This window comes from Acinetobacter sp. TG2027, assembly GCF_000302435.1.
Taxonomy (GTDB): Bacteria; Pseudomonadota; Gammaproteobacteria; order Pseudomonadales; family Moraxellaceae; genus Acinetobacter; species Acinetobacter pittii.
Map to the genome: position 1 here is coordinate 57672 of NZ_AMJN01000001.1, position 115343 is coordinate 173014.

The 115343-nt window shown below is 39.8% G+C and carries 108 protein-coding genes, 2 tRNA genes and 3 pseudogenes (2 of these 113 cut by a window edge); 82 read left to right on the forward strand and 31 right to left on the reverse strand.

The window, feature by feature from the left end; genetic code table 11:
* Together lldD and dld are read left to right on the forward strand one after the other, a co-directional pair.
* Positions 1 to 209 carry the 3' portion of an FMN-dependent L-lactate dehydrogenase LldD gene (gene lldD / locus B806_RS0100280; protein ID WP_017402478.1) on the forward strand. 937 nt of this gene lie to the left of the window's left edge, so 209 of the gene's 1146 nt are visible here — the last part of the coding sequence; the start codon falls outside the window, past its left edge; its stop codon occupies positions 207 to 209.
* A gap of 291 nt (positions 210 to 500) precedes the next feature.
* Complete coding sequence (gene dld / locus B806_RS0100285) at positions 501 to 2207, forward strand: D-lactate dehydrogenase (RefSeq protein ID WP_017402479.1); 1707 nt, start codon at positions 501 to 503, stop codon at positions 2205 to 2207.
* A 46-nt stretch (positions 2208 to 2253) separates the two neighbouring features.
* Here dld and B806_RS0100290 read toward each other — a convergent pair whose 3' ends face one another.
* Entirely contained in the window at positions 2254 to 3468 is a 1215-nt protein-coding gene (locus tag B806_RS0100290) for an amino acid aminotransferase (protein ID WP_005309021.1), read from the reverse strand.
* Between the two features lie 335 nt (positions 3469 to 3803).
* Positions 3804 to 3938: pseudogene (locus tag B806_RS19045) on the reverse strand (hypothetical protein).
* A 45-nt stretch (positions 3939 to 3983) separates the two neighbouring features.
* Between B806_RS19045 and B806_RS0100295 the strand changes: the two are divergent.
* The 9 genes from B806_RS0100295 to B806_RS0100330 all read left to right on the forward strand — a co-directional run bounded on the left by B806_RS0100295 (position 3984) and on the right by B806_RS0100330 (position 14861).
* Positions 3984 to 4694, forward strand: coding sequence for a GntR family transcriptional regulator (locus B806_RS0100295; protein WP_001153627.1), 711 nt, complete (start codon positions 3984 to 3986; stop codon positions 4692 to 4694).
* A complete protein-coding gene (gene prpB, locus B806_RS0100300; protein WP_004706036.1) occupies positions 4687 to 5571 on the forward strand; it encodes a methylisocitrate lyase in 885 nt (294 codons plus the stop codon). Before B806_RS0100295 ends, prpB begins: the two co-directional genes overlap by 8 nt.
* Before the next feature lie 269 nt (positions 5572 to 5840).
* The gene (gene prpC, locus B806_RS0100305) at positions 5841 to 6998 is read left to right on the forward strand and encodes a 2-methylcitrate synthase (protein ID WP_017402480.1); all 1158 of its coding nucleotides are present in this window, start codon (positions 5841 to 5843) and stop codon (positions 6996 to 6998) included.
* Positions 6998 to 9604 carry a Fe/S-dependent 2-methylisocitrate dehydratase AcnD gene (gene acnD / locus B806_RS0100310; protein ID WP_017402481.1) on the forward strand — a complete coding sequence of 869 codons (2607 nt, stop codon included), beginning with the start codon at positions 6998 to 7000 and terminating at the stop codon, positions 9602 to 9604. The genes prpC and acnD overlap by 1 nt, the downstream gene beginning before the upstream one ends.
* Positions 9605 to 9683: 79 nt before the next feature.
* The gene (locus B806_RS0100315; RefSeq protein WP_017402482.1) at positions 9684 to 11015 is read left to right on the forward strand and encodes a PIN domain-containing protein; all 1332 of its coding nucleotides are present in this window, start codon (positions 9684 to 9686) and stop codon (positions 11013 to 11015) included.
* A gap of 440 nt (positions 11016 to 11455) precedes the next feature.
* Positions 11456 to 11590 carry a zinc ribbon-containing protein gene (locus B806_RS19915; protein ID WP_001983336.1) on the forward strand — a complete coding sequence of 45 codons (135 nt, stop codon included), beginning with the start codon at positions 11456 to 11458 and terminating at the stop codon, positions 11588 to 11590.
* A gap of 122 nt (positions 11591 to 11712) precedes the next feature.
* Positions 11713 to 12288 (forward strand): DUF4126 domain-containing protein, encoded by a 576-nt coding sequence (locus tag B806_RS0100320; protein ID WP_017402483.1) that lies wholly within the window; start codon positions 11713 to 11715, stop codon positions 12286 to 12288.
* 408 nt (positions 12289 to 12696) lie between these two features.
* Positions 12697 to 13194: a GNAT family N-acetyltransferase gene (locus B806_RS0100325; protein ID WP_017402484.1), complete on the forward strand. Its 498-nt coding sequence runs from the start codon at positions 12697 to 12699 to the stop codon at positions 13192 to 13194.
* Between the two features lie 1193 nt (positions 13195 to 14387).
* On the forward strand, positions 14388 to 14861 hold the full coding sequence (locus tag B806_RS0100330; RefSeq protein ID WP_017402485.1) for a DUF4844 domain-containing protein: 474 nt from the start codon (positions 14388 to 14390) through the stop codon (positions 14859 to 14861).
* A gap of 11 nt (positions 14862 to 14872) precedes the next feature.
* Here B806_RS0100330 and B806_RS0100335 read toward each other — a convergent pair whose 3' ends face one another.
* A complete protein-coding gene (locus B806_RS0100335) occupies positions 14873 to 15565 on the reverse strand; it encodes a tetratricopeptide repeat protein (protein WP_017402486.1) in 693 nt (230 codons plus the stop codon).
* 261 nt (positions 15566 to 15826) lie between these two features.
* Here B806_RS0100335 and B806_RS0100340 point away from each other — a divergent pair, with 261 nt between their 5' ends.
* The 8 genes from B806_RS0100340 to B806_RS0100375 are packed head-to-tail and all read left to right on the forward strand — an operon-like array spanning position 15827 to position 22336.
* Entirely contained in the window at positions 15827 to 18607 is a 2781-nt protein-coding gene (locus B806_RS0100340; protein ID WP_017402487.1) for a type VI secretion system Vgr family protein, read from the forward strand.
* Positions 18608 to 18615: 8 nt separating this feature from the next.
* On the forward strand, positions 18616 to 19857 hold the full coding sequence (locus B806_RS0100345; RefSeq protein ID WP_017387428.1) for a hypothetical protein: 1242 nt from the start codon (positions 18616 to 18618) through the stop codon (positions 19855 to 19857).
* Positions 19857 to 20213, forward strand: a complete 357-nt coding sequence (locus B806_RS0100350) for a hypothetical protein (RefSeq protein WP_017402488.1) — start codon at positions 19857 to 19859, stop codon at positions 20211 to 20213. Before B806_RS0100345 ends, B806_RS0100350 begins: the two co-directional genes overlap by 1 nt.
* 6 nt (positions 20214 to 20219) lie before the next feature.
* The gene (locus B806_RS0100355; protein ID WP_017387426.1) at positions 20220 to 20561 is read left to right on the forward strand and encodes a hypothetical protein; all 342 of its coding nucleotides are present in this window, start codon (positions 20220 to 20222) and stop codon (positions 20559 to 20561) included.
* 4 nt (positions 20562 to 20565) lie between these two features.
* On the forward strand, positions 20566 to 21054 hold the full coding sequence (locus B806_RS0100360) for a hypothetical protein (protein ID WP_017387425.1): 489 nt from the start codon (positions 20566 to 20568) through the stop codon (positions 21052 to 21054).
* A gap of 8 nt (positions 21055 to 21062) precedes the next feature.
* Complete coding sequence (locus tag B806_RS0100365) at positions 21063 to 21473, forward strand: hypothetical protein (RefSeq protein ID WP_017387424.1); 411 nt, start codon at positions 21063 to 21065, stop codon at positions 21471 to 21473.
* Entirely contained in the window at positions 21427 to 21846 is a 420-nt protein-coding gene (locus tag B806_RS0100370; protein WP_017387423.1) for a hypothetical protein, read from the forward strand. Before B806_RS0100365 ends, B806_RS0100370 begins: the two co-directional genes overlap by 47 nt.
* Positions 21847 to 21874: 28 nt before the next feature.
* Entirely contained in the window at positions 21875 to 22336 is a 462-nt protein-coding gene (locus B806_RS0100375; protein ID WP_017387422.1) for a hypothetical protein, read from the forward strand.
* A 74-nt stretch (positions 22337 to 22410) separates the two neighbouring features.
* On the opposite strand, the gene B806_RS0100380 is transcribed toward B806_RS0100375, so the two are convergent.
* The 5 genes from B806_RS0100380 to B806_RS0100400 all read right to left on the reverse strand — a co-directional run bounded on the left by B806_RS0100380 (position 22411) and on the right by B806_RS0100400 (position 26603).
* Positions 22411 to 23478 carry a zinc-binding alcohol dehydrogenase family protein gene (locus B806_RS0100380; protein ID WP_017387421.1) on the reverse strand — a complete coding sequence of 356 codons (1068 nt, stop codon included), beginning with the start codon at positions 23476 to 23478 and terminating at the stop codon, positions 22411 to 22413.
* Between the two features lie 5 nt (positions 23479 to 23483).
* Positions 23484 to 24377 carry an AvrD family protein gene (locus B806_RS0100385; RefSeq protein ID WP_017387420.1) on the reverse strand — a complete coding sequence of 298 codons (894 nt, stop codon included), beginning with the start codon at positions 24375 to 24377 and terminating at the stop codon, positions 23484 to 23486.
* 54 nt (positions 24378 to 24431) lie between these two features.
* On the reverse strand, positions 24432 to 25109 hold the full coding sequence (locus tag B806_RS0100390; protein WP_017387419.1) for an AAA family ATPase: 678 nt from the start codon (positions 25107 to 25109) through the stop codon (positions 24432 to 24434).
* 83 nt (positions 25110 to 25192) lie between these two features.
* On the reverse strand, positions 25193 to 25810 hold the full coding sequence (locus B806_RS0100395) for an NAD(P)H-dependent oxidoreductase (protein ID WP_017387418.1): 618 nt from the start codon (positions 25808 to 25810) through the stop codon (positions 25193 to 25195).
* A 91-nt stretch (positions 25811 to 25901) separates the two neighbouring features.
* Positions 25902 to 26603: an SDR family NAD(P)-dependent oxidoreductase gene (locus tag B806_RS0100400; protein ID WP_017387417.1), complete on the reverse strand. Its 702-nt coding sequence runs from the start codon at positions 26601 to 26603 to the stop codon at positions 25902 to 25904.
* An 81-nt stretch (positions 26604 to 26684) separates the two neighbouring features.
* Between B806_RS0100400 and B806_RS0100405 the strand changes: the two genes are divergently transcribed.
* From B806_RS0100405 to B806_RS0100445, 8 genes are all read left to right on the forward strand, one after another.
* Complete coding sequence (locus B806_RS0100405) at positions 26685 to 27272, forward strand: TetR family transcriptional regulator (RefSeq protein WP_017387416.1); 588 nt, start codon at positions 26685 to 26687, stop codon at positions 27270 to 27272.
* A 126-nt stretch (positions 27273 to 27398) separates the two neighbouring features.
* Entirely contained in the window at positions 27399 to 27983 is a 585-nt protein-coding gene (locus tag B806_RS0100410) for a TetR/AcrR family transcriptional regulator (protein ID WP_017387415.1), read from the forward strand.
* Positions 27984 to 28181: 198 nt separating this feature from the next.
* On the forward strand, positions 28182 to 29381 hold the full coding sequence (locus B806_RS0100420; protein ID WP_017387413.1) for an MFS transporter: 1200 nt from the start codon (positions 28182 to 28184) through the stop codon (positions 29379 to 29381).
* A 487-nt stretch (positions 29382 to 29868) separates the two neighbouring features.
* On the forward strand, positions 29869 to 30372 hold the full coding sequence (locus tag B806_RS0100425; protein ID WP_017387412.1) for a DUF2867 domain-containing protein: 504 nt from the start codon (positions 29869 to 29871) through the stop codon (positions 30370 to 30372).
* A gap of 80 nt (positions 30373 to 30452) precedes the next feature.
* Complete coding sequence (locus tag B806_RS0100430) at positions 30453 to 31154, forward strand: DUF1003 domain-containing protein (RefSeq protein WP_016802481.1); 702 nt, start codon at positions 30453 to 30455, stop codon at positions 31152 to 31154.
* 111 nt (positions 31155 to 31265) lie between these two features.
* Positions 31266 to 31931 carry an RluA family pseudouridine synthase gene (locus tag B806_RS0100435; protein WP_017402489.1) on the forward strand — a complete coding sequence of 222 codons (666 nt, stop codon included), beginning with the start codon at positions 31266 to 31268 and terminating at the stop codon, positions 31929 to 31931.
* Positions 31932 to 32057: 126 nt separating this feature from the next.
* Positions 32058 to 32435, forward strand: a complete 378-nt coding sequence (locus B806_RS0100440) for a ribonuclease E inhibitor RraB (protein ID WP_017399750.1) — start codon at positions 32058 to 32060, stop codon at positions 32433 to 32435.
* Between the two features lie 28 nt (positions 32436 to 32463).
* Positions 32464 to 32841, forward strand: coding sequence for a nuclear transport factor 2 family protein (locus tag B806_RS0100445; RefSeq protein ID WP_017387409.1), 378 nt, complete (start codon positions 32464 to 32466; stop codon positions 32839 to 32841).
* 43 nt (positions 32842 to 32884) lie between these two features.
* On the opposite strand, the gene B806_RS0100450 is transcribed toward B806_RS0100445, so the two are convergent.
* Positions 32885 to 34975: a TonB-dependent siderophore receptor gene (locus tag B806_RS0100450; RefSeq protein WP_017402490.1), complete on the reverse strand. Its 2091-nt coding sequence runs from the start codon at positions 34973 to 34975 to the stop codon at positions 32885 to 32887.
* Between the two features lie 75 nt (positions 34976 to 35050).
* On the opposite strand from B806_RS0100450, the gene B806_RS0100455 reads away from it, so the two are divergent.
* The gene (locus B806_RS0100455) at positions 35051 to 36196 is read left to right on the forward strand and encodes a DUF1624 domain-containing protein (RefSeq protein WP_017402491.1); all 1146 of its coding nucleotides are present in this window, start codon (positions 35051 to 35053) and stop codon (positions 36194 to 36196) included.
* A gap of 41 nt (positions 36197 to 36237) precedes the next feature.
* On the opposite strand, the gene B806_RS0100460 is transcribed toward B806_RS0100455, so the two are convergent.
* Positions 36238 to 36705, reverse strand: coding sequence for an Lrp/AsnC ligand binding domain-containing protein (locus B806_RS0100460; protein WP_017402492.1), 468 nt, complete (start codon positions 36703 to 36705; stop codon positions 36238 to 36240).
* A 136-nt stretch (positions 36706 to 36841) separates the two neighbouring features.
* Between B806_RS0100460 and B806_RS0100465 the strand changes: the two genes are divergently transcribed.
* From B806_RS0100465 to B806_RS0100485, 5 genes are all read left to right on the forward strand, one after another.
* Entirely contained in the window at positions 36842 to 38107 is a 1266-nt protein-coding gene (locus B806_RS0100465; protein ID WP_002118025.1) for a D-amino acid dehydrogenase, read from the forward strand.
* Positions 38108 to 38127: 20 nt separating this feature from the next.
* Positions 38128 to 39231, forward strand: coding sequence for an alanine racemase (alr, locus tag B806_RS0100470; RefSeq protein ID WP_017387405.1), 1104 nt, complete (start codon positions 38128 to 38130; stop codon positions 39229 to 39231).
* Between the two features lie 10 nt (positions 39232 to 39241).
* Entirely contained in the window at positions 39242 to 39601 is a 360-nt protein-coding gene (locus B806_RS0100475; protein ID WP_000071347.1) for a RidA family protein, read from the forward strand.
* A 160-nt stretch (positions 39602 to 39761) separates the two neighbouring features.
* Complete coding sequence (locus tag B806_RS0100480; protein ID WP_002118023.1) at positions 39762 to 41201, forward strand: amino acid permease; 1440 nt, start codon at positions 39762 to 39764, stop codon at positions 41199 to 41201.
* 370 nt (positions 41202 to 41571) lie between these two features.
* Positions 41572 to 43002: an amino acid permease gene (locus tag B806_RS0100485; protein WP_017387403.1), complete on the forward strand. Its 1431-nt coding sequence runs from the start codon at positions 41572 to 41574 to the stop codon at positions 43000 to 43002.
* Between the two features lie 61 nt (positions 43003 to 43063).
* Here the strand turns inward: B806_RS0100485 and B806_RS0100490 are convergent, their stop codons facing one another.
* Positions 43064 to 43945, reverse strand: coding sequence for a LysR family transcriptional regulator (locus B806_RS0100490; RefSeq protein ID WP_017387402.1), 882 nt, complete (start codon positions 43943 to 43945; stop codon positions 43064 to 43066).
* Positions 43946 to 44110: 165 nt separating this feature from the next.
* Between B806_RS0100490 and B806_RS0100495 the strand changes: the two genes are divergently transcribed.
* The 7 genes from B806_RS0100495 to B806_RS0100525 all read left to right on the forward strand — a co-directional run bounded on the left by B806_RS0100495 (position 44111) and on the right by B806_RS0100525 (position 52702).
* Positions 44111 to 45628, forward strand: a complete 1518-nt coding sequence (locus tag B806_RS0100495) for a CoA-acylating methylmalonate-semialdehyde dehydrogenase (RefSeq protein WP_017402493.1) — start codon at positions 44111 to 44113, stop codon at positions 45626 to 45628.
* An 11-nt stretch (positions 45629 to 45639) separates the two neighbouring features.
* Positions 45640 to 46530: a 3-hydroxyisobutyrate dehydrogenase gene (gene mmsB, locus B806_RS0100500; protein WP_017402494.1), complete on the forward strand. Its 891-nt coding sequence runs from the start codon at positions 45640 to 45642 to the stop codon at positions 46528 to 46530.
* A gap of 77 nt (positions 46531 to 46607) precedes the next feature.
* Positions 46608 to 48257, forward strand: a complete 1650-nt coding sequence (locus B806_RS0100505; protein ID WP_017387399.1) for an AMP-binding protein — start codon at positions 46608 to 46610, stop codon at positions 48255 to 48257.
* An 11-nt stretch (positions 48258 to 48268) separates the two neighbouring features.
* The gene (locus B806_RS0100510) at positions 48269 to 49396 is read left to right on the forward strand and encodes an acyl-CoA dehydrogenase family protein (protein WP_017387398.1); all 1128 of its coding nucleotides are present in this window, start codon (positions 48269 to 48271) and stop codon (positions 49394 to 49396) included.
* 21 nt (positions 49397 to 49417) lie between these two features.
* Positions 49418 to 50191: an enoyl-CoA hydratase gene (locus tag B806_RS0100515; protein WP_017387397.1), complete on the forward strand. Its 774-nt coding sequence runs from the start codon at positions 49418 to 49420 to the stop codon at positions 50189 to 50191.
* Between the two features lie 12 nt (positions 50192 to 50203).
* The gene (locus tag B806_RS0100520; protein WP_017387396.1) at positions 50204 to 51229 is read left to right on the forward strand and encodes an enoyl-CoA hydratase/isomerase family protein; all 1026 of its coding nucleotides are present in this window, start codon (positions 50204 to 50206) and stop codon (positions 51227 to 51229) included.
* A gap of 120 nt (positions 51230 to 51349) precedes the next feature.
* The gene (locus B806_RS0100525; RefSeq protein WP_029768945.1) at positions 51350 to 52702 is read left to right on the forward strand and encodes an MFS transporter; all 1353 of its coding nucleotides are present in this window, start codon (positions 51350 to 51352) and stop codon (positions 52700 to 52702) included.
* Positions 52703 to 52792: 90 nt separating this feature from the next.
* On the opposite strand, the gene abaI is transcribed toward B806_RS0100525, so the two are convergent.
* Positions 52793 to 53359 carry an acyl-homoserine-lactone synthase AbaI gene (gene abaI, locus B806_RS0100530; protein WP_079380981.1) on the reverse strand — a complete coding sequence of 189 codons (567 nt, stop codon included), beginning with the start codon at positions 53357 to 53359 and terminating at the stop codon, positions 52793 to 52795.
* Between the two features lie 63 nt (positions 53360 to 53422).
* Entirely contained in the window at positions 53423 to 53839 is a 417-nt protein-coding gene (locus B806_RS0100535; protein WP_017402497.1) for a DUF4902 domain-containing protein, read from the reverse strand.
* 782 nt (positions 53840 to 54621) lie between these two features.
* Here B806_RS0100535 and abaR point away from each other — a divergent pair.
* From abaR to B806_RS0100580, 9 genes are all read left to right on the forward strand, one after another.
* Positions 54622 to 55338 carry a LuxR family transcriptional regulator AbaR gene (gene abaR, locus B806_RS0100540; protein WP_014208103.1) on the forward strand — a complete coding sequence of 239 codons (717 nt, stop codon included), beginning with the start codon at positions 54622 to 54624 and terminating at the stop codon, positions 55336 to 55338.
* 680 nt (positions 55339 to 56018) lie between these two features.
* Positions 56019 to 57908, forward strand: a complete 1890-nt coding sequence (locus tag B806_RS0100545) for a fatty acyl-AMP ligase (RefSeq protein ID WP_017402498.1) — start codon at positions 56019 to 56021, stop codon at positions 57906 to 57908.
* A 50-nt stretch (positions 57909 to 57958) separates the two neighbouring features.
* Positions 57959 to 59734, forward strand: coding sequence for an acyl-CoA dehydrogenase (locus B806_RS0100550; protein WP_079380983.1), 1776 nt, complete (start codon positions 57959 to 57961; stop codon positions 59732 to 59734).
* Positions 59731 to 59991, forward strand: a complete 261-nt coding sequence (locus tag B806_RS0100555; protein WP_017387390.1) for an acyl carrier protein — start codon at positions 59731 to 59733, stop codon at positions 59989 to 59991. The genes B806_RS0100550 and B806_RS0100555 overlap by 4 nt, the downstream gene beginning before the upstream one ends.
* Complete coding sequence (locus tag B806_RS0100560) at positions 59988 to 63947, forward strand: non-ribosomal peptide synthetase (RefSeq protein WP_017387389.1); 3960 nt, start codon at positions 59988 to 59990, stop codon at positions 63945 to 63947. The genes B806_RS0100555 and B806_RS0100560 overlap by 4 nt, the downstream gene beginning before the upstream one ends.
* 24 nt (positions 63948 to 63971) lie before the next feature.
* Positions 63972 to 67718, forward strand: a complete 3747-nt coding sequence (locus tag B806_RS0100565; RefSeq protein WP_017402499.1) for an outer membrane lipoprotein-sorting protein — start codon at positions 63972 to 63974, stop codon at positions 67716 to 67718.
* Positions 67715 to 68989, forward strand: a complete 1275-nt coding sequence (locus B806_RS0100570; RefSeq protein ID WP_017387387.1) for a hypothetical protein — start codon at positions 67715 to 67717, stop codon at positions 68987 to 68989. Before B806_RS0100565 ends, B806_RS0100570 begins: the two co-directional genes overlap by 4 nt.
* A gap of 55 nt (positions 68990 to 69044) precedes the next feature.
* Positions 69045 to 70910 (forward strand): alpha/beta fold hydrolase, encoded by a 1866-nt coding sequence (locus B806_RS0100575; RefSeq protein ID WP_017387386.1) that lies wholly within the window; start codon positions 69045 to 69047, stop codon positions 70908 to 70910.
* Positions 70903 to 71664, forward strand: a complete 762-nt coding sequence (locus B806_RS0100580; protein WP_017387385.1) for a 4'-phosphopantetheinyl transferase superfamily protein — start codon at positions 70903 to 70905, stop codon at positions 71662 to 71664. Before B806_RS0100575 ends, B806_RS0100580 begins: the two co-directional genes overlap by 8 nt.
* Positions 71665 to 71827: 163 nt before the next feature.
* Here the strand turns inward: B806_RS0100580 and B806_RS0100585 are convergent.
* Together B806_RS0100585 and B806_RS0100590 are read right to left on the reverse strand one after the other, a co-directional pair.
* Positions 71828 to 71903: transfer RNA gene (locus B806_RS0100585), tRNA-Gly, on the reverse strand.
* 45 nt (positions 71904 to 71948) lie between these two features.
* Positions 71949 to 72024, reverse strand: a tRNA-Gly gene (locus B806_RS0100590).
* A gap of 230 nt (positions 72025 to 72254) precedes the next feature.
* Between B806_RS0100590 and B806_RS0100595 the strand changes: the two genes are divergently transcribed.
* The 5 genes from B806_RS0100595 (at position 72255) to B806_RS0100615 (ending at position 75088) form a co-directional block, all read left to right on the forward strand.
* On the forward strand, positions 72255 to 72563 hold the full coding sequence (locus B806_RS0100595; RefSeq protein WP_002114074.1) for a BolA family protein: 309 nt from the start codon (positions 72255 to 72257) through the stop codon (positions 72561 to 72563).
* Between the two features lie 11 nt (positions 72564 to 72574).
* The gene (locus B806_RS0100600; RefSeq protein ID WP_017387384.1) at positions 72575 to 72967 is read left to right on the forward strand and encodes a SirB2 family protein; all 393 of its coding nucleotides are present in this window, start codon (positions 72575 to 72577) and stop codon (positions 72965 to 72967) included.
* Positions 72968 to 73043: 76 nt separating this feature from the next.
* Positions 73044 to 73886: a ParA family protein gene (locus tag B806_RS0100605; RefSeq protein ID WP_005071966.1), complete on the forward strand. Its 843-nt coding sequence runs from the start codon at positions 73044 to 73046 to the stop codon at positions 73884 to 73886.
* A 10-nt stretch (positions 73887 to 73896) separates the two neighbouring features.
* Positions 73897 to 74283: a hypothetical protein gene (locus B806_RS0100610; RefSeq protein ID WP_002114091.1), complete on the forward strand. Its 387-nt coding sequence runs from the start codon at positions 73897 to 73899 to the stop codon at positions 74281 to 74283.
* Positions 74284 to 74497: 214 nt separating this feature from the next.
* Positions 74498 to 75088 (forward strand): LysE family transporter, encoded by a 591-nt coding sequence (locus B806_RS0100615; RefSeq protein WP_017399730.1) that lies wholly within the window; start codon positions 74498 to 74500, stop codon positions 75086 to 75088.
* Positions 75089 to 75096: 8 nt separating this feature from the next.
* Here B806_RS0100615 and B806_RS0100620 read toward each other — a convergent pair whose 3' ends face one another.
* A complete protein-coding gene (locus B806_RS0100620; RefSeq protein WP_005071971.1) occupies positions 75097 to 75738 on the reverse strand; it encodes a DedA family protein in 642 nt (213 codons plus the stop codon).
* A gap of 194 nt (positions 75739 to 75932) precedes the next feature.
* On the opposite strand from B806_RS0100620, the gene B806_RS0100625 reads away from it, so the two are divergent.
* Complete coding sequence (locus tag B806_RS0100625; RefSeq protein WP_002114126.1) at positions 75933 to 76370, forward strand: DoxX family protein; 438 nt, start codon at positions 75933 to 75935, stop codon at positions 76368 to 76370.
* A gap of 67 nt (positions 76371 to 76437) precedes the next feature.
* On the opposite strand, the gene B806_RS0100630 is transcribed toward B806_RS0100625, so the two are convergent.
* Positions 76438 to 77655: a DUF445 family protein gene (locus B806_RS0100630; protein ID WP_014208114.1), complete on the reverse strand. Its 1218-nt coding sequence runs from the start codon at positions 77653 to 77655 to the stop codon at positions 76438 to 76440.
* A gap of 385 nt (positions 77656 to 78040) precedes the next feature.
* Here B806_RS0100630 and guaA point away from each other — a divergent pair, with 385 nt between their 5' ends.
* The 7 genes from guaA (at position 78041) to B806_RS0100665 (ending at position 83840) form a co-directional block, all read left to right on the forward strand.
* Positions 78041 to 79609, forward strand: a complete 1569-nt coding sequence (gene guaA, locus B806_RS0100635; RefSeq protein WP_002114136.1) for a glutamine-hydrolyzing GMP synthase — start codon at positions 78041 to 78043, stop codon at positions 79607 to 79609.
* A 65-nt stretch (positions 79610 to 79674) separates the two neighbouring features.
* Positions 79675 to 80463, forward strand: a complete 789-nt coding sequence (locus tag B806_RS0100640; RefSeq protein ID WP_017387383.1) for an ANT(3'')-II family aminoglycoside nucleotidyltransferase — start codon at positions 79675 to 79677, stop codon at positions 80461 to 80463.
* 215 nt (positions 80464 to 80678) lie between these two features.
* Positions 80679 to 81185 carry a PadR family transcriptional regulator gene (locus B806_RS0100645; RefSeq protein ID WP_005071980.1) on the forward strand — a complete coding sequence of 169 codons (507 nt, stop codon included), beginning with the start codon at positions 80679 to 80681 and terminating at the stop codon, positions 81183 to 81185.
* Positions 81186 to 81245: 60 nt separating this feature from the next.
* Positions 81246 to 81551: a DUF3861 domain-containing protein gene (locus B806_RS0100650; RefSeq protein ID WP_002114086.1), complete on the forward strand. Its 306-nt coding sequence runs from the start codon at positions 81246 to 81248 to the stop codon at positions 81549 to 81551.
* A gap of 156 nt (positions 81552 to 81707) precedes the next feature.
* A complete protein-coding gene (locus B806_RS0100655) occupies positions 81708 to 82655 on the forward strand; it encodes a pirin family protein (RefSeq protein ID WP_017387382.1) in 948 nt (315 codons plus the stop codon).
* A complete protein-coding gene (locus B806_RS0100660) occupies positions 82652 to 83059 on the forward strand; it encodes an OsmC family protein (protein ID WP_014208118.1) in 408 nt (135 codons plus the stop codon). Before B806_RS0100655 ends, B806_RS0100660 begins: the two co-directional genes overlap by 4 nt.
* Before the next feature lie 112 nt (positions 83060 to 83171).
* Positions 83172 to 83840, forward strand: coding sequence for a glutathione S-transferase (locus B806_RS0100665; protein WP_025466065.1), 669 nt, complete (start codon positions 83172 to 83174; stop codon positions 83838 to 83840).
* A gap of 40 nt (positions 83841 to 83880) precedes the next feature.
* Here B806_RS0100665 and B806_RS0100670 read toward each other — a convergent pair whose 3' ends face one another.
* Entirely contained in the window at positions 83881 to 84495 is a 615-nt protein-coding gene (locus B806_RS0100670) for an SPOR domain-containing protein (protein WP_017387380.1), read from the reverse strand.
* A gap of 156 nt (positions 84496 to 84651) precedes the next feature.
* Positions 84652 to 86442 carry an arginine--tRNA ligase gene (gene argS / locus B806_RS0100675; protein WP_017387379.1) on the reverse strand — a complete coding sequence of 597 codons (1791 nt, stop codon included), beginning with the start codon at positions 86440 to 86442 and terminating at the stop codon, positions 84652 to 84654.
* 494 nt (positions 86443 to 86936) lie between these two features.
* Here argS and B806_RS0100680 point away from each other — a divergent pair, with 494 nt between their 5' ends.
* Entirely contained in the window at positions 86937 to 88634 is a 1698-nt protein-coding gene (locus B806_RS0100680) for an NAD-dependent malic enzyme (RefSeq protein ID WP_017402500.1), read from the forward strand.
* Between the two features lie 44 nt (positions 88635 to 88678).
* On the opposite strand, the gene B806_RS0100685 is transcribed toward B806_RS0100680, so the two are convergent.
* Complete coding sequence (locus B806_RS0100685; RefSeq protein ID WP_014208122.1) at positions 88679 to 89599, reverse strand: Dyp-type peroxidase; 921 nt, start codon at positions 89597 to 89599, stop codon at positions 88679 to 88681.
* 158 nt (positions 89600 to 89757) lie between these two features.
* Here B806_RS0100685 and B806_RS0100690 point away from each other — a divergent pair, with 158 nt between their 5' ends.
* Positions 89758 to 90384, forward strand: coding sequence for a LysE family transporter (locus B806_RS0100690; RefSeq protein WP_025466064.1), 627 nt, complete (start codon positions 89758 to 89760; stop codon positions 90382 to 90384).
* 1 nt (position 90385) lies between these two features.
* Here B806_RS0100690 and znuB read toward each other — a convergent pair whose 3' ends face one another.
* The 3 genes from znuB to B806_RS0100705 are packed head-to-tail and all read right to left on the reverse strand — an operon-like array spanning position 90386 to position 92457.
* Positions 90386 to 91195 (reverse strand): zinc ABC transporter permease subunit ZnuB, encoded by an 810-nt coding sequence (znuB, locus tag B806_RS0100695; RefSeq protein WP_017401863.1) that lies wholly within the window; start codon positions 91193 to 91195, stop codon positions 90386 to 90388.
* Positions 91196 to 91198: 3 nt separating this feature from the next.
* The gene (znuC, locus tag B806_RS0100700) at positions 91199 to 91987 is read right to left on the reverse strand and encodes a zinc ABC transporter ATP-binding protein ZnuC (protein ID WP_017387377.1); all 789 of its coding nucleotides are present in this window, start codon (positions 91985 to 91987) and stop codon (positions 91199 to 91201) included.
* Positions 91960 to 92457: a transcriptional repressor gene (locus B806_RS0100705; protein ID WP_002114130.1), complete on the reverse strand. Its 498-nt coding sequence runs from the start codon at positions 92455 to 92457 to the stop codon at positions 91960 to 91962. Before B806_RS0100705 ends, znuC begins: the two co-directional genes overlap by 28 nt.
* Before the next feature lie 127 nt (positions 92458 to 92584).
* Here B806_RS0100705 and B806_RS0100710 point away from each other — a divergent pair, with 127 nt between their 5' ends.
* The 11 genes from B806_RS0100710 (at position 92585) to B806_RS0100760 (ending at position 101394) form a co-directional block, all read left to right on the forward strand.
* The gene (locus B806_RS0100710; protein WP_002114115.1) at positions 92585 to 93424 is read left to right on the forward strand and encodes a zinc ABC transporter substrate-binding protein; all 840 of its coding nucleotides are present in this window, start codon (positions 92585 to 92587) and stop codon (positions 93422 to 93424) included.
* 170 nt (positions 93425 to 93594) lie between these two features.
* On the forward strand, positions 93595 to 93993 hold the full coding sequence (locus B806_RS0100715; protein WP_005072004.1) for an ATP synthase subunit I: 399 nt from the start codon (positions 93595 to 93597) through the stop codon (positions 93991 to 93993).
* Positions 93994 to 94097: 104 nt separating this feature from the next.
* Entirely contained in the window at positions 94098 to 94973 is an 876-nt protein-coding gene (gene atpB, locus B806_RS0100720) for a F0F1 ATP synthase subunit A (RefSeq protein WP_002114072.1), read from the forward strand.
* A gap of 84 nt (positions 94974 to 95057) precedes the next feature.
* Positions 95058 to 95303 carry a F0F1 ATP synthase subunit C gene (gene atpE, locus B806_RS0100725; protein WP_000424060.1) on the forward strand — a complete coding sequence of 82 codons (246 nt, stop codon included), beginning with the start codon at positions 95058 to 95060 and terminating at the stop codon, positions 95301 to 95303.
* Between the two features lie 38 nt (positions 95304 to 95341).
* Positions 95342 to 95812 carry a F0F1 ATP synthase subunit B gene (locus B806_RS0100730; protein WP_001024691.1) on the forward strand — a complete coding sequence of 157 codons (471 nt, stop codon included), beginning with the start codon at positions 95342 to 95344 and terminating at the stop codon, positions 95810 to 95812.
* Between the two features lie 12 nt (positions 95813 to 95824).
* Positions 95825 to 96361: a F0F1 ATP synthase subunit delta gene (locus B806_RS0100735; RefSeq protein ID WP_002114070.1), complete on the forward strand. Its 537-nt coding sequence runs from the start codon at positions 95825 to 95827 to the stop codon at positions 96359 to 96361.
* 46 nt (positions 96362 to 96407) lie between these two features.
* Positions 96408 to 97952 carry a F0F1 ATP synthase subunit alpha gene (gene atpA / locus B806_RS0100740; protein ID WP_002114049.1) on the forward strand — a complete coding sequence of 515 codons (1545 nt, stop codon included), beginning with the start codon at positions 96408 to 96410 and terminating at the stop codon, positions 97950 to 97952.
* A gap of 77 nt (positions 97953 to 98029) precedes the next feature.
* The gene (atpG, locus tag B806_RS0100745) at positions 98030 to 98899 is read left to right on the forward strand and encodes a F0F1 ATP synthase subunit gamma (RefSeq protein ID WP_002114131.1); all 870 of its coding nucleotides are present in this window, start codon (positions 98030 to 98032) and stop codon (positions 98897 to 98899) included.
* Positions 98900 to 98929: 30 nt separating this feature from the next.
* The gene (gene atpD / locus B806_RS0100750) at positions 98930 to 100324 is read left to right on the forward strand and encodes a F0F1 ATP synthase subunit beta (RefSeq protein WP_002114045.1); all 1395 of its coding nucleotides are present in this window, start codon (positions 98930 to 98932) and stop codon (positions 100322 to 100324) included.
* A gap of 17 nt (positions 100325 to 100341) precedes the next feature.
* Positions 100342 to 100761, forward strand: coding sequence for a F0F1 ATP synthase subunit epsilon (locus B806_RS0100755; protein ID WP_002114076.1), 420 nt, complete (start codon positions 100342 to 100344; stop codon positions 100759 to 100761).
* A gap of 150 nt (positions 100762 to 100911) precedes the next feature.
* The gene (locus B806_RS0100760; RefSeq protein ID WP_017387376.1) at positions 100912 to 101394 is read left to right on the forward strand and encodes a DUF2846 domain-containing protein; all 483 of its coding nucleotides are present in this window, start codon (positions 100912 to 100914) and stop codon (positions 101392 to 101394) included.
* Positions 101395 to 101441: 47 nt separating this feature from the next.
* Here the strand turns inward: B806_RS0100760 and B806_RS0100765 are convergent, their stop codons facing one another.
* From B806_RS0100765 to B806_RS0100780, 4 genes are all read right to left on the reverse strand, one after another.
* The gene (locus tag B806_RS0100765) at positions 101442 to 102038 is read right to left on the reverse strand and encodes a hypothetical protein (protein ID WP_025466063.1); all 597 of its coding nucleotides are present in this window, start codon (positions 102036 to 102038) and stop codon (positions 101442 to 101444) included.
* Between the two features lie 141 nt (positions 102039 to 102179).
* Entirely contained in the window at positions 102180 to 102725 is a 546-nt protein-coding gene (locus B806_RS0100770) for a glutathione peroxidase (protein WP_005072014.1), read from the reverse strand.
* A 120-nt stretch (positions 102726 to 102845) separates the two neighbouring features.
* Positions 102846 to 103610 (reverse strand): helix-turn-helix transcriptional regulator, encoded by a 765-nt coding sequence (locus B806_RS0100775; RefSeq protein ID WP_017387374.1) that lies wholly within the window; start codon positions 103608 to 103610, stop codon positions 102846 to 102848.
* Between the two features lie 21 nt (positions 103611 to 103631).
* Positions 103632 to 104846 carry an MFS transporter gene (locus B806_RS0100780; protein ID WP_017387373.1) on the reverse strand — a complete coding sequence of 405 codons (1215 nt, stop codon included), beginning with the start codon at positions 104844 to 104846 and terminating at the stop codon, positions 103632 to 103634.
* A gap of 135 nt (positions 104847 to 104981) precedes the next feature.
* Here B806_RS0100780 and B806_RS0100785 point away from each other — a divergent pair, with 135 nt between their 5' ends.
* Positions 104982 to 105635 carry a TetR/AcrR family transcriptional regulator gene (locus B806_RS0100785; protein ID WP_079380979.1) on the forward strand — a complete coding sequence of 218 codons (654 nt, stop codon included), beginning with the start codon at positions 104982 to 104984 and terminating at the stop codon, positions 105633 to 105635.
* Positions 105636 to 105738: 103 nt separating this feature from the next.
* Positions 105739 to 106659, forward strand: coding sequence for a DMT family transporter (locus B806_RS0100790; RefSeq protein ID WP_079380978.1), 921 nt, complete (start codon positions 105739 to 105741; stop codon positions 106657 to 106659).
* 392 nt (positions 106660 to 107051) lie between these two features.
* On the opposite strand, the gene B806_RS0100795 is transcribed toward B806_RS0100790, so the two are convergent.
* Genes B806_RS0100795 through B806_RS0100805 form a run of 3 tightly spaced genes read right to left on the reverse strand, consistent with a single transcriptional unit; the run spans position 107052 to position 109981 of the window.
* Positions 107052 to 107621 (reverse strand): Sua5/YciO/YrdC/YwlC family protein, encoded by a 570-nt coding sequence (locus B806_RS0100795; RefSeq protein ID WP_005072030.1) that lies wholly within the window; start codon positions 107619 to 107621, stop codon positions 107052 to 107054.
* 33 nt (positions 107622 to 107654) lie between these two features.
* Positions 107655 to 108806 (reverse strand): DNA-processing protein DprA, encoded by a 1152-nt coding sequence (gene dprA, locus B806_RS0100800; RefSeq protein ID WP_031944647.1) that lies wholly within the window; start codon positions 108804 to 108806, stop codon positions 107655 to 107657.
* Positions 108807 to 108826: 20 nt separating this feature from the next.
* Entirely contained in the window at positions 108827 to 109981 is a 1155-nt protein-coding gene (locus B806_RS0100805) for a LysM peptidoglycan-binding domain-containing protein (RefSeq protein ID WP_017387369.1), read from the reverse strand.
* Positions 109982 to 110103: 122 nt separating this feature from the next.
* On the opposite strand from B806_RS0100805, the gene def reads away from it, so the two are divergent.
* The 4 genes from def to B806_RS0100825 all read left to right on the forward strand — a co-directional run bounded on the left by def (position 110104) and on the right by B806_RS0100825 (position 113550).
* On the forward strand, positions 110104 to 110634 hold the full coding sequence (gene def, locus B806_RS0100810) for a peptide deformylase (protein WP_002114101.1): 531 nt from the start codon (positions 110104 to 110106) through the stop codon (positions 110632 to 110634).
* Positions 110635 to 110677: 43 nt separating this feature from the next.
* Entirely contained in the window at positions 110678 to 111103 is a 426-nt protein-coding gene (locus B806_RS0100815) for a DUF2946 family protein (protein ID WP_002114087.1), read from the forward strand.
* Positions 111104 to 111175: 72 nt separating this feature from the next.
* A complete protein-coding gene (locus B806_RS0100820) occupies positions 111176 to 113290 on the forward strand; it encodes a TonB-dependent copper receptor (RefSeq protein ID WP_017387368.1) in 2115 nt (704 codons plus the stop codon).
* Between the two features lie 53 nt (positions 113291 to 113343).
* The gene (locus B806_RS0100825) at positions 113344 to 113550 is read left to right on the forward strand and encodes a hypothetical protein (RefSeq protein WP_017387367.1); all 207 of its coding nucleotides are present in this window, start codon (positions 113344 to 113346) and stop codon (positions 113548 to 113550) included.
* Positions 113551 to 113617: 67 nt separating this feature from the next.
* Here B806_RS0100825 and B806_RS0100830 read toward each other — a convergent pair.
* Positions 113618 to 114832, reverse strand: a pseudogene (locus B806_RS0100830) (oxygenase MpaB family protein).
* 87 nt (positions 114833 to 114919) lie between these two features.
* Here B806_RS0100830 and B806_RS0100835 point away from each other — a divergent pair.
* Positions 114920 to 115343, forward strand: a pseudogene (locus B806_RS0100835) (TetR/AcrR family transcriptional regulator); it runs 147 nt beyond the window's last position.

Below are 115343 nucleotides of genomic sequence, written 5' to 3' on the forward strand. Positions count from 1 at the left end.
TAGACGTGGTGCGTATGTTGGCACTTGGGGCCGATACGGTTTTACTTGGCCGTGCGTTTGTTTATGCCTTGGCAGCAGCAGGTGGACAAGGGGTCTCGAACTTACTTGATTTGATCGATAAAGAAATGCGTGTTGCGATGACGCTCACGGGTGCGAAATCGATTTCGGATATTAATGCGGATTGTTTAGTACAGGCGATGAAGTTCTAACATTTCCGTATTAACTTTGATGATATTGGCACCATGGAGTCTTATCGGGAAAGGTTCAATGTAAGTAGCTAATTGACGTTACTTTTTAAAAAAGTAACCAAAAACTTTAGTTTCGATGACGGTACGTCCTTGCTACCGCATCGAAACGGCGGCATCCATGCCGCCAACCACGATAGTAAATACAGGGCTGATTCACATTAGAGAATGAGCTAATTAAATTATAAATTACAAACGGTAAGATCCCGTCGTGTTGGTCTAATTTGATAAATGGATGACCAAAAGGAAACCATCATGCAAACATTTTCTCCTCAAGCAGTGATTGATCGCTTACAAAATATTGTAGGGCATTCGCATGTTTTGACCGATGATCAAAGCACGCGTCAGTACCGACAAGGTCGTCGTTTTGGTGAGGGGAAAGTGCTTGCTGTGGTGGTGCCGGGGACCTTGCTAGAGCAATGGCAAGTGTTGCAGGCTGCAATTGAGGCAGACTGTATTGTGATTATGCAGGCGGCCAATACAGGACTCACTGGTGGTTCAACCCCATATGGCGATGATTATGACCGTCCTGTTTTGGTCATGAGTACGCGCCGATTAAAGGGCATTCAGGTCATTCATGACGGCAAGCAAGTCATTTGTTTACCGGGTGCGACCTTAGATAATTTAGAGCAAATTTTAAAAGGCTACGATCGTGAACCACATTCAGTAATTGGTTCATCTTGTATTGGTGCATCAGTACTTGGCGGTGTGTGTAATAACTCTGGTGGTGCACTGGTACGCCGTGGTCCTGTGTATACTGAACTGGCGTTATATGCCCAGGTGAACTCTGCTGGTCAACTAGAACTGGTGAACCATTTAGGCGTAAATTTAGGCTCGACTCCTGAAGAAATTTTGACTCGTTTAGAGAAGAAACAATACCAAGCCGTAGATATTTTAGATGATGGTGAAAAGCAGGCATCGGATCATCGCTATGCGCATGATGTGACCCAAGTTGATGAAGATACACCTGCTCGTTTTAATGCAGACCCGTCACGTTTGTTTGAAGCATCAGGTTCGGCTGGCAAAGTCTGTGTGTTTGCTGTGCGTCTTGATACTTATGAAAAAGTAGAAAGTAATGTCTTTTATATTGGTACTAATGATGCCGATGATTTAACAGCGATTCGTCGTTATTTACTCACCTCACTACCAAGCCTACCGATTGCAGGCGAATATATTCACCGAGATGCTTATTTAATTGGTGAAAAGTACGGGAAAGATACGTTCTTATTTATTGAGAAATTTGGCACAGCCAATGTTCCAAAAGCTTTTGCGATGAAAGACAAAGTTGATGGTTTCTTAGAACGATTTAAAATTAAAGGCTTAACGGATCATATTTTACAAGCGATTACCTTCTTTTTACCGAGTCATTTGCCGAAGCGTATGACCGAATATCGAGATCGTTATGAGCATCATTTAGTTTTACGCGTTGAAAATAATTCAAAAGCTCAGACCGAGCAGTTTTTAAAAGAATATTTTGCAGTACATCAGTCCGGTTACTATTTCGTGTGTAGCGAAGAGGAAGGCCGAAAGGCTTTCTTACACCGTTTTGCGATTGCAGGGGCGGCAATTCGTTATCGAGATACACACCGTAGTGAAGTTGAAGATATTGTGGCGCTTGATATTGCGTTACGCCGTAATGACCGCGAATGGGTAGAGCAACTACCAGCCGAGATGGAAAACAAAATTCTCCATAAACTCTATTATGGGCATTTCTTTTGTCATGTGTTCCACCAGGACTATATTCTTAAAAAGGGCAATGACCCTTTAGAAATGGAACATCAAATGTGGAAATTACTCGATGTGCGCCGTGCTGAATATCCAGCAGAGCATAATGTCGGGCATCTCTACATTGCCAAACCTGCCTTAGCGAACTTCTACCAAAAACTCGACCCAACCAACAGCTTTAACGTAGGTATTGGACATACCTCAAAACTGAAGTATTGGGGCAAGGCTAAATCTTAATATCGAAACATAAAAAAAGGCGCCGAAGCGCCTTTTTATAGATGTCTTATGCTGCTTCTACAGATTTAGCAAGTACTTCTGCAACTGCTTTAGCAACAGTGTAAACATTGTTCATGTTTAAACCTGCTACACAAATACGACCACTACGTACTAAGTAGATTGCATATTCTTCACGCAAGATATCAACTTGCTCAGCAGTTAAACCTGTGTAGCTGAACATACCTTTTTGGTTTACAAGGTAGCTAAAGTCACGGTCTGGTAATGCTTTAGTAAGTTCGTCTTTCAAGATGCTACGCATTTTGATAATACGCTCACGCATCTCTTTCACTTCACCTTGCCATTGTTGGTTAAGTTCAGCGTCATTTAACACTTCATCAACTAACCAAGCACCTGTTGTAGGAGGGCTAGAGTAAATACGACGTACAGTCGCTTTTAACTGACCAAATGTGCACTGAGCAGCTTCTGCATCGTCACATACGAAAGTTAAGCCGCCAACGCGCTCGCCATATAAAGAGAAGATTTTAGAGAATGAGTTGCTCACAATGAAGTTTAGACCTGCTTGGTCTAAAGCACGGATTGCATACGCATCTTCTTCCATACCGTCACCAAAACCTTGGTAAGCGATGTCTAGGAATGGAATAAGGTTACGATCTTTTAATACTGCAATTACTTGGTCCCATTGCGCTGGGTTTAAGTCAGCACCAGTTGGGTTATGGCAGCATGGATGTAATAACACAATGCTTTGCTCAGGCAAAGTTTTAAGTGTAGACAACATACCGTCAAAATCTACACCACGAGTTTCGTTATCGAAATATGGGTAGAAATGAGTCTTGATGCCAGCGCCGTTGAAAATCGCAACGTGGTTATCCCAAGTTGGTTGGCTTACCCAAACGTCTGAATTTGGGAAATAAGTTTTTAAGAAGTCCGCACCAACTTTTAATGCACCTGAACCACCTAGTGTTTGGATGGTTACAGCACGGCCAGCTTTAACTGCTGGGCTGTTTGCACCAAATAAAAGTGCTTGAATTGCTTCACGGTAAGGTTTGAAGCCTTCCATTGGCAAATAAAGTTTGGTTTTACCGTTCTTAGGCTCAATACGCTTTTGCGCCTCGATAATGGTCTCTAACTGAGGAACAATGCTGTCTTCGTTATAGTAAAGACCAATACTCAAGTTTACTTTTCCAGAACGAGTATCAGCATTGAACTGTTCCATTAAAGAGAGAATTGGATCGCCTGCGTATGGGGGGATATGTTGAAACATCAAAAAAGTCCTTTCATTCAACAATATGCATAGTGCTGGGTTTTTTCTGTCTCGAAAAATACGCCACAACTATGTCGATGCTCAATAATGTATCAATAAAGCTACCGTGAAGCACCTGATAATTTCACTAATATCGATATTTTCTGGCTGAAAATGATAAAAAGATTTAAAAGAAATTACGGTAAATAGATACTAATTTATAACTCATGCTTTCATTCAAGCAGATTGTCTACAATCTTGCTGTAATACATTGGTTGTAGACTAAAGTTTGAAACAAAAGTTTAATGACTAAAAAGTAACTAAGAATGAGTCATAAAACTATAGATAAATTGACACTAAATTATTGTTTTATAAATATTAACTGGCAAGTGGTTTAATGCTTTAAATATAAGGTGATATAAGCGGTCAGTCTATAAAAATTGACCTGATGCGTTCTGTAAAGTGTCAACAATCATCTTGATTTTTTTCATTCATACCGCTATAAAACTCATAATTGATTAAAAATTGTCGACAATATGCAAGATTTGACCTTCGCACCAGAGCCATTACAAAGTCAGGGAAGAACACTGACCGAGAATGTATTTAAACAAATACAGACGGCGATTGTTTTGGGTCAAATTCCGGCAGGTAGTAAGATTTCTGAGCCTGAGCTGGCACGTACTTATGGTATTAGTCGTGGGCCTTTGCGTGAAGCAATTCATCGCCTTGAAGGTCAACGTTTGGTTGAGCGTACTGCACATGTGGGTGCGCGCGTGGTTTCCCTTTCACTGCAACAATTTAAAGAGCTTTACCAGATCCGTGCGTCATTAGAAGGTTTGGCCTGCAAACTTGCTGCACAGCATATTGATAAAAAGCAAATTTTGGCGCTACGTGATGTATTGCGTATGCATGCCGAAGATGAAAACTTTAAAGCAGGTAAAGGATATTACTTGCAAGAAGGGCAGGACGATTTTCACTACTGCATTATCAAAAGTAGTGGCAATAAAACCCTAGAAAAAATGCTATGTGATGAGCTTTATCACCTCATCCGCATGTACCGAATTCAATTTTCAAACACACCTGATCGACCGAGCAAAGCTTGGGACGAACATATCCGTATTTTAGATGCAATTGCAGAAGGTGATGGTGAACTTGCCGAGCTGCTCATGCATCGACATATCAATGCTTCTTACAAAATTATTGAGCAAACACTGCTACAAGCACAAGGAGAACATAACAATGGCTAAACAATCCGCAGGTCAGCTATTTCGCGATGCCGTAGCCCAAGAAAAGCCATTACAAGTGGTTGGAACCATCAATGCCAATCATGCACTTTTGGCAAAACGTGCAGGTTATAAAGCGATTTACTTATCAGGTGGTGGTGTAGCAGCTGGTTCTTTAGGCTTACCTGATTTGGGAATTAGTAACCTTGATGATGTGTTGACCGATGTACGCCGTATTACCGATGTATGTGATCTTCCATTATTGGTCGATGCGGACACAGGTTTTGGTGCTTCTGCATTTAACATTGCGCGTACTACAAAAGCGCTCATCAAGTTTGGTGCTGCGGCAATGCACATTGAAGACCAAGTGGGTGCAAAACGTTGTGGTCATCGTCCGAACAAAGCCATTGTGACTCAAGAAGAAATGGTTGACCGTATTAAAGCTGCGGTTGATGCGCGTGGTGATGACAGCTTCGTGATTATGGCACGTACCGATGCATTGGCTGTAGATGGCTTACAAGCTGCAATTGACCGTGCGGGTGCCTACATCGAAGCGGGCGCAGACATGTTGTTCCCTGAAGCAATTACCGAGCTTGATATGTACAAGCAATTTGCTCAGAAGACTGGCGCCCCAATTTTGGCGAACATTACCGAATTTGGTTCTACACCACTGTTTACCACTGAAGAATTAGCATCTGCCGATGTAAGCCTTGCGCTTTACCCACTTTCTGCTTTCCGTGCCATGAACAAGGCAGCCGAAACTGTGTATGAAACCTTACGTAAAGAAGGTACACAAAAGAACGTGGTTGATATTATGCAAACGCGTAAAGAGTTATATGAACGCATTAATTACTATGCGTTTGAAGACTACTTAGACAACGCATTTGCTAAAAAGAAGTAATAAATTAAAAAGTTGATTAATTGGAATCTGATACTCGGAGGCGTCATCTGCAACTGTTTGAGACAGGACTACATTTTTTAAAATTGGTTCTGCGATAGATAGGATATTCGATGGTTGTGGACGAGTTTTGCAGATGACAATGGTTTTGCCTACTTTTCCCGAAAGAAAAGTAGGTCGAACCGAAGGTTAATCCTGAAATAAGAAGTGAAAATGGTACGACTCCGTCGTGCTTAATAAATAAATTCAGATAGATAGGAAAGGACAATCTTATGAGCTCAAATGAAACAACAACAGGCTTCAAACCAAAAAAATCAGTTGCACTAAGTGGACAAGTTGCAGGCAACACAGCACTGTGTACCGTAGGACGTAGCGGTAACGACTTGCACTATCGTGGCTATGACATTCTTGACCTTGCGGCAGGTAGCGAGTTTGAAGAAGTTGCTCACCTGCTCGTACATGGCAAATTACCAAACAAAGCTGAACTCAAAGCATATAAAGCAAAATTAAAAGCACTTCGTGGCTTACCGGCAGCACTTAAAACTGCACTTGAGCAATTACCACCGTCTGCACACCCAATGGATGTGATGCGTACTGGTGTTTCAGTTCTAGGTTGTTTAACGCCAGAACATGAAGACCACAACGAAGCTGGCGCAAAAGACATTGCTGACAAATTAATGGCAAGCTTAGGTTCAATGCTGCTTTATTGGTACCACTTCAGCAATAACGGTCGTCGTATTGAAGTTGAAACGGATGACGACTCGATTGCAGCGCATTTCTTACATTTGTTGCATGGCGAAAAGCCATCTGAAGAATGGATTCAAGCGATGCATACTTCACTTATTTTGTATGCTGAGCATGAGTTCAACGCATCTACATTTACCTCACGTGTGGTTGCAGGTACAGGTTCTGACATGTACTCGGCAATTACTGGCGGTATTGGCGCACTTCGTGGACCTAAACATGGTGGTGCGAACGAAGTTGCATTCGTGATTCAACAACGTTATGACAACGCAGACGAAGCTGAAGCTGATATCCGTAAGCGTGTTGAAAATAAAGAAGTTGTGATCGGTTTTGGTCACCCTGTATATACAGTTTCTGACCCACGTAATGAAGTGATCAAGAAAGTGGCGCATGACTTAGCGCAAGCACAAGAGAACACCAAAATGTACCTCATCGCTGAGCGTTTAGAAGCAGTGATGAAAGAAGTGAAAAACATGTTCCCGAACCTCGACTGGTTCAGTGCAGTGAGCTATCACTTAATGGGTGTTCCAACTGCAATGTTCACACCATTGTTCGTGATTGCACGTACAGCAGGCTGGTCAGCACACGTGATTGAACAACGCCAAGACGGCAAAATCATTCGTCCAAGCGCGAACTACACAGGCCCTGAAAACCTCGAATTTAAACCATTGGCGGAGCGTGGTTAATGAACACAAAATACCGTAAACCGCTGGCAGGTACCCAGCTTGAATATTACGACGTGCGTCAAGCCGTTGAAGATATTCAGCCAGGCGCATACGAAAAACTGCCTTACACATCTAAAGTACTTGCAGAGCAATTGGTACGCCGTGCCGATGCCGAGAATTTAACTGCTTATTTAACGCAGTTAATTGAACGCCGTCAGGACTTGGACTTTCCTTGGTACCCTGCACGCGTGGTGTGTCATGACATCTTGGGTCAAACAGCTTTGGTTGACCTTGCAGGCTTACGTGATGCAATTGCAGACAAAGGCGGCGACCCATCTAAAGTTAACCCAGTTGTACCGACTCAGCTGATTGTCGACCACTCTTTAGCAGTGGAGTACGGTGGTGCTGACCCAGATGCTTTTGCAAAAAACCGTGCTGTTGAAGACCGTCGTAACGAAGACCGTTTCCACTTTATTGAGTGGACCAAAACTGCATTTAAAAATGTCGATGTGATCCCTGCGGGGAACGGCATTATGCACCAGATTAACCTAGAGAAAATGTCTCCGGTGATTCAGGCGCGTGATGGCGTAGCATTCCCAGACACATGTGTCGGTACAGACTCACATACACCACATACAGACGCTTTGGGCGTAATTTCTGTCGGTGTTGGTGGTTTAGAAGCTGAAAACGTAATGTTGGGCCGTGCATCTTGGATGCGTCTGCCAGACATTATTGGTGTTGAGTTTGTAGGTCAGCGTCAGGCAGGCATTACTGCAACAGATATCGTGTTGGCTCTAACTGAGTTCTTGCGTAAAGAACGCGTTGTTGGTGCTTACCTTGAGTTCTTTGGTGAAGGCGCTGACAGCATGTCTGTGGGCGACCGTGCAACCATCTCGAACATGACTCCAGAATATGGTGCTACGGCTGCGATGTTCTACATCGACCAAAACACAATCGACTACTTACGCCTAACAGGCCGTGAAGATGCTCAAGTGGCATTGGTTGAACAGTACGCAAAAGAAATCGGTCTTTGGGCATCGGATATGACCAAAGCAGAGTACCCACGCGTACTACGTTTTGACCTGTCGACAGTCACACGTAACATTGCTGGTCCATCAAACCCACATGCACGCGTTTCTACTGCTGACCTTAAAGAAAAAGGCATTGCAGGTGTTGTTGAAAACCGCGACGATGGCTTAATGCCAGATGGCGCAATCATCATTGCTGCAATTACTTCATGTACTAACACCTCAAACCCACGTAACACCGTGGCGGCAGGTTTGTTGGCACGTAAGGCAAATGAACTTGGTTTAGTTCGTAAACCTTGGGTGAAATCATCATTTGCACCGGGTTCAAAAGCTGCGGCACTTTATCTTGAAGAAGCAGGTGTTCTAAAAGACTTAGAACAACTTGGTTTTGGTATTGTGGCTTATGCTTGTACAACGTGTAACGGTATGTCGGGCGCGTTAGATCCAGTCATTCAACAAGAAATTATTGACCGTGACTTGTACGCAACAGCAGTACTCTCTGGTAACCGTAACTTCGATGGCCGTATCCATCCATATGCAAAACAGGCGTTCTTGGCATCTCCACCGCTTGTCGTAGCGTATGCAATTGCGGGTACGATTCGTTTTGACATCGAAAAAGATGCTTTGGGCCATGACAAAGAAGGTAACCCGATTTACCTCAAAGACATTTGGCCATCTGACGCTGAAATTGATGCCTTAGTTAAAGAAGCTGTGAAGCCTGAACAGTTCCGTAAAGTCTACATTCCAATGTTTGACTTAGGCGAAGTTGAACAAGCGAAAAGCCCACTTTACGACTGGCGTCCGCAAAGTACTTACATTCGCCGTCCACCATATTGGGAAGGGGCGTTGGCTGCTCCACGTACTTTGGCGAACATGCGTCCGCTTGCGATTTTGGGTGACAACATCACTACCGACCACTTGTCGCCTTCAAATGCGATTTTGATGGACTCGGCTGCGGGTGAATACCTTCACAAAATGGGCGTACCAGAAGAAGACTTCAACTCATACGCAACGCACCGTGGTGACCATTTGACTGCACAACGTGCAACATTTGCCAACCCGAAACTCTATAACGAAATGGTGGTTCGCTCAGACGGCACCATTAAGCAAGGTTCAAAAGCGCGTTTAGAGCCAGAAGGTGAAGTGATGCGTATGTGGGAAGCAATTGAAACCTATATGAACCGCAAGCAGCCGTTAATTATTATTGCGGGTGCTGACTACGGTCAGGGTTCAAGCCGTGACTGGGCTGCGAAAGGTGTACGCCTTGCAGGTGTTGAAGCGATTGTAGCAGAAGGTTTTGAGCGTATTCACCGTACCAACTTGGTGGGTATGGGCGTGTTACCACTCGAGTTTAAACCGGGTGTAAACCGCAAGACTTTAAAACTAGATGGCACAGAGCTTTATAGCGTGATTGGTAATATTGCGCCGCGTTCGACTTTAACTTTAGTGATTGAACGTGCCACAGCGGATGGTAAAGAAGAGATTCTTGAAGTGCCTGTGACTTGCCGTTTAGATACAGAAGAAGAAGTTTCTGTATATGAAGCGGGCGGTGTATTACAGCGTTTTGCACAAGACTTTTTAGAAGGCCAAGTGGCTTAATATTTAGTCTATAACTGATTGAAATTTATTCTAAAAGACCCTATCTTGATGATGGGGTTTTTAATATTGATATTTTACTATGAAAAATATGTTTAAGCAGTACAATTATTTTTATACACCTGAGCAATATAAAGAGATTTGGGAAAATGCATTATTTGTTTTTGATACAAACACTTTATTAAACTTATATCGTTATCAAGAAGACACAAAAAATGAATTTTTACAGGTTCTTGATAAGATATCAAATAGAATATGGATACCTCACCATGTTGCTTTAGAATTTCAAAGAAATAGGTTAGAAGTTATTTGTGAGCAAAAAACATTATTTTCAAAAACCAAAAATGCTTTGAATTCTACCTCAAAAAATTTAAATTCTGAATTAGAAAAATTACAGTTAAGAAAAAGACATTCTCTAATAAAAATAGATGAATTTGTTGAAAAAATTGATACTTTAATTAAAGATTTTAACAATAGTTTAGATGATTTAAAGGCGAATCAACAACATTTGTCTCATCAAGATAGTTTAAAAGAAAAATTAGAATTATTATTTGAAAATAAGGTAGGTAATCCACCTCAGGATCAAAAAGAGTTAGATGAATTATATAAAATTGCAGAGAGTAGATATAAAAATAAAATACCTCCTGGGTATTTGGATGAAAGTAAAGTTGATATATGTGTTGATTCAAATTTAACTTATAAAAAAAAGTTTGGTGATTATATTGTTTGGCATCAAATATTAGAATACACAAAACAAAACCCTAATATTAAAGATGTTGTTTTTATTACAAATGATTTAAAAGAAGATTGGTGGAAAAAATATGATGCGTCTGGAGAAAAATTTAATCAACCACGACCAGAACTAATTGATGAAGCATTAAATGTAGGAGAGATAATAAATTTTGTGATGTATGATTCTGAAAAATTTCTTAGCTACGCTTCAAATTATTTAGATGTTAAAGTATCTGATAATGCTGTTAAAGAAGTTAGAGATACAACTGAGATTTATAATCAAAATATAATAAAATTAAATTCTTACGTAGCAAAAGATAATAGAGCAGATTCTTATGATAGTTTAAGGAAAGCTATTGCTTTTGCAAAAGTCAGAAAATTTAAAAATAGAATAAATTACGAAATTTATAAAAATGGTGGAATTGCTGAATTTCCTACAAACGTTCTGACATGCCCAGATTGTAATCTTGAAACAATGATTTTTGAGGATTCAAGTTCTACAGGTTATAGATGTACTTACTGTAAAAATGAAGAATCTGATGAAATAGAGGTTCAATGTTCTATGTGCGGTAGCATGTGGCCCAATTCAGAAATTGTAAGTGTTGATTGGACAGATGAAGGCCATGTTGAAGATTTGTGCCCCCGTTGCAGGCGAGATCCTGATTATATTGGGGATGATTAATTAAGATCATTAAATTATAAATATTTTTAAAATATATACTATAAGCTGGTATAGAGTTATTTCTAAAGTTATTTTACTTAATGAAGCATTTGTAAAGTCTTATTCAGCAAAAAAATAAGAATATAAAAAAAGCCCGACATCCTGTCGGGCTTTTTCGTATTTGGTTGCTAGATATGACTCCTGTCGTATCTCACGATCCTGATGCATGAACCTATTATTGTTGTTTTATGTTCCGGAACATCCTGTTCCTGTATGAGTTCATATTAGAAAAAAAGCAGGGGACAGCCAATCCGCTAAAGCCCTAAATCTATGTAAGATAAATCGTACAAATAACATTTTTTGCATTTATGCCATCATCATCGGGCGAAATGGACAATTGACATTCACTTTAAGTGGGTTATATTCCTGTTTAATATATATACGATTATAGGAATGTAATCATGGTAACAGCTGGCGAAAAACCCGGAACAGGCTTCTATTTCTGTGCTCAGTGCGGACATCGAGTGTTTTTAGAAATTAATACCGACCCTTTACCACCTTGCACGAAATGCTACTGCACACAATTTAAACGTTAAGAATGAAATAATATTTGCGTTCGCATTTAACAAAAAGCCCTGTCACCCGATGGGGCTTTTTGTTAGTTTAAAAATAAGACTTACATAACAAGACCCGTGATGGGCATGAAAAGGAAACCGTTATGGAAACTATATTAGGTTTATGTATTGGCGTGGGGCTGAGCGCTGCCTGCGGTTTTCGGGTGTTTGTGCCGCTATTGGTTATGAGCATTGCCACCATGATGGGTTGGTTTGAGCCATCGAAAGGTTTTGAATGGTTAGCTCTACCATCGGTGTGTTTGGCTTTGGGCGTGGCAACGGTGTGTGAAGTCGCAGCTTATTATATTCCTTGGGTCGATAATGCCTTAGATACAATCGCAACCCCTGCGGCGATGATCGCCGGTACGTTAGCGACAATGGCGGTTAGCAGCGGAGAAATGTCTCAGTTTGCCAGTTGGGCGGCAGCGATTATTGTTGGCGGTGGCACGGCTGGCGTAGTGCAAATGAGTACCGTTGCTGCACGTGGTGTTTCAACTGCAACCACGGGTGGCTTAGGGAATTTTGTTGTCGCTACAGGGGAGTGGATTGGAGCAATCTTACTTTCGGTTTCGGCCATGTTAGTGCCTGCACTTGTTGCTGTAGTGGTGCTGATTGCGGTTATTTTAGCGGTACGTTGGATCCGTCATAAAAAGCAAGAACAGGCGCATAGTCCTCTATAGGTTTAGCCTAAACATCACTTTAAATAGCAATAAAAAAAGCCCAACATCCTGTTGGGCTTTTTCGTATTTGGGTACTAGATATGACTCCTGTCGTATCTCACGCTCCTGGTGCTTGAACCTATTATTGTTGTTTTATGTTCCGGAACATCCTGTTCCTGTATGAGTTCATATTAGGAAAAAAGAAGGATGTCGCCAATCCGCAAAATCCCTAAAAGTTTGTAGGTTAAAACGCACATTGAAACATGGTGTAGGGCATTTTGTAGTTACCACGGGAGGCAAATAGAGGGGGCTTACTTTTATATCTAATCATTTAAGATGTTAAGAAGAATAAGAGTTGCTATTGATAACAATATGTTATGTTTAAGTGTGGTTGTAAAAAGAACAATTTTAATCGGGAGTAATCAATAAATGACCGTTATGTTGGTAAAACCTCATTTAAGGTTTAAAGAGAGCTATAACAACTATATTAATGAATTAGCAGATGAAGATCGTCACCCTTTGACAACGGAGTTTGACCATACAAATTTTGAATCATTTTTGAATAAACTGAGAGATTATGAAAAAGGGGAATCCTTAGAGGAAGGGCATGTTCCAAATATTACATATTGGTTAGTAGATGGTAATGAAATTATTGGCGCGTCCAACTTGCGACTTAAACTCAATGAACAGATTGAATATTGTGGTGGACATATTGGTTTAGGTATTCGTCCCTCTAAACGTGGACAGAATTTTGGCTCGAAATTGTTAGAGCTTACAATTCAGGAGGCATGGAAGTTAGGCCTAACGGAGTTACATATACATTGTTATAAATCTAATTTAGCTTCTGCAAAAACTATTGAGGCAAATAATGGTCGTCTTCATTCTGAAATTACTCTCAACCAAGTAGTTCAAAGGTATGTTGAATAGAACAATATAAGAATTTTCTTTTAGAGCATTTTTAAACAGCAATAAAAAAAAGCCCGACATCCTGTCGGGCTTTTTCGTATTTGGTTGCTAGATATGACTCCTGTCGTATCTCACGCTCCTGGTGCATGAACCTATTATTGTTGTTTTGTGTTCCGGAACATCCTGTTCCTGTATGAGTTCATATTAGGAAAAAAGTTGGGAGTCGCCAATCCGCAAAATCCCTAAAAGTTTGTAGGTTAAAACGTACAAGACTGCCTTTTATATATCTCATTTTGTATTCAACTTAAGCCTCTGTGCCACAACGGGCTTTAATCTTTTGCGCTGATTTAAAGTAATAAACTATTGCGGCACAGAGATAAAGGAGCTAAGCCAAACGCTTAGCCCAGACTACTTTTGTCACACCGCTGCATGAAGCTAAAAAGTAGGGGCAAAGTCCCGTGGGAGAACAGGACTTTGCAAACTGAAAAACCATAGTCACCTAGAACGAAACTTAAAGCCAAAATAGGTTTATAAATTGTCATATTATTCTCATAATAATTTATATCCATGAGTAGAATAAAAATATAATAAATTTAAAATAATTTTTAGGTAATAATTAATCCTTCCATGCATGTAGGAAAATATAGTAATTAAATTTTTAAAATAAAAATAATTTATAAATTTAAAAACTAGGCAATAGAAAACCTAAATTTTAAATAAATAAAATGATTAAGCAGGAGAGGGAATAAGTTTGAAAAATGTCATGGTCAACTCCTTAAAATTATGGAGTCCTACCACCAGATTACCGCGAATTAATTTATGGTGGTAGAACGAAAGGGGGTTGACAGACTGGGATCCATGGAACCAGCACGCACGGGGCGTCCCCCATCCGTCCTACCGCAAAGAAAAGGGGACGCAAGGGTCTAACGACTTATAGATTGTACTATAACCCGCCGTGGATCAACGGTCTGTCAAAACCGACTGGCAATGTGGCCAGCAACGAGATAATAATTGGTGATTTTAATTACGTCAATTTAATATTTAAAATATTTTTAATTTAATAATAAAACTAAATGTATTTTTAAAATAATAGAATTAATATTTATATTTAATTAGAAAAAATAAAGAATAAAATAAAATTTCATAATGGATGTGGAAAATTATAATTAATTTAGTTTATATTTGATGCAGACAAATATAAAAGTAATAAAATTATGAAAAAGCTTTTAGTTTTAGTCATGGCCATCTTAAGTTCACAAGTTGGTTGTGCCCAAAAAACTGACAATAAAACAGAAATGAGTATTCAAAATTCAAACTCTATTGTTATTCAACAATTAGAAAAGTTTAAAGCTCAAGATCATTTTGCTGGAGATGGACAGCTATATACAGGGGTTCAAAATCCTGTATTACGTATGAGTTTGAATCAAAAAGTAGCGGATGCTGCACAAGCTTTTATTGTTCTCTATCAACAAAAGAATGAGCCAACTAAGACAGAACTTTTACATATTCTTGCTCATGGAATTAGTCAAATCGATCCTGATAAGCTTGATACAGAAGATCGAGAACAAGTGGCAACTACATTTGAAAGTTTTCTAGATATTGTAGGCCTAGAAAGTTCGGAAGGTATTTTAAATAAATGGCTATATGGTGAAGAAATTAGTGAGTTATTAGAGCTAGATAAACATTAAGTTTTAATACCTTATTCTAAACTTTTAAGCATTTCTTTAGCATCTACATCGCCTGCATCGGCAGCTTGCTGAAACCATTTCTTTGCCAGTTGTAGGTTTTTCGGCGTGCCTTCACCATTTAAATACATCTGGGCCAAGTTGTATTGGGCATCGCTTTCATTGTGCTCAGCCGCTTTGGTGTACCACTTAAGCGCTTGCTCATCACTTTGTGAAACGCCGTGACTTTTTTTATATAGCTGAGCTAAATTATATTCTGCGGGTGGGTAGCCTTGCTTGGCAGCACGACTAAACCACTCAAACGCCTGCACATAATTTTGCGCAGTTCCTTCACCTCTATCGTATAACACCCCTAAGTTATATTGCGCTTTAGCATGACCCTTGGCCGCAGCCTTAGTAAAATAATCAAAAGCGCGCTTGGCATCTTTTTCGACGCCCGTGCCTGTGTAATACATCATCCCTAAACTATATTTTGCCCCCATACTTCCATTTTGATCAGCCACAGTTAACCATTTAAACGCTTGCTCATAGTTTTTAACAACGCCTTGTTCGCCGCTTAAAAGCATCATGCCTAAATGATATTGAGCAACGGATTGCCCTTGCTGTGCACGATATTGAATATCGGCCACACTTGGTTCAGCAAATGCTGAAGAATGAAGAGAGAAAATCATCGTAAATATATAAAAAGCAGACTTTTTTATTTTCATATCTCATCCTGAATTTTATTAATTTGAGTAGTTACTTTCTTTAATATCCATTTGAATATAAAAGAAAAATATTAAATATGTTTGGCTGATTTAGAGTGCTTTAAAATGATCTGATTTTACGGTTTAAATACCTATTTAATAAGAAATTAACGTAAAACTGCATATTTAGACTAGTTACATTTTGAAAATGAGTATAGATAGACAGATTAGTCTTTTTTTAATTAAAATGCGGCCTAAATATAAGTTTGATTGATAATAAAAATGCAGATGAGTGTGTCGAGTATATTGGAGCGTTTAGGCCTTGTTTCACAAAATCGCGCTGTTCATATCCAATTCTCAAATCAGTCTTTAAATCAGCAAGTTTTCTTGCAACGCATTGAGGGTGAACATACCCTCAATCAAGGTAGCGTTGCTGAATTACTGTGTCTGTCGACAAACGCGCATATTGCATTAAAACAATTTATTGGCTGTCAGGTTGCTGTAGATCAAGTCACCGATACAGGCCAGTTCTTTAGAACCACGGGCATTATTACCGAAGCCAGCCAAGGGCAAAGTGACGGCTCACTCACCATTTATAACCTTACTTTAAAAGACCCAACTGCACTCTGGCATAAACGTCGTAATAGTCGCGTGTTTATGAACAAAAGTGTGCGGGATATTAGCGAAATTCTGTTTAAAGAATGGCAGGGTAAAAGCCCGTTATTCGCTTCAAGCTTAACACTCGACACGGCAGGCTTAACAAAAGACTACGATGTGCGTCCATTTGTGATGCAGTCAAACGAAAGCGACTATGACTTTTTAACCCGCTTGTGGCGTAGTGAAGGCATTAACTGGCTGGTCGATGAATCGCAACTTTTTGTCACCGACCCGAATGCTTCTATTCAGCCACAAGTCTTACGTTTAATTGACGATAACCAAAATTATCAAGCCCTTGAACGCCGTAGCCTACGTTACCAACGCAGCAGTGCTACAGAACAGTTCGATACTATTACTCAGGTCAAAGCTGAGAGAAGCTTACAGCCGACTTCGGTTCATGTGCAACGCTGGCAAGCCGATGCGCTGCAACAAGAAGAAGGCAGTGGCAGCGTACAAGGTAAGCAGCAGCACAGCGAACACTATGACAATGCAAGCTTGAATCTTGAAGATGCATGGCACGTTAGCCCCGCTTGGATGCAGGACTTAAAAGGGGAAGATCAAGCCACCGCTTCAGGCAATGGCCAGATTGAACAGCTTAACCAGCACATCAATGCTTACCATCACCTAAGTTCTAAACAATTTACCGTTTCAGGTAACATCCGTGATGCACAAGTGGGTTACTGGTTTGCACTCAATGACCATCCTGAACTCGAACAACATGACAGTGCCGATAAAGAATTTTTAATCTTAAGCAAGCACTACTATAACCAGAATAATTTACCGAAAGAATTACAACAGCAACTTGAGCGACTATTACCAAAAGACAAGCTCAAAGCAGCCGAACTCGACAGCCAAAATCCTGAGCAGCGCCACTATGCTGAGCTGAACGTGGTTCGACGTAATATTAAAGCAGTGCCTGAATATAACCCACTAGAGCACCGACCAGCCGCTCATCCGCAGCGCGCTAGAGTGGTGGGGTTAGAGGGCGAAAGCATTCATGTTGACCAGTGGGGACGTATTAAGGTCCGCTTCCTGTTTACCCGAACTGACGACCATAGCCATGATGGGGGAGCAGGCAGTAACGACAATGACACTGACTCGGCTTGGGTGGATGTACTCACTCCGTGGGCAGGTGCAGGTTATGGCGCACGCTTCCTGCCACGTGTTGGTGAAATTGTTGTGATCGACTTCTTTGACGGCAATATTGACCGTCCATTTGTGGTAGGGCGCATTCACGAAGCTGAACGCCACCCAACCCAGTTCGACCAAAAAGGCCAATTACCTGACACTAAAAAGCTTAGCGGCATTCGTTCCGAAGAAGTCGACGGTAAAGGCTTTAACCAACTCCGCTTTGATGACACCACAGGGCAAATCAGTGCCCAACTACAAAGCAGCCATGCCGCAAGCCAATTAAACCTCGGTAACTTAAGCCATCCAAAAGATAAAGCGGAAAGTGATGGCCGTGGTGAAGGTTTTGAGCTACGAACAGACCAATGGGGTGCGGTAAGAGCGGGCAGTGGTTTACTCGTTAGTACTCACAAACAGGATCAAGCTCAAGGCGTACACCTCGACGCAAATGAGGCCAAACAACAAATAGAAGGCGGCCTCAACAATGCCAAGGCACTCAGTGAAGTTGCTAAAAATCAGCAAACTGACCCGTTAGAAAATTTAGAAAACCTAAAATCTTTTATTGAAAAACTTGAGCAGCAAGACAACGCAAAAGCTAAAACCTTTAAAGAGGCAATTATGCTGCTAGCGAGTCCAAATAGCATCGCGCTGAGCAGTAACGAAGACATTCACTTAAGTGCAGATGGGCAGCTAAACCAAACTGCCGGAGACAGCATTAACCTGTCTACCCAAAAGAATTTAATCGCGCATGCCCAAAATAAAATTAGCCTTTTTGCAGCGCAAGAAGGGGCGAGACTCTATGCAGGCAAAGGTAAAGTCGAGATACAAGCTCAAGGCGATGGAGCAGATTTAATTGCCCGTAAAGCTGTTCAGGTGATTTCGACAGAAGACAAAATTGAGGCTACAGCAGCCAAAGAAATTGTACTCACCGCAGGCGGCTCTCAAGTCAAAATTACTGGTTCTGGCATTTTTATGACCACAAGCGGTAAGTTTGAGGTGAAAGCTGGACAGCATAAATTTATGGGAGGCGGGAGTGTGAATGCTAATGTTCCTGCATTGCCTGTATTAGGTGAGATTAATAAATATAACTTGAGATATTTTTTGCAAGATACAGATGGCAATAACTTTGCAAATCATAAATATATCGCTTTCTTACCTAATGGAGATATTGTAGAAGGTCGTACGGATGATAAGGGATATACAGATCTATTTAAATCCTACCAACCAGATGAGATATCACTTCATTTATTTAAAGATGAAAAAATTGATATAGAGTAAAAATAATAATGGCAAAGTATTATCCGTATGTTGTTTTGGAAACAAATGTAAAACCTAGCTTATTAAAGTATAGATTGTACGTTTACAATACCGTAAAAAATAAGGCAGAAACTTCGATACTTTTTACAAGTAAGGAATTCAGAAAAGTAGGAAATAATCTTTATCAAACAAGATCTGCCGAGATAGATGGTAGTAAGTTAGGTATTGAAAATATAAGAGACTGTGTAATTCTTTTTGACTTATATCGATTGAGTATCAGTGGAAAAGAAGCTTTAGTATTAAGTAATTATATTTTGCCAGATAAGATTGAGTCTTATCCTTCAGCAAATTTTAGCCAAAACACTAAGATATCTAAAGTAAAGTATAACGAAGCAACTTACATGACTAAGGTTGTTAAAGAGGTTAAGTCTAAAAATACATTCCAGCTCAATTTGAGCAGAGATAGAGTTTTTCAATGTATAGATTCTGGCTGTAAGCCTGGGGAAGCGAAAGACCCATTTTCAAAACTACAAATTGAAGCTGGTTTACAAGCTCGTTTGAATGAACCTTTACCAAATCAAGACTTGGCTTCATTATGTGGTCCGGCAGTATACTTTTTTTGTCTTATTAATCTCAGTCCTAATAATTATAAGCTTGCAGTTAAGCAATTATGGGAAACGGGAGTGACTAGAATAGGTGAATTAGAAATAAAGCCGGCTAAAGATGGATGTGTGCGTGTAAAAAATTTTTATGATGGTGAATTACCTAAAATTCCACCAATTGATTGGATCACATTAGCTAGTTTAAGAGAGTCCGAAAATATAGCATTACATTTAAAAGACCCTAGCCAAGAAGTTCCAGGTGTAACTTTCTGGACAGAGGTAACTAATTGGTTTAAGAAAAGTGGTTTTAAAGGGGTGGAAACATTTTCCTTCTCTATAACGGGATTTTCTCCTAATTTGGTTGATCAGCTTAATAAATATATAGAATCTGGGTTTTATGTAGTTACTTTAATATCTGCAAGTATATTGAGTAATGGTTTTAGTTCTGGAACAAGGAACTTACCTGATCATTGGGTGGTTTGGACAGATAAGCTAAGAGAAGCTAATGGGAATCCTATTACAAAGGAATTAGACCCTAACAAAACTTTAGTATCATTGAAACTGTTTTCATGGGGAGAAAATAGGCAAAGATTAGGGAAGAATATTTCTTACACTAATTTCTGTAAGAATATTTTTTTTGCAATGGTTGTTAAAAGAGAGAGTTTTTAATGAAGCTTTATAAATTTTCAATAGTTCTAAGTTTTTTTATGCTAACTGGATGTGGACATAAGTATGATATCTCTCCCAATAAGTTACCTGAAGCTCATGTTGGAAAGTCATATACACAGTTTATTAAAATTACAGGAGGGAAAGTTTCTGAACAACATTTTGAATTAAATTCCAATATTCCAGAGGATCAGGAGATTAAAATTACTCCTGTAGATGATATAGATGGATACAATCATTTAAAAATTGATGGAATTCCAAAATATAAAGGGAAATATGAAATTATAATTAATGCACATTTTTATGGGCGAGGTGATGATAAGTTAAATAAAACCTATGAATTTGTAGTTAAAGAATAAAAAGACATGGTTCGATATATTCTATTGGCAATGACCCTTAATGGTTGTAGCAACTATGATGTACAACCAAAGGAACTCGCTGTAGCTCATGTCAATGAAGCATATTCCCAGAATATAAAAATTACTGGCGGAAAAGTAGTGGATAAGTATTTTGAAATAGATACTGATATGCCTGATGATTTAGGATTAAAAATTCAACCAAATAATGACACTAGCGGTTTTAATGACTTTTCAATTAAAGGTATTCCCAAACATAAAGGTGAATATACAATAAATATTTCAACAGGGTTTTATGGCCGTGGTAGTGATGAGCTAAATAAGAAATATAAATTAATTATTGTAGAATGAATAGATGCATAAATATTTTTTAATTATTTTATCCATTTTATTGTCAGGTTGTAATCCTTTAGCGAAAAATGAGAAAGAAAATTTTAAGGATATAGTCCTTAAGAATTTAACTTATTCTCATATGGATGGTATGAATGGTGATATTTTTAAATTTAATTTAGAAACAACTGATGATTTAAAGAATATTTATCAAAACGGGAATTATAAATATTCACATTTTAAGTGCGATAATATTAAAAATTATCTTATTGTAGGTGCTATCTCAGTTGAAGGAGAAAAGTTAAAGAATGGAAAATATACTTTGTCTGGATACTTCAAAGTTTGCGAAGATGAATCAATGAATGTATGTATCGCTAAGAACCAATTGGAAAAATTATTAACTAGCAATATGTCTTGTAGAGTAGTCTTTGGTGGCTTATTACAAAGCAGTAAAGTTGTGGTAGATAGTATTTTGGTATCAAAAGAAGCTATAAGAAAATCCAATTTTCAATAGAGTTTGGAATGAAAAAATTTCTTTATCTATTAGGACTAATTTTTTTAACTGGATGTAGTGAAAAAATCTCAAATTTCACAATAGATCATATTGTGAAAAGTAATGAAAATTTAAATTTTTCTATTAATTTTAAAGATAATAAGGCCTTAGATAAAATAAGAGAGTTATCATCAAAAAAAATTGTTTGTAATAACACTGCTAATCACAACCAAAAGTTAGATGCTTATATAGATAAAATTGAAAATAACAAAATTGATGTATCTGTAGAATTCTGCTCAAATAGTGATAATAGAAGCTGTGAATCTATAGATATCAGTTCAGTTAAAAAAATCAATTTAGAATGCCAAGCAATTTTCTCTGCAATGATTGGTAATGTCTCTAAATCAGAAAAATTTCCAATTGTATGGGAAGAAAAATAATTTGTTTAAAAATCTGAAACTTGACTTGATAACTTTAGGTATTCCCTTGTTACTTATGGCAGGGTGTGGTCACGAATATACAATTGAGCCTGAAAGACTTCCAGTAGCCTATGTAGGTAAGGCATATAATCAGCAATTAAACATATCAGGTGGTAGAGTGATACCATATTCTTTTGAAGTTGAAACTAATTTCCCTAGTGATATGAATATCTCTATTAGCCCAATAGATGAACATGAAGCGGATGCTTATAATAATTTAAAAATTTCTGGAGTTCCAAAGTATAAGGGAACTTTTACAATTCATATATATGCGGGTTTTTATGCTAGTGGGGATGGGAATTTAGATAACACCTATGAATTTGTAGTTAAATAATAAAAGATATTTTTAATAAGAAGAGGATATGAAAAAAAATTTATTAATTACCGTACTGATTTCAATTTTCATCATACAGTCTTTATTAAATTATTACTTCTGGAACCGTACAAAGACTCCAGAAATTCATGTTCTAGAGAAACCTCTACGAATAGCATCAAATTTCGATAACTATTCACCATATACAATCCTCCCAGCAGGAACAGTTTTATATGATGATAGTGACTCTCTAAATCGAAGAGTTATGGTCTATTTTAACTTACAAGGTGTAGATTTTAAGTTTGAAAAACAAGATCAAAATATCTTGAAACAACCTAGTGAAGTCAGTGCTATCAGGTCAGCAGATTTGCCAGATTTATTAAAAGAAATTCCTCTGACTAAAAAAGATATTTATTTAATCATTAAACATGATGAAAGTATAAAAGACTCCGTGCGTTCAATTTTATTTAAAAAATATAAAATTGATCCTTCAGAGTATGAAAAAAATTAAAGAATTCTGAAACATACAAACATAAATTTAAAAACGAGAAGAAGCCTAATTGATTACGCTTCTTCTATGTTGCTTTAACTTTGCTTTTCATTAACCACTACAATTTTGCCAATTGTCTTATTAGATTCAACCAACTGGTGTGCTTGCTTAATTTTTTCAGCATTAATAGGAGCTAGAGATGTAAGTCTTGGTGAAATAATAATATTTTGATCAATTAGCTTTGCAATATGATATAAAATTTCAGATTGTTTTGCCATATCTGTAGTTTGAAAACTAGAGCGTGTAAACATAAGTTCCCAATGGAATGAGAGGCTTTTTTTCATCAATAGATTGAAATCATGCAAATGAGAAAAAGGCACAATATTACAAATTTTTCCAAATGGCTTTGTAATACTTGGCAGAATATTAAAATATGAATCTGGTGAATTGCAGATCAAAACATAGTCGACCTCAGAGTAACCCAATTTGGATAATTGAGTTGGAATGTCTTGAGTGTGATTTATAATATGGTCGGCACCTAATTTCCGACACCAATTACTCGTTTCTTGCCGTGAAGCTGTAGCGATAACTGTCAACTGTGGAACAAGTTTAGCAAGTTGAATTGCCATTGAGCCTACGCCACCAGCACCTCCAATCACTAATAAAGATCTTGATTTATTGGTATGTTGAAGCTGGCTGTTTGAATGAGTAGAGCTAATCTGAAGTGATAGCCTTTCAGCTAATGCTTCCCATGCAGTTAATGATACTAAGGGAAGAGCTGCCGCATCTTCTATAGAAATAGTGCTAGGCGCATGAGCAATTAATCTTGAGTCAATTGCATGGTAAGTACAATTACCTCCAGAGCGGCTAATATCACCTGCATAATAGACTGTATCTCCAATTTTAAATTTTTCAGGAACATGTGAACCAATTTCAGTAACAGTTCCAACAACATCCCATCCTAAAACTGTAGTTTGGTTATCTTTAGTTTTTCTACGTCGTGCCCGCGTATCGGCAGGGTTAATTGAAATTGCTTGAACTTTTACAATAACATCGTGAGGCAGTGCTTGTGGGTAAGGAACTTGAACATCCAGAAATGAATCTGGATGTTCAAGTTCTAATGGTTCACAAATAGCAACTGCATAATTTATTTTGCTATTCATAGGGACTAAGAAATATGAGGCAGTTGATGAGTAACACTACAAATAATTTTTGTATTACCAAGAATTGAATAGATATCGGCTTTTCGCCAATCGTGGTCGCCCGCTTTATAGCGTCGTACATTATCTAAACGAGTAAAGATAGGGTGAGAAGAATCCATATTTGGTCGATCAGATAGAAAGTGAATTTCTGTCTTTTTCATCCATAAGGTATTACTTTCAGCCCGACTAATTGAATCTAATTGGTAAAGCAAAATTTGCCCAAGTTGTAAACCAACTGAAAATAAACAAGATGTTGACCAAGGTTCAACATTCTCATTTAAAATTCGTTTGTTATTTACCAATGCAGAAGCCTTAAGTTCATCTACATTAATCATGACATCGTTAATTTCCAGTGGAGTTTTGAGATATTCCTCAAATTCACTGGGTTCTATTTTACTTACGTCATTTTTATAAAGAATCTCAATACTCATATTTGAAATATTTAGATTCATTACATTATTATCACGATCTTCTTTAGACACGCTTCCACTAATCACAATCTTATCAAACTCAGATTCAATCGGGCTTTTACCTGCACGAATCACCATCTTATGGATTAGCTTTTTATAACAAATTGTGCGGTTGTGGATCGCCTGAATCAGTTGATCAAATGTGAGCAAAGCAAGCTCAATAATATCGATTGTACTTAAATGGGGTTTTTGGCTTCCATTGTTTTTGATAGACCATGTTTGAGGCAAAACGACCTTGCCTAAACAACTGAATTTATTAGTTTCTATATCATCGGATTCATATTGAAAATTATAGATGTCATGAGAACTATTAATATACCCTGCGCCAAAATAACGCGTATTTTTATCACCTAAAAATTCATCAACTTCTTTGAAAAATGATAGGTTCACTTCACACCTCTATGATGTTTGGATGTTGAATGGCTGTTTTATTTAAAATGAAATTTACATAATTAATGTTTTGTATTTTGCATTAGCCGAAGCGATTGATTCCTCAATTGTTTTCACAGGTTTAATATTTAAAATTTCTGAAATAGTATTTGCACGTTGTTCCAACGTACCCCCGACAATGTGGTATTTGATTCCCAACTCATCAAATGTTTCTTTTAAAAGATCATCTGATGCTGAACGGAATAGTTCATTGACTGGTCGATGCCCATCTTTTGCTAAAGGAAGTTCATTCGGTAAATGAATGAATGCATCAAATGATTCTTTTACATGGCGTTTAAATACTTTGCCTAATTCGCTCATGATACTTTCGAAATAAGCGAGTTCAGCGGTTTTAGAGACTGTTTCACCCTGTTTTAAATCGATTGATTGATTTGGATTCATGCCATATTTGACTCGAACACTTCCATAAATCCACTCTTGTAAAGAACAACCATCAGAAATAAAGCGCTCTTTATGCTTATATTCATGAATCACACGATCCATGTGCCTAGTGATAATCATTTGAATTAGTTCGGGAGAGCTGACTTCTTCAAGTGTTTTACCTGGTGCCGCATGAGGCAAGATTTCACGCATGGTTCTTGCTTCTGTACGAGGGAGATTTAGATAATCACTGATGATTAATGAAGTTAAAGTTTTACCAGATGAATAGGTGCCTGTTAAGCCAATCCGCATTATTATTACCTTCTTCTTAGAATTTATTATTAAGCTAAGTTGTCGAGGTTTATTAGAAAGTTAATAAACCTCTTTATCTATTATTAAGCGATTAATTTCTCAATATCACTTATCACTTCTTTCTTTGTTTTTTCATAATCTGTATTAAGTACAGTTGGTGAAATACGGATATTTTCAATATCGTTTACACCAATAAACTTTAACCAGTCATTGAGGTAAGGCGTTGCAAAGTCAGAGCCAAAGTTATTAGAAATACCTTCGTAGTAAACACCACTCGCAACTACTAAATAAGCTTTTTTACCATTTAACAAGCCTGTGTAACCTGTAGATGGATCAAAACCAAAAGACCAACCAGGTTGAGTTACAACGTCGATAAGCTGTTTTAGGATGTAAGGAATGTTGTTGTTCCAAAGAGGAACATTAAATACATAGATATCGGCAGATGCAAAACGATCATAAACCTCTTTGATTTTTGTCCATGCTTCTTTTTCTTTAGAGTTTGAATCTTGTCCAGTAAATAAAGCCATTTTTGCACCAACAGCATTTTTATCGAACGCAGGTAGATCATCTTCAAAAAGATTGAACTCATCGATAACTAAATCACTATGCTTAGCTTTAAGTTTAGCAATTACTTGTTCAGCAATAAGTAGTGATTGGCTATTCTCACCACGAGTTGATGAGTTGATATGAAGTACTTTCATAAATTCCTCTATATTAGAGATGTTGTTAAGATATTGTTATTTAATAAATATTTTATCTATTAAATGGATTGTTGATAATGAATTCTAAAATTTAAGCGACTTTAATCGTTTTACCGCACAATACAGAGGTTTCTTTCTTATGTTGTTGTAAGGACCAAAACTGCTCTGCAATAGTTTCTGGATGTACTGTATAAGCTTTATCTTCTGATCCTGGGGTTCCATCTACAAAGCCATTCACAATTACTTGACTCACGTAAACATTTGAGTCAGCGAGACTATGAGCAAGTAAATTAGTTGTTTTATATTGGGCTGCGGCAGCAATTGCCAAAGATGAGTATTCTTTGGCAACTAAGTCTACACCGACTAGATCGAGCGCAAAGATTCCATTTGTCGACAAGATACTTCCTTGATTTCTTTTTAGATCATTTAAACAAGCTTGTACGGTTGCAATATAGCTTGAAACCCGAATGTGAAAACTTTTAGTCAGATCGAGTGGATTGGCTTCTAATAAATTTCCTTCAATTTCATGGAAAGCATTCCAGTGAATATTTTTAATCTCTCCAAATTGATTTTTAATTTTTTTGATGAGTTCAGGGATATTTTCAATATCACTTAGATCACTTGAAAATGCATAAGCTTCAATATTATGTGCATTGAGTTCTGAAATAGCATGTTTAAGTTTTTCTGCATTTCGTGCAACTAAACCAACTGAGTAACCCTCTCTACCAAAGCGGTATGCAAGAGCTCTAGAAATTCCTGTTCCATAACCAAAAATTATAATATTGTTGCGCATTATGAAGTTCCAAAAAAATCCAACCAATTGGTTGGATACACCTTATAATATTTTTTTATAATATATGCAAGAGGAAAAATTATGTCTTGGGATACGGAAGGGACGAAACAAAAGATTCTGGATGCGGCAGTTGGTGAATTTGCTCGGCAAGGTCCTGATGGCACAACTATTGATAAAATTGCAAAGATTGCAGGTGTTAATAAAGAGCGTGTCTACAATTATTTTGGTCCTAAAAAAGAGCTTTTTGCTGTTGTTTTAAGTAATGAGTTAATTAAAGTTGCAAAAGCTGTACCGCTTAAATCTTTTGAAGAAGAAGATATTGCTGAGTACGCAGGCCGTGCTTATGACTATCATCGCGCTCATCCTGAACTTAGCCGCTTATTACTTTGGGAAGGTTTGATTTATTCTTCACAAGAAGTACCAAATGAAAGTAGCCGTCGTGAAAACTATAATTATAAAATTCAAGCAATTAAAAAAGAGCAAGAGGAAGGCAGGGTAACCGATGAAATTGAAGCGAGCTATTTGGCCTTCCTGATTTTAGCTCTTGCGAATAGTTGGTTTATGTTGCCTCAGGTCGCCAGAATGTTAACTCCTTTAGAAGATGTTGATAATCATGAAAAACGTAGAGCGATTATTATTGAATCGGCTAAACGGTTGCTAGTGAAGTAGTTTTTATAATTAAAATTGATCCTAATTAAAACATTCTAAATAAATTATCTAAATTAATTTTTAGTTTGACTTCTCTATCTTCCTGTCATAAATTAATTGGAACGATCGTTCCTGTTAAGTGTATGTATGCGTACAAAAGAATTTGAAACTGATGAAATTGCTGATGCTGCAATGCAAGTTTTTTGGCGCCGTGGTTATGCTGCAACTTCAGTTCAAGACTTGGTTGACGGTACGGGGCTATCTAGAAGTAGCCTTTACAGTACCTTTCAAAACAAACAGGGTCTTTATCAAAAAGCGTTACAGCGCTATGAACTTTTAACCACACTTAACAATGTGAAACTATTGTCTAGTTCAGGCTCACCAAAAGCACTGATTCGGCAATTACTGATAAATGTGGTTAAAGATGAGCTAAGTGATCCAGAACACAAAGGATGTCTTGTCGCAAATGCTTGTTTGGAACTGGCTGGCCATGATGAAGATGTCGCTCAATTTGTTGTGAGTAACCTACAGAAACTACAACATGCTTTAGAAAATTTATTCATTAAAGCTCAAAAGTCTGGTGAAATTTCTTCTACCCAAAACTCACAAGCGTTAGCGAGTTTTTTTGTAAATACGATTCAAGGCTTACGTGTTTTAGGGAAAGGCAGTCCTCATGAACAAAGAAAGCAATGTTTAATGGATGTGGTCGAGGTTGCTTTAAACGTTTTATAGAACTCATTTAAACCTTAACTATGGTTAAGCTGAGATAGTTAAGGTTTTTATTTAACTTGAACTGGAACGAACATTCCAAAATAATGATTTTAGTTCACATGGAGAACAAATGCCTTCTCATCCTAATCTGATAAAACAAGCTTATAGCAATACAAAGCAGAGTAAGTGCGCTGTAAAAGAATGTGAGAGTAAAGCTTTATGAATACTAAGAGTAATGAAACATCTCATCAGTTAACTGATGAATTCTCTACTCAATTACCAATTTGGAAACTATTGGCTTTTACAGTTGCAGGCTTTCTGACCATCATGACAGAAACCATGCCAGCAGGGCTTTTGCCCCAAATCAGTCAAGGCTTACATATTTCAGAAGCTTATGCAGGGCAGCTTATTGCAGTGTATGCCTTAGGGTCTGTTTTAGCAGCAATACCGCTGATTAGCCTTACCCGTAGTTGGAATCGGAGACCCTTATTACTCAGTGCTATTGCAGGGTTACTTTTATTTAACGCGATTACTGCCTTATCAAATGACTATACTCTGACTTTAGTTGCTCGTTTTATTGCAGGGATGGCAGCGGGTGTTATTTGGGGGCTTTTAGCGGGTTATGTAAGACGCATGGTCTCTGCATCGTATCAAGGACGAGCTTTAGCAATCGCTGGGGTTGGGCAACCGATAGCTTTATCAATAGGAGTTCCTTTGGGTGCGTGGTTGGGAACGCTGTTTGAATGGCGTGGCGTGTTTTGGATCATGTCTTTATTGGCATTGATTTTATTTGTCTGGATTCGTTCTAGCATTCCTGATTTTGCAGGACAGTCAGCGCAAAAAAGGTTACCCATTTTAAAAGTTCTTTTAATGCCGGGCATTAGAGCTGTTTTAGCAGTTGTCTTTCTTTGGATATTGGCACATAGCATTCTCTATACTTATATTTCACCATTTTTGGCCTCCACAGGACAGACATACAACGTTGAGACTATCCTGTTTATATTCGGCATTTCTTCAATTGTAGGCATTCTCATTACAGGCATGTTTATTGATCATTCATTAAGAAAAATAACACTTTTGAGCTTATTTATCTTTGCAATCGCAACAGCGCTCTTGGGTGTTTATAGTTCTTCAAGTTTTGTCGTACTGGCGGGTGTAGTGTTATGGGGAGTCACTTTTGGTGGAGCTCCGACCTTATTACAAACAGCTCTGGCAAATACTGCGGGACACGAAGCAGATGTAGCACAGTCTATGTTGGTCACTGTATTTAACCTTGCTATTGCATTCGGTGGAATGATTGGCGGGGGACTGCTTGTAAGTTTTGGGGCAGCTTCTTTTCCATGGTTTATGCTAGTTTTTGCCTTGATCGCATTATGTACCGTTTACCAAGCCCGTAAACATGGTTTTATCTCTTCATAAAAGGCTTTTGCCCTTCATGACTAAAAAATGAAGGGTAATTTACTTTTATAGCCTGATGTCCTATTGGTCAAAACAATGAATGATTTGGTAAAATAAACCGAAAAATACAAATAAAGTGGAATTTAAATTTATCTAATTATGGGTAAGTGGGAATAAATTCTTTTAAATTTGTCTAATGGCGTAAAAATTCCCAAAAATATTAAAAATTCGCTTTTCTTAGAAAAACAATCCCGCAGGGTGCTGGCTAAACTATATCTCAAGGGTGTGATGGGGATCGAAAAGAGTAGCATGCACCAAAACGTATAACGTTAGTGTGTACTCACCCAAAAGGTCTCGATTCGGCTTAGGACGCTATAGATCAAAAGTTTATAGGCACAAGGTTATAACTTACAAAGTTATAATTGTTGAAGTAAACCATAGATGTTTTCCCTTGACACCCTAAAAAATTCTCTATAATAAAAACGATACTTTACAAGAATATAATTTAATGAATAAGCCTTATCTTTCTGCTTTACCTACCGACAGTCAAATCTCATCTCAATTGAAAAATGCTTACTTCCACGACTCGTGGAGCATTGTGCTGGGTCAACCCGACCTAAATGTATTTCAGCAACTTATTAAGCTATTCCAGCACACTCCGCAGTGGGTAGAGTGGAGCATGAATATGCGTAATAAAATTACTTCAAAGATTGGGCTTAAAGATTTAGGAAGTTTTCAGCAAATTGATACTCATAAAAAAGAAAGTGAATATGTGGCAGGCGACCGAATTGGAATTTTTACTTTTTTGCAGCGTACCGAAAATGAGTTAGTGATTGGAGATGATGACAAGCACTTAAATGTGACGTTATCTATATACAAGAATGAAAAGACTCAAGTGCTTACCGTAACTACAATAGTGCATATTAAAAATTGGCTTGGGCGATTGTATATGCTACCTGTAATTCCTGCCCATCGAAAAATCGTACCAGCGACTTTACAGATTTTAGGTTAGATTACTATTTTTATTTACGATGTGATCAGCCAAAATTGTTTATATAATAATCTTAATATCATAATAAAGAGCTGAATAATATGGAGAATAAAAATCAGTGTCGGCAGTGCGCCGTTTGTGGGAAAAATTTTCCTTTAAAAGATCTAGTGTCTGGTGAAGTCATCCGTAATGTGATTAGCGACGAAATTTTAAAAGACTATCCAGATTGGAATTACTCAAGTTTTATTTGTCGGGCTGATCTGGCAGATTATCGAATTAAATATGTGCAGTCGCTATTACGTTCGGAAAAGGGTGAGTTATCTAATTTAGAAAATGAAGTGATCGGCAGTATGCAACGCCATGAGTTGATTAGCCGAAATACAGAGTCGGATTTTGATCAGAATTGGACATTTGGAGAAAAGTTAGCAGATAAGATCGCGACATTTGGTGGTAGCTGGGCTTTTCTCATTTGCTTTGCTCTATTTTTGACAGGCTGGATTATTCTAAATACGGTGGTGATGGTTGTACGTCCCGTCGACCCTTATCCCTTTATTTTGCTGAATTTAGTATTGTCATGTTTAGCTGCAATTCAGGCGCCTATTATTATGATGAGCCAAAATCGCCAAGAAGCAAAAGACCGCTTACGTTCTCAACATGACTATCAGATTAATTTAAAAGCCGAGCTTGAGATTCGCCATTTGCATGAAAAAATGGATCATCTTTTGTCGCATCAATGGGAAAGACTCGCGCATATTCAAGAAATTCAGCTCGATCTTTTGGCTGAAATGAATAAAAAACGATAAAGATTTTCTGAGTTTCACGTGGAACATGAGTAGAGCGTTATAGATTGTTTTGCGGTAGGTCTGAAATTTCTTTATGATTTGCCGCCATGCTCCATTGCTGCTTCTACGACCATGCCTTTAAACGACAACTTTGTTTACGCTCCACCACAAGATCCACTTTCAATTCTATTTGAAGATGACGATTTAATTGTGGTTGATAAACCTGCGGGTCTGTTGTCGGTCATGGGACGGTTACCTGAGCATCATGACAGTGCTTATTTACGGGTGCTGGAAAAATTCCCTTTAGCTAAGGTTACGCATCGTTTAGATATGGCGACATCAGGCTTACTTATGTTTGCTAAACACCGTGATGCAGAAGTTGCGGTAAGTAAAATGTTTCAGGCCAGAACAGTCAAAAAACATTATATTGCTTTGGTGCAAGGCCAAGTCGCACAAGAGGGAAGCGTTGAGGTTCCACTCATTACCGACTGGGAAAATCGCCCAAGACAAATTGTACATTTTGAATTAGGTAAACACGCCAAAACCTTGTTTCAGCCCTTGGTTTATGATGAAAAAACAGATCAAAGTCGAGTATTGCTTGAACCTGTAACAGGACGTTCGCATCAGTTACGTGTGCACATGATGCATATAGGACATCCGATTATGGGGGATAAGTTATATCACCCTGAGCCTAAACGTTTTCACTTAAACCGCATGGCCTTACATGCCGCATATTTGGCTTTCCAGCATCCATTAAATGGAACGGATGTGGTGATTGAGTCACAAGTGCCTTTTTAAAATTTATATAATTAAAAAATTAATTTGATGCAATTGGGAACGGAATATATACCCAAACTGCAATAAAAGTCGGGTATTCTTGATGTCGAATAATATTAATACTGCGACAACAACAAGGAACACTTTATGACTCGTGACTACGAACAATTTCCAGATGACGATAACGGCAACGTACTTTGGCAAATGGCTGAAGATGGGGATGATTTAACCGAGCTGCATGAAATTGAATTTTCAATTGCTTTTCAAGATCAGAAAAATGCAGAGCAATGTGCACTCTATTTGCTTTACCAAGAACAAAAAGTTTCACTTTTTCAAGATGACTCTGTTGAGCCAAATGAGTGGGTGATTACCATCTTCGTTAACATGGAACCTGAGTATTCAGACATTGTTGACTTGGAACAATGGTTTGCCAGCATCGCTGAGAAATTTCAGGGCGAATATGATGGATGGGGCTGTATGGCCTATGTCTTTGAGGAAGACGAAGAAGATGACCTGTTGCAGTAAGGTCTAAAATAAAGAGTAGGAGATAATCATGAATTTATCTCAAAAACAAATTGCAGTACGGTTTTTAGAACTTGCCGCAGCTGGTGAAGTTGATGAAGCTTACAGCAATTATACTGCGCCGAACTTCAAGCATCACAACCCTTATTATGCGGGTGATGCGACTTCTTTGAAGGAAGGGATGCGTGAAAGTGCAATTGAAACTCCCAACAAAGTCTTTGATGTTCAACATGTCATTGAAGAAGGTGATTTGGTTGCTGTGCATTCAAAACTTGAAATGCAAATGAACGGCTTAACCACCTTGGCTGTGGTTCATATTTGTCGTTTTGAAAAGGGCAAAATTGCTGAGTTTTGGGATATTGGGCAAGTACAGCCCGACCCGCTCGTCAATGAAAATGGTATGTTCTAATAAAAAAGCCCGAAATAATTCGGGCTTTTTATTTATGTATCAATTAAAACTTCCATTGTGCTGAGATTGAAGCATTTAGTGGTTCACCTGGTTGAACCCATAAATCGCTATAGCTTGACACATAGTAAGTTTTGTCAAACAGGTTGTTCACATTCAGCTGATAACGTAAGCGGTCTGATGGAGCATAGTAACCATTTAAATTGACCAGCGTATAACTTGGTAAATTAAAGCCATTGTCTAGGTTATGCCCGCTGCGTTCACCGACATAGGTGAGGTTAGCTCCTACACCTGCTTTTCTCGGACCGTCTTGTAGAAACTCATAGTTGGTACTTACAGCGCCTTGGTGTTTTGGAACATTGCTCAGACGTGCACCTTTTGCCAAGTCTTGGTCTTTTTCAATTTGAGCATCGGTATAACTATAGTTGGCATTGATGAACCAGCGGTCAGTGATCTGACTATTTAAGTCAAACTCAATCCCTTTACTACTTACTTCGCCTGCTGCGGTTTGGAAGTCTTTGTTGATAGGATCTGTCGTCAGTACATTCTGCTTTTTCATTTTAAACAAAGCGAGACTCAGCACACTTTGGTCATTCATTTTATATTTGGTACCGACTTCATAGCTTTCACCTTTTTCCGGAGCAAAAGTCTGACTATTTCGGTTCATACCACTATTCATGGCAAATGAGCGGCCATAGTTGGTATAAAAAGCCCATTGGTCAGAGGCTTTAAAATTTACTCCAAAACGCGGACTATTTTGGTGAAGCGTCTGATTATTTTCGGTTTGTTTTATATGGTTTTTAAAGTCTTGTTCGACCTGATCAAAACGGTTGCCAAATAGTACACTCCATTGGTCATTGAAAAAGATCTGATCTTGTACATTAAGCGCAAAATAGCGTTGGCGCTCTTTGGTGTTGGTAAATGGATCTAAGCTAGGTAAATATTTGCCGTATTCAGGTTGGTAGATATCAATTGTGTTTGTTGAGCTTGTGCTGTGATTGCGACGAAGCTGGTTTTGCTTATAGTCGAGTTGACCAAGCTCGGTTGAAAGTAAAATTTCATGACGTCCCCAAGACGTATTAACCTTGCCAAGTAACTCTGTCTGAGCCAGAACATCTTCACTTGTATAGTCACGATAGCGACGTTGACGCTCTAAAGTACGACTATCGGCTTGCATACGTCGTGGTTCAGTTGCAAAGCCGACCATTCTGGCGTCTTTATAGCTGACTGCACTGTTTAGTTTCCAGTCAGGGTTAAACTCGTGACTAAGACGTAATTGGTAAAAGTAATCTTTTATTTTCAAATCGCCATCGTCAGGTTCACCTGTAAATGTTTTCGGGTCCATCACAAACTCATGATTGACTGTACTTACACCACGGTCAAAGGTTCCTTTGTGCTCAGTAAATTCACTATCAAAGTCGAGTTGCGTTTGGTCTGAAATTTTCCATGTGAGCTGTGGTGAAAAGAACCAACGTTCACTGCTGACATGATCACGGAAGCTTTGATTATCTTCGTGAGCCACGGCTACACGGTAAGCCAGTTCATCATTTATAGGCGCGGTATGTTCCAGACTAGTTCGGTATTGTTCTTGGGTATTAGCACGTAAGTTAACTTCACTTTCACTTTCCCATTGTGGTTTTTTACTATTGAGGTTAAGTAAACCTCCTGTTTCGCCGCGGCCATATAGCGCCGCCATTGGACCTTTTAAAAACTCTAAAGATTCAATATTTACTACATCTTTTGGAGCACTAATTCCTCGGTTGACACTCAAGCCGTTGCGGATCATTGAGGCACCTAAATTAGGGTCGGTACTAAAACCGCGGAAAGAGTAATTATCCCAAAAACCACCACCGAAACTATTTTGATGAAAAACCCCACTCACCAAGCTTAATGCGTCATCAATTCGTTGAACGTCTTGTTGTTCCATTATTTGTTTAGAAAGATAAGCACGGTTAAAAGGGACATCTAAAACATCGTGAGTAAATTTAGTTGCCGAGCTATTTTGGCTCACATCTTCTCGGGTGCTTTCGGCCTGAATGCGTATGGTCTCAAGTACCGTTGATGTTTCCTCTCCCCAAGTGAGGGTCGATATAAATGATAGACCTAACGAAGACAACAATCCTAATTTGTGTCGCATAAATAATCAGCCATAAAAAGACAAAAGGAATTAAATGTAATAGTATAACGTTACATTATTTTGTTGATTACTGCTATGTCTATAGAAAAAAATATTGAACGTTTACAGTCGATTGATGCTTTACGCGGTCTGGTCATCATTATTATGTTGCTCGACCATGTAAGAGAAACTTTCTATTTACATAAACAGGTTACCGATCCAATGGACGTAACAGTAACAGAACTGGCTTTATTTGGTAGTCGATTATTGGCACATATTTGCGCTCCAGTTTTTGTACTTTTAACCGGTATTTCTGCTTTTTTATTTCAATCAAAAAAACAAGATTTACAGCAGACACGTGCTTTTTTATTAAAGCGTGGCTTATTTTTGATTGCATTAGAGCTCACGCTGGTGAACTTTGCATGGACAGCAACTTTTCCACCCGAAGTCATTTATTTACAAGTGATTTGGGCGATTGGTATCAGTATGGTGGTGCTAGCGTGTTGTGTAAGTTTGCCTTTGCCTGTTCTTGCGGGCGCAGGTTTGGTTATTGTTTTTGGGCACAACTTGTTAGATTCGGTGCACTTCTCACAAGGCGTCTTACAAAATATATGGTTGGTTTTACATGACCGTGGTTGGATTGAGATTGCAGGCATCAAGCTTCGCACAAGCTATCCTGTTTTACCTTGGATTGGCGTGATTTTATTGGGCTATGCGCTAGGTCAGTTCTTTAGTTCAAAATATTCAGCAAAGCAAAGAAGCCGCACTTTACTTAGCCTTGGTTTAGTAAGTATTGGATTGTTTGTTTTACTGCGTTTTATCAATGTCTATGGCGACCAGCCGTGGCAACATTTTGAGTCATTACAACTGAGTCTCATGAGCTTTTTTAACCTCACCAAGTATCCGCCGTCTTTATTATTTATTTTGCTAAATGTTGGAATTGGCTTGCTTGTGCTCGTTGCTTTTGAGCGTATGCAGCAATATTCATTTCTAAAACCCTTGGTGGTGTTTGGCTCGGTGCCTATGTTCTTTTACTTACTGCATTTATATGTGTTGAAACTGATATATGTGTTTGCGCTAAATATGTGGGGAGCTAACTATGGGAGCTATTTGTCGGTCGGCCATGTATGGATGCTGTGGCTAATCACGATTGTACTGTCTTTTGCACTCTATCCAGCAGTTAAGTGGTTCTCGAAGTTCAAACATCAAAATAAACATATTTCGATTTTAAAATATTTCTAATTTTCAAAACTTGAGTAAAGCGAGTTCAATGGAGCTTCGCTTTACTTGCTTACATCTAGATATAGAGTTTCTTTGACTTCTTCCATAACCACATAACTGTGTGACGATGCCGAAGCAGGGAGTTTCTTTAGCAGATCTCCTAATAAGCGGCGATATGCACTCATTTCTTTTAAACGCGCTTTTACGAGGTAGTCAAATTCGCCTGAAATAAGGTGACATTCAAGCACTTCAGGAATCTCAACTAAATCTCTAGCCACCTGATCAAACACATCGCCAGATTTGGCAGATAACTTAATTTCTAAAAAGACAAGCAGGTTACGGTCCACAAAGGCTGGGTTTAGTCGAGCGTAATAACCCATGATAATGCCATCGCGTTCAAGACGCTTTACACGCTCCGAACAGGGGGTGGTCGACAGGTTAATTCTCGATGCCAATTCACTAATCGCAATTCGTCCTTCACGCTGCAAAATGTCCAGAATCATGCGATCTATACGATCTAAGGGGCGCATAGATATTTCCTCTTTTTTTTAAATTCTCGCGAGAAAAACATAAATTTACCTAGATTATAGCCTGAAAAACAGTGAAATAAACTATTGAAGCAGAAATATACTAGTTAAATAAACTGGTGTGCGTGAGGGAATGGAAATGCGCGTAATTGTTTTAGGTAGCGGCGTTATTGGAGTGGCAAGTGCCTATTATCTAGCTCAACAAGGAGCTGAGGTTACTGTTCTCGATCGCCAGTCAGGTCCTGCCGAAGAAACAAGTTTTGGTAATGCAGGTCAAATTTCGCCTGGGTATTCGACTCCTTGGGCAGCACCAGGAATTCCTTTTAAAGCTGTGAAATGGATGTTTCAACATCATGCACCGCTTGCGATTAATTTAGATGGCAGTATGTGGCAGTTACAGTGGATGGCGCAAATGCTGAAAAACTGTAATCCACAAAGTTATGCTGTGAACAAAGAGCGTATGATGCGCGTGGCTGAATACAGCCGTGACTGCTTACGTGAACTCAGAAAAGATACAGGCATTAATTACGAAAACCGTGCAAAAGGCACGTTGCAGTTATTCCGTAAAGAAGCGCAAATGGAAGCAGTTCAACGTGACATTAGCGTGTTACAAGAATGCGGCGTAAGCTACGAATTATTAAATGGCAACGAACTTGGTCGTGTAGAACCAGCGTTGGCAAATGCACAAGATAAACTTGTTGGTGGTTTACATTTGCCAAATGACGAAACAGGTGACTGTTATTTATTTACCAATGCTTTAGCTCAAATTGCTAAAGAGTTGGGTGTTAACTTTCAGTTCAACCAGAACGTAGAAAAATTGATTGTTGAAGGCGATGAAATTAAGGGCGTTCAGGTCAATGGTAAGGTCTTAACCGCAGATCGATATGTCTTAGCATTTGGTAGCTATTCACGTGATTTCTTGAAACCACTTGATCTACAGTTGCCTGTATATCCTGTGAAAGGTTATTCGTTGACGATTCCAATTGTTGACCCTGCTTTTGCTCCACAATCTACAGTGCTTGATGAAACCTATAAAATTGCGATTACTCGTTTTGACCAACGTATTCGCGTAGGTGGTATGGCTGAGTTAAGTGGCTTTAACTTAGGCCTGAATGAAGACCGCCGTGCAACATTGCAAATGGTGACTCAGGACTTGTTCCCGGGCGGCGATATGGCACAGGCGTCTTTCTGGACTGGTTTACGTCCAATGACACCAGACAGTACACCAATTATTGGCGCAACTCGCTTTAAAAATCTGTTCTTGAATACAGGTCACGGTACTTTAGGCTGGACCATGGCATGTGGTTCAGGAAAATTAATCAGTGACATTGTATTGAATCATAAGACTGATATCAGTACAGATGGTCTTTCAATTCAGCGTTATTCACACGCGCATGCTGCATAACGGACGTTAGGAAAGTAATCATGCCTCGTCCTATTACCGCAGTCATCCACCGTCAAGCCTTACAAAATAACGTGGCGGTGGTACGCAAGGCTATGCCAAACAGTAAGGTCTTTGCCGTTGTAAAAGCCAATGCTTATGGACACGGAATTGAACGTGTTTATGAAGCGTTTAAAGCAGCAGATGGCTTTGCCTTACTTGATCTTGATGAAGCAAAACGCATTCGTGCTTTAGGTTGGACAGGTCCAATTTTATTGCTCGAAGGAATTTTCTCTCCTCAAGATTTATTTGATTGTGTGCAATATCAACTCAGTTTCACCATTCATAGTGAAGCGCAAATTGAGTGGGTTGAAAACCATCCTTATCCTGCTCAATTTAATGTTTGCTTAAAAATGAACAGTGGTATGAATCGTCTTGGTTTTAAGCCACAACACTATGTTCAGGCTTGGGAACGTTTAAATAACTTGGCAAATGTCTCCAAGATTACGCACATGATGCATTTTTCAGATGCAGATGGCGAGCGTTTCGGCCAGCAAGGTATTGATTATCAAATCAATGCTTTTGAAGAAATTGTTAAGGATTTACCGGGTGAAAGATCGGTAAGTAATAGTGCGGCAATTCTGCGTTATCAAGACCAGCTCAAATCAGATTATGCCCGTAGCGGCATCATGCTCTATGGCAGCTCGCCAGACTACCCGACGCATAGTATTGCAGACTGGGGCTTACAACCCACCATGAGCTTACGCAGTGAAATTATTTCCGTTCAGCATTTAGAGCCGAATGAAAGTGTAGGGTATGGTTCAAACTTTGTCGCAGAGCAGCCCATGACGATTGGAATTGTCGCTTGTGGCTATGCTGATGGTTATCAACGTATTTCACCAACAGGTACGCCTGTTTTAGTGGACTCAGTCCGCACTCGCACAATTGGTCGTGTCAGCATGGATATGTTGGCAGTCGATTTAACAGGTATTGAAAGTGCCAAAGTCGGCAGTGAAGTCGTGCTTTGGGGCCAATCAAGTACAGGCGTCGTTTTACCTATTGATGATGTCGCAGTTTCATCCGGTACGGTGGGCTATGAACTGATGTGTGCTGTCACCGCCCGTGTTCAATTTATTAATCAGGTATAAGGAAATCCGAATGTCTAATTCAGATATACAAAAGATTAACACTAACGAAGTCATGAGCGCCGTGACTGTTTTTAACAAAGTAGTTTATCTGTCAGGTCAGGTACCTAAAAATACCGAGCAAGACGTGGCAGGCCAAACTCGTGAAATTCTTGCAACGATTGATGAACTTTTGGCATTAGCCAATACCGACAAATCTCGCTTGCTCTCTGCACAGCTCTATTTAAAAAATCTTTCTGACTTTTCAACCGTAAATGCAATTTGGGTTGACTGGTTAAAAGGGTGTGTTGCTCCATCGCGTGCCACAATTCAGGCCGACTTGGTCAATCCAGATTGGTTAATTGAAATTGCCGTGACGGCAGCACAAAAGTAATTCGTTTTTACTCCAAAAATGATGATGTATCTAACAGAAGGAAGATAGATACGGTTTAACCAGTCATTTTTGGTGAACAGATTCAGTGACCTAGGCATACGGTTCGATTTTCGCCATAGGTTGCTGATCTTAACAAAGGAATTCAAAAAGGAATTTTAATATGACAACGGCTCGTCATTCAGATACGGAAAATTCTCCTGATCATCTGCAACGAAAACTGTCTAACCGTCATTTACAACTGATTGCAATTGGCGGTGCAATTGGAACTGGCCTATTTATGGGTTCGGGCAAAACCATCTCCCTCGCAGGTCCTTCAATTCTTTTGATCTATATGATTATTGGAGGAATGTTCTTTTTCTTAATGCGTGCAATGGGCGAGTTGCTCCTTGCAAATCTGCATTACAAATCTTTTGTTGATATGGCTCATGACTTGATTGGTCCTTGGGCTGGTTATTATTTGGGCTGGACTTATTGGTTAGGTTGGGTGCTGGTGGGTATTGCGGACCTTTCAGCGGTCATTAACTATTTAGGTTTCTGGCTGCCTGACGGTGCAAGTTTCTCACCAATACAGCAAGCCATGATTAGTGCAGGCTGTGTATTGTTTGTGATGGGTCTTAACCTACTAACAGTACGTCTATTTGGTGAAATCGAATTCTGGTTTGCTCTTATTAAGATCTTGGCGATTATTGGCCTGATCGGAGTGGGCGGCTACATGATTTTCAGCCATTTCCAAGCTCCGCAAGGCGCTGTTGCAAGCATCAGTAATGTTTGGTCACATGGCGGTTTATTCCCGAAAGGTACAGAAGGTTTCTTGGCAGGATTCCAGATTGCTGTATTTGCTTTTGTCGGAGTGGAACTTGTAGGTACGACGGCTGCTGAAACCAAAGACCCGCAGAAGAACTTACCGAAAGCAATTAATGCGATTCCAGTACGTATTATTTTGTTCTATGTATTGGCACTGTTTATTGTGATGTCGGTAACCCCTTGGGATCACATTCGTGCAGATAAAAGTCCGTTTGTTGAGTTGTTCTTAAATGCGGGTATTCCGGTTTCTGCAATCATCATGAACTTGGTGGTGCTATCTTCGGTCATGTCTTCAATGAACAGCGGCGTGTTTTCAACTAGCCGTATGTTGTTTGGTTTATCAAAAGACGGTCAGGCACCTGGTGCATTTGGTCGTTTATCAAAACGCGCAGTTCCTTCAAATGGTTTGATTTTCTCTTGTACCTTTATCATGGGCGGAGCGGTGCTTCAGTACTTTGTTCCAAACACGATGGAAGCATTTACTTTGGCAAGTTCACTTTGTGTGATTCTATTCATTAGTGTCTGGAGCCTCATCATGGTGTGCTATTTACGCTACCGTAAATTACGTCCTGAATTACATGAAAAATCAACATTCAAAATGCCAGGTGGCGTTTGGATGAGTTATGTTGTTTTGGCATTCATGCTTTTCACTTTAGTTATTTTGGCATTAGAGCCAGATACATTGAAAGCTTTATACGTCAGTCCAGTATGGCTGGTCATTTTAGGTGTTACCTATCATGTGCTCTATAAACCACGTATGAAAAAACTAGGACGTGAACTCGTCAACGATCATTAAGTTTTATTAAAAAGCCAATCAATCATGATTGGCTTTTTTTATTTTTATTAGATTTTTTATCGGAATAATATTGTTTATTTTTGGATCAATAGAGCAGTTTGGAGAGTGTTGGCAAAGTACATATAGCAGGATCACATGCTACACTTCGGCTAATCTGGAAACCCAGATTGATTAATTAAAATTGCCGTGAAGGCAGTACATAAATAATGTGACTTAAAAAAATCAGGACAAACGTTTTATCAATTAAGGAAAAAATATACTTGAACATCTTGTCCTGAGGTATAGACTCAGCAACCCACGATATACGGTTCGTTTTTCTCCCTATAGGTTGCTGATTTAAGTTAAGCAAAATATAAAAAGGACTTCTAATATGACAATGGTTCATCATTCTGATGAGGCAAGCTCCCCTGATCATTTACAACGGAAATTAAATAATCGCCATCTACAAATGATTGCAATTGGCGGTGCAATTGGAACCGGCTTATTTATGGGCTCGGGCAAAACCATCTCCCTCGCAGGTCCTTCAATCCTCGTTATCTACATGATAATTGGTGGCATGTTCTTTTTTCTGATGCGTGCATTGGGTGAACTACTGCTTGCCAACTTACATTACAAATCATTTGTCGATATGGCTTATGATTTGATCGGACCATGGGCTGGCTACTATATCGGCTGGACTTATTGGTTAGGCTGGGTACTGGTCGGTATTGCTGATTTGTCTGCGGTCATTAACTATTTAAGTTTCTGGCTGCCCGAAGGTGCCAGTTTCTCACCCATGCAACAAGCCATGATTAGTTCAGGCTGTGTACTATTCATTTTAGGGCTTAACCTTCTTACCGTTAAGCTATTTGGTGAAGTTGAATTTTGGTTCGCACTCATTAAGATTTTAGCCATTATTGGCCTGATTGGAGTAGGTGGCTACATGATTTTTACTCATTTCCAAGCTCCGCATGGTGAGGTTGTGAGTGTAAGTAACGTGTGGTCTCATGGCGGCATATTTCCAAAAGGTGTAAGTGGATTTTTGGCAGGTTTTCAGATTGCCGTGTTTGCCTTCATTGGCGTTGAATTGATTGGTACAACGGCTGCTGAAACGAAAGATCCACAAACGAATCTGCCAAAAGCGATTAATGCTATTCCATTACGTATTATCCTGTTCTATGTTTTGTCGCTCTTTATCGTTATGTCAGTGACACCTTGGGATCATATCCGTGCAGATAAGAGCCCATTTGTTGAGTTGTTCTTAAATGCGGGTATTCCGATTTCAGCCATCATTATGAACTTGGTCGTACTGTCTTCGGTGATGTCTTCAATGAACAGCGGCGTATTTTCAACTAGTCGTATGCTGTTCGGTTTATCAAAAGATGGGCAGGCACCGAGTGCATTGGGCCGTTTATCAAAACGTGCAGTGCCATCAAACGGCTTAATCTTCTCATGTATTTTCATTATGGGCGGGGCGGTGCTTCAGTACTTTGTTCCAAACACGATGGAAGCATTTACCCTGGCAAGTTCACTCTGTGTAATTTTATTCATTAGCGTGTGGATTTTAATCATGGCGTGCTATTTACGTTATCGTAAAACTCGTCCTGAACTTCATGCCGCATCAACATTTAAAATGCCAGGTGGCGTGCTGATGGCTTATGTCGTTATTGCATTCTTCTTATTTACTTTGGTGATTTTGGCACTCGAGCCAGATACATTAAAAGCGGTATACGTGAGTCCACTATGGTTGGTGGTTTTAAGCGTAACTTATTTTGTGTTCTATAAACCACGCATCAAAAAATTAGACCAAGAACTCGTTTAATGAACTATAAATGATTTTAAAAAAGCCAATCGATCATGATTGGCTTTTTTATTTAGGTTCTTTAATCAACCAACAAATGCTGATATTTGTCAGCTTGTTTACGTAGATAATCCCAAACTAACTTAATGCGTGGTTCATGTTGTAAATCAACAAAGGTCAGCATCCAAAACGTATGGGTAAAGCGAACTTGTTGCTCTAACACTTCTTCAAGTTCCGGTTTATCATCTGCCAAAAACTTGGGCAAAATCGCAAGTCCTGCGCCAGCACTCACCGCAATTTGTTGAGCCAAAATACTGCTGCTACGGAAGTTGGCATTCAGCTTTAAAGGTAAACGTTCTAGACAGTACAGTTCAGGGCTATATACCAGATCATCAATATAGTTCACAAAGCGATGTTGGGTTAAATCTTCTAAGGCTCGGATAGGCGGGTTTTGGGTCAGATAGTTTTTGCTACCATAAATTTTTAAACAATAATCTGATAATCGCGTAATGATGTAAGGGCCAGACGTAGGACGATCAATTGACACCACAATATCTGCCTCACGGTGTGAAAGCTTAATCATTTTTGGCACTGGAATTAGGTCGATGGTGAGCAGTGGGTATTGAATCGAGAACTCAGCCAGTAAGCGAGCTAAAAACGCAGTACCAAAACCTTCAGGTGTGCCAATTCGCACACGACCTTGCAAAGGTTGATGTGGTTTCTCAATTTGTAAGAAAGCTTGTTCCATTTGCTCAACTCGAGGAACAAGTGCCATCCCTTCGAGTGTCAACTCATAACCTGTCGCTTCACGCTTAAACAGTGTTGTACCCAAAGCAAGTTCTAGGGCCTGAATCCGTCTAGCAACCGTACTGTGCTCGACACCAATAATCCGCGCAGCATTGGTCAAAGTTTTAGTCCGAGCTAAAACCAGAAAAAAATGTAGATGATCCCAATCCACTTTCATTTTTGTTGTCATCCTTGTGCATATTTGCACAACAATCGTGCATGAATTTCCGTTGGTGGTCAAAGTTTTCTTTGCTAGTCTCAATTGAAACTGGAATAAAGAAAATACATAGATAAGTATTTTCTAATAATTGAACACAATAAAAATATGGCCTACGGAGAGGTTATGAACACAATCCAAAAAATCGAATTGGAAACCGCTAAATTACTCATTAACGGAAATTTTATCGAATCTGAAACACAGGAATGGCAAGACATTATTAACCCTGCGACTCAGGAAGTGATTGGTCGTGTACCATTTGCAACGGTTAAAGAAGTTGACGCTGCTATTCAAGCTGCACAAGATGCCTTTGCTTCTTGGCGTCAGACCCCAATTCAGGCACGTATGCGCATCATGCTTAAGTTACAAGACTTAATCCGTGCCAACATGAAAGAAATTGCACAAGTACTAACGGCTGAACAAGGTAAAACCTTGGCAGACGCTGAAGGCGATATTCAACGTGGTCTAGAAGTGGTTGAACATGCCTGTTCGGTCGGCACTTTGCAAATGGGTGAATATGTTGAAGGTGTGGCACGTGGTGTAGACACTTATACCTTGCAGCAACCTTTGGGTGTCTGTGCGGGTATTACGCCGTTTAATTTCCCAGCCATGATTCCACTTTGGATGTTCCCAATGGCAATCGTGTGCGGCAATACCTTTGTTTTAAAACCATCAGAACAAGATCCGTTATCAACCATGATGCTGGTTGAGCTTGCGATTCAAGCAGGTGTTCCAGCGGGCGTACTCAACGTTGTGCATGGCGGTAAAGAAGTAGTTGACCGTTTGTGTACCCATAAAGATATTAAAGCGATTTCATTTGTAGGCTCAACTGCGGTTGGCACACATGTTTATAACCTTGCAGGGCAACATGGTAAACGCGTCCAGTCGATGATGGGTGCAAAAAACCATGTTGTGGTCATGCCTGATGCCAATAAAGAACAAACTTTAAATGCTTTGGTGGGCGCAGCGTTTGGTGCTGCTGGGCAACGCTGTATGGCATTGTCGGTTGCAGTCATGGTCGGTGACAGCAAAAAATGGATTCAAGAGTTAGTTGAAAAAGCGAAAACCTTAAAAGTAAACGCAGGCCATGAGCCAAACACTGACATTGGCCCTGTCATTTCAAAACGTGCTAAAGCGCGAGTGTTAGACTTAATTAATAGCGGTGTTGAGCAAGGTGCAGAGTTGCTACTCGATGGTCGTGATGTTCAAGTACAAGGTTATGAATCAGGTAACTTCGTGGGGGCAACGATTTTTAGTGGCGTAAATACCGACATGCGTATTTATAAAGAAGAAATCTTTGGTCCAGTTCTTTCAATTATTTGTGTAGACACACTTGATGAAGCGATTGCGCTTATCAACACCAACCCATTTGGTAACGGGGTAGGTCTATTTACACAAAGCGGTGCCATTGCACGTACTTTCCAAAACTTAATTGATATTGGTCAAGTCGGTATCAACATTCCAATTCCTGTGCCAGTGCCTTTCTTTAGTTTTACCGGTTCAAGAGGTTCGAAACTGGGTGATTTGGGGCCATACGGCAAACAAGCTGTGCAGTTCTATACCCAAACCAAAACCATTACCAGTCGCTGGTTTGAAGATAGCCATGAAGTTGGCAGTGTAAATACAACAATTAGTTTACGTTAAGGGGATCACGGATGAATATCGCCTTTATCGGTCTAGGCAATATGGGCGGCAGAATGGCCCATAACCTACTAAAAGCCGGAATCAAAGTTTATGGTTATGACCTCAGTGAAGTTGCTATTCAGCACTTTGCCGAGGCAGGTGGCATAGTCTGCGACAGCCCGCAGGCAGCAGCTAAACAAGCTGATGTCGTTATTAGCATGTTGCCTGCGGCCAAGCATGTTAAAGAAGTTTACTTGGGTGGAAATGGTGTTTTAGAAGTACTAAAAGCAGGTAGCTTATGCATTGATAGCAGTACCATTGACCCACAAACCATTAAAGACATTGCTGCTGTTGCGCATAGTAAAAATATTAAAATCTGTGATGCACCCGTCTCTGGTGGAACAATTGGTGCTCAAGCAGGAAGCTTAACCTTTATGGTGGGTGCCGATGATCAAACCTTTAACGAAGTAAAACCTGTGCTCAGCCACATGGGCAAAAATATTGTTCATTGTGGTGATGTCGGCGCAGGTCAAATTGCCAAAATCTGCAACAACCTGATTTTAGGTATTTCAATGGCTGCTGTTGCCGAAGGTATGGCACTCGGTGTAAAGCTGGGCATCGACCCACAAGCATTGGCAGGCGTCATTAACACCTCAAGCGGTCGTTGCTGGAGCTCGGATGTGTGTAACCCATGGCCACATATTAATGAAAATGCGCCAGCATCTCGAGGTTACCAAGACGGCTTTGCAACTCAGCTGATGCTAAAAGATTTGGGTCTTGCAGTAGAAGCGGCAGGCCAAGTTAAACAGCCAGTTGTATTAGGTGGTATGGTGCAGCAGCTCTATCAGCAAATGTGCATGCGCGGTAATGCCAATCTCGATTTTTCGAGCATTATTCAGCAATACCTGCCACAAGAGGCATAACGGTAAAGCCAAAGGATGGCTTTAAACACATTAAACCCTGTCGTGAATAACAACAAATCCGGACTGAGGGAAAAGAAATGATGGATTATCAAAATGCTGCACAGACTTTCGATTTGGAAAGCACTGCAAAACAGATGTTATCAGGTTCACTTGATGCCTTAAATGCTTGTTATGAATGCTGTGATCGACACGCAGATGGCGACAAAATTGCACTGTATTGGCAAGGAAAAGACGGACGAAAAGAGCAATATACCTTCCGTGAATTAAAAGAGTGGTCAAGTCAGTTTGCCAACTTTCTAAAATCACAAGGTGTAAAAGCAGGCGACCGTATTTCAGGTCTATTACCAAGAACACCCGAATTGATCGTGACTATTTTTGCAGCTTGGCGAATTGGTGCTGTCTATCAACCACTATTTACTGCATTTGGCCCAAAAGCGATTGAGCACCGTATTCAGCTTGCACAAAGTAAGCTGGTGGTGACCGATATGGGCAACCGTAGCAAGCTTGATGAAATTGAAAATTGCCCTGCAATTGTGACGGTGGCCGATGCACAAGGTACTCCGCTTAAAGCAGGTGATTTTAACTTTTGGAATGAAGTAAAACAGCAGTCTGATCAATGCGATCTGGTTATGCGTAGTATCCAAGATCCTTTCTTGCTCATGTTTACTTCAGGCACTACAGGTCCTGCTAAACCCTTGGAAGTGCCATTAAAAGCACTAATTGCCTTTGGTCGATATATGCAAGATGCCATTGGTTTAACCGAAGAAGATTCATTCTGGAATATTGCCGATCCAGGTTGGGCGTATGGTCTGTACTATGCGATTACTGGGCCGTTATTCTTGGGTCACGCTACTTTGTTTTATGAAGGTGGTTTCAGCACAGATAGCTTATGCCAAATTGTGAAAGATTATAAAGTTAACAACTTGGCAGGTGCACCAACGGCTTACCGTATGATGATGGCGGCTGATCCAGCACAAATGACGCCGTTAAAAGGGCAGTTCCGTGTAGTGAGCAGTGCAGGCGAACCACTGAATCCAGAAGTAATACGTTGGTTTAAACAAGTGCTTGATGCTCCGATTTATGACCATTACGGACAAACTGAAGTGGGCATGGTGGTGTGTAATCATCATGGTTTAAAACATGAAATTCATGCTGGTTCAGCAGGTTTCCCAAGTCCGGGCTATCGCGTTGCTATTGTCAATGAACAAGGTGAAGAACTTCCGCCAGATACACCGGGAATTTTAGCAGTCGACATTAGCCAGTCTCCAATGATGTGGTTCGGCGGCTATAAAGAAAGTCGTAAATCGCCCTTCATTGGTCACTACTATTTAACTGGCGACACTGCCGAGTTACATGCCGATGGCAGCATGAGCTTTGTAGGGCGCAGTGATGATGTAATCACTACATCGGGTTATCGTATTGGACCTTTCGATGTAGAAAGTGCTTTGCTTGAACACGACGCTGTGATTGAAGCAGCAGTGATTGGTGTGCCTGATCCGGACCGTACCGAAGTGGTTAAGGCATTCGTAATTTTAGCTGTGGATGCTCAACCTTCCGATACACTTGCTGAACAACTCAGTCAATTTGTAAAAAAACGGCTTTCTGCACATGCTTACCCACGTTTAGTTGAATTTGTGAGTGAATTACCTAAAACTCCAAGTGGTAAAATTCAGCGCTTTTTATTGCGTAATCAAGAAATTGCTAAACAACAAGCTAAAGCAGGGTAAAGGAAATAATAATGCAATTTACCGAAGAACAATTACTCATTCGTGATATGGCGAAAAGTTTCGCCCAAGAACAAATCAAGCCTAATGCCAGTGATTGGGACCGAGACGGGACATTCCCGAAAGATACCTTAGCTCAAATGGGGCAACTCGGTTTTATGGGAATGCTTGTTTCAGAGCAATGGGATGGTTCTGACACGGGTAACTTAGCCTATGTACTGGCGCTTGAAGAAGTTGCGGCAGCAGATGGCGCAACCTCGACCATCATGAGTGTACATAACTCGGTTGGCTGTGTGCCTATTTTAAAGTTTGGTACTGACGAGCAAAAAGAGCGCTTTTTAAAACCTTTAGCACAAGGCGAAATGATCGGCGCTTTTGCCTTAACTGAACCACATACTGGCTCAGATGCAGGAGCCATTAAAACCCGAGCAGTGAAAGATGGTGACGATTACATCTTAAATGGTGCCAAGCAGTTTATTACCTCTGGTGATAATGCAGGTGTCATTATTGTGTTTGCTGTGACCGATCCGAGCGCAGGTAAAAAGGGTATTAGTGCCTTTTTAGTCCCACGCGAGACGCCAGGCTATGAAGTGATTCGTGTTGAAGAAAAACTAGGTCTGCATGCTTCAGATACGTGTCAGATTGCGCTGACAGATGTACGCATCCATAAAAGCTTAATGCTGGGTAAAGAAGGCGAAGGCCTGAAAATCGCTCTTGCCAATTTAGAAGGTGGTCGTATTGGTATTGCGGCGCAAGCAGTCGGTCTAGCACGTGCGGCACTCGAAGAAGCAACTCGTTATGCCAAAGAGCGTATTACTTTTGGAAAACCAATTTTTGAGCATCAAACCATCGCGTTTCGCCTTGCTAGTATGGCAACTGAAATTGAAGCAGCGAGACAACTGGTTCACTACGCTGCGCGTTTAAAAGAAGCAGGTCAACCATGTCTCAATGAAGCTTCAATGGCCAAGTTATTTGCTTCAGAAATGACTGAGCGTGTGTGTTCGAGTGCACTACAAGTGTTTGGTGGCTATGGCTACCTGAGAGACTTCCCAATTGAACGTATTTATCGTGATGCCCGTATTTGCCAAATTTACGAAGGCACGAGTGATATTCAGCGTTTAGTCATCGCACGTAGTCTATAAAATCAGAACAAGGAATAAATAATGCAGTGGCAAAGTATTTTATTAGAAAAGCGTAATAGGGTTGGACTGATTACATTAAATCGTCCTCAAGCGCTCAATGCTTTAAACAGCGAATTAATTAGTGAAATTAATCAGGCATTAGATCAGCTCGAAAAAGACCGCGAAATTGGTTGCATCGTATTGGCAGGCTCAGAAAAAGCTTTTGCCGCAGGAGCTGACATTAAAGAAATGGCTGATTTGGCATTTCCTGATATTTATTTAGATGACTTTTTTCATCTTGCAGACCGTATTGCACAGCGCCGTAAACCTCTAATTGCAGCGGTGAGTGGCTATGCATTGGGTGGTGGCTGTGAGTTGGCGCTGATGTGTGATTTTATTTATTGTGCTGATAACGCCAAGTTTGGTTTACCCGAAGTCACTTTAGGTGTAATTCCGGGTATTGGTGGCACACAACGCTTAACCCATGCGATTGGTAAAGCCAAAGCAATGGAAATGTGTCTTACCGCTCGTCAAATGGGCGCTGTAGAAGCAGAGCAAAGTGGTTTAGTCGCGCGTGTATTTAGTAAAGAAGAATTACTTGAACAAACCTTGCAAGCCGCTGAAAAAATTGCGGCACGATCTTTAACTGCAAACATGATGCTTAAAGAAACCATCAACCGCGCTTTTGAGGTGAACCTCACTGAAGGCTTACGTTTTGAAAGACGTATGTTCCATTCAATATTTGCAACATTTGACCAAAAAGAAGGAATGCAGGCATTCGTTGAAAAACGAAAGGCAAATTTTAAAAATCAATAAGAGATCAATAAAATGAATACAGAAAATCACTTAATGATTGAGCAACAAGGTAAGTTGGGCATTATTACCTTAGACCGTGTGACTCATCTCAATGCATTGTCGCTAGATATGATTAAAAGTATTGGCGCCCAATTGGAACTGTGGAGAAATGATGCTGCTGTTCAGGCAGTGTTAATTAAGTCAAATAGCCCGAAAGCCTTCTGTGCAGGTGGAGATATCCGCTATCTCTATGACAGTTATAAAAATGGCACGGCCGATTACAAAGGCTACTTTAGTGCCGAATATAAAATGCTAAATATACTGCGTGAATATGAAAAGCCAATCATTGTTGTGCTTGATGGCTATGTATTAGGTGGCGGTTTTGGCTTGGCTCAGGCTTGCCACATTGTGGTGAGCAGTGAAAAATCCAGATTTGCCATGCCTGAAACAGCGATTGGCTTTTTCCCAGATGTTGGTGCAACTCATTTCCTTTCTCGCCTTGATGATATTGGTGTTTATATGGCCATTACGGGTGAGCAGATCAGCAGTAGTGATGCGCTTTACCTCGATTTAATTGACTATCATGTGCCAAGCGAGCAGTTACAAGCGTTGCAAGATGCTCTCGTTGAAGCGCCAAGTTTAAGCAAAGAGGGAATTGAACGCATCATTACCCGATTTATTACTCGCCCTGCCGAAAGCGAATTAAAACAATTGGCAGAAGGTATTCGTAAACACTTCGGATATCAGCATTTAGATGAAATCGAACAAAGTCTTGAAAATGAACAAGATGAAAGCTTAAAAACTTGGGCAAGTAAGATGCTTAGTATTTTGCAACAGCGCTCATTTATTGCCAAACAAACCAGTTTAAAACTGCAACATTTAGGCCGTGGGCTTTCTTTACCACAGTGTATGCAGCTTGAACGTGATTTACAGGATATCTGGTTTGAGCATGGTGACTTTATTGAAGGTGTGCGTGCTCTCATTGTCGATAAAGACAAACAACCACAGTGGCAAGAACGTAATTCGAAATTTGAGCCAATTTTAGAAAAATTGAGCTAAACCGAATTACAAAAACATAAAAAGCTTAAGGAGATAAAGCGAGACCTGAAAATGCTTATGGTCAGGGCTGGTCATAAGCATAAAAAAGATAAAACAAGAAAATCTAAAAAGGATATTACGATGCAATCAATACATGGAAACGGTTCAAATACTAAAAAGTCGTCACATCGATTAGCAGGTATCTCTAGCATGGTCGGCACCACCATTGAGTGGTATGACTTTTTTATTTACGGTGCGGCGGCGGCGCTCATTTTTAATAAGCTATTTTTCCCAAATCTGGATGCACTTACCGGCGTGCTTGCTGCATTTGCCACCTATGCCGTTGGATTTATTGGGAGACCGTTAGGAGGCTTAGTCTTTGGTCATTTTGGTGACAAGATTGGCCGTAAATCGATGTTGCTACTGACCTTGATGCTCATGGGGATCCCAACCGTACTGATTGGCTTATTACCGACTTATGAATCAATTGGATATTGGGCTGCGATTGGTTTGGTTGTCTTGCGATTCATTCAAGGGATGGCAATGGGGGGTGAATGGGGCGGTGCTGTACTGATGGCCGTTGAACATGCTCCCGAAGGTGGTAAAGGGTTCTGGGGAAGTTTGCCTCAAGCCAGTACAGGTGGTGGTTTAATGCTAGCCTCAATTGCACTAGGACTAGTGTCGTTATTACCTGAAGAAGCGCTGTTTAGCTGGGGTTGGCGTTTACCATTTCTTGCCAGTATTATTTTACTGGCAGTAGGTTGGTATATTCGTGTAAAAGTGCCAGAGTCACCAGATTTCGAAAAAGTAAAACAGCAGTCTGAAGAAGTCAAAGTTCCTGCTTTACAGGTTTTTAAAAACCATCCAAAGCAACTCATCACCATTATTTTGGCTCGCGCTGCCGAAAATGCATGGTTCTATATTGCTTCAACATTTACTTTGGCTTATACCACCGCACAACTTGGAATCCCGCGCCAAGACATTTTATTTGCCACCATTTGCGGCGCAGCCGTCATTTTATTTATGACGCCTTTATGTGGACATTTGTCGGATAAAGTCGGCCAACGCAATATGTTTATGTTTGGCCTATGCATATTGGCGCTTTACTGCTATCCATTTTTTACCATGCTCAATACAAAAGTTCCGGTATTAGTGTGGACAGCAATTGTTTTGGCAATTGGTGTTGTGTTCCCAATTATGTATGCGCCGCAAGCTCAGCTTTTTGCACGTCAATTTCCAGCGGAAATTCGTTATAGTGGAATCTCGATTTCGGTACAGTTGGCTGGCGTATTAGGTGGCGGTTTAGCACCAATGATTGCTACTAAATTATTGAGTGTCGGGCAGGGTAATCCATATCTAATTATGCTTTATATTGGAAGTATGGCTGTAGTCGCAATTATATCGACGTCATTTATGCCGCGTGATTGGAGTGTTAAAACGGATGAAGCTTATTATAAAAAGTCGAATTTAAATTTAAAAACCAAAATTGATTAATAGCTATTAATGTTTCTTAATCGTATTGCTACCTAACTATATAAAAATTGGGACTCATGCCAAAAATATGTATGAGTCCCAAATAAGAAATTAAATATCAATCAAGCATGCAAACATCGCATAGCCATCAATAACCATGGGTGGGCCTGCACGATGAGCACGAAAACCCGCAGCACGTAATAACCGTTCTACCCCCAGAGGAGAGGTGGTAATGAGTTGTTTTGCACCTTGTTCTCTTGCAAAGTTGATAGATTCTTGCAGAATTGCAATAGAGACGGGCGATGACACAGCTTGACTAGCTGAAGATGGCGGATTCGAGAAATCTACTGCTGAGAATCTTGATAACTCCCAAATTTCTGGTGAGCAAGGAATAGGCATTCCATTAAGTAATTGAGGAAATATCTCACCAAGTAAATAAGGTTGAGTAGTCGGTAGTAATCTGGCACAACCAATAATATTAGATTCTCTATCTTGAGCGACGACATAGGCGGTATCGACTTTGTCAAACTGATCTAGTTCTTCATTATTAGGACAGTTCAACTCCCAACCTAAATATTCAACAAATACCCTATAGCGGTAATTTTTAAATTTAGTATATAGGCCTTCTGAAAAATTATTTTGAAATCCAGCAATAACATTCATTACAAGTGCTTCCACTTATTTTTCAAGTGACTTTACTTAACAGGTGGGGAAGCGGTAACTGTAAGAATTTACAGGTTTCTAAGAGAAATATGGAGTTAATTTAGCCATTGTTTGGGTTGTATTGATTTGGGCATAAATGAACTGTTCCCAGAACAAAGTATCGATTTTCTTTTCAATTAGTGTTTCAGTAACTTTAAATCCAATATCTGTACCAGATACATCAACAAGCATAATATTGCTTCGAGGCAGTCCAATTCTTTTTATACTCGTGATGCCATTGTACTCAATAAATTCCCAATCCCATCCCGTACTTAAAGCTGGGGTCAGTGATGTTGCCCATTCAGTAAAACCATAATAGAGAATTTGAGAATCTTCAATTTGTGTTGATTCAACAATAGATATGAGGTGTTGGAGTGGATAGTTCATAAGCTGATTTTCATTCAGTCGAATAAAACCATCTGCTGATATTGAGAAATGAGGAGGGATGGTGACCATGCTACCTGTTCAAGTGACTTGAATTGGGGTTCAATGGATAAATAACATAAATTATTGCCAATAAAATACTGTTATGTTTAACAGGTTAAATGTAATTGTATGGCATACACCGTTAAGCTGTTCTTACTAGAGAGTTATTCAGCCTTTAAGGCTTACTTATGAAAAAACAAGAATTTTGTAGTTTTAATATGCAAACTGCCTTTTAAAAAATGCTAAATAGATTGGAGTTGTTGTAGATCTTTTAGTGTGCATCAAGTCTCATTGTTAAAATAATAATTCTAAGCAAGGTGAGTTGTAATGTAATTGCTTGATTTATTAAATTATTAAAGGTGTGTTTAGTTTCTTTGTATAATAATTAGTAAAATTATATCGGCTAGATAGGTGATAGAAAATATTGTTTAATTAAATTAATGAAAACTGAATATTAATAATAATTAATAGATCTTCTGATCTTTTTTAAAATACTTATTTTTTGGAATAAAATGCATCCTGTAAAATTTAATTTTTCAAGCATAATTCGCACATGGAATATAACAACCTTAGAAGCTCTCATAAATTTAGTTTGTCTGAATAATTTGCAACCATATCTGGCTTAAAAGAGTTGTTAATTAGATGATGAGTTCAAAATCTGAAATTGAGAAATCAGATAAATAAAATTAGGTATCTAAAAGCTTTGTTGAAATAAAGGTAAACGAAGAGACCTACGCTTCAATTGGATTGTTTGAATTCACAATATGCAACTGAACAAAAAATGATTTGTGAATGGAGTCTAATGAGAGTAAATGGAAAATTGGCAAGAGGATTTATTATCAGAATTTCTGATCGTAAAAAATGAATACCAGCTGTTTGAGATCGTTAAATCTACAGCTTCAAAGCTTGGATTTGATTATTGTGCTTATGGTATGCAGTCGCCATTATCTATTGCTGAACCAAAAACGATTATGTTGAATAATTATCCAGAAGCATGGCAAAAGCGGTATATGGAACAGCAATACGTGAAGATAGATCCAACTGTGCAGCATTGTATGGTATCACTTCAACCTCTTGTCTGGTCGAGCCAATTTGCAAAGACACAAGAAGAAAAAGATTTCTGGGAGGAGGCACGCTCTTATGGCCTTAATGTCGGTTGGGCTCAGTCAAGCCGTGACTTTATTGGAACCAGAGGGATGTTAACACTCGCAAGATCCAATGACCAATTGTCGGAAAAAGAGCAAAAGGCACAATATACAAATATGTATTGGTTGTCTCAAACAGTGCATTCTAGCATTGCTAAAGTTGTAAATGAGGTGGAATTTGCTCAGTTTAATCTTTATTTAACGAACCGAGAAAAAGAGGCACTGCGTTGGACTGCTGAGGGTAAAACGTCAGCAGAAATTGCCCAGATTCTAGGGGTGACTGAAAGAACAGTAAATTTTCACCTCGGAAACTCAATGCAGAAGTTAAATGTGAATAATAAAATTTCAGCAGCTATCCGAGCTGTGATGTTAGGACTTTTATAAAGTATACCTATAAATAATACATCTGAATAAAGTAAATACTTGTAATATTTATATTTTAAATCAATCGTTACCACAACTTGTTATAAAAGCTATTTATTTGAGTTTTATTTTAAAATTAAACCAAATGGGAAAATTTAATTCCATATTATTTTATTATTCATAATCTTATATGGGTGTTAAAAGTAATTATATTAATTTTAAAAGTTTGTATTGGTTGTAGGAAATTATAATATTGAAATATGATTTATTTTTAAATGAATAATATGGGTAGATTGTTAATATATACTTAAGTGGTCTATTGGTATGTCAAATAAGAATTAAATATCTATAAAATAATTATGCCAACTAATAAGTCGCTTATGGATTGAAAGCTTTTAGATACTTGTTTAATACTAAAAAAGTAAAGATAAAAATGAATTTAATTTTTAATCTAATTGCAAAAATAAAAAATAGAAATGAGTAAGACAATTTATAAAAGGCGTCCAGCTTCTCGATTTTTATAAATATAGGCCAACCTGTAAGCACTTACAGGTGTAATAAATAGCACCCACACATAAAATATAATGTGAATTTATATTTTAAACAAAAAGTATATTCATTTTTATTAAAAGCCCCGACGAGAAATGTAATTTCTAAATTAGCGAATTTTAAGGGTGCATTATAATTAATCGGAGTAAGTTATGGCTGTAATGGATACGGATAATATCATTGCAACATTGGAATCCCACGCAAATTTAAATGGAAGTAAGGTTGCTTTCGAGTATTTAGGGCGTCAATCGGGTGGTATTCAGTCTCTTACGTATAAAGATTTGAACGCTCGGGTTCAACATCAAGCTCAGGTATTAATGAATCTTGTAGACAGTGGTGATCGCGCTGTGTTGCTGTTTGAGCCTGGGTTGGACTTTATCGTATCGTTCTTTGCATGTCTAAAAGCTAAAATTATCGCGGTACCAGTCAGCCTACCTTTTAATCGTAATGGTTTTTCTAATATTTTGAATATTATGAATGACTGTGAGCCAAAAATAGTACTCACCACCAAAAAGATTCTTGAGCTATCAGGTCTGATCACATTAAAAGCTCAAAATGAAAGCTTAATATTACATGCCGTTGATACTGAGCTACAGCGTGATTTGGTACAAAAAGATTTCCCGCTCATTACTGAAGAAGATATCTGCTTCCTGCAATACACTTCAGGATCAACAGGTTGGCCTAAAGGGGTAATTGTTACCCATAAGAATATTATGGCAAACGAAGTCATGATTGCTGAAGCTTTTGGTACACAACCTGAAGATATTGGCCTTACATGGCTACCTGTTTATCACGATATGGGCTTGATTGGTTCAGTTTTGCAAACTGTGTATGTGGGCCTGACTTGCTATGTCATGTCACCGCTAGACTTTATTCGTAAGCCTCTAAAATGGCTGCAATTTATCAGTGAAAAAGGTGTCACGATTACTGGTGGACCAAACTTTGCTTATGAATTATGTCTGCACCGCATCTCTGATGAGCAGGCTGCATCACTTGATCTGAGTCGTTTACGTGTGCTGTTTAATGGTGCTGAGCCGATCAAGGCTCACGTCATGCAACGCTTCATGGAAAAGTTCAATACTCAGTCGGAACTGAGACTAGATACTTTCTTGCCATGCTATGGATTGGCAGAGGTTACGCTTTTAGTTAGTGGTGTGACTGGTCCTCTCAATGCAATTTCAATCGATCGTGACAAGTTAAATGCCAATCTAATACAGGCCAGTCAAGATCCGACCGCCGTGCAAGTGGTGAGCTGTGGCAAGATCTCGGCACATATTGATTGCCGTATTGTCAATCCGCATACCCGTCAAGAAGTAGCGGCTCATGAAGTTGGTGAAATCTGGCTAGCAGGTGAGAGCGTTACAGCAGGTTACTGGCAGAAGCCAGAGGTCAATCAGGAAACTTTTGCGGCGACTATCATTGATGACGCGGGTCAGCCGAGTCAAGTGCACTACTTGAGAACGGGTGATATGGGCTTTGTCAAAGACGGAGACCTATATGTAACAGGCCGCCTTAAGGATGTGATTATCATCCGTGGCAAGAACTATTACCCGCAAGATATCGAATGCTCTGTTGAAATGGCACATCCTGCTGTTCGTAAAGGCTGTGTTGCGGCAGTGAATATTGCTGATTCTGAGGGTGTTACGGTTGTACTTGAGATCAAGAAGAAATCACTAGACAAGACTCTCAATTTTGAAGCCATTAGAACTCAGGTCAAGGAACAAGTGACAGCTGATATTGGCTTACCTGTAGAAGGTGTCTATTTACTGCATCAAGGCCGAATTAACAAAACTACTAGCGGCAAAATTAGAAGAAGAAAAATTAAAGAGCAGATCGAACGCGGTCAACTGGTCTGTTTAACCCATCCAAACCGTAGAACGGTGATTGCTCGAAACTATGTCAAAAACGGCTTAGAAGTCATCCGTGATCGTGAGCAGCGGGGGCAGCTGATTCGTTATAGCTCCAATCTTCTCAACTCAATGATCAAGGAACGTGAAGTACGCACGCTGATTTTTAATCGTCTGAAAAGTGCTTTGTTTTAACCCTTACCCTTTAATCATTTGAGTGAAAATCCATGTCACTTACATCCAATTTGCGGCAGTTTCAGTCTGCTGCTCGTCTGGAGCAAATTTTAGGCTCCGTACATGATAACAACAACGATTTTTCTTGGTCCGCTGCCATCGAGCGTGATGAGAAGGAACAATATCCTCAGCGTGCTGTTGATTTTCTGAATGCGGTGGGTATGAACCGTTTCTACGTACCTTCAGAGCTCGGAGGTCGTATGGAAATTGGTGAAGAGTTGCTATATCTGCATCGTGTGTTGGCACGACGAGATCTAACTATCAATTCGACCTATAGCACGAACGCTTGGTCTGTGATTGTGTGGATCGGCGGTAATGCGAATCAATGCCAAAATATTGCTAGCCGAATTTTAAGTGGTGCTGCTCCAGCATTGGCTTATAGCGAGAAAGCGCATGGTGCTGACCTATTATCTAGTGAAGTGACAGCACAGCCTGCCGAGAGTAAATACATCTTAAATGGCGAAAAATGGTCAATTAACCGCGCCACTTTAGGAGACTCTTTAAGCCTGATCGCTAAAACATCGAACGATCGTGGACCACGTAGTTTGAGCGCATTCTGGCTTGATAAGCGTCATATGGCTTCTAAAGGAACATATAGTTTGAACCGCCTGCCAACAGTGGGTATGCGTGGTTTAGATATTAGTGGTATTGGCTTTAACAACGCTGAAATTCACAAAGATGCTTTGATCGGTGAAGAGGGCCAAGGGTTGGAACTTGGACTCAAAACCCTACAGGTAACGCGTGCATATTGCAGTAGTTTCTCGCTGGGGGCTGGCGATACGATGCTACGAATCGCGACCGAGTTTGCTATCGAACGCGAGTTATATAACAAAAAAGTAATAAGCATTCCATTAGTGCGTGAGCAACTTGCTACAGCCTATGCCTATCTATTAGCAGCGGAGGTGTTATCACTTGTTGGCGCGCGCGGATTACACGTTTGTATTAATCAGTTCAGTACATGGTCGCCAATCGTCAAGGTACTGGTGCCTGAGTATGTAGAGTCACTTGCCAAGATCACTTCTTCAGTGCTTGGGTCACGTTTCTTCTTAAGAAATGCATATGCAGATGGAATGTACCAGAAAGCATTCAGAGACCATCTGATTGTTAGTGTGTTTGACGGAAGTAGCACCGTTTGTCTAGACAGTCTGAGTTTTCAGCTCAAATCAGCCAATAAAGGTCGTAGCAAAAAAGCCGACCATCTCAACCAAGCCGAAGCCAAAGCACGTTATCGCCAGTTGTATGACTTACAAGTGGAGACAGACGCTATTGATTTCCGTGGGCTTGAGATTTTCAACCGAGATGGTGATTTGGTGATGGAGTCGCTGGGGACAATCATTGAAATGCTCAACGATGCCGAAGCCACAGTAGGGTTGTCTACTGAAATGCTATCTACGCTACGTGAGCATGCAGACCGGCTTCTGGTTGAACAGCGTACATTAGATCAAAAAATTCAGAATTACTTTACAAACTCTGAGGAAAGCAAAGAGTTTGAAACTTTGCGTTTTAGTCTCGCTCGAGGCTACGCAGAACTGTTTGCCCGCATTGCTGTGCTGGGTTTCTGGGTTTTTAACCGTCATGGCTTAAGGACTGCTTTAAAGGATGGAGCATGGTTGATCATTTTCCTAAATGCTGCGGAAGGGCAGACATCTCCCCCTATTACGTCATTACGTGAAAGCACATTAGCAGATTTGCTAGACCGGATTTCAACCAACCACATGTTATCTGTTATCGATTTCGCATTGGCACCGCGTGATGCCAAACCAGTTAAAGAGGAGATTACCCCATGAATAAGGATAAAGTTTACTGGAGCGCGATCATTCGTACGCTAGTAGCTAAAGAGATGCGTGTAGAGCCTGAGACGATTGATCCAGAGCAAAATTTTACCAGTTATGGTCTTGATTCGATCGTTGCTTTGTCTGTGTCTGGGGACTTAGAAGATCTGACAAAACTGGAACTTGAGCCGACACTGCTATGGGATTACCCAACAATTAATGCATTGGCTGAATATCTAGTTTCTGAGTTGCAACAGGGAGTTGCTTCATGAATAACATTGCGAGCCTAGAACCAAAAATTCTGTCGCGTCATGCGATTTCTGCAGAACAGCTTGGTATTTGGTATATCCAGCGTCTTGAGCCAACTTGCAGTGCCTACAATATGGTGGTGGCTTTTGATGTGAAGGTCAACCAGCCATTAGGCAATAAGCCGATGGAGATTTTGGAAGCAGTGTTACATGATTATCCGTTACTACGTGTAAGCATGCCTGCCAATGATCAGGGTATCGAGCAAATCATCTGGGATCGTGTATATCCTAATATCATTCTCTCTGATGCTCGTCATGTTGAAGCTTCTGATTTGACGAAATTAGTCGAACAGGATACCAAGCAACCATTTGACCTGACTCAGCCACCGTTGTGGCGTATCCATTGTTATGAGCGTGGTCAGAACCACTATGTGATTGCAGTTGTGATTCATCATGCCTTAATGGATTTCTGGTCAATTGGCTTGTTGCTGCGTGATGTCTGCAAGCGTTTTGGACTGGTAACAGAGTCAAATCTAGTGAACGGAATCGAGTTCGCTCAATATGCAGATAAGCAGAAGAGCAACGTGATTGGTGATGCTGATGAAAGCTTACTTTTTTGGAAAAATGCGTTAAAGCATGCTCCACATGTGCATAGCATTCCACTTGATTATCCACGTCCAGCTGTGCAACAGCATAAAGGTAGCTCGGTAATTTTCCGTGTACCTGAGTCAGTATCGTCTGGTCTTGTAAACTTGGCGAAAGATTATGAAATTACCTTGTTCGGTCTTGTATTATCGGGCTTCTATATCCTCCTGAACAAACTATCGAATGAAAATAATCTAGTCGTTGCCACAGCAGTAGCAGGTCGACTTGAACGCTCTTTGCGCAATGCACTAGGACAGTTTGTTAATACAATTGCTCTTAACATAGACATCGATGCTGATCAGACTTTACGTCAATTTACACAGCAGGTGCAGGAACAATTAAAACAGAGTCTTAAACATCAAAAAGTTGCTTTTTCCAGAGTGGTTGAAGCTGTTTCACCAAAGCGTGATGGCAGTATTAACCCGTTGGCTCAAGTTGGAATGTTCTGGGAACGTCTAGGTGGTTTGGATGAGTTTAAAGAATTACTCTTACCAATCCAGAATCCAGCTACTTTAGTCGGTCAAGATCTTACGCTAGGAAGCTTTCCGGTTCGCCAACAAGAAGGCCAACTAGATATTATGCTAGAAATGGGCGGTGAATATCAGGGTGAACTGGTTGGTGTACTGAAATACAACTCTGAAATATTTTCTGCGGAGTCTGCCGAGAATATGGTGCAACTACTGCAAGTTGTACTATCGGAAATGGTGGCTCATCCTGAACGTAAGATCGTTGAGTTAGATATTGCACCCGATTATGCGAATGGCATTCAGCTAGGCTACCTACGTGGTCAGGTGACTGATTATCCTCGACATGATCTACTGGGAATGATTCTAAAACAGATCGATGAGCGTGGTGACAATCATGCTATGACCTCTAGAGATCATGCTGTCAGCTATCATGAGTTAGGTCAGCATATTGCTGGGATTGCTGAATATTTACGTGCACATGGCATTACCAATGGGGATCGTGTAGGTCTGATGGTAGACCGCACTGTGCTATTGCCCGCGGCAGTCCTCGGAATCTGGGCGGCAGGAGCAGCATATGTACCGTTGGATCCTAGTTTCCCAAGAGAACGTTTGCATAACATCGTAGAAGATGCTGAACCTAAAGTCATCTTGACTCAAACTGACTTGATGGATGCTCTTACAGTCTCTGTACCACGTCTAGATATCAATCAAGCTGGTGTTATTCCCCTTGAGCAAGTACGTGAGACGCTTGCCTTTGGTGATACCGCTTATGTGATGTACACCTCAGGTTCGACAGGTAAGCCTAAAGGCGTGCGTATTGGGCATCCTTCAATAGCTAATTTCTTGTTGTCTGTGAACGATAGGCTTCACGCAACTGCTGATATGCAGTTATTAGCGATCACTACTTATGCGTTTGATATTTCCGTTGTTGAACTATTGATTCCACTGATGTACGGCGGTGTGGTGCATGTGTGCCCACGTGAGATATCTCTAGATGGTAACCTGCTGGTTGAGTATATGCAGGCGAAGTCGATCAATGTTATGCAGGCAACGCCGTCCTCTTGGAAAATGCTCTTGGACAGTGAGTGGAAAGGTATCCCACATCTAACTGCACTTAGCGGAGGCGAAGCGCTAGATCCTGTACTCGCAGAAAAACTACTGAGCAAAGTCAGCTGCCTTTGGAATGTCTATGGCCCGACCGAGACAACTGTGTGGTCCAGTGCAGCCCACATCACCGATGCCAAATATATTGATTTAGGCGAACCAATGGCGAACACCCAGCTTTATGTTCTTGATGAACAGCAGCGATTGGTTCCACGAGGCGTTATGGGAGAGCTCTGGATTGGAGGCGATGGTCTTGCAGTCGATTACTGGCATCGACCTGAGTTGACAGATGCACAATTTAGAACTTTACCATCCCTACCAAATGCTGGTCGACTCTATCGCACCGGAGATAAAGTCTGTCTGCGAATGGATGGGCGTTTGACTCATCATGGACGTCTGGATTTTCAGGTCAAAATCCGTGGATTCCGTATTGAGCTAGGCGAAATCGAGAATGTCCTCAAACAGATCGATGGTATTACAGATGCAGTAGTCTTGGTTAAGACCACAGCCGACAATGATCAGAAACTGGTGGCTTATGTGACTGGACATGATATTGAAATGGCTGGTTTAAAAAAGACTCTGCAAATCCATCTTCCGGCTTATATGGTGCCAAGTACGTTTATCCGATTGGATGAGTTTCCAATGACGGCTAACAATAAGTTAGATCGTAAAGCATTCCCTGAGCCAGTGTTTGAGCAGAGCAACGATTATGTTGCTCCACGCGATTCGATCGAAATCGAGTTATGTACTACCTTTGAGCAGATTTTGTCAGTCAAGCGAGTTGGTATACATGATGATTTCTTTGAATTAGGTGGGCATTCATTACTGGCTGTGAAACTTGTCAATCATCTCAAGAAGGTATTTGGTACCGAATTATCAGTTGCTTTACTTGCACAGTACTCAACTGTTGAGAGTTTGGGGGAGATCATCCGTGAAAATAAAGAAATCAAACCTTCAATCGTAATCGAACTGCGCCGCGGAACTTATGAACAGCCGCTATGGCTCTTCCATCCGATTGGTGGCAGTACCTTCTGTTATATGGAACTCTCGCGTCATCTCAACCCGAACCGTACTTTACGTGCTATTCAATCTCCGGGTCTGATTGAAGCAGACGCTGCTGAAGTGGCGATTGAAGAAATGGCGACACTCTATATTGCTGAAATGCAAAAAATGCAACCTCAAGGACCTTATTTCCTCGGTGGCTGGTGTTTCGGTGGTGCGATTGCATACGAGATCAGTCGTCAGTTGCGTCAAATGGGACAACTGGTCACAGGGATTGTCATGATCGATACACGTGCTCCAATTCCAGAGAATGTGCCTGAAGATGCTGATGATGCCATGCTTTTGTCTTGGTTTGCTCGTGATTTGGCTGTGCCTTATGGCAAAAAGCTGACGATATCAGCGCAATACTTGCGTGAATTGAGTCCAGATCACATGTTTGATCATGTGCTTAAAGAAGCTAAGGCCATCAATGTCATACCTCTGGATGCTAACCCATCAGATTTCCGACTTTACTTTGATACCTATTTGGCGAATGGCGTCGCACTACAGACCTATTTCCCAGAGCCTGAAGATTTTCCGATCCTTTTGGTTAAAGCCAAAGATGAGTCAGAAGATTTTGGGGAGAGTCTCGGCTGGGATCATTTGATCAAAGATACACTTACACAAGTGGATCTACCTGGTGACCATTCATCGATTATGTTCGCTGAGAACGTTGCGGCTGTGGCCAAGACAATTGATCAGATGTATCCAATTCCTGCATAAGAAATACAAGAAGGTAGAACCACTATGGTGACCATAGAACATGCTTTCCTTATACCGGCCGAGATTGATAAGGTTTTTAAATATCTTGCAAACCCGGGCAATGATGCAAGCTGGCAATTGTCATGTAAGCATTCAGAGCTACTAGACACTACTCCGCGTGTGGGCAGCAAGTATGAACTCAATTTGAGCTTTGCTAGTCGTGAGTTGGCCTTTAAAGGTGAAATTACACATCTGGTACCGAACGAATTGTATGCCTTCCAAGTGTTAGAAGGGCCGTTTTATTACAAAGGTACTTATCGCTTCAAAACGCATCCAGAAGGTACATGGATTGAGTGGTTGTTTGAGGCAGAGCCGGGCGGCTTTTTTGGTGTATTTCCTAATGCACTGCTAAAAAAAATGGTTCTTGCCCAGTTCAAGAAAGATCTTGCTAATCTTCAGGCGCTGGCTCAGAAGGGCGGAACCTATGAGGCAGTGAGTACGCAAACGCAAGAGATTGAAGAGCCATCGGTAGAGGTCGAAAAAACATCGGAGAAGATTGAAGAACCATCGCCAGAGATCAAAAAACCATTGCAGGAGATCAAAGAATCATCGCAAGAGATCGAAAAACCACTTCAAAAGACTCATCGAATGATGGAGCAATATGCGCGATGGATTCTCAGACATCGCCGTATTGTACTGACGGTGGTCATGCTTTTGACGATTGCTTTGGCATATCTTGCATCTGGTGTAAAAATTATTATTGATCCAGGCGCACTTGCACCGAATGGGCATCCTTATATCACCTCGACCAAGCTGATCGAAAAAAAATTCGGCTCCAAGTATATGGTCGTGATTGGTATTACACCGAAGCAAGGTGATATTTATCAGCCGCAAGTGTTGGAAAAAGTCAAACGTATTACCGAAGAAGTGGACAACGCCCCCGGCGTTGTTCGATCAACTATGATGAGTTTGGCTGCACGTCAAGCGAAAGGGATCATGGCTAATTCGGAAGGGTTTGATGCCAAAAAATTATTGCCGACCAGTTCAGTCACTCAGGATGATATCGATCAACTGAAAAAAGTGTTGGCAATGAATCCCACTTATATGAATTCAGTGGTGTCTAAAGATCAAAGAACTGCTGCAATTTTGCTTGAGCTTGAGGAAAGTCCAGAGGGCTTCCAGAAGATGATGGCTCCGATCAACAAAATTGTAGAAAGCGAACAATCTAAAGATATGACGCTCAGTGTCGGCGGTAATCCTGTCTATCTAGATAAAGCTGAAGATTACTCTAAGCGTATCAATATCTTGTTCCCGATTGCCGTACTGGTGATTGGATTGTTGCACTTTGAAGCATTCCGCAGCAAGCAGGGCTTGATTCTGCCACTCGTTACAGCTTTGCTTGCTGTGGCATGGGGTATGGGCATGATGGGGCTGTTCAAACAGCCGATGGATATCTTTAACTCGCCTACGCCAATTCTGATTCTGGCTATTGCAGCAGGGCACGCCGTGCAATTGCTCAAACGCTACTATGAAGATTTTGATCGTCTGATTGCTCAAGGGATGCAACCTAAAGCTGCCAATAGTGAAGCTGTGGTGCAATCTTTAGTTCGTGTTGGTCCAGTTATGGTGCTGGCTGGCGGAATTGCGGCAGCTGGATTCTTCTCTCTGTTGACCTTCAATATTCCAACCATTCGTTCATTCGGTATTTTTACTGGAATCGGGATCATCAGTACGCTGATCATTGAGATGACTTTTATTCCGGCACTACGCTCAATGTTGCCACCGCCTTCGGTTACGAAGGTCAAACGCAAAGGGCTACCGATCTGGGATTGGATTCCAAATCGTATTGGCGATGCCATTTTGTCAGTTCGTCCACGAATGATATTAATGACTGCGATTGCGGGAATTGGTGTCTTTCTTGCGATCGGCACGAGCCGTATTGTGGTAGATAACGATAGTCGGAATTTCTTCTCTCGTGACCTACCGATGCAGCAGGATGACAGATTCTTGAATCAGTCACTTGGTGGCACAAACAGCCTTTATATTATGGTCGATACGAAGGTCCGTGACGGTATTGAAAACCCAGAGATCCTAAAAGCGATTGATAATACAGAGAAGTTCGCGAATTCAATTCCAGAGGTTGGTAAAACAATCTCTATCGTGGACTATATCAAAAGGATGAATCAGGCAATGAATGCCGATCAGCCACAGGCATTTCAGGTTCCTGCAACCAAAGATGTTGTTGCTCAATATCTGCTGTTGTATTCAATGTCTGGTGAGCCGACTGATTTTGAATCCTACATTGATACTACTCAGCGCTATGCCAAGATCACGATTCTTATGAAAACGGGCAGCAACCACCGTATCAAAGAAATCCTTGAGTCGCTAAAAACGTATATGGCGGCTCAATTGGGTGACAAGGCTGTAGTGAGTTTTGGTGGTGACGTGACGCAAACCATTGCTTTGACTGAAACAATGGTTCACGGCAAGCTTATGAACATTCTACAAATTTCATTTGCCGTATTCTTTATTTCAGCACTGGTCTTCCGTTCGATTTCAGCTGGACTGATTGTTCTGACACCACTTTTGTTCTCAATTCTTGCCATCTTTGGTGTGATGGGCTGGCTCGACATTCCGCTCAATATTCCAAATTCCCTTATCTCGGCCATGGCTGTAGGTATTGGTGCGGATTACGCAATTTATTTCCTCTATCGTTTGCGTGAAATCTTGCGCGAAGAAGGGGGAGATATCAAAGATGCTATTCGTAAAACATTAAGTACTGCTGGTAAGGCTTCTCTTTTTGTCGCGACTGCGGTCGCTGGCGGGTATGGCGTATTGTCCTTATCGCAGGGCTTCCACGTACATCAATGGCTGGCGATGTTTATTGTGATTGCGATGCTATTCAGTGTGTTTGCAACCTTAATTATGGTACCTACAATGATTCTAATATTAAAACCTCGTTTCATCTTTTCCTCAAATAAGAAAAGCATCCCCGTTGCACAAACTGTTGTGACAAGCCTTTTGTTAGGTACTGCGCTCACCTTTTCATTACCTAAAACATCTCATGCAGATGAAGTTCAAGATATTGTTAATCGTAGTGATGATGCCTCTAAATTCTTGACTTCAAGTGCTAGTGCCAAATTTATTTTGACTTCTAAAAATGGCGAGCAACGTGTGCGCTTGACTAAAAATATGACTAAGCTTGCTGGAAATACTCAGAACAATATGCGTTTGACCGAGTTTATCTCGCCTGCAGATGTACAGGGAACCACGACGTTATTGATTGAGAACTCAAAAGGCAGTGATAGCATGTTTGTCTATTTGCCTGCATTGAAAAAAGTACGCCGTCTTGCATCAGCGAATAAGGGTGATGCTTTTATTGGTACGGACTTTAGTTATGGTGATGTACTTGGCTATAAGTTAAGTGACTGGAAGTACACCAAACTTGCAGATGGCAAATTTAATGGCAAAGATTGCTATATGATCGAAGCAACGCCAATCAATAATACGGTGAAGAGTGACTTTGGTTATAGCAAACGTCGCATGTGCATACTCAAAGACAACTTTGTTACAGCAACCATCGATATATGGGACACAGCAGGCAAACCGTTAAAGCATATTGAGTTCACGGATATCCGTCCTTACGGCAAAGTGAAACCAAGATGGCAAGCCATGAAATCTATGGCGAAGAATCTGCAAACTCAGCATATGACACAAGTGATCGTCAATGATTTTGTCGCAGAAAAAACCTTATCGGATAAGCTTTTCTCACCTCAGAGTCTTGAAAAATGACGCAAGGTGCCTATTGGGTATTTGCATGCTGCAGTAGCTTTATGCTACTGCAGCATGCTTATGCAGATGACAGCGAAATGAGTTTTGTGAGCCAGAACTCAGCCAGAGTCGATGTCTGGTCATCAGATCGTGATTTAAGTTCGTTAAAAAACATTGGGCAAGCAAGTTTCTGGTCCAATGGTACGCTCAAGTTTAACCCTGAGTTTAAGATCCATTACGACATAAATATTGGAGACGAAACGGACCATACTGTAAACCCAGATCAGGTGAGTAAGGTGAATCGCAACTTACGTGAGTTGTACGCCTCTTACAACTGGGATCAGACGTTCTATCTTGATGTTGGCCGCCAGATTGTCGTCTGGGGGAGAGCTGATGGGATTAATCCAACAGATAATCTATCACCCCGTGACTATACGCGCCTAGTACCAGATGAGACAGATCAACGTCTTGGAAATGATGCAATCAAATTGACATATATTCCTGAATCTGGAACCAATAAATGGACTGCATTGTGGTATCCGCGTAGTCGTTCAGATGTAATTCCATTGCGTCAGATTGCTGGTGTTCAATATGACATAGACCGTAAGAGCCGACCTGCATTTGCAATGCGCTGGGATTATTCTGTAGATGGTTTAGATGTTGGTGCATCATATTTCTCGGGTTTGGATCATATGCCCGATCTGTCAGTTCTTTCAGCGTCTCCAACAGGGGAGGCCACATTGCAGCTGAAAAATAATCCTATGTCTGTTTATGGATTTGATTTCAGTTATAACCATAACGATCTTGTGTGGCGAGGTGAAGCGGCCTATACCCAAACTGACTCAGAAGGTAGTGAAGATCTTACGCACAAAAAAAATAATCTGACTGTAGTCATCGGTCCAGAATTAGCATTGAAGAATTCCACCGTGAGTTTAGTAGGTGTCTATAAACATACGGAGGACTTAAGATCTGCCGATAGTCTAACAAATCCATTATTGAGAGAAGTTTACCGTTATCAGCAAACCATCAGTAACCAATATGAGCGCGATCAGTATGGAGCTATGCTGCGCTATGCACTTAACCTCCTGAATGACAATCTAAAGTTAGAAGTAACAGGTTTCTATTTTGCACCAGAGCCCAATGAGATGTTGAGAGTTCGTATTAATTACAACCTTAATGATCACTGGCAATTGAATGCAGGTGGCGATCGATTCTGGGGCAGAAATGATACGGTGTTAGGACAATTTAGAGATAACAGTCTGGTGTATGCCCAGGTTCGATATAACTTTTAAGATAATTCGCTCCAAAAATAATGCTGGAGTTTGCAGTCCCTAATTAAGGTGATTTATGAATAATTTAAATAATGCAAAAAAAGATAATTTTTCACGGAAGACCATATTAGTAACAGGTGCAGCAGGTTTTATTGGCAGCAGATTGATCGTTGAACTTCTAAGAGAAGGTCATCAGGTGATTGCTGCACTACGCAATGCGGCAACTAAGAAAGACAAGCTATTAGGTTTCATTGCAACACAAGGGCTGACAGATCCATCTATTTCTTTTGTTGAATATGATTTAAGTCATGACTTTAAGTTGGACTCTCTACTAACGGATGCTCAAACAAAGATCCATGTTGTTTATCATCTTGCAGCATCATTTAATTGGGGCATTAGCAAAGCTGAAGCTCAGCGTACGAATGTAAAATCAGGACTTGCTCTGATTGAATGGGCTGCGACATTGAAGCAGCTTGAGCGATTTATCTGGATTGGTGGATATCGTGTCGCTACTCCGCCGCAAGAGTCTGCTGATGATTTGTATTATAAATATGGTGGTTACGAAGCTTCGAAAATTTTAGGGCATCAAGCTTTTATTGAGACATGTAAGCGTTTAAATGTGCCATGGACCGCAATAAATCCAGCGACAGTCATTGATGGTTTTTATACTTATGGTGATATGCAATATATTGGTATTGCCGAAATGATTGATAAGTTATATCAAGGACGTCTGCTGGCGCTGCCTGGTGGGGGTGATACATTCCTGCCACTGTGCAATATGCAATATATCGTGAGCTTTCTCATCCGAACGATATCTTTTCCTGAGACTATTGCTCAAGAGTATGTATTACTTGATCCTGCGACACCTAAATTTCATCTTCTAGTTAAGCTAGCTGCTGAGCACTTAGGGGTTATCGCACCACATTTGCAAATACCTAAAGTTCTGCTCGAGAAATTACCTGAGGTATTGCTTGGTAGCTCAAAAGAGCAGCTCGCTTTCATTTCTAATGAAAACTATCATGTCGCTGAGACAGAAAAGATAGCTGTTAAAATGGGTATCGCAGACCTAATCAATACCAGTCCTTATTTTTCTCGTTGGATTGATCGTCTGGTCCTTACACGTTTTGGTCGTATGCAAGCTCCAACGCCTAGCTGTTTCAGCTATCAGAATCGATATTGGACAGAAATCTATACTAAACAACCGGTTGGTTCAGAAAAATCTTCTGCATTATTTTTACACGGTATTCCATTCGATAGCACATGTTGGTTCCCAATAATTAATAAAATCACCTATGATCAGGTCGCTATGATGGACTTACCTGGACTTGGGCGTTCAGGTAGTTATGAGGTGATGGAAGATAACAATCATCAGTTTATTGATAATGCTGCAAAGCTTTTAGCACCAAATAGTGTTGTTATTGCTCACTCGTTAGGATGTTTATTTGCATTGAGTCTTGCACAGAAATATCCAAATAAAGTTGCACGTCTTATCCTTATATCGCCTTATTTCGTGCAGGCACAGGCCGCAAAAATATTTCAAATACAAATCATCTCTAATCTAATTTTCCGTTTTGTATCGAAAGATAAGATTGCTAAAAATCTGCATCCAGATGGGCAAAAAAATCTATCTGTTGGTTATGCGATGGATTCATTACGCCGAGTGTCGGTAGCCAAGCATATTAGTGAGTATATGCATCGTATTAGTTTGCCTCAACAGAGAGTATCTCAAACAGCTTTGTTAAACGAACTTGGTTCTAAAGTTGAAATCATTGTTGGAGAGAAGGACCCAATTGTTACTACAATAAGTCCTAATATTCCTGTACATATCATTGCTGGCGCAGGCCATAATCCGCACGTTACTCATGTAGAAGCGGTTTATGATTATCTCACACCAGTTCTAACCAAATACATCAGCACCACAGCACAGTTCAGTGATGTCTGATATTTCCAAAGTACAGGTTTATGTCTGCCCGGTTTCACGCGTGCCACAAAACCATCTCATATTGAGTCATTATCTCAGCTTTCTCAATGCGGCAGAAAAGTTGAGATATGATCAATATCATCCTCATGCTGCACGACTTTTCTTAATCTCTCGTGTCTTAACGAAGTCTGTTTTAGCAGATAAGTTGGGTATTTCACCCCATGAGGTCAACATTCAATTACAACCTAACGGCAAACCTTTTGTACAAGGCAATAAAGCTGTTTATTTCAATCTTAGTCATTCAGCAGACGTTATTGTTCTTGCGGTGACTGAAGAAGGGGAAATAGGAGTCGATGTTGAACGGGTGGACCGTGAGTTCGATTGGATGCGTGTCGATAGCGTGTTAGCGCCAAGTGAAATTGAATGGATTCAGGAAAATGAAAGGATTGATCCATCCACTGTATATCAACGGTTTTTTCAAATATGGACCTTAAAAGAATCCTATATTAAATGTACTGGCGAAGGAATGAATCGTCATTTAAAGAAGCTCAACTTTCATGTGTTAGCTGAACATATAGAGTTTCTCGATTCAACTCGTGATATTCAAAAGACAGAAGAATATTATTTCCAAAGCTATGTCTATGATCATAACTTTATCTTTTCAATCTGTTTACAGCAGCTTCTTGCCCAAGAAAGATTTGATCTGGATTGTTTTCAATTAGTGCCATGTATATCTACACATCGAATAACGCCAGTACCCTGCAAATATAACTAGATTAACTCGATACAATTACTTATTTAAAAATCTGAGTCTATTAATGAAATATTCGGCCTTGAGCTGAGCTATTCTCAGAATATGCTGTGAATTGATAGAACGTAAAATCATAGGTCGATAAAAAGAAAAAAGCCCCAGTCTTTCGACTAGGGCCTTTTAAATTTGGAGCGGGAAACGAGACTCGAACTCGCGACCCCAACCTTGGCAAGGTTATGCTCTACCAACTGAGCTATTCCCGCATATATAAGCAGTTTTTACTAAAACTTTCTCAAAAAAAACCAATTTGGAGCGGGAAACGAGACTCGAACTCGCGACCCCAACCTTGGCAAGGTTATGCTCTACCAACTGAGCTATTCCCGCGTGCCGCTTATAATACATTAAGCAAAACAAGGGTCAACAACTTTATGCAAATAATTATGCTGATTGCATAAAATAAAAACAGAAATGAGCATTTAGCGGTATTTTTATTGTTAAGTTGCCGAATAAATAGACATTTTGTTTGAAGTCAAAGCATACAAGAGCAACTTTTGTTTGTGTGTAGACAAGGTATACTAGGTTCAAATATACGAATAATCGTAAAAGGAAAAGCTATGAGCCTTGAACAACAGTTGATTGAACGGTTACAAACACTTGCACCTAGCCATTTGGAAGTGATCAATGAGTCTGCCGGGCACGGTGGTTATTTTCCAGGTAAGGAATCTCATTTTAAAGTGATTATAGTGAGCGACGAATTTAATGGATTGCGTTTAGTTCAACGTCATCAAAAAGTATACGCCTTAGCTTCTGATTTGATGAATCCGGGCCAAATTCATGCTTTAGCAATTCATGCTTATTTGCCAAGTGAGTGGCAAGGTCAAGCACCTGCTAGCCCAGAATGTGCACATGCACCTAAAAGCTAAGGGTTAATTTCATGGATGCACATTTACTCACTAAAATTATTCATATGACTGCGGTAGCTACCGCACTTATGGTCTTTGTTTTACGCGCTTCAACTCTGTTTATAGGTGTTCAAGGTGAACAACCCAATCCAGCAGGGCGTAAAGTATTAGTTGCCTTACAACATTTGTCATTTACCGTGGTTTTCATTACGGGTGCAATTTTGTTAGTCATGAAAGACTTTCAAGTACAACCGTGGTTTTACGCTAAAATTATTCTATTTTTAGTGTTGTTATCTTCCCTGATGAAAGCCTTTAAAAAAGATGACACTCTTTTGTTGGCACAGCGTCGTGCAGGTTTAGTCATTAGTGCGATTGCATTTATTGCTATTATTATCTTAGTGATTGTGAAACCTGTTTTTGCTTAATTGTTCTACATTCTTTGCCTTTTTGATTAAGCTCTAGGTTAAACTGCGTACAGTAAAATAATATGCAGAGGGAAACATGTTAACTCGTGTGGTGTTTAACCAAAAAGGCGGTGTAGGGAAATCAAGTATTACTGTAAATTTGGCTGCAATTAGTGCCAAACATGGCTTAAGAACATTGGTGATCGATCTTGATCCTCAAGCCAATTCTAGTCAGTATCTTTTAGGTGACGAAGCAACCTATTCTGCTGAAAAATCAATTTTAGAGCCAAATATCGAAAATTTCTTTGATGATGTGTTGGGCAACAATCAACAAAAGGGTTTAATCGGTAACGCATTAGGTTCAATTTTAAAAGCTCCAAGAAATAAAGATCTCGACAGTTTTGTTCATTCAACTCCTTTTGCAAAATTAGATGTGCTTCCAGCAAGCCCTACTCTTGGCGCACTTGAACATGCACTTGAAAGTAAACATAAAATTTATAAATTACGTGATTCGATCCAAAACTTAGTTGGGCGATATGACCGTATCTATATAGACACACCACCAGCATTTAACTTTTTTACTCTTTCTGCTCTGATTGCGGCAGATAAAGTACTTATTCCTTTCGACTGTGATGTTTTTTCAAAGCGTGCGTTACAAACATTGATTGAAAATGTTCTCGAAACGCAAGATGATCATAATGATCGCTTGGAAATTGAAGGAATTGTGGTGAATCAATTCCAATCCCAAGCAAAATTACCTCGGGAAGTGGTTCAGCAGTTAAAAGATGAAGGGTTGCCTGTACTCAATAGCATGTTACCGCCTTCGATTTTGATGAAAGAATCGCATCAGAAAAATTTACCTTTGGCCCATTTGGCACCCGAACATAAATTGACTCAAGCTTATGAGACATTGTTTGGTGAGATTGAGCCAAAACGATAAGAGAAAAATGATGAAAGGCTTATATATTGCGCCTTTGGTGGCAGCCACTTTACTCCTTGGCGCTTGTGCTACAACGGTAAAACCGACTTATGTGTCTCCGACACAATATCAATCTTTGAGCTGCCAACAGCTTCAAAGTGAATATAACCGTATTCAGCAATATATCGACAATGGCGTGCAAACTCCAAAAAGTACAGGTATGGGTGTTGGTCTTGGACTCGGTGGTGGCTGGGGACGAGGTGGTTGGGGATTCGGTCCATCTATTTCTGTAAATATGGGACAGTCTTCTTCAACGAAAAATACCGAACTTTCACGTGTTTTAGGCCAACAAGAAGCAATTGTTCAGGCTGCCCAGTTCAAGAATTGTCCAATTATTGTCCGTAAAAAGACCAATTAATAGTCAACTTTACATCACAATATGCTAACTAAGGCATGTTGTGATGAATAAAGTTTAGCAAAATGTTTCATAATAAAATTAATATAAATAAGTGGTTTATCAATTTTTAAGCTTCCAAAATTCTGTATTTTCTGTAATCAAAAAGCCTTATAAACTTGCTATATTTTGCCTGTTTCGTTTAAGGTGGCCCCATCTTGGATATTATGGAAACTTTATGATTGAGAGTTGGTTTTTTGTATTGGCAATGTTGGCTGTTTTGCTCATTCCTGGGCCGACAAATGCTTTACTTGCAACCGCTGCTCATTCTCAAGGTTTATCTAAAGCATTTTGGCTTATTCCTATGGAATGGTTAGGCTATGCCTACGGTATTAGCTTTTGGGCTGTGTTTATTCATTTGGCAGCACCAGTTTGGCCTGCGTTATTGCTCATTTTACATATTACAAGTGTGGCGTATGTGTTCTGGATGGCATTCCGATTATGGAAAACCACCCATTTACAACAATTTAGTCAAACTCACCGTAACATTCGCCCACGTCAATTATTCTTCTCAACCTTAAAAAATCCGAAATCCTTACTTTTTGCCGCAGGTATTTTCCCTGCCGAAACATGGAATTCGCCTGAAAATTGTCTAATGGTATTTGGTGTTTTTACATTGACGCTCATTCCAGCTGCGAGTTTCTGGATGATTTTTGGACGTGCACTATTAACGGGCCCAGTACAAAAAATAAAAGCCGATCATTTATATAAAGGATCGGCTATGTTGCTTATTTTATGTATGCTTCCAGTGGTATTCCGTTTCTTCTAAATTAAGCCTTAAGCATTGGTTTTCCGGCTTTTTAGCTTTTCACGTATAAAGCCGATGATGCCCGGTAAAACACTAATAATAATGATGCCAAAAATAAGATGAGTGAAGTTGTCTTTAACGATTGGCATATTTCCAAATAGATAACCTAACGCCACAAAAGAAGCGACCCAACAAAATGCGCCAATCACATTATAAGTTAAGAAAAACTTATAGTTCATGCTGCCAGCACCCGCAACAAAAGGGGCAAAAGTACGGGCAAATGGAACAAAGCGAGCAAAAATAATTGTTTTGCCACCATGACGAGCAAAGAATTCTTGAGTTTTAATTAAATGCTGCTTATTAATGAATCGTGAATTCATTTCAAATACACGTGGACCGATAAAACGACCAATATGGTAGTTCACTGTATCGCCTAAAACGGCAGCAATGAAGAGTAGAGCACCCAATAACCATGGATCCATCGCACCTGTAGATGCTGCTAAAGCACCAGCTGCAAATAGTAAACTATCTCCCGGTAAAAACGGCATAACCACTAAACCGGTTTCGACAAAGATAATTAAAAATAAAATGCCATAAATCCACGTCCCGTAATTTGTAATAAACTCGGCGAGATGTTGATCAACGTGTAGAATAAAATCAAGAAGTTCCATGAGATGATTAAGTGGTAAACCGTGCTCAAATCCTAGCAGTGACCCTATAGAAAGTCAGTATAAAACATCAAAAATATACAAATTGATCATCCTGTTTGTGCAACGATATATATGGATTTTGAGTATTTAATTATCAATGTCCCAAACCTAGAATGAGCTCATCAATAAATAAGCATTTAAATAAAGGTGGCAAAATGTTTAATCCAAATGTAGTGGTCAAAAATATCGTAACGCAATCAGGCGCGGACAGTTTTATTAGCCTTATTGCTCGTCTTCTTATGGCTTATATCTTCCTTGTTGCTGGTTGGGGGAAAATTACCGGTTATGCAGCAACTGCAGGATATATGGAAGCAATGGGTGTACCAGGTGGAATTCTTCCTTTAGTTATCTTGGTTGAGTTTGGTGGTGGTTTAGCCTTGTTATTTGGTTTCCAAGCACGCTTTGCAGCTTTCGGTCTTGGTATCTTCAGTATTTTAACTGCATTCTTGTTCCACCAAGGTGGGGCTGATGCAGCGGCACAATACAATAATGGCATCCATTTTATGAAAAACTTAGCAATGGCAGGTGGTTTATTCTTCCTAATGCTTCATGGTGCTGGCCGTATTAGTCTGGATCATGCAATCGAGAAATAATATTCAAGACAAAATAAAAACCGGATGAGCAATTCATCCGGTTTTTTTTATTTCTTTATTTTAAAAATTAAAGCATAAATTGGATTTGCAATTCACCAACCACGAAACCAAGAACTGCGCCGACTGCAATCAAGGCCCACTCATCTTCTTTAAATGCAGGACGTAACATCCCTTCAAATTCAGAAGGTGTTAATTTTTGCATACGTTCAATGAGTGTGCTACGAATATTCATTGCATCTTCTGCATAAGACTCTACATATTTCATCGTCTCTGGAAGCTGTTGCATAATACGTTCAGCAACTTGTGATTTCATATTCTGATATTTTTCTCCGCCAATTGCATATACAACTAACGGACGAATAACCCCAGCTTGCATATCAATTTCTTGTTTGACATGCCGGTTAACCAGATCAATAACACGCGCAGAATGTGTACCCGAAAATAACTCTTCCATCATGTGACGTGAAGTTAAAAGCTGCTTAGAAATTAAAGCTGCATAGTCAGCTGCAACTTCATTTTGGCGTTTAATAAACAGACCTTGCCATGTGTAACCCAATATCTTTTTAGGATAAAGTGGTCTAAACATCATTTGCAGTGCAATCCAGTCACTGAAGAAACCCACAAAACCACCAAATAAAGGTAGCATCCAAGGATATTTTCCTTGAGTGACAATCCAGCACAGCATCTGAATTACACCAATACCGAAGCCAAATACAAAGCCTACATTACTGAAAAATTTAAATTCTTGTTTCCCTACACGTTTAAAAATATTGTTGAGCAAACGTTTATCTTTAAGCAAGTTACTGATAACAAGATGTTTAATATCAAAGTATCGATTCACATCACGTTGTACTTCGCTCATGATGTGTTCAACAATTTCTGGTGCTTTGGATTGCACACGACGGATGAGTCTTTGGCGAGCAAATTCTGGCATGCCTTCCCATAAACCAGGCTGATACTCTTGAGCAACGTCACGGGTAATATCTTCAGCCGCTGCAAGTAGGGGTTTTTCTATTTCTTTGGCAATACGTTTAGGATCTAGGCGTGCAAAAATTTCTTCAGGCTTAATGAGCTTTGCTGTCATGAGCTCAACAGCAATGGTTGCCATTTTCTCGGCTTTGCGAGGCACAATGCCTTGCCAACCCAAAAATGGTTTAATACCTTTAAATTCAAGTGGTGAAAACATCATCTGGATGGCAACCACCTTGGTGATATAGCCAATTAAACCACTCATAAAAGGAATAGAGACATACAACCAAAAATGTTGCTGGAAATCTGCAATCATAGTTTGAAGCATTGTTGTTCCTTAGATTTCTATTGATTTTGATAGGGGGCAACAAGCCATAAAAATGGATAATTGTTTAAGCACAGACAAATATCGTTTATGGTATTTACCTTTCCATGGTAATGCCTGTTTTATCGGCTCATCTTAACATCAAATTCAAGGCGATGTTGCATAGAATGTGATGAATTTATCAATACACATGGAGTTTTTAAGCGTAACCCATACAGTTGATAAATATAAGTAAATTTTGATTTATATCAAACAATCCAATTATAGAAATGATTCTGATATGAAAAAAATAAGATATATGATGATTTGCGGTGCGCCGAAGCGCGAAAAATGTTAAAATGGCGCGCTTAATTCTTTTGCCATTTAGTGGTTTGTCATGACTACCAATACTCAAATTACTGAAGATCGTATCCTGATTCTGGATTTCGGCTCTCAATATAGTCAGCTCATTGCACGTCGTGTACGTGAAGCTGGTGTTTACTCTGAAATGTATGCTTTTGATATGTCTGAAGAAGACATTCGTGCTTTTAAGCCAAATGGCATTATTTTGTCAGGTGGACCTGAGAGTGTGCATGAAGAAGGCAGCCCTCGCGCACCACAAGTAGTGTTTGAGTTAGGCGTTCCAGTATTGGGTATTTGCTATGGCTTGCAAACCATGTCTGAACAGTTAGGCGGTAAAGTTGAGCCGGGTACTGTACATGAGTTTGGTTATGCCGAAGTTGATATCGTTAAACGCGACCAACTGATTGGTAACTTACAAGACCGTGAAAACCAACTTCATGTTTGGATGAGTCATGGTGACAAAGTTAGCCAGATTCCAGAAGGCTTTACCATTACTGCAAGCACACCAAGCTGTCCAGTTGCTGCTGTAAGTGATGAAGCGCGTCGTTTTTATGGCGTGCAATTCCACCCAGAAGTAACACACACGGCAAAAGGTGAAGAGTTACTTGCAAACTTCGTTCATAAAATTTGTGGATGTGGCGGTCTTTGGACGCCTGAACACATCATTGATTTACGTGTAGAACAATTACGTGAACAAATTGGTAATGAAAAAGTTCTTTTAGGTCTTTCTGGTGGTGTTGACTCATCTGTCGTTGCTGCGCTTTTACACAAAGCAATTGGCGACCAGTTAACATGTGTATTTGTTGATAATGGTTTACTTCGTTTAAACGAAGGTGACCAAGTGATGCAAATGTTTGCTGAAAACATGGGTATCCGTGTTATTCGTGCAGATGCTGAACAACGTTTCTTAACTGCATTGGCTGGTGAAGTTGATCCAGAGAAAAAACGTAAAATTATTGGCCGTGAATTCATTGAGGTATTTGCTGAAGAAGCACGTAAACTTGATGGCGTGAAATTCTTGGCACAAGGTACGATTTACCCAGACGTAATCGAATCTGCTGCAAGCAAACAAGGTAAAGCACACGTAATTAAATCACACCACAACGTGGGTGGTTTACCAGAAGATTTAGCATTTGAATTGGTAGAACCTTTACGCGACTTATTCAAAGACGAAGTTCGTAAATTAGGTACTACACTTGGCTTGCCACATAGCATGATTTACCGCCATCCATTCCCGGGCCCTGGTTTAGGTGTTCGTATTTTGGGTGAAGTGAAGAAAGAATATGCTGATATTCTTCGTCTTGCTGATGACATCTTCATGCAAGAGCTTCGTGACAGCGGTTGGTATGATAAAACTGCTCAAGCGTTTGCCGTATTCCAACCTGTTAAGTCAGTTGGTGTAGTAGGTGATGGTCGTCGTTATGCATGGGTAATTGCGCTTCGTGCAGTTGAAACGGTTGACTTTATGACAGCTCGTTTTGCACATTTACCATACGAATTGGTTGATAAAATCTCAACGCGTATTATGAATGAAATTAAAGATGTATCACGTGTTGTATACGACGTGTCATCTAAACCACCAGCAACGATTGAGTGGGAATAATTAAATGAAAAGGCAGGATTTAATCCTGCCTTTTTTATATCTGTTTCTTCCGAAGGAGGTGAGAGATGCCTGATTTAATTCAGTTAGAATATCTACAAGAAAAATTACAGCAACTTTTAGCGGAATCATTATTTGCAATTTATCTTTATGGTTCAGCTGTTGACGGTGGTTTAGGGCCAGAAAGTGATCTTGATGTACTGGTCGTGGTCACTCAACCATTAACTTTTGCTTTACGTGAGCAGCTTGCACAAGAATTACTAAAAATTTCACAGCCTGTCGGGGAATTACAAAGGCCATTAGAAGTTACTATTTTATTAAAAGATGAGATTCAGTCTGGAATTTATCCTTTAAGTTATGAAATGCAATTTGGTGAATGGCTGCGTGAAGAGCTTAAAGAAGGTGGAACATTGAGCTCACAGAAAGACCCAGATATTAGTATATTGCTTAGAAAAGCGAGATCTCATCATACAGTTTTATTTGGACCAGCTTTAAACCAATGGGCACCTGAAATTTCTGATCAAGAACTATGGCAAGCAATGTCTGACACTTATCCCGAAATTGTAGCGCATTGGGATGAGGATGCAGATGAAAGAAACCAGATTTTAGCTTTATGCCGGATCTATTTTAGTTTAGTGATGAAGGATATTGCTTCAAAAGACAATGCTGCACGATGGGTTATGTCTCAGCTTCCTGATGAGCAGAAATTCGTATTGCAGCGACTTATAAAGGAATATAGAGGGGAAATCGGCAAACAAAATTGGCAAGAGGAGCATTATGCTTTGCAGCCTATTGTCAATTTTTTGAGTTCAAAAATTGAAGAGCAGTTTGAGCAGAAAAGAAATCTGATCACATAATAATTTTTTGATTCTGGCTTTATTTACCGACTTTGCTAAACATGTGGCTATATAAGAGTGCTTAAGCACTCTTTTTTATTACTTAGATTTTAAAGCTAAAAATTAATTTTGATAACTATCAAAGCAATAGATCAACTCTTATTACTTTTACTTGATCAAAGATATATTAAGATATATCTTAATAATTATAAATTGATCATTTTGGATCTTAAAAGATGAAACAACAATCAGAACAGCATCATGCTGAACATCATCGTTCGGGACGCCGTGGAAGACTTTTTGAAGCTGGACGCATGAAACTTTTGGTACTCCACCTTATTCAGCAAAGCCCAAAGCATGGCTATGAAATCATTAAAGAAATAAGTGATTTGGTAGGCGATGGCTATACGCCAAGCGCAGGAACAATTTATCCAACATTAACCAGTCTTGAAGAAATGAAGTTGATTAATTTGCTGGATGTAGAGCGTAAGCAATATCAAATCACGGAATTTGGGAAAGCTTACTTAACTGAACAACAAGACAAGTTGAAAGAGTTATTAGAAAAACTACGTTTAAGACGAGAAATCCACAGTAATGATGAATTAATCGAAATTCACCGTGCAATGGAAAACCTAAAAACAGCCTTACGTTTGAAGTTGAACTCGGCAGGTTTACAGCAAGAGCAGATTTATCAAATTGCCGAAAAAATTGATCAGGCTGCTGTTGCGATTGGGCGCCTATAAGTCGACCTTAAACAAGTTGAAATTCTTCAAAGTTATTAATTTTTAAGAGAGAATTTATATATGAAACAACATCAATATCATGTCACGGTACAACACTTAAAAAATGCAAAAGGAGAGGCCTCTACTTATACTGAACGCCTTGAGTTCTATGCGGGAAATCATGACGATATTTTTGAAATTGTTGAACGCTTAAAAAAAGCAGATTTTTTTGATGATGAAACAACAAAATCTTTTGGAGTTGGGCTAAAACTTTTTAGTGAGGTTATGCTTGAAAACCGTGACCACCCACTATTTCAAGAGTTTCTCCCACAATTTGGTCAATTTATGAAAAACCTGAAACAGCTCGTTAAAACTCAATCATCTTAAGCTGCTCAATGCAGCTTTAATGTTATGTAATTAACAAATGATTGTCTCATTCATAGCACCCTGTGTATTACTAAAAGACTATATTGAATAATGAGTGTATTGTTAAGATCATTACAACGACTCATTGCAAAAGCATAGGTAAAAGAGAGTAATATCATGAGCAATAATAATGATTACGATATTTCTGATTCAAAGGATTGCGAAAAATTTGCCAATCAGTTTATTCAGGAATTTCCAATTCGCTCTGCTGAAATTGGACAGGGGACAGTCATTAAGCGGGCTTTACCTAGCCGACAAAAACGAATGATTGGTGCGTGGTGTTTCCTAGATCATGCGGGCCCAGTCACTTTTCCGGCGGGTGATGGTTTAGATGTTGGTCCTCATCCTCATATTGGTTTGCAAACCTTCACGTGGATGATTGAAGGCACCATGATGCATACCGATAGTCTAGGCTCAAAACAACTGATTCGACCTAAACAAGTTAATTTAATGACGGCAGGTCACGGAATTTCACATACAGAAGTTGCACCTGATACAGAAACTCAAATGCACGCTGCTCAGCTCTGGATTGCCTTACCAGATGCTAAGCGCAACATGGATCCGAAATTTGAACATTATCCTGAACTGCCTGTTGTTGAGAAAGACGGTCTAGAGTTTACCGTGCTTGTGGGTGAATATTTGGCAACTACTTCTCCAGTAGTTGTACATACACCGTTAGTGGGTGTTGACCTCATTGCTACCGAAGATACGAAAACCCGCATTCCATTAAATCCTAATTATGAATATGGTTTTATGGCGCTTGAGGGTAGTGCTCATGTAAATGGCCATGAGTTAACTGCTGACAACATGGTGGTATTAGATACGGGTCTTAGTGAAATTGAGATTGAAGTAAAAAAAGGTAACCGTATTCTTTTGATTGGCGGTGAACCGTTTGAAACACCAATTTTACTCTGGTGGAACTTTGTTGCACGTACAATGGATGATTTAAAAGAAGCCCGTGAGCAATGGATTAGCCATGATGCACGTTTTGGTGAAATCCCAGATTATGTTGGTGCACGTTTAGAAGCCCCTGTTCTTCCAGATCAAATGAGAGCATCAAAATGACAGCAGTAATCGCAAGCAGTAAAGCAAAGCCCCTTGCTGAACAATGGAAGGGCGAAATCACCAGTGGTCGTCACCAATATTTTTGTGATGAGCCAGAAAAGTTAGAAGGGCAAGATCAAGGCCCAGCGCCATATGATTTGCTCACTGGAAGTTTAGCCGCGTGTACGCTCATTACTTTAAGAATGTACGCAAAGCATAAGGGTTATGATTTTGGTGAGTTTTCGGTTGAAATCGATTTTCATACCAATAGAGAACATGAAGAACATATAGAACGTCGTATTGTTTTTAAAGACTTGCCAAACGAAGAGCTTCAACAAAAAATCTTAGCGGTATGCGGTAAAACCCCAGTCACTAAAACTTTGTTACGTAGTTTAGACATTCATACTGTGCTTGTTACAGTATAAAAATGCTATTTTGTTGAGGTGGATGATTTTATATCCATCCCACAAATGGAATAAAACAGCATGTTCACATGCTGTTTTTTATGTAAAAAGAAAAATAAAAGCAGGCAATAACATGATTAGTGTACACCACCTGGAATGTTCGCGATCGTTTCGAATTTTATGGGCTTTAGAAGAGTTGGGCTTAGATTATGATATTCATTATTACCAACGCCTACCTAACTATTCTGCTCCAGAAACATTGAAATGTATTCATCCTTTAGGTAAAGCTCCGATTTTGACTGATGATGAACAAGTCATCGCAGAATCAGCTGTGATTTTAGAATATTTACAGCAGCGTTATGATCAGAAGCAACAATTTAAACCTACAGAGCCACAAGATTTACAGCAGTATATTTATTGGATGCACTATGCAGAAGGTTCACTTATGCCGTTATTAGTCATGACTTTAGTCATGAATAGTGTAAATAAGCATGTGCCATGGTTAATTCAGCCAGTAGCTAAAAAAATCACGGAAGGGGTGAAGGCAAATTTTGTTCGCCCACGTATGAAAGATCATATTAGTTTTTTAGAAAACTATTTGGCAGAGCATGAATATTTTGCAGGTGACTTTTCCTTTGCTGATATTCAAATGAGTTTTCCTTTAGAGGCTTTGCAAACGCGTTTGCAAGGTAAATATCCTCATATTCAGGCTTTTTTACATCGTATTCGGCGAAGGGTGGCGTTTCAAAAAGCGAAAAAAAGGGGAATTGGTTCCAATGAAAGGAATTGTGCTGATATTTAAAAGAAAAGGAACAAATATTTGTTCCTTTTCTATTTTTACTTTACTTGCGTTTGATCACGATAGAATCAATACCACTGTGTTGTAAGGTCTGCTGAGCAGCCAAAGCAGCATCTTGAGTATCATACGGTCCAGAAATAACACGATACCATGTTTGTCCGTTTTCAGTACTTTTGACTACATCAGCAGACAAGCCATTTAAAATGATTTCTGCACGGCGGGCATCAGCCTGATCAGGATCATTATAACTACGAACTTGTAAAATATATGTAGGTTGCTGAGGAGTTGTAGCTGACTGATTCGGGTCAATTCCTACACTTTCAGAGGCAGCTGGTTGAGTGGTACTTGGTGCCTCAACAATCATAGCAGTGCCTTGATTTTTGCTTTCAGGGATCGCTTGTTCAGGAATAGGGGTAACCTGTTGTTGAGGCAATAGGTCGTAGAAGCGATAGTCTTTATTAGTATCTTCTTCTTGATAATGTTCAGAGGTAATCTGATTTTTCGCAGGAACAGGTTGCCAAGGTTTCCAAAGCATAAGCATTACAACGATACATAAGACCGCCAAAATAGCGACAAGTGTCCCTAACCATTTGGGAATTAGGGGCTTTTTAGGCTTATTAGGTCTTTCAGATACACCGCGTTGCGTTTTGCCAAACACGTGGATTATTCCTCTGTATTTTGATTGTTTTTAATTCGAGTTTGAGTCTCGTCTTACGATGCTAAAAACAGTGGTCTGTATTGATATTTTAACTATACAAACCACCCCTTACTATATATTGCATGACCTTTAATTTGCTGTCATGCAATATATTTATTACATAGATTCTGGTGCAGATACACCAAGTAATTCTAAACCATTACGAAGTACTTGTTGTACATTGATTGAAAGCAATAAACGGGCTTGTGTAAGCTCTGCATCATCGCTTAATACTTTATGTTCATTGTACCAACCATGGAACAGGGCAGCTAACTCTTTTAAGTAGTTACCAACCTGATGAGGTTCATATGCATTTGCAGCACGTAATACCGCGTCTGGGTATGCTGCCAGTTTAGCAAGAATCTCAGTTTCTGCATCAAGAGACAAGCGAGCTGCATGTGGACGAGCAGCGTTTACATCGAATTGTAAATCTGTGCTTACTGCTTTTTCTAACATACGACAAATACGTGCGTGTGCATATTGAATATAGTACACAGCATTGTCTTTACTTTGTGAAACAGCAAGGTCAAGGTCAAAGTCGATGTGTTGTTCACTCTTACGCATTACGTAGTAGAAACGAGCTGCGTCATTGCCCACTTCTTTACGTAAGTCACGTAAAGTCACGAATTGACCTGAACGAGAAGACATTTGAACCATCTCGCCGCCACGCCATAAACTTACGAACTGAACTAAAAGAACAGTCAACTTCTTAGAGTCGTAACCCATTGCATCAATCGCCGCTTTTACGCGAGAAATATAGCCATGGTGGTCAGAACCCCAAATATCGATTAGGTCAGTATAACCACGTTGTAGTTTATTTAAGTGGTATGCAATGTCAGATGCAAAGTAAGTCGTTTGGCCATTACGACGCTTAACAACACGGTCTTTTTCATCACCAAATTCAGTCGACTTGAACCAGATGTTGCCATCTTTTTCATAAAGGAAGCCACGTTGATCAAGTGTTTCTAAAGCTTCATCAATTTTTGCACTAAGAGATGCTTCACTAAACCATTGGTTGAACGTTACACCAAAGTCAGCAAGGTCATCTTTAATGTCATCTAAAATGGCATGAAGAGCAGCTTGGTGGAATACGCGGTAACCTTCACCCAATAATTGTTGTGAGTTGGCAATAAGGCCATCAATATGCTTTTCTTTATCACCAGATAACACAACTTTGTTGCCTTCGCTATCTAGCTCTTCAGCATATTGCACATCTTCTGGTACATCTTTATAAACATTCGCAACTTCACGAACGTAAGCATCGCCATCTTTATCAATAATGCCTTGTGCGATTTCTTTAACGTAATCGCCTTGATATGCATTTTTAGGGAATACAAGGTTTTGTCCAAGTAGTTCCAAATAACGTAAATAAGTAGAAGTCGCCAAAATATCCATTTGACGGCCAGCATCATTCACGTAGTACTCACGGTCAACTTTAGCACCCGTTGCTTCAAGTAAATTAGCAACAGTCATACCGTATGCCGCACCACGTCCATGACCTACGTGTAGGCTAGACGTAGGGTTTGCAGAAACAAATTCGACTTGAATCTTTTTCGCTGCATTTGCTTGGCTACGACCAAAAATTTCTTTTTGTGCTTGAATTTGATCAAGAATAGCAAAACGCTGATCTGCATTTAAAAAGAAGTTAATAAATCCGGGGCCTGCGATTTCAGCTTTACTGATATCTGCCACTTCTGGTAATGCAGCTAGAACTTTCTCAGCTAAATCACGTGGTTTCATACCAGCAGCTTTCGAGCCGATCATGGCAATATTAGAAGCAAAGTCGCCATGGCTTCGGTCTTTGGTGCGTGTTAAATTGCTTGTGTTTTTCCAGTCGGAAGGAAGCACCCCTTCTTGTTGAAGAGTTTGCACTGCATGGTCGAGAGCTGCTTGTATTGCCGTATTCATATCAATCGAAAATAGATGTCGCAGAAAAACGTCAAATATAGCAAATTTCCGATGACTTAGGGGAGGGGATTTAATATTCCAATAATTCTTTATGCAAATTACTGATGATTATTTTTTAAATGAATGTTGGTTGATGAATCGCCTTACTATTCTGAAAATAAAGAATTACAAGCCTTTTGGGTAGTTTTGATGAGTAAATTAAGTGTTTAATTTAATAATATTTCCTGAGGAAATACCTGTTGCCACTAACTCATATAATTATGGCTTTTAAAATTGAGAAAATAAAAGAGGTTTTTAAAATTATAAAAATATTAAAATACTGATTTCTATTAATTATTTTTAAACATGTTGTAACTAAATAGTGTTTAATTTTAACATCACGGTTTAAAATATCTATTTTGATCGAATTAGGCTTAAGCTTATACGCACAAAGAGTTTTAGAGACCATACAAAACGTGTTTTTCTCTACTCTAAGCTGGAAAATGAGATAGGCAATGATATCAGGACACCCAAGTAAACATCCCCTTTATATTCCATATGCAGGTTTTACACTTTTAGAGTTACCACTCTTAAATAAAGGTTCGGCTTTCACTGAAGAAGAAAGAAGTAACTTTAACTTACACGGTTTACTCCCCCATATTATTGAAACTATTGAAGAGCAGAGCCAGCGCTCTTATCAGCAATATTGCGCTTTTACTGATGATATCAATCGACATATCTATTTGCGTAATATCCAAGATACCAACGAAACCTTGTTCTATCATTTAATCGAAAATCATCTTGAAGAAATGATGCCGATTATTTATACCCCAACAGTGGGTGAAGCATGTCAGCGTTTCTCCGATATCTATCGTCGTCATCGTGGTGTTTTTATTTCATATCCAGATCGTGATGTGATTGATGATATTTTGCAAAACGTAAATAAAAATAATGTAAAAGTGATCGTCATTACTGATGGAGAACGTATCCTAGGTCTTGGTGACCAAGGTATTGGCGGAATGGGGATTCCTATTGGAAAACTTTCGCTTTACACCGCTTGTGGTGGGATTAGTCCAGCTTATACATTACCAATCACAATTGATGTAGGGACGAACAATCCACAACTGTTAAATGATCCGATCTATATGGGTTGGCGTCAGCCACGTATTAGTGGCGATGAATATTACGCATTTGTCGATATGGTGATTGAGGCTGTAAAGCGTCGTTGGCCAAAAGCGTTAATTCAGTTTGAAGATTTCGCACAAAAAAATGCGATGCCACTTTTAGAAAAGTATCGAGATAAAATTTGTTGTTTTAACGATGATATTCAAGGAACAGCAGCGGTATCTGTAGGTAGTTTGATTGCTGCAAGTCGTGCAGCAGGCAAGCAATTAAAAGATCAAACAATTGCTTTCTTAGGCGCGGGCTCTGCGGGATGCGGTATTGCGGAACAAATTGTTGCACAAATGGTTGCTGAAGGTTTGACTGATTCTGAAGCCCGTGCACGCGTTTATATGGTGGATCGTTTTGGTTTGATTACCGAAAATCAGCCGAACTTATTGGACTTCCAACGCAAATTGGCGCAAAAAGCTGAGGTGGTTGATCAGTGGGGCAATATTGAAGAAGTGATTTCACTACTTGATGTTGTTAAAAATGCTAAGCCTACAGTGTTAATTGGGGTTTCTGGTCAACCGGGTCTGTTCACAGAAGAGATTATCAAAACCATGGCGGCGAATTGTGAGCGCTCAATTGTCATGCCATTGTCTAACCCAACTTCACGTGTTGAAGCTGTGCCAGCAGATATTGTGGAGTGGACTGAAGGTAGAGCGTTAATCGCAACAGGTAGTCCGTTTGCTCCTGTGAATCATCACGGCAAACTTTATAATATTTCTCAGTGTAATAACTCGTACATTTTCCCAGGCATTGGGCTGGGTGTGGTGGCATCGGGTGCTAAACGCGTTACTGAAAATATGTTAATGGCTTCAAGTAGTGCTTTAGCGAATTGCTCACCTCTACTAAAAGATCCGCAAGCTGATTTATTACCACCTTTAGGGGAAATTCAGCAAGTCTCTAAAGTGATTGCATTTGAAGTTGCGAAAGCTGCCATGGCAGATGGCGTGGCTGTAACGATTAGTGATGACTTACTACAGCAAAAAATAGATCAATCATTCTGGAAACCTGAATACCGCAAATATAAGCGTATTCCTTTCTAAGGTTGAGAACGTAAAAAGAGGAGCTTAAGCTCCTCTTTTTTATTTTAGTCTTCTAAAACTTCTTCTAGCAATTCTTCGCTAGGTGCAAAGTAATATGCGCCATCAAGTGGAGTCACGAAATGCAATAAGCGATCATGGATACCATCTCCACTTGTACCAAACATACGCTTTAACATGGCATCAATAATGCTCAGGTCTTTAGTATAAGCAATGAAGAATAAGCCTTGATCGCCTCGACCGTCGCCATAAGGCAGACTATGACGCAAGATTTCCATTTCTTCGCCTTCGTCATCTTCAACGACAGTACGGGCAACATGGGCATTTTCTGGTTTAACGTCATCATCAAGTTCAATTGACTCAAGCTTAGTACGACCCATGACATTTTCTTGAGCATCAACTTTTAGTTTTTTCCATTTTTCTAAGTCGTGTGCATAGCGCTGTGCAAATATGAAACTACCATCTGCAAATACTCCAGCACTTTCTGGGAGTAGGGCTGTTTCCGCGCGGTCATCTGGAAATTGAGGGTTTTCAGTACCATCTATAAAGCCAGTAATATCGCGACCATCGAAATAACGGAAGCAAACACGCTCATCAAGAACTTCAACTTTATCTTTAATACCTTCAAAAAATGCTTGGCTTAATGCAAAACAAATATCAGAACGCATACTAGCAATATGGATGAGGACATCAGCGGGAACAGCTGGCATGTTGAATGCGCCGTTTTCTGGTTCAAGTTGTTTAAAGCCAGCAGGAGATTGACTGTAAAGTTGCTTCCAAAGTTCTGGACCAAAAGCGACTGCTGTTTTAATTTGCGCGTCTGAATGCTGAGTAATGAGACGGTCGCGTGTTTCAAACAACGCTTCGAGTTGTTCTTTTAATTCATCAATTGATAAGTCTTTTAAACGAAGAACAATAAATCGGGCATGATCTGATGGCAACGGCAAAATGACAGATTGAGCAGTCATTGGAAGGTATCTCCTCAATTATAATTTAGTATGAGCTTTAATTATTGTGCCTGATGCGAAGAGCGGTTAGTAGTCTATTTCTTGATTTTATTGTTTGAATTCTCATCAAGATAGTTTTATAAAACAGTATAATTCCACTTTTATTGTCTATTTTTACTATGTCTTTGCAAGTTTGGTTTGCCTATATGTTGGCCTGTTGGGTCATTAGTATCTCTCCGGGTGCGGGAGCTATTGCCTCAATGTCGAGTGGTCTAAACTATGGATTTAGACATGGTTACTGGAATGCAATCGGTTTGCAAGTTGCCTTAGTGCTTCAAATTATGGTGGTGGCCGCAGGTGTCGGGGTCTTATTTGCAACGACTCCTTTAGCTTTTCAGGCCGTTAAGTGGTTTGGCGTAGCTTATTTATTGTATTTGGCCTATCTGCAGTGGAAAGCACCTATAAAAGATATAGAAATTCAACAAGAAAAAAGAGATAAGTCTGCTTTAGCTCTGCTATTAAATGGTTTTGTGGTTAATATTAGCAATCCTAAAGCAATCGTATTTTTATTGGCGGTTTTACCGCAGTTCTTAGATTTAAGTAAGCCTCAATGGATACAATATCTAATTATGGCGGCTACTATGATTACGATCGATTTGATTGTAATGGCTGGATATACGGGGCTGGCATCCAAGGTTTTAAGATTACTTCGATCCCCTAGACAGCAAAAATATTTAAATCGGGGCTTTGCTGTGATGTTTAGCTGTGCGGCTTTATTATTGAGCACAGTGCATCAGGCGGCCTAGTTTAGGACGCCTGTGTCTGATTTTTTAGTTTTTGAGTTATAAAAATAACGGCAAAACTTAATGCCATACATAAAACAATACTAAGACCTGTAGAGATATTAAGTGCTGCACTTGACCATAAGCCGACACTAACACCAAGCTGGGCTAACACGAATGCCCAAATAACCATTTGCTTTGGTGAGTTTGCCAATAGACGAGCGCTTAAAGCTGGTATTACTAGTAATGCACCCATTAGCAAAGAACCTACAGCACGCAAAGCTAAAACTGTAAATAAAGCTAATAACAGCATAAAAATAAGGCGTTGCCAGTTTGCATTCACCCCTTCACTAATTGCGATATCTGGATCAATTGCAAACTGTATTTGTGGCTGCCAAAAGCGGTAAAGAATTGCGAGTGATATTGCAATAATTAAAGTGAAAACAGGAAGATCTGGCCAATCAATACTAAGTAAATCGCCAAACAAATAACTTAAAAGCTCGGGTCTTAAACTTGGAACATGTTGAATAAACAACAGGCCACTACAGAGTAATGTTGCTGAACATAAGGCTAGCAGAGCATCATTGGGTAAACGGTTGTCATGTAAAGCCCATAAAACGCCTACCAGTAAAACCGCTGTACCTGCAACACCAAGCCATAATGGAAGACTTAAAGCTCCCGCAATAGCAACCCCAAGTAGTGTTCCGTGCGCCATCGTGTCAGCAAAAAAAGACATGCGTCTCCAAAGCATTAAACAACCCAGAGGTGCAGTTAAAAATACTAGCAGAGATCCCATAATCCATGCGGGTAACAATAATTGTAACCATTCCATCATGGCTTAAGCTTCCGGTTCTGGGTGAATATGAGGACGGTCATTATGAGGGCAGGGGTGTGCAGCATCACCGTGAGCACAATGGTCATGATGATGTTGATAGAAAACCCTTTGAGTTCCAAATATTGCCTGATATTCAGGATGTTGTTGGATATTTTCGGGCAGCCCGCTACAGCAAATATGTTTATTTAAACACACCACACGGTGTGTTCCTTGCATCACCCATTGTAAGTCATGAGAAACAATTAATATCGCGCAACCATATCGTTTTGGTAGGCTACGAACATAATCATAAAGTTCTGCTTCTGACTGAATATCTAGGCCTTGCATGGGTTCATCAAGAACTAAAATATCTGGCTGACGAAGCAGTGCACGAGCCAATAGTACTCTTTGGCGTTCTCCACCTGAAAGTTGTTGTACTTTTGATTGTTGTAACTTTGAAATACCTGTGTCTTGAATAATTTCCTGACGCAGGGCAGGGCTGCATTTTTCTAAATCAAGAAGGTCCTGAACACGTAAAGGAAGGCTGTGTGAAGGATTAAACTTTTGTGGCACATAAGCCATTTTAAGTTTTTTATGATTAATAACACGCCCGCTACTTGGCTGAAGAATACCGAGTAGAACTTTAATCAGTGTTGATTTGCCTGCACCATTGGGTCCAATTAAAGACACAATTTCATTTTGATGTAGGGCAAAATCAACTTTCTTTAATATATCCCGATCATCACGATGAACAGAAACCTGCTCAAGCTGAATTAATACAGGATTTAAGGAGTTGTGCGGCACTGTTGGCATTTCCCCGAAATTTCAATAATGCTGTGTTGAGCCACGAAGTCATCTGAAGCTGCAAGCTGGTCAAGCTGGTGTGTGAGGCCTTGAGAAGAAGCTTCTTTAACCATATGACATTCGGTACAAATCAGGAATGCTGCTTGATGGCCTTCACGCGGGTGGCAGCAAGGAATATACGCATTAATAGAAGTTAGGCGGTGAATGAGGCCTTTTTCTAATAAGAAATCTAAAGTTCTATATACAGTTGGAGGCGCAGCAGGGCGATCGGTTTGACTTTTTATACGTGCCAATAAGTCATAGGCACCCATTGGACCCGATGCATTTAAAATGAGTTCCAGAACTTCTTTGCGCAAAGGTGTAAGGCGTGCGCCAGTCGCAGAACATAAACTTTCTGCTTCAGCTAAACGGCTTGCGACATTATGGTGATCATGCACACCATGCAAAGAATCATGATGTTCATGCGAGCAGGAACTCATAGGGATAGCCTCGAATTTTTAACGGAATATTAGCATGAAGCGATGCTTCATTCGATTAATCTTAGGTATTTTTGTAACTTTGTTATATTATAACATGCTTCAAGCTAATTTAAATTGATGGTCTGTCATGTTCCGTTTTTTTGTTTTCAGTATGTTCTCACTTTTGAGTACGTTAGGGTGGAGTCAGGGTTTGGTGGTTTCTACACACCCGATTTATCTGATTGCAAAAGAGGTCACACAAGGGGTTGAAGAACCGCAACTCTTATTAAAGGGACAAACGGGGCATGACGTACAATTAACTCCAGCGCATCGTAAAGCAATAAATGATGCGTCTTTGGTGATTTGGTTGGGTAAAGCGCATGAAGCGCCCTTAAATAAATTATTAGGTAATAATAAGAAGGCGATTGCACTATTAGATAGTGGCATTGTTTCTGTTTTACCTCAGCGAAGTACACGCGGTGCAGCTTTACCTAATACGGTAGATACACATGTGTGGTTAGAGCCCAACAATGCAGTTCGAATTGGTTTCTTTATTGCTGCTTTGCGCTCACAGCAACACCCTGAAAATAAGGCAAAGTATTGGAATAACGCCAATGTGTTTGCTCGTAAAATGTTCCAGGCAGCACAAGCTTACGATAGTTCAAGTAATGGCAAACCATATTGGGCATATCATGATGCCTATCAATATTTAGAACGCTCACTAAACTTAAAGTTCGCTGGTGCTTTAACAGATGATCCTCATGTTGCACCAACAGCAGCTCAAATTAAGTATCTTAATGATAGTCGACCAAAAAATCAGATGTGTTTGTTGGCAGAGAGTTTTACCACTAAGAGTCAATATCAAAAATTAGGTAACATTACTTTTCAACCAGTAGACGAGAGCATGAATAATGAGGATGATTTCGTCACTGCATGGAAGAAACTGGCTATAAAAACAGATAAATGTGTATTAAGTACGCAAAAGTAAGATAAAAAGTAAACAAAGGCTGACTGTAGCGTCAGCACCACCTGTCATGAAAAACCCCGACTAAAGTCGGGAAAAGATTGCATGTTCAGGGGTGTAACTCTATAATGCCTGCGATTAAAAGCGATCATCAGCTAAACTTGTCAAGCATTTATGCTGTGAGTGGATAAATAATGAGCCAAACTAGTCGCTTGATTGACCGACGATTAGCAAAAGCTTTGGTCTTCTTACAAGCATGTATGATCCCTGTTTCCGCACTTGTGGCGTGGAGCATAAAAGACATGACAGCAGCATTAAGTGCGGCACTTGGTGCGTTGGTCTGCTGGCTTGCTACGGGTTATTTTTCGTGGCAATCCTTCAGAACAGCAGGTGCACGAGCATCAAAACAAGTGCTGTCTAACATGTATAGGGGCATGTTAGGCAAATTTGCAATCATGATCGTTGGATTTATTTTGATTTTGAGCAATGTTAAACCTTTATCACCGTTAGCATTGCTGTTTGGTTTTATTCTCGTTCAGGCAATGTCGTGGGTCGCTCCGTTTTGGGTGTCACGTCTACAAAAACGGGTGTAGAAACAAGAAGAATTGAAGATTTTTTGGAGGGTTGCGAGATATCGACAGTACGCCGATGTTCGTTTCCCTTCTTTTTAGTAATTGACATTGACCAGGTGTGATTTATGGCTGCTGAAGAACATGCCCTCACTTCGACAGAGTATATCAAGCATCACTTGACCAATATGACCTATGGCAAAATGCCAGACGGTACATGGAAATTGGCTGAGACTGCTGAAGAAGCTCATTCGATGGGGTTCACTGCAATTCACTTGGATTCAATGGGTTGGTCAATTGGCCTTGGTGTGATTTTCTGTTTGATGTTCTGGATCGTTGCGAAAGCTGCAAATGCAGGTGTTCCAACAAAATTCCAGTCAGCAATCGAAATGATCATTGAGTTTGTTGACTCAAGTGTCCGTGATACTTTTCATGGCAAATCACGTTTAATCGCTCCGCTCGCACTCACTATTTTCGTGTGGATTTTCCTCATGAACTTAATGGACTTGATCCCAGTTGACTGGATTCCTCAAGTTGCAGCGTTTGTAGGTGCAAACGTATTTGGTATGGACCCTCACCACGTTTACTTCAAGATCGTTCCATCTACAGATCCAAACATTACTTTAGGTATGTCTTTATCTGTATTTGTACTTATCTTGTTCTACAGCATCCGCGAAAAGGGTGTTGGTGGTTTCGTTGGCGAGTTGGCACTTAACCCATTTAACCCAAGTAATCCAGTTGCAAAAGCGTTGCTTATTCCAGTGAACTTGATTTTGGAATTGGTAACATTCCTTGCTCGTCCGATTTCATTAGCTCTCCGACTATTCGGTAACATGTATGCCGGTGAGTTGATCTTTATCCTAATTGCTTTATTGCCGTTCTGGATTCAATGGGCGTTGTCTGTGCCTTGGGCGATCTTCCACATTCTTGTAATCACGTTGCAGGCATTCATCTTTATGATGCTTACCATCGTTTACTTGAGCATGGCAAGCGAAAAACATTAATGGTATTGCCTAACTATCAAATGATGGTTGGGCTGAATTTTTTTAATTTAATTTGGTAATAACCTAACCTCTGAGGAATTTTTCATGGAACTCACTTTAGGTCTAGTTGCAATTGCATCTGCTATCTTGATCGCTTTCGGTGCTTTGGGTACTGCGATTGGTTTTGGTCTTTTGGGTGGTCGCTTTTTAGAAGCTGTTGCTCGTCAACCAGAATTGGCTCCACAACTTCAAACTCGTATGTTCTTAATCGCGGGTCTTCTTGATGCTGTGCCTATGATCGGTGTTGGTATTGGCTTGTTCTTCATCTTCGCTAATCCATTTGTAGGTTAATCATCTTAATTCCTAAATCCACTATTTGAGGAATTGCAATGAATATCAACCTCACATTGATTGGTCAAGCGATTGCGTTTGCATTCTTTGTTGCATTCTGCATGAAGTTTGTTTGGCCACCACTAATCAATGCGATTAGTGAGCGTCAGCGTAAAATCGCTGATGGCTTAAATGCAGCAGAAAAAGCGAAAGCTGACCTTGCCGATGCACAAGCGCAAGTTAAGCAAGAACTTGATGCAGCTAAAGCACAAGCGGCTCAATTGATCGAACAAGCGAACCGTCGTGCAGCGCAATTGATCGAAGAAGCTCGTACTCAAGCTGCGGCTGAAGGTGAGCGTATTCGTCAACAGGCTAAAGAAGCTGTTGATCAAGAAATCAATTCTGCTCGCGAAGAATTACGTCAACAAGTAGCTGCTTTGGCAGTAACTGGTGCAGAAAAAATCCTGAACCAGCAAGTTGATGCAGAAGCTCATAACGCCATGCTGTCTCAGCTGGCTGCTAAACTTTAAGCGAGGCGAATTATGGCTGAACTCTTGACGTTGGCACGTCCGTATGCCAAAGCAGCATTTGCTTATGCTTCTGAGCAAGGTGCAACAGACAATTGGTCGAATGCGTTACAAGTGCTCAGTGCTGCGGTGCAAGACGAAGCATTTTCCGCTTATTTAAATCGCCCTGAACTTACTCCTGCGGAGCAAGTGAAGCTTTTTGCTAAAGTTTTAGGTGAAGATCAATCTCAAGCAGTGTCTAACTTTTTGACACTTCTTGCAGATAACGATCGTTTAATGCTGTTACCTGAAATTGAAGCAGAATATGAACAGCTTAAATCACAGAATAACAACAATGTGGATGTCGTGATTGAATCGGCTTTCCCGTTAACTGCTGAACAAGAGCAATTGTTGAAATCTGCTTTAGAAAAGCGTTTTAACAGTACAGTAACTGTTTCAGTTGAAGTTAAACCTGAGCTTATTGCAGGTGTTGTAATTCGTGCAGGCGATCAAGTGATAGATGATTCTGCGCTTAACAAGCTTGAAAAAATGCGTACTCGTCTTCTTGCATAATGCAAATGATGAAGACTGAACTAATAAAAGATTGAGGAATAGCGCAATGCAACAACTGAATCCATCCGAGATCAGTGCGCTCATTAAACAGCGTATCGGAGATCTGGACACCAGCGCGACCGCTAAAAACGAAGGTACCATTGTTATGGTATCCGACGGTATCGTGCGCATTCACGGTCTTGCTGATGCAATGTACGGTGAAATGATCGAATTCGACGGCGGCTTATTTGGTATGGCACTGAACCTAGAACAGGATTCAGTGGGTGCCGTTGTTTTAGGTAACTACCTAAGCCTTCAAGAAGGTCAAAAAGCTCGTTGTACAGGTCGTGTATTAGAAGTTCCAGTTGGTCCTGAACTTCTTGGCCGTGTTGTCGACGCTTTAGGTAACCCAATTGATGGTAAAGGCCCAATTGATGCGAAATTAACTGATGCTGTTGAAAAAGTAGCACCAGGCGTAATTTGGCGTCAATCTGTAGATGAGCCTGTTCAAACTGGTTATAAATCAGTTGATACAATGATTCCTGTTGGCCGTGGCCAACGTGAGTTGATCATCGGTGACCGTCAAACTGGTAAAACAGCGATGGCGATCGATGCGATTATCGCTCAGAAAAACTCTGGCATTAAATGTGTATACGTTGCGATTGGTCAAAAACAATCAACAATTGCAAACGTTGTACGTAAGCTAGAAGAAACTGGCGCTATGGCGTATACAACTGTTGTCGCTGCTGCGGCTGCTGATCCTGCTGCAATGCAGTACTTAGCTCCGTACTCTGGCTGTACAATGGGTGAATACTTCCGTGACCGCGGTGAAGACGCTCTTATTATTTATGATGATTTGTCTAAGCAAGCTGTTGCTTACCGTCAAATTTCATTACTTTTACGTCGTCCACCAGGTCGTGAAGCGTATCCAGGTGACGTATTCTATCTTCACTCACGTCTTCTAGAACGTGCTTCTCGTGTATCTGCTGACTACGTTGAGAAATTCACTAATGGCGCAGTAACTGGTCAAACTGGTTCTTTAACTGCATTGCCAATTATTGAAACTCAAGCAGGTGACGTATCTGCATTCGTACCAACGAACGTAATTTCGATTACTGACGGTCAGATCTTCTTAGAAACATCATTATTCAACGCAGGTATTCGTCCTGCTGTGAACGCGGGTATCTCTGTATCTCGTGTTGGTGGTTCTGCTCAAACTAAGATCATCAAAAAATTGTCTGGTGGTATCCGTACTGCTTTAGCACAATACCGTGAATTGGCTGCGTTTGCTCAGTTCGCTTCTGACCTTGACGAAGCAACTCGTAAGCAACTTGAACATGGTCAACGTGTAACTGAGTTAATGAAGCAAAAACAATATGCTCCTTACTCAATTGCTGACCAAGCTGTTTCTGTTTATGCATCTAACGAAGGCTACATGGCTGACGTAGAAGTTAAGAAAATCGTAGACTTTGATGCTGCGTTAATTTCTTACTTCCGCTCAGAATATGCTCCGTTGATGAAACAAATCGATGAAACTGGTGATTACAACAAAGACATCGAAGCAGCAATCAAAGCAGGTATTGAAAGCTTTAAAGCGACTCAAACTTACTAAGTTTAGTTTTAGTTAAGTTTGGTTCACGGATCAACCTTCGGAAGCTCGAAAGAGCTTTCGAATACTAGGTTAAGCGTATGGCAAATTTAAAAGAAATTCGCGCCAAAGTAGCTAGTATCAAGAGCACGCAAAAGATTACTCGCGCGATGCAAATGGTAGCTGCTTCTAAAATGCGTCGTGCGCAAGAGCGCATGGCTCAGGGCCGTCCGTATGCCGATAATATGCGCCGTGTAATTGCTCACTTGGTACAAGCAAACCCTGAATACAAACACCGTTATATGGTTGACCGCCCAGTTAAGCGTGTTGGCTATATCGTAGTGTCTTCAGATCGTGGTTTGGCAGGTGGCTTGAACATTAACTTGTTCAAGAAAGTTGTGCAGCATGTCAAAGCACAACAACAGCAGTCAATTGAAGTTGAATTTGCTTTAATTGGTCAAAAAGCGGTTTCGTTTTTTAAGAATTACGGCGGTAAAGTGCTCGGTGCAACTACCCAACTTGGCGATGCGCCGAGTTTGGAACAGTTAACTGGCTCAGTCCAAGTTATGCTTGATGCATTTGATAAAGGCGAATTAGATCGTATCTATCTCGTATCAAATGGCTTCGTTAATGCAATGACTCAGCAGCCTAAAGTAGAACAACTTGTTCCTTTAGCACCAGCAGAAGAAGGCGATGATCTCAACCGTACTTATGGTTGGGACTATATCTACGAACCAGAAGCAGAAGAATTGTTAAATGGTTTGTTGGTTCGCTATATCGAGTCTATGGTTTATCAAGGTGTGATTGAAAACGTTGCATGTGAGCAGTCAGCTCGTATGGTCGCGATGAAAGCAGCGACAGACAACGCAGGACAATTGATTAAAGACCTACAACTCATTTACAACAAGCTGCGTCAAGCCGCGATTACTCAGGAAATTTCCGAGATCGTTGGCGGTGCCGCTGCCGTTTAACATTATTAAGTTTGAATTGAGGAGACAGCAATGAGTAGCGGTCGTATCATTCAGATCATCGGCGCGGTTATCGACGTCGAGTTTGAGCGCAATAGCGTTCCTAAGATCTATGACGCTCTCCAAGTTGACGGTACTGAAACTACATTAGAAGTTCAGCAACAGCTTGGCGATGGTGTTGTTCGTACCATCGCAATGGGTTCTACAGAAGGTCTTAAACGTGGCCTTAATGTAACTAGCACAAATGCACCGATTTCTGTTCCAGTAGGTCCAGCTACGCTTGGTCGTATTATGGACGTTTTGGGTCGCCCAATTGATGAAGCAGGTCCGGTAGCGACTGAAGAGCGTTTGCCGATTCATCGTCAAGCACCTTCTTATGCTGAACAAGCAGCTTCTACTGATCTTTTAGAAACTGGTATTAAAGTAATTGACTTACTTTGCCCGTTCGCAAAAGGTGGTAAAGTTGGTCTATTCGGTGGTGCTGGTGTTGGTAAAACCGTTAACATGATGGAGTTGATCAACAACATCGCGAAAGCTCACTCAGGTTTATCTGTGTTTGCTGGTGTTGGTGAGCGTACTCGTGAAGGTAACGACTTCTATCACGAAATGAAAGATTCTAACGTTCTTGACAAAGTAGCAATGGTCTACGGTCAGATGAACGAGCCACCAGGTAACCGTTTACGCGTAGCGTTAACTGGTTTGACTATGGCTGAATACTTCCGTGATCAAAAAGACGAAAATGGTAAAGGTCGTGACGTATTATTATTCGTCGACAACATCTACCGTTATACACTTGCAGGTACTGAAGTATCAGCATTGTTAGGTCGTATGCCGTCTGCGGTAGGTTACCAACCTACACTTGCAGAAGAAATGGGTGTTCTTCAAGAGCGTATTACATCTACTAAATCTGGTTCGATCACATCGATCCAAGCAGTATATGTACCTGCCGATGACTTAACAGATCCATCTCCTGCAACTACATTTGCTCACTTAGATGCAACAGTAGTATTGAGCCGTGACATCGCATCTTCTGGTATCTATCCAGCGATCGATCCACTTGACTCAACTTCACGTCAGTTAGACCCATTAGTTGTTGGTCAAGAGCACTATGAAATTGCGCGTGCAGTCCAAAACGTATTGCAACGTTATAAAGAGCTTAAAGACATCATCGCAATCTTGGGTATGGATGAATTAGCTGAAGAAGATAAATTGGTTGTTTACCGTGCGCGTAAAATCCAACGTTTCTTCTCTCAACCATTCCACGTAGCTGAAGTGTTTACTGGTGCTCCTGGTAAATTAGTACCGCTTAAAGAAACGATTCGTGGCTTTAAAGGTCTATTAGCTGGTGAATACGATCACATCCCAGAACAAGCGTTCTATATGGTTGGTGGTATTGACGAAGTGATTGCTAAAGCTGAGAAACTCTAATTTAAGGAGATCATCTCATGGCGACTATGCAATGTGATGTCGTAAGTGTTAAAGAGTCTATTTACTCTGGCGCAGTAACGATGTTAATCGCGAAAGGTGCTGGTGGTGAGCTTGGTATTTTGCCAGGACATGCTCCACTTGTAACCTTGCTTCAACCGGGCCCGATTCGTGTTCAGTTGGAAAATGGTACAGAAGAAATCGTCTATGTATCTGGCGGTGTTTTAGAAGTTCAACCTCATGTTGTAACGGTTCTTGCAGATACTGCAATCCGTGCTGACAACTTGGATGAAGCGGCAATTTTAGAAGCACGTAAAAATGCTGAACAATTGCTTGCAAACCAAAAGAGTGATTTGGACTCAGCTGCTGCGTTGGCTGCCTTGGCAGAAACCGCTGCACAGCTTGAAACTATCCGTAAAATCAAAAACCGCGCACTATAATTGCCGGTTTGAGATTGAAAAAGCCACCGTAAGGTGGCTTTTTTATTATAAATTTTAGGTGTCAGAATAGTATTTTTATTTAAAATAATATGTTTTTAATGTAAATTTGCGTCTCAAAACTTAAATCATCATAAATAAGAGATACTTAAAATGAAATTTAAATATTGGTTACCACTTCTGGTGTCTATTGCTTTTGTGGGATGTGCATCAGTGCCGCAGGCCAATCCACAATTAGCCCAGCAAGCAAAACAACTGACAACCCCAACAAATGGAAATGCGGTAATTTATGTATACCGTTCTAATAATGTAGTCGGTAGTGCTTTGAAAAAAGATGTGTGGGTTGACGGAGAATGCTTAGGGGAAACTGCACGTGGTATATTCTTTTATAAAGAGGTTTCTGGTAATCAAGAACATATAGTTTCAACTGAATCAGAGTTTTCTCCAAATCATTTGAAATTTAAAACTGAAGCTGGGAAAAATTATTTTGTACAGCAGTACATTAAACCTGGTGTTTTTGTCGGTGGAGCCAACCTGAAATTAGTAGATGATACACAAGGCCAGAAAGCAATTAGTGAATATCATTTAGCTGAGGCAGGTAAATGTAGTAAAGCAACTATAGCACTTACTAATTAAAGAAATGAAAAAGCCACCGTAAGGTGGCTTTTTTTATAAGTTGTTTTTTAAGATTCAGTTTTTGAATCTGACTTTTCATCTCCTGCCATAATCATAGCAGCAAGCTTCACCATATCCATTTGAATGGTATTAAGCTGTTTTTCAATTTGGTCAAAATTGATTTGATCTAATTTCCCATTGAGTAATGGCATGCTAAGAGCTTGTTGGTTGGCATGTAATAAACTTTGGCGAATATTCTCAATTTCCTGACTTTTAATATCTAAAGTCAAAAGTGCTTGATTTAAACCTTCTAGTTGCTGTTTTAACGTAGTGACAGTAGTTTTTAGTTCATTCTGATTCTTATCTTGGATGGCTTGTTCAACATCAAGCTGAGTATCTTTAAGCTGTTCAACATAGTCACCAGCTTTAAGCTGTAAATTAGCAGCGTCGCGGACCATATAAAAAATATTACCGCTTTTAAGTTCGGCTTTGTTGGGTGCAATTTCTGACTCTTGTTGTTCAATGTTTTGGTCAGATGCCTGTTCAGCTATTTCAGTTTTTTCTTGTTCGGTAGCATGGTCTTGTGCCTGATCACACCCGAGTAAAAGCATGCCTGAGGCAAAAATTACAAAAGGAAGAAATGCGCCCTGTAAAACTTTTTTCATAACTACAAACAACATCAAATAAAGCAAATAGATACTATAGGCATAAAATATGAAGAAAGATTGTATTTTTGCAAACGAACAACACTTTGAGGAGAGTATAAAAAAGAGCGTATAAAACGCCCTTTCTCACGTTTTAAAATATTATTTTGCTAACTCTGCTTCAACTGCTTTAACGATTTGCTCATCGTCTGCTGTTAGGTTCGGAGCAAAGCGAGCTACGACTTCGCCATTTTTATTAATTAAAAATTTTTCAAAGTTCCATAAAACTTCTGGAGCAGGGTTGGTTGGAATACCTAAGCCTTCTAAACGCTCACGGAAAGGACCTTCACCAGTGCGTTCCGGCTGAGCCGCTGTCAAAGTTTGGTAAAGTGGGTGCTTATCTTCGCCGACTACAGAAACCTTAGAAAATAAAGGGAAATGAACATCATAATTTAATGAACAGAACTGTTGAATTTCTTCATCAGAACCTGGTTCTTGCTCTTTAAAGTTGTTTGCTGGGAAACCTAAAATTTCAAGACCTTGGTCTTTTTTTGCTTGGTAAAGTTTTTCTAAGCCTTCGTATTGTGGGGTTAAACCACATTTAGAAGCAGTATTTACGATAAGTAGAACTTTACCTTTGTATTGTTCGAGGTCAACCGTTTCGCCTGAAATAGCTTTTACTGGAATGTGATATACAGATTGTGTCATGAGTCTTTCCTAAAGATTGTAATTGATATCAAGTAACGCATTTGTTTTAACTGCTATTGAGGGGTAGTGCAATAATATTCGTGTTCAAAAAAGAAAAAGTTTTTAAAGATAAACTGAATTCTAGTTATTTCTGATTTGGATAGGTGTTTGCCCAGTGTAACGTTTAAAAAATTCAATAAAACTTGAGCTATGTTGATAACCTAAATCGTATGCTAAACGCTTGATAGACGTCCCTTGGCGAATCTGATGAATGGCATAAACAATTTTGGCCCGATTTCTCCATTCGGACAATGAAAGCTGAAGCTCTTGTTGACTCAAACGTAATAAGTGGCGATCACTGACCGAAAAGTTTTGTAGTAACTGCTGTAAAGACTGATCAAAAAGTAAAGGATCTGAAAGTTTTTCTAAAATAGGCAATAAAACAGGATGCCGCGTTTGCGGTAAATAATGTGAATATGCAGGAGCTTGTTTGAGTTGATCGAATAAAACTTGTAAAAGATGTTCTAAGTATTCAGGTTGTTCGGTTTTTTTTTGCTGCTCTAGAATTTGTAAAACTAAAGTGCGAAAAAAAGGCTGAATACTAAAGCATCGACAGCTATTTCCTAAAATAGAGCATAGGCGAGGGTGCAGTCGAATACAGATATAATGAATTTCATGGTCGATATGGGTTGACTGATGAACAGTTTGAGGTGGAATCCAAAGACCATAGCTAGGAGGAGAAAGATATAGCTGTTCTTCAATCTCCATTTCTAATATGCCATTTAAACTGAAATTAAAATCTCCCCAAAGAGATGCATGAGGACGAACAATATCTTCTTTTTGGTATAGAAATTCATGAACTTCTATACTGTTTAATAATGAAAATTGCTGATCCTCATTGTTCATCTATATGCTCTGACTCATATTTTAGTTTTCACAAGTAGCTTTAGGGTTATTAAGACCTTTCGCTAAGGTAAATGTACTCAGTAATGCTAGGGCAACGAAGCTTAATACACCATAAATTAAAGTATTTTCATTGAAATGATCAACTACATATCCACCTAATAATGAACCTGTCGCAATCATCACCTGAAACATACCTACAAAAAGCGGCATGCCTTTTTCAACTGCATGTGGTGCGTGGACAAACATCCAAATATTCGCTGAGGTAGGGAAGGCACCAAATGCAAATCCCCATAACGCGGTTAAGACAATAGCACCAAACTCATGAACGGCAAAAAGAGGAAATCCAAAGAATACGATTGCAAAGCATGTACCTACAAAAGCTAATGTATAACGGACATTTAGATTCCCACTATATCCGGCAAAAGCATTTCCGAAAATACCAGCAATTCCATAGAGCAATAATAATGAACTAATGGTTGTCCCATTAAAACCAGCAACATTTTTAAAGAAAGGTGCTAAATAGCTATAGGCACAAAAGTGAGCGAGTCCGATCAATAAAACAATCAACATGCCACTACGTGCTTTAGGAGTGCGTAATAGTGCTGGTAAGTCTTTCAGGTGAATTGCCGAGTCTGGAATAAGTTTAGGTAAAAAGATTAATTGTAAGATTAAAACAATTAAGCCAATGCCTGCTGTAATTCCAAAAGCACTACGCCAGCCATAAAATTCACTTAGCCATGTTCCAATAGGCACACCTAAAACTGTAGCAAAAGTCACACCTGCCATCACGACCGCAGTTGCTTTAGCAATAGGAAGGTGTGAGGGAGCTAATTTTCCACTTAGAGCAATGGCGGTCGCCCAGAAACCACCAATTGAAATACCTAAAATTAAGCGACTTAACAATAAAATATGAAAGTTTTCAGCAAATGCGGTAATGGTATTGGCAATAACCATAATAGCTGTCAGCAAGATAAGCACATAACGCCGATCAAGTTGTTTTACTGATACAGGCAATAGAGGGGCTGCAATTGCTGCCATAATGCCGGGTACGGTAATAATCAGGCCTGCTGTACCTACAGAAATATTTAAATCTGTTGCGACACTATTTAAAACGCCAACGGGTAAAAATTCACTTGTAACTAAGGCAAATGCTGCGATAGAAACGGCCAAAATGGCAAACCAGCTTCCTTGAGTGGAGGTCGTGGGTCGCGCTTTAGAGATAGACGATTGGTCCATAGGAAATCCTTACTTGGCTAAATTTGGAGTAAAGAAAGGCAATTTATTAATTAACTAACGATCATTATGAAAATAAAATAGTTGATAAAAAATCGAACGTCAATTAATTTAATAACGATTGTTATAAAAATAGATGTGATCTTTATGACAAATAGGCATGAAACGAATTTAGCTGTTACAGAAGATACGCTGAAAAAAAAGCGTGGACGTCCTAAATGCTTTGATGAGCAAGAGGTTCTGCAAAAAGCAATGTTGCTCTTTTGGGAGCATGGCTATGAAGCAACGTCTATTAGTGATTTAACACAAGCTTTGGAAATTACGGCACCTAGCCTATATAGTGCTTTTGGTGATAAGGCAGGGCTGTTTTATAAAAGTATTGATTACTATTTGGCTCATGAAGCCTGCCCTATTGAGACCATCTTTTTAGAAGCAAAAACTGCAAAAATTGCGTTTGAGTTATATCTTTATGACAACGTAAAACGACTGGTTCAACCCAATAAACCAGCTGGTTGTATGTTGGTGGTTGCTGCCATGAATTGTTCTGATGCAACTCAAGATGTGCAGCAGAACCTATTAGACAAGCGCATAAAAACCAAAGAAAAATTATTGGAGCGTCTCAAACAAGGTGTTGAGCAGGGTGATTTGCTATCTAATGCTCCTCTACAAGAAATGACAGACTTTTATGCCACTGTCATTCAAGGCCTTACCATTCAGGCAAGAGACGGTGCCAGTACTGATCAATTACATAAAGTTGTAGAACATGCCATGAAAGCTTGGACATTATTCTAAAAAGGATAATGTCTTAAGTTCGATATCAATGTCGGAAATACGATATTTCAATTTATTAAGACATTCTTCAAAATAAAATCTCTTTTGTAGATGGTGTATTGCTATGAGTCAGGTCATGAAATATCACAAATGGGCGTTTATTTTTCCCATTTTGGCAGTATTGATTTGGTCTTTAAATATTGTAGTCACCCGCTATGTCTCGGATTATATCTCTCCGGTAAGTATTAGTTTTTATCGGTGGTTAATCGCTTTTATTATTTTGACTCCATTTATGTTTATGTCTGTGTGGAGACAAAGACGACTAGTAATACCATATTTACCTAAGCTTGCTGTGTTAAGTGCATTTGGGATGGTGCTTTATCAAGGCTTGGCTTATACAGCTGCCCATTATACCAGTGCAACCAATATGGGAATTGTGAATGCATTTATTCCTATATTCACGATCTTTGTTTCGCTTGCCATTTTAAAAGATGTGCCTAATCGCTTTGCAGTTTTTGGCAGTATTTTATCTTTCGCAGGTTTGCTATATGTCATGTCCCAAGGAAATATTAATAAGCTTTTAAGTGGTGGCGGACACCTTGGTGATGCATTGATGATTATTGCCGTATTCTTCTATGCATTTTATGGAGTATTCCTTAAAAAATGGCAGCTGCCTCTACCAATTATGACAAGCTTATATGTTCAGATTGGGTTTTCTGTCATATTTCATATTCCTTTAATTCTCTGGTTTGGACTTGATGCTTTAAATGTACAAAATGCACCAAGTGCTATTTATGCAGGAGTATTTGCTTCACTCATTGCGCCGTTAGTTTGGATGTTAGCTGTTCAACAACTCGGTCCTAATAGAACAAGTATTTTTATGAACTTGGTACCTGTCTTTACAGCAGTTATTGCAAGTGTCTGGTTGTCTGAGCAGTGGACTATTTATCACACGTTAGGTGGGATTGTTATTTTAATTGGTATCATTATGGCTCAGAAGAAGGTGAGTCCTAAAAAGAGCGAATTAATGCAAGAACAAAACTAAAGTCAGTAAAAAAACTATGGCATATTTTGAAAAAAACTCATAAAAATATGCCAATTTTTTCTTAGTTAAAGTTTTTCTATATGATTTATAAATAGTTTATAAAAATAGGTTGTAATATAAATATTAAAAAAGCCGAGTAAAAATATTAATATAATTTTAATTTATAGGCAAAAAACCGTAAATTCCCTACACTTTTCATGCTTTTTTTAGAGAAATAATATATTTCTCTCATTGAACCTCTTACCACATAATAGCGGCCACTACGAAAGGCGCTATTTTCTTTGTAAATTATCTTTCGTTCCACAGATATCCAAACCCTCTGGATGTGGTATATACCCATCCTTTTTTATGCTCAGTTATCCCTATATAACTGAGCTTTTTTTTGTTTGAAATTAGGCGCGAATAATCTCTCTGGTAAGAGCGTTAATGATTCTACTTGGCTGTTGGCTCTGGCCTAAGTCACCATTCAGATAGTTTAATTGTGAACCAAAGTATTGGCAGGCATCCTGTAATGAATGAGCAGGTTCTTGCCCGCTTGGGTTCGCACTAGTCGAGACAATAAAGCCATGAAAAGCATTGCATAATGCCACACATAAAGGATGTGTAGTGACTCGAACAGCGACAAGAGGATGCTCACCTTTAATCCATGAAGGAATATGTTCGCCAGCAGGTAATAGCCAAGTTGTTGCTCTTTCTGATGGTTGATGATTAGTCCAACAATCAATAATTTCTTGTTGGGTTGTTTGAGGTAGAGAAGTTAGCAGGTGTTCAACTTGGCTAATATGACCTGCTAATAAAATTACACCCTTTTCAATAGGCCTTTGCTTTAATTCAAGAATTTTTTGAAAAGCTTGCTCATTAAAAGGGTCGCAACCTAGCCCCCAAACTGCCTCAGTTGGATATGCCAAAACTTGACCTTGTTGTAAACATTCGGCTGCTTCGGTAACTGAGGTGGTAATCATGGTAATACTCTTCCTTTCAATCAGACAGAATTGCTATTGTGCGCTCCAATACTCAGAACGACAACGTAAATACAATCCTGATTGTTGCATACATAAACCAAGTAGTTCTAGTTCCATCAGTGAAGAGGTGAGTTCTGCAACAGGCTGAGAGTGATGTAAGACAAGCTGATCAATATTTTGTCCGACCCAGTCTAAAGATTGATAAAGGTTAATTAAATGCTCAGGAATTTCTGGGGTACTAGAAATTACAGCCTGCTCGGTGGAGTTTTGTTGCTGACTTTGCCACTGTGTGGGTAAAGCAAGGTCTTCAATAATTTGTTCAGGATGATCGACTAAAATTGCCCCCTCACGAATAAGTTGATGGCAACCTTGATGAAACTCACTGTAAATATGACCAGGAATGGCAAATACAGTCTTACCTTGTTCGGCAGCTTTGTTCGCAGTGATGAGAGAACCACTTTTTAAGGTAGCTTCTACCACTAACACACCTAAACTCAAACCGCTGACAATTCGGTTTCTACGTGGGAAATGCTGTTGTAGTGGAGGTGTCCCAGGCAAAAACTCAGTAATAATCGCGCCGTTTTGAGCCAAAATATGTTCTGCAAGTTTTTTATTTTGAGCAGGGTAGGTACTGTCTAAACCAGTTCCTGTTACTGCAATTGTACGTTGATGTGCTGATGCTCCTTGGTGAGCAGCTTCATCAATCCCATATGCCAAGCCACTACTCACATAAAAACCTTTTTCACTTAAGTAATAGGCAAAATCATAAGCAACCTGACGACCATGTGGGCTTGGTTTTCGGCTACCTACAATCGCAATTTGTGGTTGTAATAAGGCTTGTGCCTGACCTTTTCCAAAAATGATAGGTGGGTGATCTGTATAAGGTAATAACTGAGTGGGATAGCCTGAGTCATCTGCCGTTAAAATAAAGTCGGTATATTGCTGGATCTGCTCAATTAGTTTTTCAAACTGAGCTTGGCCCTGAGCGGTTTGAAATTCAGCTACACGTTTTAAATGATTAGCATGTAAGCCAAGATTGCGCCATTGAGATAATCCAACAGGTTGGACTGCCTTTTCACAGTTACCAAAATAATCGACAATTTTTTTAAAGCTGACTAAAGAGTGTTGCACCAAATACCACACTTTAAGCGTGTGGTAATGGTGTGAAGAAAGTTGAGTAAGCATTGTAAAAGGTACATCCAGCATTAATCATTAAAGCGGGGTGGCTGAATGCTTGAACCAACTTTAACTGGTAAATCGCTTTCTAATACGTAGGCATAACTCAACTGATCAAAAGTTCTAAAGACCATCAGACTACCAATTTGTTGTCCTGGTAACTGTATTGGTTCTTTGGTTTTAGGATCTCGAATGGTTTCACCTTGTTGCGTAATATCAAAAACTTGTCCTACTTGAATACCTTGTGCCGTACCGCGATCTAAAGTGACCACACTATTTTTGGCAGCAGTACCAATTGATCCCATTACACGAATAATTTTGCCGCCGTCCGTCACCTGAGTGGCATCCACCGGATAAAACAAAGTAGGTAATGTTGCTTCTTCTTCTGGCATCACCCGATCACCACGACGTACTTCAGAATTGTAGCTATCAGTTAACTCAAGCGTGGTAATGTCTTTTTCAGAAGAGATCGCAATCCCTGAGGCAACTTGTTGCAGCTCAATACCTAGACTATGCTTTTTACCTTTACTGTCTGTGAAATAATAAGGTTCGCCTTCACGATAAACTGCATAACGTTGACCATTAACTAAACCTTGTCCGCGCGCATAAATAGTCTGACCTTTTGCCGCCAGTACACGTTGATCAGCAGTACCGACTACATAAGGAGTGTGTTGAATTGCATCGATAGGTAGAATAGTGCTGTGTTCTAACCATTGTTTGATATGCTCAAGAGGAATAACAGGTACGTTATTGTTAAGTGACTCCATACGAACTTGAGGTTGTAAATTTGTCATTTGGCCTGTGTAACGGCGAATAATGCCGACACAGCCATCTCCCTCATCTTTTCCAACCAATGGACGGCCATCTAAACTACACAGCAGTAATCGATCACCTGGGTAAATCCAGTGTGGATTTTTGACATGCTGATTATTTGCCCAAATTTCAGGCCAGCGCCAAGGTTTACTCAGAAAGTGACCGGAAATATCCCATAGCGTATCTCCTCGTTTTACTATGTAGACATGTGGTGCATTACTTCTAAGAGAGGGTGGATTATGGTTCGGACTAGCAGCATAAGTCTCTGCTACCGTACCGAATGCAACCCCTGTAAAAAGTGCCAAAGCAAGTAAATGCTTTTTTATCCCCAAAGCATGAAATTGAACCATGCCGTCAAAAACCTTTTTCATTATGATAATTCCTAAAAATTATGCGTGCAGATGCGTTATAATAGGCGGCTAACACACAATTTTTCGATGAAGTATTTCCTTCATTTGGTTTTTCAATCAATGGCATAAGTGAGGACGTCAGTATGGCCTTATTACCTATTTTAAGTTTTCCTGATCCCCGTCTTCGTACCATTGCTAAGCCTGTTGAAGAAGTTACTGATGAAATTCGTCAACTTGCAGCAGATATGCTTGAAACCATGTATGCGGCACCAGGTATTGGTTTAGCAGCTTCTCAGGTCGATCGTCATATTCAGCTTATCGTCATAGATTTGTCTGAATCTAAAGATGACCCTATGGTTTTCATTAACCCCAAAATAACTCCACTGACAGAAGATAAGCAGCAGTACGAAGAAGGCTGCCTATCGGTGCCACAAATATACGACAAAGTTGAGCGCCCGTCACGTGTGAAAATTGAGGCAATTAACCTTGAAGGTCAAGCATTTGAGTTAGAAGCTGATGGACTTCTCGCTGTTTGTATCCAACATGAAATGGATCACTTAAATGGCAAATTGTTTGTGGATTATTTGTCGCCACTTAAACGTCAGCGTGCTCGAGAAAAAGTCGAAAAAGTTGTTCGTCAACGTGAGCGTGAAAAAGTTGCAGTAAAACGTTAAAAATTTCTATTCTTGAAACATTAATGTAGTGTGGATGTGATTTTTGGTTTTTCGTAGTGGTTTACTGCTTGCATGTGCAGCAGTATTTTTACAGGTCGCGGTATTTCTACAGCCGCTATTACCGAAGCAGTATCAAATTGCTCCGGTCTGTGAAACTATTACCCTCGCTTTGCTTAAACCTAAAGCACAGATGGAAACCATGTCACATGCCATGCATTCACATCATGAACATCATATTGAACAGGCACAAGCCTCTGGGCAACATGATCATCATGATGCAAATCACCAGTGTCAATATTGTACCGTCTATGCCAATCTGGTTTTGCCACCTGAATTTGGCGTAAAAGAAGTTTTAGTCCGCATACAAGTCCGCTTAGTCGCTTATCAACAAGCATTTAGACATGTCTACTTTGCACTACAGCGACTTTTTCTACTCCCGCAAGGGCGTGCACCACCTCTATTTGCATAAATAAAAGCAATTTTTTGTTGGGGTCTTAACTGACTTCGATATCACTTTATTTATGTTTTAGAGCGTATAAAAATGCCACATTCTAAATTTTTACTACAACCTTTATGGGTTGCGATGTTTGCTGTCTCTTATTCGGGGCTAGTTTTTGCTAATTCAGAAAAAAATGATGCCGATACTAAAGCGCTTCACTCATTAGCACCTATTGTTGTTACAGCCCAACAAGGCAACGATGCAAATGGCTTGATTGTACATGCAGACCCGAAACAGCCAATTCAGCCAGTGCCTGCTACAGATGGTGCAGACTACCTACAAAGTATTATGGGTTTTAACTCAATACAAAGCGGTGGAACCAATGGTGATGTGACATTCCGAGGTATGTTTGGTTCACGCATCAAAATTCTAACTGATGGAACTGAAAATTTAGGTGCATGCCCAAACCGTATGGATGCTCCAACTTCTTATATTTCACCAGAAAGTTATGATCGTATTTCTGTCATTAAAGGTCCGCAAACAGTTCAATATGCCAATACAGGTTCTGCTGCAACAGTCCTTTTTGAACGTCAGCCTGAGAAACTCACCTCTGAAAAACCTTATCGCGGACAAGCGAGTGTCTTATTAGGTTCATATGGACGTATTGACCATAACGTTGAGGCGGCAATTGGTGATGAAAAGAAATATATCCGTTTAAATGCCAATCGTTCAGAATCGAATAGTTATCAAGATGGTGATGGAAATACTGTGCCGTCAGCATGGAAAAAGTGGAATGCTGATGTAGCACTTGGCTTTACTCCAGATGAAAACACGTGGGTGGAACTCACTGGTGGAAAATCTGATGGTGAATCGCTTTATGCTGGACGTTCAATGGACGGATCTCAATTTGCGCGTGAAAGCTTAGGGCTACGTTTCGAAAAGAAAAATATCACCGATGTCATTAAGAAAATTGAAGGGCAGGTGAACTATAGCTATAACGACCATGTTATGGATAACTTTAGTTTGCGCACACCGCCATTAGTTGAAATGAATCATGGTGGTATGACCATGCTGATGCCGAATCCAATGGCAATGCAAGTGACACGCCGTACATTAAACTCACGTTTGGCAATGACTTCTGAATGGAACAAATGGAGTTTGATCACAGGCGTTGACTCTCAATTTAATAAACATGGCGGTAGCATGTCATCGCCAACAATGCCTTCTATGAATATTCCATATCGCCAAGATATGCGTTTTCAATCATATGGTGCTTTTGGCGAACTCGGCTATCAATGGAACGATTTCAACAAAATGGTTGCAGGTGCACGTTTAGATCGAGTTACAGTTGAAGATGAGCGTGCTGATTCTCAAGCAAAAGGCTTTAATACTAAACTTGAAAAGACTTTACCGAGTGCATTTGTCCGTTGGGAAAATCAACATCCTGAGCATGACCTAAAAAGCTATATTGGTTTAGGTTATGTAGAGCGTATGCCTGATTATTGGGAACTTTTCTCGCCTAAACATGGTAACGCTGGCTCAACTAATACTTTTAACGGTGTGAATCCTGAAAAAACATTACAGTTGGATCTAGGTTTCCAGCAACAACATGGCGCTTTAAATACATGGGCTTCTGCTTATGCCGGTTTGGTGGATGACTACATTTTAATGAGTTACCACCATCATCCAAGTACTGGAATGGGTGGGCATGATATGAGCCATGATATTACTGCGGGTGCCAAGAATGTCGATGCAACCATCGCAGGTGCGGAAGCGGGTATTGGATATCAATTTACCGATCATATTCAGGCAGATTTGAGTGCCATGTATGCATGGGGTAAAAACACCACAGATGACAAACCACTACCTCAAATTTCACCTTTAGAAGGTCGCTTAAATATTCGCTATGTGGCTGACAAATATAATTTAGGTCTGTTGTGGCGAGCTGTGGCTGAGCAAAACCGTGTGAGTCTACATCAAGGTAATATCGTAGGATATGACTTAAAACCAAGTAAAGGTTTCTCGACTCTTTCTCTAAACGGAAGTTACAACCTTCGTAAAGATATCGATGTCTCTGTTGGCATTGATAACGTATTAGATAAGACCTATACCGAACACTTAAATAAAGCGGGTAGTGCTGGCTTTGGATTTGCGAGCGAAGAGCAGTTTAACAATATCGGAAGAAACTACTGGGTCCGTATGAGCATGAAGTTTTAAAAAGCTTAACGAATTAAATGAAGTGAAAATATTAATTTAAAGAGAGAAATGAAATGACTAATAAATTATCACCTGAACAATCTTGGTGGGGATGGAAGTTACTTATTGTGGCTTCTATCTTGAGTTTATTGTTTATGATTGTTTTTTACTTGGCGATCAACAATGAACCTGACTACATGCCAAGTCAGAAAAAGAAGCAGATGATGGAGTCACACGAGCAAATGAATCACGCTGAAATGCACAGTTCATCAGCTCAATAAGTTCCTTAATATTTGAAAATGGAAGTCTAATTAATAGGCTTCCATTTTTATTTTTAGGTTTTAAAAATTATTGATGCATACTCGCTAAGGTTTTTGCCTTACCTTGATTCTGATAAAGCGTTAAGCCAAGTTTCTGTATATTACGGCCTGATTTAGATAAAAACTTTTCAACTTTTGGTGAAAGCTTCGCGCCATTATAAAGTATTGAATTACGCACAATCAGATAATAAGCAAACCATGAGGCAGACTGCTGAGGCAATCCGAGTAGTTTCATTCTCTTCTTGCCAATAAAAAATTGGGTAAGTTCTAAATGTTGTCGATAAGCAAGCTTCTGCTGCAAAGAGCGTAAATGCAGATATTTTCTCTCAAAAGGCTATTTAGATAAGCTTGATCCTAACTCAACACTGCTGTGGTCGGAACGAGGGTGAGCAAACTGCATCCAGTAAAGTAACCTCCAACCCTCAGATTCAGATTGAATAAGCCATTTTTCATCAATACCCATCAACCAGCCAACATAACGCCAAAAATGTAGAAAACTCTTGGCTTCTTGTTTGGTCGGCCATACACCTAAAGCCCTAATACCGAGTAAAACTACACTGCTAAAAGCCAAATTAGTCATGGCTAAATCAAATTGATTAAGTGGAATTCCCCAAACTTCACTATCCCAACGATCAGACTTTTTTAATTGTCGGCGAACGAGTGCATGAATAAAGCGAACATAAATCGTTGATGTAAAACCTGCGCTTAGACGCTCAAGTCCTTGAGGTTCAGTAATATCAACCCACCATTTAGTGGTTTCAGCTAAACGAGTACCTGCCTGTTTCTTTAATGCACCCGTTAAAATTAGCGGCTGATTAAATCCTGGATATAAATATCCCGCCATTAAGGATAAATCTCTAAGAATAAAACCATTATTTATTCCTAAACGATGAGTAAATTTAACAGCCTCATCAACTTGACGCTGATCTAACCATTCAGGCTTTTGCTCAATGTAATTAAAGAAATTTTCTAACTCAGTAGGTATAGGCTCAGATAGATTATCGCGGCCTTGAAATAATATCTTCTCAAAAATCATGCGGTGATCTTTGGGATTTTGCATAACCCAATCAATCACCTTATCCATTTCAATATCCCCTTCATAAAGAGCATGTTGTAAAGACATATATTCCGTATAGTTTGGTTGTACAGGTTTTTCACAACAGATATTTAAAAACTGAGTAAAGAAATTACTGTCTTGCATGTCATTAAAAGAAGCAAGTCGAGTCGGGCTAATCATTTGCATATCGTTACTTACTTATTGAACTGAATAATAAATAGGCTAATATGAATAATTATTCGCATTCAATTCGCATTTAATGAATAAAAAACGATGAGAAAAGCCCCACAACAACAGCGTTCAAAAATTATTGTTGACCATATTTTAGAGGCGACACAGCAGTGTATCGCCCAGTATGGATTACTACATACGACGACGCCTAAAATTGCAGAGAAATCTGGAGTAAGTGTTGGGTCGATTTACCAATACTTTGAGAATAAAGATCAAATCATAGAAGAACTATTGCGCCGTAAAAGCGAATTGCTGGGGCAACAACTTAAAGAATTAGTTGTGCGACAAGGAAATATTCCTTTAGAGCTGCTCATTCCCTTAGCAATAGAGTTGGGATTTAATGCATTAAAAGCCGATCATGGATTTTTTATAGAAGTGCTGAAACACTGGCATGACTATAGTCATTCGCAAGCTGCTCAGATTTTAGAAAAGCATTTTTTTGAAGTAGGGCTATATACATTCAGTA

Coding starts and splice junctions, on each gene's coding strand:
- dld (WP_017402479.1), top strand. CDS start 501: ATGCAAACATTTTCTCCTCAAGCAGTGATTGATCGCTTACAAAATATT.
- B806_RS0100290 (WP_005309021.1), bottom strand. CDS start 3,468: ATGTTTCAACATATCCCCCCATACGCAGGCGATCCAATTCTCTCTTTA.
- B806_RS0100295 (WP_001153627.1), top strand. CDS start 3,984: ATGCAAGATTTGACCTTCGCACCAGAGCCATTACAAAGTCAGGGAAGA.
- prpB (WP_004706036.1), top strand. CDS start 4,687: ATGGCTAAACAATCCGCAGGTCAGCTATTTCGCGATGCCGTAGCCCAA.
- prpC (WP_017402480.1), top strand. CDS start 5,841: ATGAGCTCAAATGAAACAACAACAGGCTTCAAACCAAAAAAATCAGTT.
- acnD (WP_017402481.1), top strand. CDS start 6,998: ATGAACACAAAATACCGTAAACCGCTGGCAGGTACCCAGCTTGAATAT.
- B806_RS0100315 (WP_017402482.1), top strand. CDS start 9,684: ATGAAAAATATGTTTAAGCAGTACAATTATTTTTATACACCTGAGCAA.
- B806_RS19915 (WP_001983336.1), top strand. CDS start 11,456: ATGGTAACAGCTGGCGAAAAACCCGGAACAGGCTTCTATTTCTGTGCT.
- B806_RS0100320 (WP_017402483.1), top strand. CDS start 11,713: ATGGAAACTATATTAGGTTTATGTATTGGCGTGGGGCTGAGCGCTGCC.
- B806_RS0100325 (WP_017402484.1), top strand. CDS start 12,697: ATGACCGTTATGTTGGTAAAACCTCATTTAAGGTTTAAAGAGAGCTAT.
- B806_RS0100330 (WP_017402485.1), top strand. CDS start 14,388: ATGAAAAAGCTTTTAGTTTTAGTCATGGCCATCTTAAGTTCACAAGTT.
- B806_RS0100335 (WP_017402486.1), bottom strand. CDS start 15,565: ATGAAAATAAAAAAGTCTGCTTTTTATATATTTACGATGATTTTCTCT.
- B806_RS0100340 (WP_017402487.1), top strand. CDS start 15,827: ATGCAGATGAGTGTGTCGAGTATATTGGAGCGTTTAGGCCTTGTTTCA.
- B806_RS0100345 (WP_017387428.1), top strand. CDS start 18,616: ATGGCAAAGTATTATCCGTATGTTGTTTTGGAAACAAATGTAAAACCT.
- B806_RS0100350 (WP_017402488.1), top strand. CDS start 19,857: ATGAAGCTTTATAAATTTTCAATAGTTCTAAGTTTTTTTATGCTAACT.
- B806_RS0100355 (WP_017387426.1), top strand. CDS start 20,220: ATGGTTCGATATATTCTATTGGCAATGACCCTTAATGGTTGTAGCAAC.
- B806_RS0100360 (WP_017387425.1), top strand. CDS start 20,566: ATGCATAAATATTTTTTAATTATTTTATCCATTTTATTGTCAGGTTGT.
- B806_RS0100365 (WP_017387424.1), top strand. CDS start 21,063: ATGAAAAAATTTCTTTATCTATTAGGACTAATTTTTTTAACTGGATGT.
- B806_RS0100370 (WP_017387423.1), top strand. CDS start 21,427: ATGTCTCTAAATCAGAAAAATTTCCAATTGTATGGGAAGAAAAATAAT.
- B806_RS0100375 (WP_017387422.1), top strand. CDS start 21,875: ATGAAAAAAAATTTATTAATTACCGTACTGATTTCAATTTTCATCATA.
- B806_RS0100380 (WP_017387421.1), bottom strand. CDS start 23,478: ATGAATAGCAAAATAAATTATGCAGTTGCTATTTGTGAACCATTAGAA.
- B806_RS0100390 (WP_017387419.1), bottom strand. CDS start 25,109: ATGCGGATTGGCTTAACAGGCACCTATTCATCTGGTAAAACTTTAACT.
- B806_RS0100395 (WP_017387418.1), bottom strand. CDS start 25,810: ATGAAAGTACTTCATATCAACTCATCAACTCGTGGTGAGAATAGCCAA.
- B806_RS0100400 (WP_017387417.1), bottom strand. CDS start 26,603: ATGCGCAACAATATTATAATTTTTGGTTATGGAACAGGAATTTCTAGA.
- B806_RS0100405 (WP_017387416.1), top strand. CDS start 26,685: ATGTCTTGGGATACGGAAGGGACGAAACAAAAGATTCTGGATGCGGCA.
- B806_RS0100410 (WP_017387415.1), top strand. CDS start 27,399: ATGCGTACAAAAGAATTTGAAACTGATGAAATTGCTGATGCTGCAATG.
- B806_RS0100420 (WP_017387413.1), top strand. CDS start 28,182: ATGAATACTAAGAGTAATGAAACATCTCATCAGTTAACTGATGAATTC.
- B806_RS0100425 (WP_017387412.1), top strand. CDS start 29,869: ATGAATAAGCCTTATCTTTCTGCTTTACCTACCGACAGTCAAATCTCA.
- B806_RS0100430 (WP_016802481.1), top strand. CDS start 30,453: ATGGAGAATAAAAATCAGTGTCGGCAGTGCGCCGTTTGTGGGAAAAAT.
- B806_RS0100435 (WP_017402489.1), top strand. CDS start 31,266: ATGCCTTTAAACGACAACTTTGTTTACGCTCCACCACAAGATCCACTT.
- B806_RS0100440 (WP_017399750.1), top strand. CDS start 32,058: ATGACTCGTGACTACGAACAATTTCCAGATGACGATAACGGCAACGTA.
- B806_RS0100445 (WP_017387409.1), top strand. CDS start 32,464: ATGAATTTATCTCAAAAACAAATTGCAGTACGGTTTTTAGAACTTGCC.
- B806_RS0100450 (WP_017402490.1), bottom strand. CDS start 34,975: ATGCGACACAAATTAGGATTGTTGTCTTCGTTAGGTCTATCATTTATA.
- B806_RS0100455 (WP_017402491.1), top strand. CDS start 35,051: ATGTCTATAGAAAAAAATATTGAACGTTTACAGTCGATTGATGCTTTA.
- B806_RS0100460 (WP_017402492.1), bottom strand. CDS start 36,705: ATGCGCCCCTTAGATCGTATAGATCGCATGATTCTGGACATTTTGCAG.
- B806_RS0100465 (WP_002118025.1), top strand. CDS start 36,842: ATGCGCGTAATTGTTTTAGGTAGCGGCGTTATTGGAGTGGCAAGTGCC.
- alr (WP_017387405.1), top strand. CDS start 38,128: ATGCCTCGTCCTATTACCGCAGTCATCCACCGTCAAGCCTTACAAAAT.
- B806_RS0100475 (WP_000071347.1), top strand. CDS start 39,242: ATGTCTAATTCAGATATACAAAAGATTAACACTAACGAAGTCATGAGC.
- B806_RS0100480 (WP_002118023.1), top strand. CDS start 39,762: ATGACAACGGCTCGTCATTCAGATACGGAAAATTCTCCTGATCATCTG.
- B806_RS0100485 (WP_017387403.1), top strand. CDS start 41,572: ATGACAATGGTTCATCATTCTGATGAGGCAAGCTCCCCTGATCATTTA.
- B806_RS0100490 (WP_017387402.1), bottom strand. CDS start 43,945: ATGAAAGTGGATTGGGATCATCTACATTTTTTTCTGGTTTTAGCTCGG.
- B806_RS0100495 (WP_017402493.1), top strand. CDS start 44,111: ATGAACACAATCCAAAAAATCGAATTGGAAACCGCTAAATTACTCATT.
- mmsB (WP_017402494.1), top strand. CDS start 45,640: ATGAATATCGCCTTTATCGGTCTAGGCAATATGGGCGGCAGAATGGCC.
- B806_RS0100505 (WP_017387399.1), top strand. CDS start 46,608: ATGATGGATTATCAAAATGCTGCACAGACTTTCGATTTGGAAAGCACT.
- B806_RS0100510 (WP_017387398.1), top strand. CDS start 48,269: ATGCAATTTACCGAAGAACAATTACTCATTCGTGATATGGCGAAAAGT.
- B806_RS0100515 (WP_017387397.1), top strand. CDS start 49,418: ATGCAGTGGCAAAGTATTTTATTAGAAAAGCGTAATAGGGTTGGACTG.
- B806_RS0100520 (WP_017387396.1), top strand. CDS start 50,204: ATGAATACAGAAAATCACTTAATGATTGAGCAACAAGGTAAGTTGGGC.
- B806_RS0100525 (WP_029768945.1), top strand. CDS start 51,350: ATGCAATCAATACATGGAAACGGTTCAAATACTAAAAAGTCGTCACAT.
- B806_RS0100535 (WP_017402497.1), bottom strand. CDS start 53,839: ATGGTCACCATCCCTCCTCATTTCTCAATATCAGCAGATGGTTTTATT.
- abaR (WP_014208103.1), top strand. CDS start 54,622: ATGGAAAATTGGCAAGAGGATTTATTATCAGAATTTCTGATCGTAAAA.
- B806_RS0100545 (WP_017402498.1), top strand. CDS start 56,019: ATGGCTGTAATGGATACGGATAATATCATTGCAACATTGGAATCCCAC.
- B806_RS0100555 (WP_017387390.1), top strand. CDS start 59,731: ATGAATAAGGATAAAGTTTACTGGAGCGCGATCATTCGTACGCTAGTA.
- B806_RS0100560 (WP_017387389.1), top strand. CDS start 59,988: ATGAATAACATTGCGAGCCTAGAACCAAAAATTCTGTCGCGTCATGCG.
- B806_RS0100565 (WP_017402499.1), top strand. CDS start 63,972: ATGGTGACCATAGAACATGCTTTCCTTATACCGGCCGAGATTGATAAG.
- B806_RS0100570 (WP_017387387.1), top strand. CDS start 67,715: ATGACGCAAGGTGCCTATTGGGTATTTGCATGCTGCAGTAGCTTTATG.
- B806_RS0100575 (WP_017387386.1), top strand. CDS start 69,045: ATGAATAATTTAAATAATGCAAAAAAAGATAATTTTTCACGGAAGACC.
- B806_RS0100580 (WP_017387385.1), top strand. CDS start 70,903: ATGTCTGATATTTCCAAAGTACAGGTTTATGTCTGCCCGGTTTCACGC.
- B806_RS0100595 (WP_002114074.1), top strand. CDS start 72,255: ATGAGCCTTGAACAACAGTTGATTGAACGGTTACAAACACTTGCACCT.
- B806_RS0100600 (WP_017387384.1), top strand. CDS start 72,575: ATGGATGCACATTTACTCACTAAAATTATTCATATGACTGCGGTAGCT.
- B806_RS0100605 (WP_005071966.1), top strand. CDS start 73,044: ATGTTAACTCGTGTGGTGTTTAACCAAAAAGGCGGTGTAGGGAAATCA.
- B806_RS0100610 (WP_002114091.1), top strand. CDS start 73,897: ATGAAAGGCTTATATATTGCGCCTTTGGTGGCAGCCACTTTACTCCTT.
- B806_RS0100615 (WP_017399730.1), top strand. CDS start 74,498: ATGATTGAGAGTTGGTTTTTTGTATTGGCAATGTTGGCTGTTTTGCTC.
- B806_RS0100620 (WP_005071971.1), bottom strand. CDS start 75,738: ATGGAACTTCTTGATTTTATTCTACACGTTGATCAACATCTCGCCGAG.
- B806_RS0100625 (WP_002114126.1), top strand. CDS start 75,933: ATGTTTAATCCAAATGTAGTGGTCAAAAATATCGTAACGCAATCAGGC.
- B806_RS0100630 (WP_014208114.1), bottom strand. CDS start 77,655: ATGATTGCAGATTTCCAGCAACATTTTTGGTTGTATGTCTCTATTCCT.
- guaA (WP_002114136.1), top strand. CDS start 78,041: ATGACTACCAATACTCAAATTACTGAAGATCGTATCCTGATTCTGGAT.
- B806_RS0100640 (WP_017387383.1), top strand. CDS start 79,675: ATGCCTGATTTAATTCAGTTAGAATATCTACAAGAAAAATTACAGCAA.
- B806_RS0100645 (WP_005071980.1), top strand. CDS start 80,679: ATGAAACAACAATCAGAACAGCATCATGCTGAACATCATCGTTCGGGA.
- B806_RS0100650 (WP_002114086.1), top strand. CDS start 81,246: ATGAAACAACATCAATATCATGTCACGGTACAACACTTAAAAAATGCA.
- B806_RS0100655 (WP_017387382.1), top strand. CDS start 81,708: ATGAGCAATAATAATGATTACGATATTTCTGATTCAAAGGATTGCGAA.
- B806_RS0100660 (WP_014208118.1), top strand. CDS start 82,652: ATGACAGCAGTAATCGCAAGCAGTAAAGCAAAGCCCCTTGCTGAACAA.
- B806_RS0100665 (WP_025466065.1), top strand. CDS start 83,172: ATGATTAGTGTACACCACCTGGAATGTTCGCGATCGTTTCGAATTTTA.
- argS (WP_017387379.1), bottom strand. CDS start 86,442: ATGAATACGGCAATACAAGCAGCTCTCGACCATGCAGTGCAAACTCTT.
- B806_RS0100680 (WP_017402500.1), top strand. CDS start 86,937: ATGATATCAGGACACCCAAGTAAACATCCCCTTTATATTCCATATGCA.
- B806_RS0100685 (WP_014208122.1), bottom strand. CDS start 89,599: ATGACTGCTCAATCTGTCATTTTGCCGTTGCCATCAGATCATGCCCGA.
- B806_RS0100690 (WP_025466064.1), top strand. CDS start 89,758: ATGTCTTTGCAAGTTTGGTTTGCCTATATGTTGGCCTGTTGGGTCATT.
- znuB (WP_017401863.1), bottom strand. CDS start 91,195: ATGATGGAATGGTTACAATTATTGTTACCCGCATGGATTATGGGATCT.
- znuC (WP_017387377.1), bottom strand. CDS start 91,987: ATGCCAACAGTGCCGCACAACTCCTTAAATCCTGTATTAATTCAGCTT.
- B806_RS0100705 (WP_002114130.1), bottom strand. CDS start 92,457: ATGAGTTCCTGCTCGCATGAACATCATGATTCTTTGCATGGTGTGCAT.
- B806_RS0100710 (WP_002114115.1), top strand. CDS start 92,585: ATGTTCCGTTTTTTTGTTTTCAGTATGTTCTCACTTTTGAGTACGTTA.
- B806_RS0100715 (WP_005072004.1), top strand. CDS start 93,595: ATGAGCCAAACTAGTCGCTTGATTGACCGACGATTAGCAAAAGCTTTG.
- atpB (WP_002114072.1), top strand. CDS start 94,098: ATGGCTGCTGAAGAACATGCCCTCACTTCGACAGAGTATATCAAGCAT.
- atpE (WP_000424060.1), top strand. CDS start 95,058: ATGGAACTCACTTTAGGTCTAGTTGCAATTGCATCTGCTATCTTGATC.
- B806_RS0100730 (WP_001024691.1), top strand. CDS start 95,342: ATGAATATCAACCTCACATTGATTGGTCAAGCGATTGCGTTTGCATTC.
- B806_RS0100735 (WP_002114070.1), top strand. CDS start 95,825: ATGGCTGAACTCTTGACGTTGGCACGTCCGTATGCCAAAGCAGCATTT.
- atpA (WP_002114049.1), top strand. CDS start 96,408: ATGCAACAACTGAATCCATCCGAGATCAGTGCGCTCATTAAACAGCGT.
- atpG (WP_002114131.1), top strand. CDS start 98,030: ATGGCAAATTTAAAAGAAATTCGCGCCAAAGTAGCTAGTATCAAGAGC.
- atpD (WP_002114045.1), top strand. CDS start 98,930: ATGAGTAGCGGTCGTATCATTCAGATCATCGGCGCGGTTATCGACGTC.
- B806_RS0100755 (WP_002114076.1), top strand. CDS start 100,342: ATGGCGACTATGCAATGTGATGTCGTAAGTGTTAAAGAGTCTATTTAC.
- B806_RS0100760 (WP_017387376.1), top strand. CDS start 100,912: ATGAAATTTAAATATTGGTTACCACTTCTGGTGTCTATTGCTTTTGTG.
- B806_RS0100765 (WP_025466063.1), bottom strand. CDS start 102,038: ATGAAAAAAGTTTTACAGGGCGCATTTCTTCCTTTTGTAATTTTTGCC.
- B806_RS0100770 (WP_005072014.1), bottom strand. CDS start 102,725: ATGACACAATCTGTATATCACATTCCAGTAAAAGCTATTTCAGGCGAA.
- B806_RS0100775 (WP_017387374.1), bottom strand. CDS start 103,610: ATGAACAATGAGGATCAGCAATTTTCATTATTAAACAGTATAGAAGTT.
- B806_RS0100780 (WP_017387373.1), bottom strand. CDS start 104,846: ATGGACCAATCGTCTATCTCTAAAGCGCGACCCACGACCTCCACTCAA.
- B806_RS0100790 (WP_079380978.1), top strand. CDS start 105,739: ATGAGTCAGGTCATGAAATATCACAAATGGGCGTTTATTTTTCCCATT.
- B806_RS0100795 (WP_005072030.1), bottom strand. CDS start 107,621: ATGATTACCACCTCAGTTACCGAAGCAGCCGAATGTTTACAACAAGGT.
- dprA (WP_031944647.1), bottom strand. CDS start 108,806: ATGCTTACTCAACTTTCTTCACACCATTACCACACGCTTAAAGTGTGG.
- B806_RS0100805 (WP_017387369.1), bottom strand. CDS start 109,981: ATGAAAAAGGTTTTTGACGGCATGGTTCAATTTCATGCTTTGGGGATA.
- def (WP_002114101.1), top strand. CDS start 110,104: ATGGCCTTATTACCTATTTTAAGTTTTCCTGATCCCCGTCTTCGTACC.
- B806_RS0100820 (WP_017387368.1), top strand. CDS start 111,176: ATGCCACATTCTAAATTTTTACTACAACCTTTATGGGTTGCGATGTTT.
- B806_RS0100825 (WP_017387367.1), top strand. CDS start 113,344: ATGACTAATAAATTATCACCTGAACAATCTTGGTGGGGATGGAAGTTA.